The following is a 115,343-nucleotide window of genomic DNA, read 5'->3' on the forward strand; positions in this document are numbered from 1 at the left end:
ACCGAAGGCGCGTGGATCCATAAACGGAATGACTGGTATTATTTGCTTTATGGGTATGGTTTTCCTGAAAAGGTAGCATATGCCATGAGCAGGCGTATTGATGGTCCCTGGGAATTTAAAGGCATCATCAATGAAATTGCCGGCAACTGTAAAACCAATTCACCGGCCATTCTTGATTTTAAGGGCAACACCTATTTCATTTATCATAATGGCGGTTTGCCCGAAGGCGGCAGTCATCGCCGTTCGGTATGCATCGACTATTTGTATTTTAATGCGGATGGAACCATTCAAAAGATCCTTATGACCTCTGATGGCGTGCAGGCAGTTGCTGCTCATACAACCCGCCCCATTGGCACAACGCATCCATAATAGGAATAAGTTGTTTGCCCAATTCTGTAAGTTTATACTCCACCCGTGGCGGCACTTCGGGAAAAACTTCGCGGGTAAGAATGCCGTCGCGCTCCAACTCACGCAACTGCGCAGTGAGCGTGGTTTGGGTAATATATTTCATTTCTTTTCGTAGCTCACCAAAACGCTTGGGGCATTCCTTACGAATACTGTCGAGCAGCAACAATTTCCACTTGCCACCTATAGCCTGCAGGGCAGCGGTCATTGGATTTTTTTCGTTTTCACCCGATTTTTTTTGATCGCTAACCGCCTGATGTTCATCAATAGTATTGTTTTTCATACTTAGTATGTTGTATGGCCCTACTTGTTTGCCAGCGTGGCCGTGCTCAAATTTGAGGTTGATTAAAGAAAACATTCAACATACAGATTTAGTTTTATGCATACCTCATTTTATCCGTCAACTGTTTCCGTTTCCCGTTGGGCCTCCTTATTGATCGCTTCCACGGCTGCTTTTTTGTCGGTTATTGACCTGTTTATCGTAAATGTCGCATTGCCTTCTATTCGCGAAGGTATTGGTGGCACCAATGGCGATACGCAGCTGGTGATTGCGCTTTATTTATTGGGGCATGCTATTTTTCTTATCACCGGTGGCCGCCTGGGCGATCATTATGGCCGCAAAAGGATCTTTGTATGGTCGATGCTGTTATTTACAATAGCCTCGGGTTTTTGTGGAATGGCGCAGAACGCCACCCAGCTTAATGTAGCGCGTTTTTGTCAGGGAGCATTTGCGGCCTTTATGGTGCCGCAAAGTATAGCCTACATACAGGTGCTGTTTCCTAAACATGAAGAGCGGGTAAAGGCCCTGGGCGTGTATGGCGCTATAGCAGGCACGGCTTCTGTTATTGGCCAGTTCCTGGGCGGCGTGCTTCCTGCGGTGCAAAGCGTAATTGCCGGCTGGCGCTGGTTGTTCCTGGTGAACCTGCCTATAGGTTTACTCGCTGCATTTATTGCATGGCGCTGGTTACAGGAATCAAAACCCGCAACCGATAGCCGGCCCGATTACCCGGGCGTTGTATTACTAAGCACGGGGTTGATCTGTTTGATCTATCCACTCATCAGGGGCCGTGAAATGGGCTGGCCATGGTGGAGCTTATTGTTACTGCCGCTTTCATTATTGATACTTTCATTATTTGTATATGATCAACACCGTAAGCAACGTACAGGAAAGGCGTTCCTTATAGATCTGCGTTTGTTCACCTTTCGTGATTTCAATATTGGGCTGGGCGCGGTGATCGCTTATTTCATAGTACAGGATTCTTATTTTCTTATCAATACTATCTTGTGGCAATCAGGGTTGGGCATGCGGTCGGTAACAACAGGCAACTATTTTGTATTGCAGGGAATAGGTTATGTAGTAGCGGCAGTTTCCTCTATACGGCTTGTGAGCAGATATGGTAAAAAGGTATTACAGGCAGGCGTACTGTTAATGCTGGTTATGCTTGTGTTGCATGTTGTATTGATAAACAACCGGCATCTTTTGCTGGTGGTACTTTTCCTATATGGAGTTGGCTGTGGGTCGGTGCTACCATCACTGCTTACGTTGGCGCTGCGTAATATTCCACCAACATTGGCCGGCACGGCCGCCGGTACTTATGCCACCTTTCAACAAACCGCTATTGCTTTGGGTGTATGTATAACTGGTGGATTGTTCTTTCAGTTATTGGGCGATGCACCCGCATTGCATAATTGGTTAATGGCTTATCGCTGGGCTACGGGCGTGAATATGTTTTTTCTGGTGATGGTGAGTTGGTTTTTGTGGAGGTTGTAATGACTCCATCATCAAAAGTTTAGTCCTGCTTTAAACGGACATGGGTACAGTCAGGTATTAGCATATGTTGATCATCCATGTTAACGTTGGATGAATTTGTCATGTGTATGTCAGACAATAATTTTTTTTGGAAATAGAATAATTCTTTATTACTTGCATCGGCATACAAGTGTTAGTTAAAGGATTCCGCTACATTACCATATACATTAAACCTGCTTATTTACACCACATTACCACATTCGTGTGTTGCATAACACATCTGTAACCTTTTGCCTGTATTGATTACCTGGCCTGAAGTGTAGGCGCACCTTATTCAGATAAATTTTTGCCAAAAGATCTAAGCAATACCAAACCATTTTTTATGGAACCCATTCTACTAACTGCTAATGATGTTTTACAATTCAATGCCGGCGACGGCAACGCCTTTGATAAGGTTTACAAAGCTTTTTTTAAGTATGTATTTCACATTACCCGCAGATACTTAAGCGACGAAGACGATGCAAGGGACATTACCCAGGAAACCTTTATAACGCTTTGGAAGCATGAAGGACAATTCGAGACCGGTCAAAATATAAAAGCCTTTGTGTCGATCACTGCCCGAAATGCATGCCTTAATTTGATCCGAAACAGAATAAGGGCCAACAAAGAATTGCGCAAAGTGGCTGATGGCATAAACGTAGCCGTTGATCATGAGGACTTTGAAGAAATAGAACGTAAGGAATTACGAATGCTGGTTGAGGCAAATACGCTGGAAGTATTAACCCAGGCAATTGCGAAGTTGCCCGAGGATAAACGCGAAGCAGTAAACCTGTACTATTTCGGCAATCTTACTAAAGTAGAAATTGGCCAACGGTGTGGTATAAGTCCAACCGCTGCAGCAAAAAGGCTCAACAAAGCTATAGACCTACTGCGTATCAATCTGTTACCACGCAATATTACTTTCGTGTTTGCGGTCGTAGCATATTTCTTAAAAAATCTTCTTAAATAAAGGTTCATTTTCTTACAATCTGGTGTTTCTATATAAAGCAGCAATATTACTGCGCTGTTTTGATAACCGAATTGGAACACCATGGCCGAAAAGTTTGAGGACATATCTGAACTGGTTATAGCCTATATAACGAAACAGTTATCCGAAGATCAGGAACGGACCTTAAACGCCTGGGTTGAAGAGTCGCCTGCAAACAAGGAATGGCTGCAACAGTGGGATGACATATCATGGATAGCCCATGAACTGGAGGAATACAACGAACCGGATGTTGACGAAGCCCTTAGTGAATTTTATACATTAATAGAGCAAAAAGGAATAGGAGCCAGAAAAACGCCCGCTTCAAAGCCAAAACCGCGGTTATTATGGAAGTATATCGCTGCTGCCGCTGCAGTAACAGGATTGCTTATTGGCGCATGGAAGTATGACCTTTATACGAGTAAGCCTTCGCCCTCAATTACCACTACAGATAATAATAAGAAATCAGTTGATTCAATCAACGGGGAACATATTACCCTTGCATTAACGGATAGAGCCAATTTGATGATCGACGATTTACCAAATGGCGTGATCTGCAGCCAGGCAGGCGTTGAAGTTATTAAACAGGACAGCGTTTTGCAATACAAAAGGGTAAGCCAGTATGCAGCCGCATTAGATGTGATTCATACAATAAGTACTGGTAAGGGTAAACGTTTACGGGTAATATTGTTAGATAATAGTTCTGTTTGGCTAAATGCAGCTTCCTCTATTCGTATTCCGCTTGCTTACAAAACAGAACGAAAGATGGAGATGACGGGTGAGGTATATATAGAGGTGTACAAAGATAAATTGCATCCATTTATATTAACAGCCGACAGGATGAAGGTAGAAGTATTAGGGACAAAATTTAATGTAAATACGTACGATCCTGCAAAAACAGTCGCTTTGCTCGAGGGCAGAATAAAGATCAGAAATGGTAAAGCCGAATCAATACTTAGTGTGCCGGGAGAAACGGCCCTGGTTGGTAATAATTCAAAAATTGAGATAGACAGGGCCAAAGATGAGAAAGATATCGAAAAGATATCTGCCTGGCGAACCGGTGCATTTAACTTTAGAAAAGATCATATAACCGATGCTTTGCGGGAAATTGAAAGATGGTATGGTGTTGAGGTTAAGTATATCAATATTCCGCCAACCGTCATTAGCAATTCTTCATTCTTAAGAAGTACGACCTTGCCTGAAGCGATACGTCTGATAAGTAAGGTTGATAGCAACCTAACGATATTCAAACAGGACAACGTACTGATTGTGTCATACAAAAAGTAGCATATGAACATCTGCGTTCTTCCTTAATTGACCATTACCATAAGCCTTTTCCTGTTTGAACCCACTGAAAGCTGCTGCCATGGTTTCCATGGCATGCAGCACAGTGATTCCCCAACGAACTGCAAATAATTCAAGTTTATAGCACAATCTTACCTCATGGACTAAACTTAAAGAATGGAAAGCTATTCTTCTTAAAGGTTAAAACAAAACTGACTTAGTATGCGTAAAATTGCTTGCCTGTTAGCACTTGTGTTATTAAATTTTCTTTCGCAGGCTCAAACAAAAACGAAGACGTTTAATTTTCACAAAAGGAATTGTACGGTAATTGAAGTGCTAGATGCGATTAAAGATAACATGGATGTTCACCATATTAACTCTTATAATTTATTGGAGAATGCCAAAAAGATCTCTGTATCATTTACCAACGCTACCATTGAAAAAGTGCTGGAGGTTTGCAGTAAAAATCAATACTTCACCCTTACGTTGGAAGATGGTGTCATTATTGTAAAGCCCAGGACGATTAATTTTTATGCTGTCATAGTTGACGATCACGGGACTCCTATTGCCGGCGCTACCATTTATATAGAAGGAAGAGAAAACGAAACGAGTAATAACAGGGGCGAAGTTTATTTGAAAAATGTTTTTGCGAATGCCAAAATAAAAATAACCGCAGTTAATATTGAAAGTTTGGAAATGTACCTGGAAGGAAAAACCAACCAGGAAATTCAGGTTAAAAGAAGCACCCACACGCTCAATGGAATTTCTGTGTTGGGTAGCACCGGGTATCAAATTATACATAGAAAACATTCATCTACCGGCTTTTTTGTAATTAGTAATGCGGCCTTTAACCAGCAAAGCACCAATAAGATCTCTGAGCGAATAAGGGGCATTAGTTTAGGTGTGTCGCCAACCGTAAATAAGGTTTCGGGTGTGAACATGCCTAAGTTGTTCTCCGTTAGCCTGAGAACAACCATCCTCGCCATGAGCGATCCACTTATTGTGGTTGATAATTTGCCCTTTTTTGAAAGCATAGATGACTTGAATCCGGATGATATATGGAGCATTTCCATACATAAAGATGCATCGGCAACAGCACAATGGGGTTCGAAAAGCGGCAACGGGGTAATTGTTATTACTACTAAAAGTGGGAAGTATGGTCAGCCCAGAGAATTTGCTATAAACTCATCACTTACCGTAGGGCAGGAGCCAGATGTGTTTTATTATCCTATCATGGACCCAAACGATAAGTTAGCACTTACCAAATATTTATTTGAAAGTGGCTATTATAAGGACCTCGAAGATTCGCCCATACCACTTGCTTTACCCACGGCTGTTGAGAAACTTATTTCAAACAGGAAGGGTGACTTATCAGATGAAGACCTGGCATTACAGCTCAACGCGCTGAAATATGATAAGAGAGAAGATCTGCGCAAGTATGTTTATCGTAAAAATATGGAAAAGCATTTTTCGGCGAGAGTGTCTGGTGGCACGGCAGATCACAGTTACTATTTGTCGATAGGTTATGATAAGAACGAACCCGTTATTCAGGGGAGCTGGACTACAAAGAAAAGTCTGTTCCTGAATCATAGCTATCATTATAAAAACTGGCTCGAAATTTCATCAGCGGTTTTATATCTGGAAAACCAATCGCACAATAATGAGGGAGTGCCGGAATCGCGGGAGCCAATGGCTAACGCAAATGGAGATCCGGTGTCGCAACCGCGCGATTGGCGTCAGGCTTATATTGATACCGCTGGTAAAAAGTTTTTGCTCGACTGGAACTTTCGTCCCTTGCAGGATTTCAGGCTGCGAAATATAACAAGGAAAGATGTAAATCTGCTGCTAAGAACTTCCTGGAAAGTGCAACTTTTAAATGGGTTACACTTTAATGTTTTATACCAATATCAAAAGATTGATGGTGAAAGACAAGATGTTAAAAACGCTGAAAGTTATTATGTAAGAGACCTGATCAATGGCTATAGTCAACGGATCGCAAACGGGGTTTACAGGCCTATTCCTGTGGGTAACATACTCGATCAGGTTAATACACATAAAGTGGTTAATAATCTTCGTACGCAGCTGTTAGGACAGAGAAAGTTCGGTACCAGGCATGCCATGAAAATACAGACCGGGTTAGAAAAAATAAGAATGACTACAAATGTAAGCCCCATTTTAATTTACGGTTACCAGCCTAATTTACCCAATGCCCAGAGTAACCTGAATTATACGAGTCACTTTTCGCAATATGCAAATCCTTTTTCATCTCTGCTAATTCCATCTGCTTCAGCTTCTTCGTATTCCGAAGCCAACTATCTCTCTTATTTTGCTATTGCCAATTACGATTACAATTCAAGAGTCAATTTTTCGGCCAGCGCCCGAATGGACAAAACAGAGCTGTTCCCTGAAATAGTTAGCTCAAAATTCATTACGTTATTTTCATCGGGCATAGGATGGAACATAAGTGCGGAGCCCTTTTATAAATTAGACTGGTTACCGTATTTGAAATTAAGATTGAACTATGGCGCTAATGGAAATGCTCCTCTAACTACCATTGTTACTCCCATTAACCAGTCGGTTACCAGGGTAACAGGCAATGCGCTTTCTGGATTGCCCCGCCCTGGTTGGGAAAAGGTAAATACACTAAGCGCCGGTTTTGATATAGGTACAAGAAATAATTATATAGAAGCCTGTGTGGATGTTTATCAAAAAAATGCCAAAAATTTAGTGGGTTTGCGACAGTTAAGACCTGATGCGGCAGATAGTTTGGTGACCGATAATATTGGTGAAATGAAAGGATATGGTGTTGATGTGGTTTTTTCAAGTATAAATATCAGGAGGAGGTTTAAGTGGACCACTAAGTTGCTCTTTAGTTATGTAGCGGATAAAATTACCAGGTACTCAGATACTACAATGCCTGGGTGGAAGATTTGTGAACAGCATTACCAGGGCATAGTGGTTGGTAAACCGCTTTATGGGGTTTTTAGTTACCGGTATGCGGGATTGGAGAAAGAAACCGGTGATCCGCAAGGTTACCTTGATGGCCACATAAGTAAGAACTATTCTGAAATTGTAAAGCGTCCGGGAGCAAGAGAATTGCGCTATCATGGCAGGTCAACGCCGGCCGTGTTTGGCAGCCTTATCAATCAGTTTTCGTTTGGGGCTTTCAGTATGTCTGTCATAGTATCTTATAAATTGGGTTATTATTTCCGGCGAACATCTGTTAACTACGATCGGTTAATTAAGGGTATTTCTGAGGGGTCTGCTGATTATAAAGACCGTTGGAAGAAGGCAGGCGATGAGTTAAAGACAAACATCCCTTCTCTGGTCACAACCCTACAACCAGGCAGGGATGACTTCTTTGCCTATAATGAAACGCTGGTAGAAAAAGGTGATCACATCAGGTTGCAGGCAATAAACACAAGTGTTGATTTGCCCGTTAAAAATTTGAATAAGTATTACCTGCAATCGTGCAACCTCTATTTGAATGTCAACAACCTGGGCATCATGTGGCGTGCAAATAATTTCGGCATAGACCCTGATAATATTTCTTATTTTCCGGAACCCCGTTCGGTATGTGTAGGAGTTAAGATGAATTTCAGATAAAAATAAGACATCCGTATGGTTAGGGATGTCTTATTGTGTATATGAAACTTTTAAATTTTATTCTGGCCCAAAAGCGAAACTGCCTGTACGGCAAGGGATATAGGTATTTGGTTCTTCGGGATAAGGGCGATAATAAGTGCAAATCCCTATGTCCGAAACACAATGGTAACTGGAACCATACGAGCCAACGGCTATATAAGTGCTTCCCCATTTAAGGTATTGTTGTTGATCTGCGCATGCACGGATAGGTTTGGTGGCGAATGCCCCGCATATGGCAATGGCGATGGCTGCCATTATACAAAACACTTTAAACTTTCGCATAAACATGTTTTTAATGGTTAAAAAGAAGTTGCTATGAATAAATGAGAGTATGAGTAAATAATAGTTCGGTTAACATATACCGAACCTGATCATTACTGATATATCAAGTGAGCTGTAAGTGACTCAGCCGGTTGACAGATATTGTTTTATTTATAATACAACCGATTTGTATAGTTTGACAAAAGAAAATGCGAGAATATAAAGTTTCACCTTTAGTGAGCTAGTGCAGTATATGTAAAGCATGTTTAAACTTTGCCATCTTTACTTAAGTGATAAACAGACTGATTTTTGAGCATACCTGAATGGGGTGAGGATTGGCTTCGCCGATCCACTCCGCTTTACATTACCCAAAAAAACCAGCGCCTTCGGCGCTTTGGTTTTGCATTTTATCGGCTTTTGCGAACAAGTTCGTAACGCCGCTAAAATGCAAAACCCGCAGCATTCGCTGCGGGTTTCTTGTTGCCCGACCTGGATTCGAACCAAGACAAACAGAACCAAAATCTGTCGTACTACCATTATACTATCGGGCAGCCTTTGTTCCTTTTAGAAAGGAGTGCAAAAGTAAGGGCTTCTAACATTTCTCCCAAATGAAAATGGCACAAATTCATTATTTTTCATCAGAATTTTTTTTTCACCGTTAATTCAGTCAAAATACCAAACAACCTTGTCAAAAATTCAGTCACATGAGTACAGTAAATCGCCGATCTTTTTTACAAACCCTTAAAGCCCTCTCTGCCGGTACGCTGTTATCATCTTTTTCCCAGCCGGCCTGGAGCCGTAACCTGCAAAATGCCCTGGAATCCGCTCAAAGTAAAACACCCGATCAACTAGCTTCCGATGAAGATTTCTGGTACTTCATTCAACAATCCTACACCGTTTCGCCCTACCTCATCAATTTAAACAATGGGGGCGTGGCCCCTTCGCCCAAGCCGGTGCAGGATGCCATGAAGCGCTATTTCGACATGTGCAACGAAGCACCCAGCCATTTTATGTGGCGCATACTTGACCAGGGGCGCGAACCCCTGCGTAAAAACCTGGCACGTATAGCCGGTTGTAGCGCGGAAGAGATTGCTATTCAACGAAATGCGTCGGAAGCCCTGGAAACTATCATCTTTGGCTTACCCCTAAAAGCAGGCGATGAAGTGGTGCTGGCCAAACAAGATTATCCCAATGTAATGAACGCCTGGAAGCAACGCGAACTGCGCGACGGGATAAAACTGGTATGGCTCAACCTGCAATTGCCCAGCGAGGATACCGATTACCTGGTAAATGCCTATGCAAAAGCTTTTACCGCCAAAACCAAAGTGGTGCAGCTTACCCATGTAATAAACTGGAACGGACAAATAATGCCTGTTCGCGCCATTGCCGATGCCGCCCATCAAAAAGGTATTGATGTAATTGTAGATGGCGCCCACAGTTTTGCCCATTTTCAATATACCATTCCCGACCTGGGCGCCGATTATTATGGTACCAGTTTGCACAAATGGCTAAGCGCCTGTATTGGAGTAGGGGTGCTGTATGTAAAAAAAGAAAAGATAAAAAAACTGTTTCCCCTCTTTGCGCCACCCGACCCAACCCTCGATGATATTCGCAAATTTGAACACCTGGGCACCCGGCCTTTTTTTATTGAACAGGCAGTAGGCAAAGCCATTGAGTTTTATGAAATGATAGGCGCGCAGCGAAAAGAGCAACGCCTGCTGTACCTGAAGAATTACTGGATGGAAAAAGTAAAAGACATCCCTTACATTAAACTGGGCACATCGATGAAACCGGGTTTTGGCTGCGGCATCGGTTTGGTAACACTCGATCAGCCTGGTATAAAACCTGTTGATCTTGAAGTATTCCTTTGGAACAATTATAAAATACACACCACCAATGTTGACTACGAAAATATCAGGGGCGTGCGTATTACGCCTAACGTGTACACAACCACCAAGCAGTTAGATATATTGGTGGAAGGTATTCATGAGCATGCGAAATACAGAACTAAATTTCCTACGGGGCCGCTGGATCAAAAGTAAAAATTAAAAGGTCCGAAAGTTTCTCTTCCGGACCTTTTAATTTCATTTTCTTATTTCACATTCACCAGGTAAAAATGCTTTTTACCTTTCTGCACCAGTACGTATTGTCCGTGTAATAACAACGATGAATCAACGGTAGATTGTGCATCTTCCACTTTTTTGCGGTTAATGCTAACGCCGCCGCCCTGTACCATTTTACGGGCTTCACCTTTACTGGGGAATATCTTTGTTTCGGCTAAAAAAGTTACTACATCAACCCCTGTTTGAACTTTCGTCAACTCATAGTCGAACTTGGTTACTCCATCCATTCCTTCCAGGTCTTCGCGGGTAAGCGATTCGGCAGGTGCGTTTTGTTTACCAAAGGTTTTTTCAGTGGTTTCCAACGCTTCCTGGTAACCGGCTTCACCATGAACAAAAACCGTTACTTCTTTGGCCAGTGTTTTCTGTAACAAGCGGGCTGCTGCATCTTTACGATGGTCTTCTGTTAGCTGATCGATGGTGTCTTTAGAAAGGAACGTAAATATTTTTATCCATTTTTCGGCATCTGCATCAGCTGCGTTTATCCAAAACTGGTAAAATTCATAAGGCGAAGTTTTTTCTGGCGACAGCCATACATTGCCTTTTTCGCTTTTACCAAATTTACCGCCATCCGATTTGGTGAGCAGCGGGCAGGTAAGGGCAAACGCTTCGCCACCCATTTTACGGCGAATAAACTCAGTGCCAGTGGTAATATTACCCCATTGATCGCTGCCACCCATTTGCAGTTTGCAGTTTTTCTTCTGATATAACCAGTAAAAATCATAGCCCTGCATTAGTTGATAAGCAAACTCAGTATAGCTGATACCGGTTTCGCCTTCAATGCGTTTACGCACACTATCCTTGGCCATCATATAGTTTACGGTTATATGCTTACCGGCATCGCGTAAGAATTGAATGAATGAAATGCCTTTAAACCAATCGTAGTTATTGGCCATTTCAGCAGCATTGGGTTTTGATGCATCAAAGTCGAGAAACTTTTCAAGTTGATTTTTTATACCGTTGAGGTTTATCTGCAACTGTTCTTCACTTAAAAAATTTCTTTCTTCACTTTTACCGCTTGGGTCGCCAATCATACCGGTAGCGCCACCAATAAGGGCTATGGGCTTATGCCCGGCCTTTTGCATGTGTACCAGCAACAAGATAGGTACGAGGCTGCCTATGTGTAAGCTGTCCGACGTGGGGTCGAAACCGATATAGCCGGTGGTCATTTCTTTATTTAACTGATCTTCAGTTCCGGGCATAATATCTTGGATCATACCCCGCCATTGTAGTTCTGCTACCAGGTTCATATTGTATTGACATTAAACGAAATAATAAATACTTTTACCGATGACCGCGCAAAGGTTTTACATTTGCGCTACCTACATAAAACACCCGTTGTTTGATACATGGTTATATGTAGTAAATCAACGATTTATGCAAATGTACGGATTACCGGAACTTTGCCTAAAAGATGCAATATTTTAATTGTAAAATCGTTTGGAAGTGATGGCCCCGCCCTGTTTACATGGCTTCATTTTCATGCATTGTTTAGCTCGCTTTGCCAACGGGTGCAGCCAATATCCTAAAGAAATAGTCTAATTACAACAAGTTGCTTATTTCGAAAATTGGATCAATGAAAAGGACCCGTTTTTACGTTACCCTGCTGGTGTTAATGTTACAGCATTTTTCCTATGCCCAGTTCCGTAAATATTCTAATGAATTTTTGAATATTGGGGCCGGCGCCCGGGGCCTTGCAATGGCCAGCGCCCAGGTAGCATCAGTAAGTGATGGAACCGCCGGATACTGGAATCCGGCCGGATTAGTAAATGTGAAGGACAATCCCCAGGTTAACTTAATGCATGCCGAATATTTTGCCGGCATTGGTAAATACGATTACGGCAGTTTGGCCATTCCGTTAAAAGATAACAAACGGGTGTTAGGCTTGTCGCTTTTGCGTTTTGCCGTTGATGAAATTCCCAATACCACCGCCCTGGTTGAGGCAGATGGTTCTATTGATTTCCAAAATGTGACTTCCTTCTCTGCAGCCGATTATGCATTTTTAGTTTCGCTGGCCCAACAGATTAAGTCAACCGGTAAAAGCAAGATAAGCGGCGGGGTAAACGCCAAGATCATCCACCGCAAGGCTGGTGATATGGCCACTGCCTGGGGTTTTGGTTTTGATGCGGGTATTCAAATAGTGAATAACAAATGGAAGATAGGCATCATGGCCCGCGATGTAACTACTACGTTCAACGCCTGGTCGTTCAGCTTATCGCGGGAAATGCAGGAAGTGTTCTACCGCACCGGTAATGATATTCCAAGTAAAACAACCGAGCTCACAGCGCCCAAACTTATAGTGGGCGGTAGTTATAATTTCAGATTGAACAAGAACCTGAACCTTATGACTGAAGCCAATTTAGATTTTACGTTCGATGGCCGTCGCAATACAGTTCTTAGCACCAATGCCGTGAGCCTCGATCCCAAGCTTGGGCTCGAAGCGTCGTGGAAGAATGTGTTCTTTGTTAGGGCGGGTATAAACAATTTTCAAAGAGCATTGGATGATGACGATATCACCAACACAAAGAAAGTGTGGGTTTATCAGCCAGGTGTAGGCGCCGGTTTCAGGCTGTCGAATGTGCTGATAGATTATGCTTTTACCAACCTGGCCAATCAATCAAATCCGTTATATACCCATGTGTTTTCGTTAAAAGTGGACCTGGTTAAGAAGGGAAACAAAAAGTAAACTACCCTATTGAAAGGAATCTGAAACTTGTATAACTATGAGGAAGATTTTTACCCTGTTGCTACTTGTAGCAGGTTTTGCTGCAACAGCCCAGAAATATAATCATGAATGGATAAATTTTTCGCAAACTTATTTTAAGATCAAAATAGCAAGGGATGGCGTTTACCGTGTTCCCAGGTCGTTGCTCGATGCCATGGGTATTGGTGGCTGGCCGGTGCAAAACTTTGAGCTATGGCGCAATGGAGAGAAAGTGCCTTTCTATCCATCTGTTGCAGGCGGAGCGTTACCTGGTAACGGCTATCTTGAATTCTGGGGCGAACAAAACGATGGAAAGCCCGATAAGCCTCTGTACCGGGCTCCTGAGTACCAGCACTCTACAAGATATAGTTTACAAACCGATACGGCTGTATACTTTCTTAGTGTAAGCAATTCTACCTCCGCAGGTTTCAGATATACCGATGTAACAAATAACGCAGGCTCAAGCCCCTTGCCGGTTGAGCCTTATTTTATGTACACTGCCGGATACTATCCTCAGAACGGAACAAAGACCCCCAGCCCCGGGCTTGCATCAGTTGTTGGGGTGCCGGTATATTCTTCTTCTTATGATCAGGGCGAGGTGTTTGCCAGTCCCGAAATTGGAGGAGGAGGAGTTTATCCTGCTCAATTATCAGGTTTAAATGTTTATAGCGGCGGACCGCAAAGTTCACTGAAATTTGGGGCAGTTGGGGTGGCACTCAATACCAGGAATATTAAAGTACGAATGAATGGTGTTGAGGTGAAAGATACTGTGATGAATTATTATAACGATCTTGTATCTAATGTGCCGGTTGATAATAGTACCATCAGTTCAGGGACTGTTAATTTTGAATTTCAGAATACTTCCGCTATCTCTCTTGACCGCATGGTGGTTTCATTTTTAGAATTAACCTACCCGCGTAACTGGAATTTTAATGGTCAGTCGAACTTTAAATTTACATTGCCTGCCAAAAGCAGCGGCTATCTGCTACACATAACAAACTTTAATTACGGTAGTAATAATATAGCGCCGGTGTTGTACGATACCAAAAGTGGCGAGCGTTTCAGTGGAGATATTTCAACCGCAGGTACAGTGAAGTTTGCATTGCCAGGTACGGCGGCCAGTCGTGATCTGGTATTGGTAAGTGAAGATCCTGCTAATATTAATACGGTTACTGCTTTTACGGCCCGTAATTTTATTAATTATAAACAAACTGCTACTCAGGGCAATTACCTCATTATCACCAACCCTATTCTGTATACCGGTACATCGGGGAACAATCCTGTTGATGAATACAGGATTTACCGCGCATCAGCCGCCGGTGGCGGTTACACACCTATAGTGGTCGATATCGATTTACTGGTAGATCAATTTGCTTTTGGAATAAAAAAACATCCTTTATCTATACATAATTTTTTGCGGTTTGCACGGGATTCATTCAGTGTAAGCATAAAATCGGCATTTCTTATAGGGCGCGGAATGAATTATTCTGATTACCAGCGTTACGACAGGGGCCAAAATAATTTGGCCGACCGGCTGAACCTGGTGCCTACCTGGGGCTGGCCTGGTTCAGATAACCTGTTAAGTGCACAGGATATCACATTCCCTGTAGCAACAACACCTATTGGCCGTTTATCGGCTGTTAGTGGAAAAGAGCTCGAAGATTATCTGGAGAAAGTAAAAGAGTATGAACTGGTGCAAAAAACGGCTCCCAATACAATTGCAGCCAGAGCATGGATGAAACAGGGTATTCATGTTACCGGTTCAAGCGACGTTTACCTGGGTACGGTTCTTTGTAACTATATGGACGTATATCAGCGGCTTATTGAAGACACCCTTATTGGTGCTAAGGTGAATACGTTCTGTAAAACCTCAACCAACCCGGTTGAACAGGTGGCTCCCGATAAAATAGCCCGATTGTTTAATGAAGGCATTTCGTTCCTTAACTATTTCGGCCACTCTTCAGCAACCACGCTGGAGTTTAATATAGATGAACCGCAGAATTATAATAATCAGGGAAAATATCCGGTATTCTTTGTGAACGGTTGTAAGGCCGGTGACTTCTTCACTTATTATTCGCTACGGTTAAGTGCAATTGAAACCCTTTCTGAAAAATATACCCTCGCTAAACAACGCGGGTCCATTGCATTTATAGCCAGTACCCACTATGGTGTTGTAAATTACCTGAACCTGTACCTCACCGAGCTGTATGGGGTTATTAACAAACAGGATTATAATAAACCATTGGGTGAAACAATGAGGGATGCATTAGGTAATATGTTGCGGTCTACTGGCTCATATGATTTTTATTCACGTATGCATGCCGAGGAAATAGAATTACATGGCGACCCGGCTGTAAAAATGAATACCCAGGCGCAGGCTGATTATGTAATTGAAGAACCGCTTATTAAGATCTCTCCACTGTTCATTTCGCTGGCAGAAAAAAGTTTTAAGCTGAAAATAAAAACAATGAACCTGGGTAAAGCAGTTGGTGATTCTGTTACGTTAGAAATAAAACAACAGTATCCTAATGGCAGTACCGGAGTTGTATATCGTCAGAAATTACCAAAACTTCGTTATGCCGACTCTATAGAACTGGAGGTGCCTATTATTGCTACGCGCGATAAAGGGCAAAACAAGATCATTGCAACCATCGATGCCGATAATGTGGTGAGTGAAATAACTGAAAGTAATAATACAGCTACTAAGGACTTTTATATTTTTGAAGAAGAAGCACGGCCAGCTTACCCATATAATTATGCTATTATTAATAAGCAACCCCAAACATTATATGCTTCTACCGCTAATCCGCTAAGTACATTACGTAACTATGTAATGGAAATTGATACTTCGGGTAAATTCGATTCGCCCCTGAAGGTGACAAAATCTGCTTCCTCTACCGGTGGTATTGTTGAGTTTAATTCAAACCTTACTTATATTGATAGCACTGTATATTATTGGCGTGTAGCACCTGTACAACAGAATGGTGCACAATTGCAATGGGCCACCAGCTCGTTTATGTACAAACCTAATACCGATGGTTATAACCAGTCGCAATACTGGCAGCATATTGGTTCAAAAAATGACCGGCTTATTTTGGATTCTGCCTCGCAAACCTGGATGTACGGAACAAACAGCAGCACCATTCAGGTAATAAACTGCATTTTTGGAACATCGGCGAGCTGTAGCCAGGAAAATCATTTGCAGGTTGCGGTAAACAGTTATGATAGAATTCAGAGTGCCTGCCTGGGCAGGTCGCTGGTGTTTAATGTATTTGATAGTGTTTCACTGCAACCGTGGTTAAATGTTGATGCCAACAATAATGCTTTGTTTTTGTATGGTAGCGCCAATTCGGTGTGTGTATCACAAGTAGGCGCCGACAATACCTTAAGGCGCCATAATTTTGAATATTCTTATATGACTGCGGCAGACCGGAAAAAGGCTATGGACTTTATGGATCTTATTCCAGACGGTGACTATGTAGTGGTTCGTAGTTTTGATCAAAATAACCCGAATTCATATTCTGCAACCTGGGCGGCGGATACCTCATTGTACTTAACCAGCGGTCATAATATTTCGTTATACCATAAATTACTGGGAGCTGGTTTTGTAGGCATTGATTCCATTTACAAACCGCGGGCATGGTTCCTGATCTATCAAAAGGGTTCAGGCTCAACCTTTGCTCCTGTTTGGGGTTATGGCGACAGCGTGAATTCGGTAACAAGGGGCCTTGCTTATATTACCTCGAAAGATACCCTGGGTTACATGAGATCGCCGAACTTTGGCCCCGCTAAAAAATGGAAAACGCTGGAATGGAAGGGAACTTCCATGGAAAACCCCTCTTATGATAAGGTTTCACTGGATGTTATAGGTATAAACAAAAATGGCGTTGAGACGATACTGAATACTATTGATAAAAGTGTTACCAGTTTCGATCTGTCGGGCGTTGATGAAAAGCTGTATCCGTTTATAGCGCTTAAAATGAGGAACGAGGACAGGGTTGGACTTACCCCTTATCAGTTAAAATACTGGCGTATTTATTACGACCCCATACCTGAAGGCTCATTGGCGGCAAACATGTATGTGGTTTCAAAAGATACGATGCAATTGGGTGAACAAATGAAATTTGGAATTGCATTCAAGAATATAAGCTATAATGACTTCCCAGATAGTATGCTTGTTAAGGCGTATGTAATTGACCGTAATAACGTAACACATGATGTGTTTACTAAAAAGTATAAGCCAATAATTGTAGGCGACACTATAAAAATTGATATGGAGTTAAGTACATCCAGTTACCCCGGTAACAATACATTGTATTTAACTGTAAATCCAGATTATGAACAGCCAGAGCATTATTTGTCGAACAACTTTGTGTACAAGGATTTTTATGTTCGTCCGGATAACGAAAGGCCATTACTGGATGTTACGTTTGATGGGGTGCACATTTTGAACAATGATATTGTATCGGCCAAGCCGCATATTCAGATAAAAATTAAAGATGAATCGAAGTATGCATTGCTAAGCGATACCACTATAAGCACGGTACAGGTGCGTTATCCCGATGGAACCCTGCGCACGTATCATTTTGATGGTGATACCCTGCGGTTCATTCCGGCCACCAGTAACTCAGATAATACGGCTACCATAGAATTTACGCCACAGTTCACCAATCAGATAGATCCTAATGGCGATGATTATGAACTGATAGTAGTTGGTAAAGATGCAAGCGGTAACAAAGCAAGTGATATTGCTTACCGTATAGGGTTCAAAGTGATCTCCAAGCCCATGATCTCGAACCTGTTGAACTATCCAAACCCATTCAGTACCTCAACCGCCTTTGTGTTTACGGTAACTGGTAGCGATCTTCCGCAAAATATCCGCATCCAGATCTTAACGGTAACCGGTAAAATTGTAAGGGAGATAACCATGAATGAACTGGGCCCATTACATATTGGTAGGAATATTACCGAGTTTAAATGGGATGGTACCGATCAGTACGGACAAAAATTAGGTAACGGAGTTTACCTGTACCGGGTGGTTACATCGCTGAATGGTAAGCCAATGGATAAATACAAGGCAACCAACGACGATACCGACAAATATTTCAACAACGGGTATGGTAAAATGTACCTTATGCGATAATATTCTGAAAGCGAAACAATTAAAATATCAACCCGCGCGGGTTGATATTTTTTTTTAGCCACATGCCGTACACCTTTTATATATTTGACTCAGATGACTATACTTGGTATTTCAGCATTTTATCACGATTCGGCGGCTGTGATTTTGCAGCATGGTGAGGTAATGGCGGCAGCCCAGGAAGAAAGATTTAGCCGCAAAAAGCATGATGAGGCATTCCCCGTTAATGCCATAAAGTGGTGTTTACAATATACCGGTAAATCGCTGAACGAGATAGATGCCGTGGTTTTTTATGAAAAGCCATTTCTAAAATTCGAACGGTTGCTGGAAACCTATTACTCAAGCGCTCCCAAAGGGTTGCGGTCTTTCCTTACATCGATGCCGGTTTGGATCAAAGAGAAAATGTTTCTGAAGAAAATAATCCGCGATGAGTTAAGCGAAATTGACAAAGCAGGCAGCCGCAAAGTAAAGCTATTGTTTCCTGAACATCACCTTTCACATGCTGCCAGCGCTTTTTATGTTTCTCCATTTGAAAAAGCGGCTATTTTAACCATCGACGGGGTGGGGGAGTGGGCCACCACTACTATATGTTTGGGTGAAGGAAATAAAATTACTGTTTTAAAAGAGTTGCAGTTTCCCCACTCATTGGGGCTTTTATATTCTGCCTTTACCTATTTCTGTGGGTTTAAGGTGAATTCGGGTGAGTATAAATTAATGGGATTGGCGCCTTATGGCAATCCGCATTCGGATGAGGTTCGCCAATATGTAAAGCTTATTAAGGCGCATTTGGTGAACATAAAAGATGATGGGTCTATATTCCTTGATCAGTCATATTATAATTACGCCACCGGATTACGGATGGCGAATGATAAAAAATGGGAACAGCTGTTTGGTTTTCCCAGGCGGCAACCCGAATCATTTCCTGAACAACAATATTGCGACCTGGCCCTGGCCATTCAGCTGGTGACCGAGGAAATTGTTTTAAAGCTCGCCGGCGAAGCAAAACGGGTTACCGGCGCCAATCACTTATGTTTGGCCGGTGGGGTGGCATTAAACTGTGTGGCCAACGGGAAATTAGATAGCGCCGGAATTTTTAAACAAATATTCGTTCAGCCCGCTGCGGGTGATGCCGGAGGTGCATTAGGCGCAGCCTGTGCCGGCCACTATATTTATTTTGGGAGCGAAAGGAAGGTGAGCACTACTCAAATGGATGGTTTGAAAGGTGCTTATTTAGGACCTGAATATGCTGATACAGATATAGCCGTTGTGGCCAGAAAATACAATGCGCCCTATGAATATTTTAATAGTGAGGACGAGCTGTTGAATAAGGTGGCGTTGCTGGTAGCAGATGGGCAGGTGATAGGCTGGCACCAGGGCCGTATGGAGTTTGGGCCAAGAGCATTGGGTGCCAGAAGCATTATTGCCGACGCCCGCAACCCCGATATGCAAAAGAAATTGAATGAAAAGATCAAGATGCGGGAAGGGTTTAGGCCTTTTGCTCCTGTAGTATTGGCAGAAGACGTGGCTGAGTATTTTGCTTACAATGGTGTTTCGCCCTATATGTCGTTGGTAAAACAAGTAAAGTTTGACTTACAGGTTCCATTACCTGCAGATTTTGTAAAGAAAGACCTGTTGGGTAAACTGTATTTTCAAAGAAGCAACATACCGGCAGTTACCCATATTGATTATACGGCAAGGCTACAAACAGTACACCATGAAACAAACCCCCGGTTTTGGAAATTATTGAACACATTTAAAGGTATAACAGGTTGTTCGGTAATGATAAATACCAGTTTTAATGTAAGGGGGGAACCTATTGTAAACACACCGGAAGAAGCATACAATTGTTTTATGCGTACCGATATGGATTTCCTGGTGGCCGGTAATTATCTTTTCGATAAAAAAAGGCAAACGCCTATGCCCGGAAAAGATAAATGGCAATTGAGTGAAGCCCTGGATTAATACTAATTTAAAAAAGCAAGATGCTTTTACGTAAAAACAAGATCAAGAGAGCCCTCTTATATACGCTGTACCTGGTAATAATAGTAATATTATTTCTGGAGATCTTTTTACGTTTTTATTATCCCTTTCCCCGAAGCCTCACAGGCGCTAACTGGGAAATGGCTGTAAACAGAACTTTCACTTTACATAATGATTTAAACAAGCGGTTAGATGCGGTTATTGTAAACCACAGAAATAGTATTGGTTTCCGGGGCGAAGAGCCGCCGGTTGATATAGAAAATAAGCTTTCTATTTTAACAATAGGGGGAAGTACAACCGCCAGTTCTTTTATTTCGGATGGCAAAACCTGGACCGATCTGTTAGGCGAAAAGCTCAAAAAGCAATGCCCCAAAGTATGGATAAACAATGCAGGTATTGACGGGCATTCATCTTATGGGCATTTGAATTTTCTGTACTATTATGTGGCCAGGTTGAAGTTTAAACCGAAAGTAGCTTTATTCCTCGTTGGGGTAAATGATATTGATCGTGATGATTTGACGGTTGTAGATTCCTCGAAATATACAAGCAGTGCTTTTTCTACAGCCTGGTTTAGAAGGCATAGTAAAACGGTTAGTTTTTTATATGATGTAAAGTGGATCATACACCCGGTTCACGTTTATAATGATAAGCAAAACTGGGATTTTAAGGATTTTAAATCAATACACCTTGAAAAAGCATATATTGATTCGGCCTTAAAAAAACAGGACGTTATTTTGCAAAGGTTCAGGGAGCGTTTAACCAAGATCATAGCGCTATGCAGGCAATATAAAATACAACCTGTATTTATAACTCAGCCCCTTGTTACGGGTGATGGAACGGTAAATGGTGGAAATCCCAACATTGATCTTCATGTTTGGAATGATACGGAGAATGGCCTGTTGTTTTGGAAGAAGCTGCAATTGTATAATAATGTAACTATGCAGGTTGCTGATGCCAATAAAGTATTTTGCATCGATCTTGCTACACAAATGCCAAAGGATACGCTTTATTTTTATGACATAATGCATTATACTAATGAGGGATCTGCAAAAGTGGCCGATGTTATCTATAATGCCTTAACACCTCACCTTACAAAGGATGGGGTTAACTTTTAATATATTGTATGGATTTCCTGAAAGACCTGTGGAATTATTTAAAGGAGCGAAAGAAATGGTGGCTTGCTCCCCTGATCATAATCTTTATACTAATTGGGGTGCTGTTGATACTGGGTGGAACTTCCCTGGCGCCATTTATTTATACCTTATTTTAACTATATGACAAGAAGTAAGGTGCTTGAAACTTTGCTGGCATTTATGATAATGCTGGGCATGCTTTTCTGGTATACTAAAAATGCCTGGTGTTTATTGGCAGCCCTCGTAATAGGATTAACAGGCTTATTGTTTAAAAAGCTTGCAGAACATATTTGCCTGTTATGGTCGAAGCTCACCCATATAATGGGATCGGTAGTGAATAAGGTAGTGCTTACCATTGTATTTATATTTATTTTGATACCGCTGTCGTTTCTATCTAAAGCCTTTAAGAAAAAGGTAATCAATGACCAGTTGAGAAACAGTTATTTTAAAACCAGGAATACTACCTATACCAAGGAGAATCTTGAAAACATCTGGTAAAAATGAGTTTATTACAAATGAGCAAATCGCCGGGTAATTGGTTTATGCGTTTTGCAAAGCTGCCCTGGTACATGCAGTGGCTGGTAACAAGCGTTCTTGCGCTGGTTGTGTATTGGCCTATATTGGGAAATTCGTTTGTTGCAGATGATCATATTGTACTTAAGAAAGTTTGCATTGATAAACAGTTAAATGTTGATGGCTTTTTTCGCCCGTTATCTGATATCACTTTGTATATAAACTATGTGATCAATGGGCTGCACCCTGCCGGGTATTATTTATGGAATATTCTTTTTCATGCCCTTGATGCCGTACTCCTTTTTCATTTTTGCAGTCGCTGGAGGTGGACTGATAACGAACATAAACAATTGCTTACAGCAGTGCTTAGCGCCTTGCTGTTCCTTATTTATCCATTTCACTCCGAACCAATTAATTGGGTGTTGGGCCGGGCTGCATTAATGGGCAATACGTTTGCCATGCTGGCCCTGGTTTGTATGGTTAGCAATTGGAGCAACTACAAAAAGATGGCTGGTGTAGCCCTTTGTTATTTTATTGGTATGACGGGGTACGAATCGGTAATGGTTTTGCCGGCTGTTGTGTTCTTATGGTTGTTGACAACAGAAATGCCAATGCGCAAGAAGGTGGAGTGGATGGGAGCAATGGTGCTTACATTGTTGCTGCATTTTATAGTGCGGGTAAAAGTGTCGGGTGTAGTTACGGGTGAATATGGTGAAGGTTTTTTAAACGTAAATGTGGTGGCCATCCTTGGCAAATCGGTTAAATCGCTGGGGCGTCTTTTTCTGCCGCCCATGGCAAATAACCGGGTTATTAGTATACTGTTCTTAGTGCTTGTTGTTGTATTGGGCGTGGTTTTGGTGAGGCTTTGGAAAAAGATCAATAACGACAAGCGGGCAGTGTATTATTTCCTGCAAATGCTCACTTCGCTATTTGCGGCGTTGTTAATACCTTTTCTTTTTGGCGTAAGCACCCATACTTCAGAGAGCGATCGCTTTCTTCATTTTCCTTCCTTCTTTTTGTGCATAGTCATAAGCTTTTGTTTGGTTTGTTTACTGGAATACAGGCGGAGTTTGCTGGTAATGGTTACTGCTATAGTAATATATTTTGTTTATTTTCTTGAAGCAACCAACAATAACTGGCGCAAGGCTTCTGTTGCTGTTACCTCCCTTTTGCAAATGGCACACGATAATGCCGGCAAAGGGAAGTTGTATATAGTAAATCTTCCCGACGAAGTAGATGGCGCTTTTGTTTTCAGAAGTGGTTTACATGAAGCGCTTATGTTACAGAAACTGGATACGGCTTCAGTAGTTATAGTAAACCAGGTAAAACGCGATACGTTGTTGACTTTACCAACGATCATAGAACCCCGGGACATTAATGGTGGTGTATTTATTGCGCCGCGGGTATTAGTTGACAGGGGGGGAGCGCAGCTGCCGGTTATTCCAGGCAAAGATAAGGCCATCGCTATTTCGCCATCACCCCAGGACAAAACGGTTTTTTGGAACAATAAAGCGTGGATTCGGCTTTGATACCGCACTGCGGAAAATATTGTATAGTTTTGAGCGTTTTTGGCGGTAGTTTATGTTATATTCATCAATTATAGTACTTCAAAATAAATATGTATAACCTTTCAAGTTATATACAGCGGGGTTATCGGTTTCTTCATAATCAGCTTTTTCCGGGTAATAAGAAATTGTCGACTTTGATGATTTATGCTACGGATCTGTGCGATTCGGCATGTAAACACTGTCTTATTTGGGCCAAACGCCCGGTGAATTATCTTTCTTTTGAAAAGATCAAAGAGATCATGAAAAGCCGGTGTATTACAAAAAATACGGCTGTAGGGCTGGAAGGAGGTGAGTTTATGTTACACCCCGAAGCAGAGAAGATACTTGAGTGGTTTTATCACAATCATCCTCAGTTTGACCTGTTATCAAATTGCTTAAAGCCCGAAAAGCTGATACAGGCGGTGAAGAAGTTTCCGCCTAAACGCTTGTTGATCTCGCTGGATGGCACTGAGGAAACCTATTTGCATATGAGGGGCAAGCCAGGGTACCATAGTGTGCTTACTGTAATAGAACAGTTGCACAATGTGTTGCCCATTTCGGTTATGTTTACACTATCGCCCTATAATGATTTTGACGATATGCAACATGTGGCTGAGGTTTGTAAGAAGTATGGCATAGATATGCGGGTAGGTATATATAACGATATCGCATTTTTTGATACGGTAGATAAAGCCCACGATACTGAAATAGGTAGCCATAAAGGAGAAGAACAATTGCAATTTGCCGATGTAAAGGGATTGAAAGCTGCAGGTGTTTTGGATGAGGCGAAAGCAAAAAAACAACTGGAGCTTACTAATCTATCGCAACCCAAACACGACTTTTCGAGGCTGCGGGAAAACTTTACAGCCAGGATCCCCGGGATCATAAAAGAGTTTAGTGAGAATTATGATTTTCTGGTACTGTATAACGAGTGGCGGCAGAATAATTTGAAAATGCGGTGTTACAGTATTTTAGACAGCCTGGTGATATTGCCCGATGGCGCGGTGCCTATTTGCCAAAACCTCGATCTTAAGATCGGCAATGTGTTTGATAAAAGTCTCGATGAGATCTTCAATGGCAAACCCACTCAAAAAATACATAAGGAATACGTTCATAATTGCAACCAGTGCTGGCTGAATTTTCACCGTAAATACGATGTGATCCTCTATCGCACTTTTGAAAAGTATTTTGGTAAAACCATGACCTCAAAACTATTCGGCTATTATCAATGGGAGGCCGACAGAAATATTACTTACAATGAGTACTTCAGGAAACTTGAGAACAAAGCATAGCTATTGTTTATCAAGATAACCCTTTATTTTTTCAAGAACTTCGTAGGTAGTGATCAGGCTTTGTAAGCTATGCTCCGCAGTGTATTTGTTTTGTTCTACACTGTTTACAAAATGAGTAATTTCTCCTGAAAAGCCCTGCATGGCTATATTGTTCTTACCTGCTATGGGAACAAAGCCGGTATTGTCGAGGTGAACCTTTTTAACTACCGGAGTAGGGAATATCTTTTCGAGCGGGATATTTAAAAAGCGCGCTGACTTTTCAATACTCACCAGTTTATTGGGGTAGGAGGCCTGAAAAACCGCAGCGTGGGTATTGATCTCCAATTCATCGACCGGAAATTGCCACGAATGGTCGGTTGACAAATGGATGATACCCATAATGCCGTTTATATGCTGAATAGATACAAAACAGGTTATATTGTTTTTGAGAGAAGTATTGATTTGAATACGCTGTACATCGCCAAACAGCCGGATGCAATTGTCAACCGGGTGAATAAACAATTCCAATACAGCATCCCCTTCAGGATATGCGCCGGTAAGATAACGACAACTATACGTAGTTGTTTTTGAACGGTGCGGTTCAAGCAGTTGATTTATTTGACTGAAGCGCTTTTGCAAGCCCGGCATACAGTGCTGCTGGCCCTGCAGTTTTATTAAGGAATGCAGCTCCTGTAACGAAAAGCAGGGGGGCTTTTCAACAAAAACATGTTTACCAGCTTGTAGCAATTCACTGGTTATGGCCGCATGTTGCGATGGGTTGGCGCAAACAAATACCCCTTTAACAGATGCGTCGTTTATAATATCTGAAAGCTGATCGGTACCGGTGCAGCCATGAAAACGCGCCGCCATTTGTTGGGCATCTTTTAAATGCCGGGTACAAATGGTTTTTAATGGAACTCCCTGAAAATGGATGACCGGATATAAATTACTAAGGCTATGTTGACCTATACCTATAAAAGCATATTGATGCCGGTAATTGAAAGGCTGGCGCAGGTATGCGGTTTTCCTGAACCTTTTGTATCGGTCAATCAAAAGACGGCTTAGCATGATGTTAGGTATTTTGTTAGTTTCTACCGGCGGTGAGTTCAATCTTACGGGCTATATACTTTCCAACCATATCAAATTCAAGATTTATAACCGATTGTTTCTCTATTTGTTGAATGTTGGTATGCTCGTAAGTATAAGGAATAATGGCTACAGAGAACTCATTTTTGGTAACGTTGAAAATGGTGAGGCTAATGCCGTTCAGGCTGATGGACCCTTTTTCAATAACCAGTGCGCCAAACTGATCGGGAAAACGGAAACGAAATTCCCAGCTGCCCTCCAGCGTTTTTTTATCAATACAAACAGCGGTAGTATCAACGTGCCCCTGAACAATGTGGCCATCGAGCCGGCCGTTCATGAGCATACAGCGCTCAATATTTACCAGATGGCCTGTTTTCCAGTGGTTGAGATTGCTTTTTTGGAGGGTTTCGGCAATGGCGGTAACCCGGTGGCGATTGCCTTTAACCTCTTCAACAGTTAAGCACACCCCGTTGTGAGAAACGCTTTGGTCTACCTTAAACTCCTGAGAAAGAGGGGATGAGATCCAATAAGTTTTATTACTGCCTGCCGTTTGAACGTCTTCAATGGTTCCGATGGTTTCTATTATTCCTGTAAACATGTGGCAAAATTCGGAATTTTAGAGGGTATTTTGAATATTTTGGAAATTAAGGCTATATTTGCAGGCCTAAAAAGCGCCTAAAGGAGGTATATAATATATGTTAATTATCGATTCAAAAGATTGCGAAAATATCGACAAGGCCCTCAAAAAGTACAAAAAGAAATTTGAGAAAGCGAAGATATTGGTGCAATTAAGAGAGCGTCAATCTTACACCAAGCCGTCGATAGTACGTCGCAGTCAGGTGTTGAAAGCTATCTACAAGCAGAAGATTGCCAGCGGTCAGATCGAAGGATAAATTTCCTCGCTGTAAAAATATCTGAAATAGCCACTGAACAAGTGGCTTTTCTTGTTTGTAATATATTGATATTTAAGTACCTTTTGTATCAATATGGCCTCTTTTGAATTTAATCTTGTTGTGGTCAATCATTTTCTCGATTACCTGAAGTTTGAAAAAAGGTATTCGCAGCATACGATCATCGCCTACGAAGAAGATCTGCACCAGTTCTTTACCTATCTGCAGGAGCAATTTGGTATGCAGGAACCTGCTTTAAAAGAAATAGCCCCTTCCTTTATTCGTAGCTGGCTGGCTTCGCTGAAAGAAGCGAAGAACACTGCAAAGACCATTAACCGTAAAATATCTTCGCTAAAGTCCTTCTTTAAATATCATTTGCGTACCGGTGAGTTAGAACAATCGCCCATGGCTACCATTGTGTCGCCCAAAATACCAAAGCGATTACCGGTATACGTTGAGCAGAAAGATACCAATACGTTATTTCAGCATGTAGAATTTCCCGATACCTGGGCCGGCAAAACCGATAGGTTAATACTGGCTATTTTGTACAATACCGGCATGCGCCGTAGTGAACTGGTGAACCTGAAGGAAAGCCAGGTGAATGTGGCAGCTAATAATATTAAGGTTTTGGGAAAAGGAAATAAGGAACGAGTGATACCGGTTAGTGCAGCATTGATAAAAGAGATCAACGAATACATTACAGCAAAACAAGCCATTGAAGCGCCCAACAGGATATACCTGCTGATAAATGAGAAAGGCAAGCAGGTGAATGCGCCGTATGTTTATAATGCAGTAAAGGCTTATTTAAGCCTGGTTACCACGGTTGATAAGAAGAGCCCGCACGTATTACGCCATACTTTTGCCACCCATTTAACCAATAATGGCGCCGATCTAAATGCAGTAAAGGAATTGCTGGGCCATTCGAGCCTGGCTGCTACACAGATCTACACGCATAATACCATTGAGAAGTTAAAGGATATTTATAAGAAGGCGCATCCCAAAGCTTAATTGTAACGCTGCCTTGGTTAATAATGATCTGCATCATTCTTTCCGGTGATCTATCTCCTATAGTAAGAAGGTTTCGTTTTCTAAATTACAGTGTCATTGATCGTTGATAAAAGTATAGTTTGGTATACATACAATATACTGGTCTATTTATACGATTGATAACATGCAGAGAGTTATTATACAATGGCATATAGCCACATTATGATGCAAAGGTTGTGAGGCCCTTTGCCAGTTTGTTTCTAATGCTGATGGGAATGGAAGCATGATTGTTGCTAAAGGAAAATTGTTGTTGATTTATGCTAAAAAAAAGCTAATAGTTGGTAATGGTTTTTTTGTAGTAAACCTCAATTTCTTTACTGTATAAACTACAATTTAATTTGGAAAAGAAATCCTGTTGTATTATCTTCATAGAGCTTAAATGATGCGCTTATGTAGTAGTATAATTCTCCTGCAAACGAGCCACCACATTGTATCTCACACTCACGATAGAGGTGGCAAAACAAATAAGATCTTTCATTTATTGTTAAATATTGTTTCACTGTTAAAATGCGATTGTTATGAACGTAAACATTCAGTCTGTGCGGTTTACTGCTGATTCAAAACTAGTCGAATATGTTAATCGTAAACTTCAAAAAATTAATACTTTTCACGACCGCATTATTAAGGTAGACGTATACCTGAAGTTGGATAATGTGGTGCACAACATAAAGGATAAAATCGCAGAAATTAGAGTGCAGGTGCCTCGCCACCAGTTTTTCGTAAAGTGCAGTTCGAAGTCGTTTGAAGAGTCGTTTGACCAGGCACTGGATTCACTGGTGAATCAGGTTAAGAGAAAAAAGGAAAAGCAAGCTGCCTGAATTTTGAGTTAACTTCTTTTACAGATAATTCATTCACTTTTACAAAACCTCCCCATTGGGGAGGTTTTTTTTTGCCCTTACGTGCGCGAGTAATTGTTATAGTCATTAGCTTTGCGGCCCCTTGTGTAATGGGGGTGTTTGGAAAGTTTTTGCAAATCGTTGAAAACAAGCAAAAAAAATAGTGAACAAAGTTTTAGAATTACACAAATTCATTTACCTTTGCATTCCCCAAAAAATAGCAGGGTAAGAAAAAGAGGAAAAAAGATCTTTACAGGCTTGAGTTTCAGTTATTTTGAAGCGAGATTTTGGCAAAAAAATAATAATTGAATAGTGGAGACAGTGCCTTAATATTGCAAAAAAAATTGCGGCTTGTAGGGGAGGAGAAAAAGTTTTTTGATAGATGCTTTTAATAAGCCACTTTAGCTCAGCTGGTAGAGCAACTGATTTGTAATCAGTAGGTCGTTGGTTCGATTCCGACAAGTGGCTCAGCAAATTTCACGTTGCGTGTTTGCTTTTACATTTGTATTTAAATGGGCAGGTTCCAGAGTGGCCAAATGGGGCGGACTGTAAATCCGCTGTCTTTCGACTTCAGAGGTTCGACTCCTCTCCTGCCCACTTCGCCCGTCGATCCGCTTACTGGCGGAAAAGGCGGGCACATTCGTGTTAAGCTCTTTTATTTAGTTAGTTAATTTTTATGCGGAAGTAGCTCAGTTGGTAGAGCGACAGCCTTCCAAGCTGTAGGTCGCGGGTTCGAACCTCGTCTTCCGCTCTTTTGGAAAATGAGCGACGGCAATTCATGCTGTGGTCGCGTCCGCCGGTTGGCGGATCGTCTTCTGCTCATTTAAATTGTTAGGTGCCGTTGTAGCTCAGTGGTAGAGCACTTCCTTGGTAGGGAAGAGGTCGTGAGTTCGATTCTCACTAACGGCTCATAAGTTATTGATCAAGGCGATAACTGAAGTTATTTGAAGATTTGATGGGTATTGAACCCCAAAATCGCAAAAATTTATATCGGCTATTACCGACCGGATGGTTACCGGAAAGAGAAGAAAGCCTGGTATAGATCTATAGAAGAAATGTGCGACGCAACAGAAGCTTCATCGGCTATCTGGTGCCGGATACATAAATCCTTTTTACCCTGCAAAGGTTATAAAGGACGGGTTTTTGTAATTTTTTTAATAAAACCACAACTAAAAACAGATAACGATGTCAAAAGAGACTTTCAAGAGGGATAAACCTCACGTTAACGTTGGTACCATCGGTCACATTGACCACGGTAAAACCACTTTAACTGCCGCCATCACCACCATTTTGGCTAAATCGGGATTGGCGCAGGCAAAAAAATATGACGAGATCGATGCAGCTCCTGAAGAAAAAGAGCGTGGTATCACTATCAACACCGCGCACGTGGAGTATCAGACTGCAAATCGTCACTATGCACACGTGGATTGCCCCGGTCACGCTGACTATGTGAAGAACATGATCACCGGTGCTGCCCAGATGGATGGTGCTATTCTGGTTGTGGCTGCTACAGATGGTCCTATGCCCCAAACAAAAGAACACATCCTGCTTGCTCGTCAGGTAGGCGTTCCCCGTATGGTGGTATTTATGAATAAAGTAGACCTGGTTGATGACCCAGAGTTACTTGAGCTGGTTGAAATGGAAATCCGTGAGCTGTTAAGCTTCTACGGTTTCGATGGCGACAATACTCCTATCATCAAAGGTTCTGCAACTGGTGCTCTGGCCGGTGAAGAAAAATGGGTTAAATGTGTTCAAGAGCTGATGGAAGCTGTTGATACTTATATCCCTCTTCCTCCTCGTCCGGTTGACCAACCATTCTTGATGTCAGTTGAAGACGTATTCTCTATCACTGGTCGTGGTACTGTTGCTACTGGTCGTATCGAAAGAGGCCGTATCAAAGTGGGCGAAGCTGTAGAGATCGTAGGTCTGGTTGAAAAACCAATCCAATCTACTGTAACAGGTGTGGAAATGTTCCGCAAACTGTTAGACGAAGGTGAAGCTGGTGATAACGCTGGTCTGCTGTTACGTGGTATCGATAAAAAAGATATCCGTCGCGGTATGGTAATTGTAAAACCAGGTTCTATCACTCCTCACACTGAGTTCAAAGGCGAAGTATACGTACTGAGCAAAGAAGAAGGTGGACGTCACACTCCATTCTTCAACAAATACCGTCCTCAGTTCTACTTCCGTACTACCGACGTAACCGGTGAAGTAGAATTACCAGCTGGTACTGAGATGGTAATGCCTGGTGATAACACCAACCTGCACGTAAAACTGATCCAACCTATCGCGATGGAAAAAGGTCTTAAATTCGCGATCCGCGAAGGTGGCCGTACAGTAGGTGCCGGACAGGTTACTGAAATCCTGAAATAACATTCCTCCTTCGCTTAATTGCGAAGAACTAGGAGTCTTATTCTTAGTATATTTGCAAAGTACTTGGGCTAATTTCGTTCAGGTACTTTGCTTTCTGATAAAGATTTTGCACCTTACACATAAGCCTGACACTGGCTTGCAAAAGTTTAAGTGTTGAGTATTAAGTGTTTGGTGTATCTACGGGCATAGTTCAACGGTAGAATAGAGGTCTCCAAAACCTTCGATCTGGGTTCGAATCCTAGTGCCCGTGCTTAAAACTGTACTTAATTAGTGTATCCCGACTTATGGTCGGGATATATTTGCTAAAGTGCTAATTGACTGATCATGAACAAAATATCAACATACCTGAAGGAATCTTATCGGGAGCTGGTTGAAAAGGTGACCTGGCCTACCTGGTTGCAATTACAACAATCAACGGTAATTGTGCTGGTAGCTACCTTATTGATCACTGGGGTGGTATGGGTTATGGACCTGGTTGCCCAACAAGCCCTTAAATTTATTTATTCACTTATTTGATAATGGAACAAGCTACTCAACAACAAGAAACTAAATGGTATGTGCTACGGGTGGTGAGCGGTAAAGAACGCAAGGTAAAAGAATACCTTGATAAGGAGATTTCCCGTGGTGGCTGGGGTGAAGTGGTAAAGCAAGTGTTTCTGCCTGTGGAAAAGGTGTATAAGGTGCAGAATGGTAAAAAAGTGATGCGCGAAAGAAACTATTACCCAGGCTATGTAATGATTGAAGTGCTGGAAAATAAATTATCTGACGATTTACGCGAAGCTATTAAGAATACTACCAATGTGATCCATTTCCTGGGTAAGGAAAATCCTATTGCCCTGAGGAAAGCCGAGGTTAACAAAATGCTTGGTAAAATGGATGAAATGGCTGAAACAGGTGGTGTTAGCATGAGTGAGCCATTTATCGTTGGTGAAACCATTAAGATCATTGAAGGGCCTTTCAACGACTTCAATGGTATTATTGAGGAAGTGAACGACGAGAAGAAGAAATTGAAAGTGACTGTAAAGATCTTCGGCCGTTCTACACCAGTAGAGTTGAACTACATGCAGGTTGAAAAGTTAAGCTAAGCTATAACCGTTCACCGCTTAAAATACTAATAGAACATCTACCAACTGGTGGATGTTTTTTTTTTGAGCATGGGAATAAAAAAACCTTTCCGAGTTGGGAAAGGTTAATTTATTTTAATGTAGCAATTCGCCCGGAGTTGCTTACACATTCTCTTCATCTTCATCCTCGTCTTCGTCAGTATCTTCTTCAACAGTTTCTTCGACAACGTCGTTGTCATCATCGGCGTCTTCATCTTCGTCGTCTGTATCGTCGTCGTCATCTGAATCTACATCATCGGCATCAGTATCCTCATCAGCATCTGTATCATCAGTATCATCTGTATCAGTATCGATATCTGTATCAACATCTACATCTGTATCGGCATCAGCTTCTGTTTCATCAATATCTTCATCAAATACAGGAGGAACAACTATTGGTTCTTTTTCCTGAACTGGTTCTGGTTTAGATACTGCTCTTTTTTTAGAAGGCGATTTTTTCGCTGCTTTCTTTTTTGCGGCTTTTTTTACCGGCGCTTTAGAAGCTACTTTCTTAGCGGCTTTCTTGGGCGCGGCTTTTTTTGCTGCCTTTTTAACGGCTTTTTTTGCTACTTTTTTGGCGGCTTTTTTTGCTGCCTTCTTTGCTGCTTTCTTAGGAGCGGCTTTCTTGGCAGCTTTTTTAGCAGCTTTCTTTGCGGCCTTTTTTACGGCTTTCTTTGCCGCTTTTTTGGCCGGTGATTTTTTCTTCGCTGCTTTTTTAGGAGCGGCTTTTTTTGCTGCTTTTTTCTTTGCTTTGGCCATAGTGTTGATGTGTTTTTTGTTGTTGGTTAATTTCTATAAGAAGAAGCGTTACTATAAATAATCGCAAAAGCTACGCATAAATATTCAAAAAATAAAAAACTACGTGCATTTTGCTAACAGTGATCACGCTTCCTGACACTTGATCCTATTGATATTGGCTATAGTGCTTGCAAAATTCCGGCCATCATTAAAGGCTTTTTATGATGTATGCATGCCCTTTATCAATACACGCCGGTATATGATAACGCCAAGCCTCCCTATAACCTGAAATACTTATCCATACTGGGTTTCAGAGGAAGCTTATAACCGAATTACCATGTAACTGGTTGTTAAAATAGCCCAGGTATGGCTATCTGAAAACGTCAATGGCCGAAAGGTTGTTTATACATAGCAAGCAGTTATTCGATGTATGGATATACATAAAGCGTTTAACCGGCATACTCTCGTATGTGACCAGTAAAAAATGTGTCATTACCTGTTTGTCTTGTTATAAGAAGGGTGCGTTTTTATAATAGATGTTGGGCACATGTATGGTATGTATATCATGCATAGCAATGGGCATTTAGTTAGGGGTGCTAAGTAGCAGGGGAGGTATTATTCGTATAAAGGTTGCCAAAAATGTATAGTCATTGTTCGTAATTAAAGGAGCTGTATATACCAGGAAATGGGCCTGTGAGGAAACCCGGTTTGGACGTATATTGCAGCCTGTTTTTAACCTGTAAAAAAAGGTTGTTTTATTAAAACCTTTTCTTACCTTTGCGTCCCCAAAAGAAAGTTCTTTTTAGTATCCCGTCTGAGCGGGATTCAGAGGAATTTGGGAGATCAAGTAGCCAGGCTACTGCCTGGTGAACCATCGTTTGAACCAATAAATCAGTAAAAATGGCAAAAGAAATTACCGGCTACGTAAAGCTACAGGTAAAAGGCGGCCAGGCAAATCCGGCTCCTCCTGTAGGTCCTGCACTGGGTTCCAAGGGTATCAATATCATGGAATTCTGTAAGCAATTCAACGCCCGCACGCAGGATAAAATGGGCAAAGTTCTCCCTGTATTAATTACCGTTTTTTCCGACAAATCGTTCGAGTTTGTAATTAAAACTCCTCCTGCAGCCGTTCAGTTGCTGGAAGCTGCTAAACTGCAAAGCGGTTCTAAAGAGCCAAACCGTAATAAGGTTGGTAAAGTGAATTGGAACCAGGTAGAGGCAATTGCGAAAGACAAAATGCCCGACCTGAACTGTTTCACCCTCGAAAGTGCTATGCGTATGGTGGCTGGTACCGCCCGCAGCATGGGTCTTACTGTTGATGGTAAAGCTCCCTGGGAAAATTAATTGTTCACTGTCCCGGGAAGCCGGGAATCTTTAAAACTGAATGACAATGGGAAGAATTCCTAAAAAAAGAAAAGCAGTAGACGCTAAAGTCGACAAAAATAAAGTGTATTCACTGAAAGAGGCTTCCTCTATTGTGAAAACTATTAATACAACAAAGTTTGACGCATCTGTAGACCTTCACATCCGGTTAGGGGTTGACCCAAAGAAAGCCGATCAGGCTATCCGCGGTACTGTTACCCTGCCACATGGTACTGGTAAAACCAAAAAAGTACTGGTATTATGTACACCTGAGAAAGAAGCTGATGCAAAAGCAGCCGGCGCCGATTTTGTTGGCCTGGATGAGTTTGTTCAAAAAATTGAAGGTGGTTGGACTGACATTGATGTAATCATCGCTACACCTTCTGTAATGCCTAAAATTGGTAAACTGGGTAAGATCTTAGGTCCCCGTAACCTGATGCCAAACCCCAAAACAGGTACTGTAACCAATGATGTTGCTGCTGCTGTTAACGAGGTTAAAGGTGGTAAGATCGCTTTCAAAGTTGATAAAGCTGGTATCATTCACGCTTCTATCGGCCGCGTAAGCTTCAGCCCTGAGAAAATTGCTGAGAACAGCCATTCGCTGATTGAAGCAATCATCAAGGCTAAACCTTCTACTGCAAAAGGTACTTACCTGAAAAGCGTGTTCATGGCTAGTTCTATGAGTCCTGCTATTGCAGTTGAAACAAAATCTTTAATGAACTAAACTTTAATAACGCAACGAAGTAGTGCTGCCCCAAGCAGTTTTACGAACGAAGCCAACAAAATTTTAGCGTTATGACAAAACAGGAAAAAAACGACATCATTGAAGTATTGAAAGAGAAATTTTCTCAATACAATAACTTCTATGTTACCAATACAGAATCATTAACGGTTGCACAGGTAGGTAACCTGCGCCGTGTATGTTTCAATAAGAAAGTTGAAATGAAGGTTGCCAAAAACACCCTTATCCGTAAGGCGCTTGAGTCTTTGGATGAGAAAAGGTTTTCTGGCATGTTCGAGTCTCTGAACGGCGTTACTGCTATCATGTTCAGCGAAAATGCAAAAGAACCCGCGTTGATCATAAGCGAGTTCCGTGATGCATACGTTAAAGGCAAAAAAGACATTAAGCCAAAACCCGTGTTGAAAGCCGCCTTCATCGATGGTGATGTGTTTATGGGCGACAATCAACTGGCAACACTGACTACCCTGAAAAGCAAAAACGACCTTATCGGGGAAATCATTGGCTTGTTGCAATCACCTGCCAAGAATGTTATCAGCGGCCTGAACGCCGGCAACAAACTGGCTGGTTTAGTAAAAGCTTTAGAAGACCGCGCTCAGTAATTACTGATCACGATCTCAAAATAATAACCCTTGCCTGAGGGTTACCTACAAACAAATTTTTTTAAACATCCGCCGGAGCACAGGCATTGAAGGCGGGAAAAATTTACAACAATGGCAGATTTAAAAGCATTCGCAGAGCAGTTAGTAAGCCTGACTGTTAAAGAAGTTAACGAGTTAGCTAAGATCCTGAAAGAAGAATACGGTATTGAGCCTGCAGCTGCTGCTGTAGCTGTTGCTGGTCCTGCTGGTCCTGCTGCTGCTGCTGCAGAAGAAAAAACTGCGTTCGACGTTATCCTGAAAAACGGTGGCGCTAACAAACTGAACGTAGTTAAAGTGGTTAAAGAATTGACTGGTCTTGGTCTGAAAGAAGCTAAAGACTTAGTTGATGGCGCTCCAAAACCAGTTAAAGAAGGTATCAGCAAAGCTGATGCTGACGCTCTGGTTGCCAAGCTGAAAGAAGCTGGCGCTGAAGTTGAAGTTAAATAATTGAACTTTCAATTAAGCTATATTAGCCCCGGTGTTTACACCGGGGTTTTTTTATATATGGGGGAAATCCATTTTTGTTAGTTTTATTTTCATAGTTTAGTAGTCTCCTTTATATAACATATAATCAAATATGAAAAGGGTCTCCCTCAAAGATATCGCTCGCATTGCTGGTGTTTCGCCCTCCACTGTTTCGTTCGTATTGAATGGCAAAGCAAAACAAATGCGTATCAGTGAAACGCTTGCCAGTAGGATCATGGAGGTTGCTAAAACTGAAGGGTACCACCCCAATCCGGTGGCTGTGAGCCTGCGAACCGGAAAATCACAAATACTCGGTTTAATAGTAGAAACCATTTCTGGTAACTTTTTTGCCTCCCTTTCCCGCATCATAGAGGATGAAGCTGCAAGGTTTGGCTATAAGGTTGTTTACACAAGCACCGAAAATAACCGCCAAAAGGGTAAAGAATTGATCGGAATGCTTTCCCAGCGCCAGGTAGACGGCTATATCATCACACCTACGCCCGGTATGGAACAAGACATCAAAGAACTGATCGCCGATAATAAGCCAGTTGTATTGATGGACAGCTACTTTCCAGGTATAGATGTGCCCCATGTGTTGGTTAATAACTATGAAGGCGTAATGAAGGGTATGGCGCACGTGATAGAAAAAGGATATCGCCGGATAGGTTTTGTTACTGTCGACCTCGACCTGGTGCAAATGGAAGATAGGCTAAAAGCTTATCAGGACAGTATGAGCAAGGCTGGGCTGGATACAGACAACCTTGTGCTTACTTTAAAATATGAAGAGGACAAAGAGCAGGGGATTGAAAGTGTAACCAGCTTTATTAAAAATACCCCCGACCTGGAAGCTGTGTTCTTTGCTACCAATTACCTGGGTTTACTAGGATTGGAAAGTATTCACCGGTTGGGTTTAAAACTGCCCGATGACCTGGCTATGATCGTTTTTGACGACCACGATGTGTTTCGCCTGTACCCACCTGGTATTACCTGTATACGCCAGCCTGCTGAAGAGATTGCCAAAACAGCCCTGGAGCTGCTTATGGAGCAATTGGGAAAAGGAAACAATGGCGGCGAAAGCAAAATTGAGATCTCACCAGGATTGGTTATCAGGGGTACTACCGAATACGTTCAAAAAGTAAACAAATAGATACTTAGCATTTACAAAAGATGATAGCAGGCTATATGCCTGTTATTGCGTCTTCTTTTTATATAACCATACACTGGTTACTAAGATTTCCATATACATACCTTCACTTTTAGTATTCCCTTTAGCCATAACCGGCTAGTGTAGTCTATTCTACAATACATACACAATTTGCGTTTTTTAGCCAGTTAAAGTTTAGCAGAGAGTTAGCCATAAATATTTTGCAAAAACGTTTTAGAATCACTAATTTTATTCTGAGAAACGATTTTCATCCCAAAAGTTTTTGCCATTGGCATATTGCTAATTCGAAATGCAATTGCCTGTTCATTTATTGTCTTTTTTAGTATAGCCTGAACTACAAGAATAGCCTGGATTACAAAAATTACAGTAGTCAATTCTGCCCTGGACAAATCTGCCCTTGAAAATAGGTAGGGTACCTGTGTGTAAAAACGGTTATAGTTTTTACGTGGGTTACTTATGTACCAAACTGTCCACACACCTCTTAACCTTAAGTATGGTAAACCTGGAGTTTGTTTTACAAAACTCCCTGTGTGCGCATGAGCATATGCGAATGGATCTTTAAAACCTTCTGTGAATTTTATTGTGTTGTTAGTAATGTGATGCAGGAAGGTCTTTTGCTAAAAAGCTATAACGATGTAGTATTTATTCATAAACCAAAACTTGCGTATGAAAAAGCAGTTTTATTTTGTCGGGCGGCTATGTCTGCTAAGTTTCCTCGCACTTTTTATTTCAATTCTGGCATTTTCTCAAGGCCGCAGTATCAGCGGTAAAGTGACCGATGCAAAAGACGGTGCGCCATTGCCTGGCGTATCGGTTCAGGTAAAAGGCCAGTCAGCTGGGTCTACCACTGACATGAATGGTAGCTTTACCCTGAATGTTACTCCGGGTGCAACGCTTGTGTTTACACACACAGGTTATGAAAATTTTCAGTTAAAGGTGGGTAATGAAGAAACGCTGAATGTTCAATTACAGTTAGGTAAGGGATCAATGAGCGAAGTAGTGGTGATTGGTTATGGTACTGTAAAGAAGAAAGATCTTACGGGTTCGGTTGGTTCGGTAAAAGCTTCTCAATTACAGGAGCGGCCAGCAGCTTCGGTGAACGAAGCTTTATCGGGTCGTATTGCAGGGGTACAGGTAACCACCAACTCGGGTAGGCCAGGTGGGGCAACCAGAATTCGTGTACGTGGTTTTAGTTCCATCAATTCATCGAACAACCCGCTTTATGTAGTAGATGGGGTATATATACCCATTGGTAACCAAACACTCAACAGTAACTCTATTGACTATATTAACCCAAATGATATAGCGTCTGTAGAAGTATTGAAAGATGCATCGGGTACAGCCATTTATGGAGCGCGGGGTGCAAACGGGGTAGTACTTATTACAACCAAGCGTGGTACTAACGGACCTGCAAAAGTTACTTATGATGGTAACCTCAGTGTGCCTACAATTGGTCCTAAAAGAGTGCATATGCTGAATGCACAACAATACCTCGATCTTGAGGATCTGGCATATGACAATATTAAAACGTATGACCCGGATGGTTGGGCTGCCGGTACCTACTCATCGGCAGTAGACCCAAGAGTGAAAAGAAAAAGTTTGCCAACCATGTTTGATGCCAACGGCAAACCTTTATATAATACCGACTGGTTGAAAGAATCATTACAACATAAGCTTTCACAAAATCATCAGATAGGAGTAACCGGTGGTAGTAACAATAATTTATATGGATTGTTCCTGGGGTATCGCGATGATAATGGTTTGCTGCTCAATTCTTACCTGAAGCGTTATTCTGCCCGGTTTGTTCTTGACTTGAAACCCAAAGACTGGCTTCGCATGGGTGGTAGTGTAAGTTACAATAATCAGGAGGAGAATCTGGTAGATCAGGGTACCGGTGGGTTGAACTCTGTGCGTATGATCACAGAAGCATTCCCTTTCCTGCCTGTTAAATTTGAAGATGGCACCTGGGGCGATAACTATTTGTACCCCGGTGCAGAGGGTGGTAGTAATCCTGTGCACATCATGAATGATAGAAAATATATAGTGAATGTGCAGAATATGCTTGGCCATGCTTACGTAAATCTTTTACTTGGAAATGGCTTTGACATTAAAAGCCAGGTGGGTGTAAGCGTGGTTCAAAGACAGGAGAACCAGTTTAGCAGCCGTACGCTGCACAATATCTCCATGGCCCAGAATGGTACAGCCAGCATTTTTGATAACCGCGAAATTTACTGGTCATCAGAAACATTCCTGAACTATACTAAAACGATAAAAGAAGATCACGCTATCAATGGTTTGATTGGGCTTTCATGGCAGGGAACAAATTATGCGTCGGTGAACGCCAGCTCACAAACTTTTTCAACCGATTTTTTCCAATACTACAATTTGGGGGCAGGAAGTACGCAGAATGCATCTGCTTCGAACAAAAGCGGCTTTGCTTTCAATTCGTACTTTGGCCGTTTGAACTATGGGTTCAGGGAAAAGTACCTTGTTACTTTCACAGGCCGTGTTGACGGTAGCTCAAAATTTGGCGACAATCATAAGTTCGCTTTTTTCCCATCGGCAGCCGTGGCCTGGAATGCATCGAACGAAGATTTTATCAAAAGCAGCAAAACCGTTTCGCATCTTAAACTACGTGTTAGCCATGGTTTAACCGGTAACTCTGAAATTGCTCCTTATTCATCGGATGCTTTATTAGGTTCATATACTGCCATCTTTAGCAATGCCAGGTTCTCTGGCGTGGGAGCCAACAGATTAGGCAATCCTGACCTAAGATGGGAAAAAACAGCGCAAACAGATGCCGGTGTTGAATTGGGTTTATTTGAAAACAGGATCAGTTTTGAGGCCGATTGGTACTATCGCAAAACAACCGATATGCTGTTGGAGTCGCCTTTACCAAGATCTACCGGTTATCCTTCACTTATGAAGAATATTGGCAGCATGGAAAATAAAGGGATTGAGTTGACCTTACATACTGTTAATATAAAGAACCAGGACTTTTCGTGGAACACCACTTTCAATATTTCCCTGAACAGAAATAAAGTGCTGTCACTGGCAACACCTGCACCTATCTTCTCTGGCAATCCAAACTTCTTATCAAACACAGGTATCATTCAGGTAGGACAGCCGGTAGGTTCGTTTTGGGGTCTTGTGCGCCAGGGCGTATGGACAGATGCCGAAAGGGCTGAAGCAGCCAAATATTCCAGCTATCGTGGTGGTAAACCCATTTTGCCCGGCGATTTAAAATACCTGGATGTAAACGGTGATTATGCTATTAATGATCTCGACAGAATGATCATTGGTAATGGTAATGCCAAAGGCTGGGGTTCGTTCAACAACAGTTTCAGCTATAAGAATTTAGATCTGTTAATTGAGATCGGCTATATGTACGGAAACGATGTGTTGAACCAAACCAAACACTCTGGTGAAGACAGAACAGGTATTGCCAATAGCTTTAGCTCGGTGCTCGATTATTATCAACCCGGCAAGAATAACAACAATACAATGATCGCAACCACACGCGATACAAGGGCCGGTTATGTTACAAATGTGGATACCCGTTGGATAGAAGATGGTTCCTTTATTCGCGGAAAGAATTTGCTATTGGGCTACAATTTCTCAGCTAATACATTAAGTAGGTTAAAGATCAGCAAACTGCGTGTTACAGCTTCGGTACAAAACTTCTTCCTGAAAACCAAGTTCTCGGGTAACGATCCGGAAGTAACTACCTACAGCAATGCATTTGCACAGGGGCAAACATTTTTCGATTATCCCAAGCCAACTACTTACATGCTTGGAATCAGCCTTGGATTATAAATAGTAAATGTTTAAATAAGCTCATATGAAAATTCATAAAATAAATTCGCTATATCTCTTTCTTATATGCGCTTTTGCGGTAACAAGCGTTGGTTGTAAAAAATGGTTGGTTGAGCAGGATAAAGATCCATCGAACCTTACACCAGATATATATTATACACTGCCAGGGCATGCCGATGCTGCAATAGCCGCCGCTTACGCACAAACCCGGTTTATAGGTAATGGCGCCGGCATATTCGCCAATAATTTTTCCATGCTCGAAATGCCCACTGGTACAGCCAAAACCGAAACGGGGCAAAATACTGACCTGAATAACCTGATTGGCCTAAGTTATAATGGCGAAAATGTATTTATTCTTAACTGGTGGACCGGCTTATACAGTGTAATTGCACAAACCAACCTGGTATTGGATAGGGTGCCGGGTATAAAAATGGATGAAGCAAAAAAGAAACAGATATTGGGCGAAGCGCAGTTTTTGCGGGCATGGTCGTATTTTTATCTGGTACGTTTGTGGGGCGATGTACCTTTACATACTACCTCAGTTTTAACAGCGCTCGATCCAAAAGTCTATTCAAGCCGTACTTCAAAAGACTCTATCTATATGCAGGTGGTGACCGACCTGAAGGCTGCTGAAGCTTCCGGACTGCCCTGGACCGATGCCAGCGGACGCGCTTCGCTTGGTGCTGTTAAGTCGTTACTGGCAGAGGTATATTTAACAATGGCCGGGTATCCAATAAACAAGTCTGAATATTATAAGTTAGCTGCTGAAAAAGCGAATGAAGTAATAACCAGCGGTAAGTTCAGCCTGTTTGCCAATTATAACAGCCTGCACGATGAATCATTGGAAAACGTGCAGGAGCAAATTTTTGAAATTCAGTACCTGGGCGGGGTTGCTAATAATGGGAACCAGGCTATACTGTTACCGAACTTCAAAGATGTTTCGGCCTATGATACCGAAGTAGGTTCTACCACACCCAGCCCACATTTCGTTAATTCATTTGAGCCGGGTGACCTGAGAACTGTTGACCGCCAGGGCTTCTTTTACACCTCCTATTATTCTGGTGGGGATGGCGCGTTGAAAACATTGAGTGCCCCATATATTTATAAACATTTTGATGCCGGCGCCAATGGTACATCGGGTAAAAAAGGAACTGCCAACAGTGGTTTAAACTGGATGAATATGAGATATGCGCAGGTGCTTTTAACTTTTGCCGAAGCGCAAAACAAAGTAGGAGGGCCTACCCAGGAAGCGCTGGATGCATTAAAAAAGATCCGCGACCGGGCTGGCTTAACAACCGGCAACCTGAGTAGCTATAACCAGGCTTCTTTTGAGCTGGCGGTTTGGCGCGAACGCTGGCATGAACTCTGTTATGAGGGCGTAACCTGGTTCGACATGGTTCGCCTTAAAAAAGCATACAACATGACTTCAAACAGCTTTGAGAACTTTGCAGGGTATAAATTCCCTGATAATGGACCTTCGCTGGCAGAAAAGCATTTGTTGTTCCCGCTGCCTACTTTGGAGATGCAAAATAATCCCAATTTGAGGCCGCAAAACGATGGGTATCCCGGTATTTAGTGAATAAATAAAATCAATATTTCAAGCCGCAAAGTTCAAACCTTTGCGGCTTTGTTTTTATCTTTACGGCCTGTCGTTTTAACCTATCCTTTACTCCTTGGTGACTGTCTTTCTGACAAACTTCCGGTCTGATTTTTGGCCATTAATTTCTTGTTTTGTAAGGTATATTCCTTACCTTTGCCCTCATTTTTTCACAAAAGCTAATTAGCAGGGGTACGTTGTTACATGGCCAATTTTACATAACTGCCTCTTTTTTAATTCTTTGGGATTTTAACCTTCACAGTTCAACTTGAACAAAAAGGCTTGAAATTCTCAAGGAAAATTTTTTTTGTGTATAGATGTTGTCGTACGAATAATTAAAAAAACCGGTTTTAAGCAATATGTCTTCAACAAAACTGTCAACCAGGGTCAACTTCGGTAAAATCAAAAATCTTGCTGATGCACCTGACTTACTCGAAGTACAAATTCAATCTTTTAAAGAATTTTTCCAATTAGAGACCACGCCCGACAAGCGTAACATTGAAGGGTTGTTCAAGGTGTTTAAGGAAAACTTCCCAATTACTGATACACGAAACATATTCGTGTTGGAGTTTTTGGATTACTTCATTGACCCGCCGCGTTACACCATTGAAGAATGTATGGAGCGCGGATTAACGTACGCGGTTCCTCTTAAAGCTAAATTGAGGTTAAGTTGTAACGACGAAGAGCACGTAGACTTCCAGACAATCGTTCAGGACGTGTTTTTGGGTAACATCCCTTATATGACCCCACGTGGTACCTTCGTTATCAACGGAGCTGAGCGTGTGGTTGTATCACAATTACACCGTTCACCTGGTGTATTCTTCGGTCAGTCAATTCACCCCAACGGTACTAAGATCTATTCTGCCCGCGTAATTCCTTTCAAAGGTGCGTGGATGGAGTTTGCTACCGACATCAACAACGTAATGTATGCGTACATCGACCGTAAGAAGAAATTCCCGGTTACCACGCTGTTGCGTTCTATCGGCTACGAAACAGATAAAGACATTCTTGAACTGTTCGGTATGGCCGACGAGGTGAAAAGCGATAGAAAATCATTACAAAAATATCTTGGCAAACGCCTGGCTGCCCGCGTATTAAGAACATGGGTAGAAGATTTCGTGGACGAAGATACCGGTGAGGTTGTGTCTATCGAAAGAAACGAGGTAGTGCTTGAGCGCGATACGGTGCTTGATGAAGAAGCGATAGATATGATCGCCGACATGGAAGCGAAGAGCGTATTCGTGCAAAAAGAAGATGTTGGTGGTGACTATGCAATCATCTACAACACCCTTAATAAAGATACTTCAAACAGCGAGCTGGAAGCCGTTCAGCACATCTACCGCCAATTGCGTGGTGCCGATGCGCCGGATGATGAAACAGCCCGTGGTATCATTGATAAATTGTTCTTTAGCGATAAGCGTTATGATCTGGGTGAAGTAGGTCGCTATAAGATCAACCGCAAATTGTTGCTTAATCAGCCGCTTGATCAAAAAACACTGACCAAGGAAGATATCATCGAGATCATCAAATACCTGGTTCGTTTAACCAATGCTAAAGCTGAAATTGACGATATCGATCACCTGAGCAACCGTCGTGTACGTACCGTAGGTGAGCAGTTATATGCTCAATTCGGTGTTGGTTTGGCCCGTATGGCCCGTACCATCCGCGAAAGAATGAACGTGCGCGATAATGAGGTGTTCACACCGGTTGACCTGATCAACGCCAGAACGTTGTCGTCAGTTATCAACTCATTCTTCGGTACCTCTCAGTTGTCGCAGTTCCTCGACCAAACCAACCCGCTGAGTGAGATCACTCACAAACGTCGTATCTCCGCACTCGGACCCGGTGGTTTGAGCCGTGAAAGAGCTGGTTTCGAGGTTCGTGACGTACACTATAGCCACTACGGCCGTTTGTGTACCATTGAAACTCCTGAAGGTCCGAACATCGGTTTGATCTCTACGCTTTGCGTACACGCGAAGATCAACGAAATGGGCTTTATTGAAACACCATACCATAAAGTAGAAGGTGGAAAGGTTGACCTGAAAAAGCTCACCTTCCTCAGTGCTGAAGAAGAAGATAACGCCAAGATCGCCCAGGCAAGCTCGCCGCTCGATGAAAAAGGAAACTTCGTGGAAGAGAAGATCACTTCACGCCAAACCGGCGACTTCCCGATCCTTGAGAAGAGCGAAGTGGAGTTCATGGACGTAGCGCCTAACCAGATCGTAGGTTTGAGTGCATCACTGATCCCGTTCCTGGAGCATGATGACGCCAACCGTGCGCTGATGGGATCAAACATGCAACGTCAGGCAGTACCGTTGATTCGCCCTGAAAGCCCAATTGTGGGTACAGGTTTGGAAGCAAAAGCTGCCCGCGATGCCCGTGTACAGATCCTTTCTGAAGGTGAAGGTGTGGTAGAGTACGTTGATGGTAGTGAAATTCACGTTCGCTACGACCGTACCGAAGCTGACCGTTTGGTGAGCTTTGAAGATGACCTTAAAGTATACAGACTTACCAAGTTTATAAAAACCAACCAGGAAACCTGTATCAACCACAAACCTGCTGTTAGAAAAGGACAGCGCCTGAAAAAAGGCGATTTCCTTACTGAAGGTTATGCAGTACAGGGTGGTGAACTGGCGCTTGGCCGTAACCTCAAAGTGGCGTTCATGCCATGGAAAGGGTACAACTTCGAGGATGCCATCGTAATCAGCGAAAGAGTAGCCAAAGAAGACCTGTTCACTTCTATTCACATTTCTGAATATGAACTGGAAGTACGTGATACCAAACTGGGTGAAGAAGAGCTGACTCCGGATATTCCAAACGTATCGGAAGAAGCTACCAAAGACCTGGATGAAAATGGTATCATCCGTTTGGGTGCCGCCATCAAAGAAGGCGATATCCTTATCGGTAAGATCACTCCTAAAGGTGAAAGCGATCCTACACCTGAAGAAAAACTGTTACGCGCCATCTTCGGTGATAAAGCCGGTGATGCCAAAGATGCTTCTTTGAAAGCGCCAAACGGTGTTGAAGGTGTTGTGATTGGTAAAAAACTGTTCCAACGCGCTAAAAAAGATAAGAACGCGAAGATCCGTGAGAAAGCTGCATTGGAAAAGCTGGAAAAAGTGCACGAGAAGAACGAAGAAGACCTGAAAGAAGAATTGTTGAACAAACTGCAAACGTTGTTGAAAGACAAAGCTTCTGCCGGTGTAAACAATAACTTCGGTGAAGTGCAAATTGGTAAAGGCGCTAAGTTCAATCCAAAGAACCTCGGTGGTATCGATTACCAAAACGTTAATCCGCTGGGTTGGACAGGTGATGCTTCTATCGATGATGCTATCAACACCTTGTTGCACAACTACAATATCAAGTATAACGAAGAACTGGGTAGATATAAGAGAGAGAAGTTCAACATCTCTATCGGGGATGAATTACCTGCCGGTGTGTTGAAACTGGCTAAAGTATACCTGGCTGTTAAGCGTAAGCTGAAAGTGGGTGATAAAATGGCCGGTCGCCACGGTAATAAAGGTATCGTTGCCAAGATCGTGCGTGCTGAAGACATGCCGTTCCTGGAAGACGGAACTCCGGTTGACATCGTGTTGAACCCACTTGGTGTACCTTCCCGTATGAACCTTGGCCAGATTTATGAAACTGTATTAGGTTGGGCCGGTTTGAAAATGGGAGTGAAGTTCGCTACGCCGATCTTCGATGGTGCTACTACCGATGAAATTGCACAAAACATCAATAACGCAGGTTTGCCAAGCTTTGGCCATACCCACCTGTATGATGGTGAAACGGGCGACCGCTTCCACCAGAAAGCAACTGTGGGTGTGATCTACATGATCAAACTGCACCACATGGTTGACGATAAAATGCACGCGCGTTCTATTGGACCCTACAGTCTTATTACACAGCAACCGCTGGGTGGTAAAGCTCAGTTCGGTGGTCAGCGTTTTGGTGAAATGGAGGTGTGGGCACTGGAAGCTTATGGTGCTTCAAACATCCTGCAGGAGTTGCTCACGCTTAAATCGGATGATATTATCGGCCGTGCAAAAACCTACGAGGCTATTGTTAAAGGCGATAATATTCCAAGAGCCGGTATTCCTGAGTCATTCAACGTATTGGTGCATGAATTGAGAGGTCTGGGTCTGGATCTGAAGTTCGAATAATAGAATAATATTTGTTGTGATAGGGGATCGCAAGGTCCCCATATCATACTTCAGAGCCGGTATCAGCAATTATAAACGAAATAAGAAAATCAAGATATGGCTATTAAAAAAGATAATCGTCCCAGAGCCACATTTTCTAAGATCACTATCGGGCTTGCGTCGCCAGATTCCATTTTGGAACGTAGCTATGGTGAAGTACTGAAGCCTGAGACCATCAACTATCGTACATACAAACCCGAGCGTGATGGTTTATTCTGCGAACGTATTTTCGGACCTGTAAAAGATTATGAGTGTGCGTGCGGAAAGTATAAACGTATCCGTTATAAAGGGATCGTGTGCGACCGTTGCGGTGTTGAAGTAACTGAAAAGAAAGTACGTCGCGAGCGTATGGGCCACATTAAACTGGTGGTACCTGTAGTTCACATCTGGTATTTCAAAAGCTTACCAAATAAGATCGGTTACCTGTTGGGTGTTAGCTCCAAAAAACTGGAGAGCATCGTTTACTACGAGCGTTTCGTTGTAATTCAACCAGGTATCAGAGAAGATCGCGGTTTAAAGACCTCCGATCTGTTAACTGAAGAAGAATACCTGGAAATACTGGAGAACCTGCCTAAGGAGAACCAGTATCTGCCAGATGAAGACCCGCAAAAGTTCATTGCAAAGATGGGTGCTGAAGCAGTACACGATCTGTTGCAAAGAATTGAGCTCGACACTTTATCATTCGACCTGCGTAATGCTGCCGCTACCGAAACTTCACAGCAACGTAAAGCCGATGCCCTGAAGCGTTTGAGTGTGGTAGAATCTTTCCGCGAGGCCAATAGCCGCATCACCAACCGTCCTGAGTGGATGGTAATGCAATATATTCCGGTTATTCCACCCGAACTGCGTCCGTTAGTTCCTTTGGATGGTGGCCGTTTTGCCTCATCTGATCTGAACGACCTGTATCGCCGGGTGATCATTCGTAATAACCGTTTGAAAAGATTGTTGGAGATCAAAGCCCCTGAGGTGATCTTACGTAACGAAAAACGTATGCTTCAGGAAGCGGTTGACTCTCTGTTCGATAACTCACGTAAATCAAACGCCGTAAAAGCCGAAGGTGGTCGCGCATTGAAATCATTGAGCGATGTACTGAAAGGTAAACAAGGTCGTTTCCGTCAGAACCTGTTAGGTAAACGTGTTGACTACTCTGGTCGTTCGGTTATCGTGGTAGGTCCTGAATTGAAACTGCACGAGTGTGGTTTACCGAAAGATATGGCGGCTGAATTGTTCAAACCGTTCATCATTCGTAAACTGATTGAAAGAGGTATTGTAAAAACTGTAAAATCGGCTCGTAAGCTGGTCGACAGAAAAGAAGCGGTGGTTTGGGATATCCTTGAAAATATCCTGAAAGGTCACCCGGTTATGTTAAACCGTGCCCCTACGCTCCACCGTTTGTCAATCCAGGCCTTCCAGCCTAAACTGATAGAAGGTAAGGCGATCCAGTTGCACCCGTTGGTGTGTTCGGCGTTCAACGCCGACTTTGACGGTGACCAGATGGCGGTTCACGTTCCGTTAAGTAACGCGGCCGTGCTGGAAGCCCAACTGTTGATGCTTTCTTCACACAACATTTTGAACCCGCAGAATGGTGCGCCAATGACCCTGCCTTCACAGGACATGGTACTTGGTCTGTACTATATCACCAAGGGTAAAAAATCAACTGAAACCGAAAAGATCCGCGGCGAAGGAAAAGCTTTCTATAGCACCGAAGAGGTTATCATTGCTTACAATGAAGACCGCGTTGACCTGCACGCTCACATTAAAGTGAAAGTGCCGGTACGTAACAACGAAGGTGTTATTGCATTGAAGCTTACCGAAACAACCGTAGGTCGTGTGATCTTCAACGAATTTGTTCCCAAGGAAGTTGGTTACATCAACGCCCTGTTAACAAAGAAGAGCTTACGTGAGATCATCGGTGACATCATCACCATTACGAATGTGCCTAAAACGGCCAAGTTCCTCGATGACATCAAACAACTTGGTTTCCGTACAGCCTTCAGAGGTGGTCTGTCGTTCAGCATCAATGACCTTATCATCCCGTCTATCAAAGGCGATGTGCTTGATCAGGCAAAAGGTGAAGTAGACGAGGTATGGGATAACTATAACATGGGTCTTATCACCAACAACGAGCGTTATAACCAGATCGTAGACATTTGGTCAAGGGTGGATACCCGTATAACCGAAACGTTGATCCGTGAGCTGAGCAGCGATAAACAAGGCTTCAACTCTGTTTATATGATGCTTGACTCTGGGGCCCGTGGTTCTAAACAGCAGATCAAACAGCTGTGCGGTATCAGAGGTCTGATGGCGAAACCAAGAAAATCAGGTTCAACCGGAAGTGAGATCATCGAAAACCCGATCCTCTCTAACTTTAAAGGTGGACTGAACGTATTGGATTACTTCATCTCTACGCACGGTGCCCGTAAAGGTCTTGCGGATACGGCCCTTAAAACGGCGGATGCCGGTTACCTGACCCGTCGTTTGGTTGACGTTGCCCAGGACGTTGTAATTACAGAAGAAGATTGTGGTACACTGCGTGGTATTGCTACCAGTGCACTGAAAGATAACGAAGAGATAGTAGAGCCACTGTACGATCGTATCATTGGCCGTACTTCACTTCATACCGTATACAACCCGCAAAACGATACTATCATCGTTGAGGCCGGAAAAGAGATCAATGAAGAGATCGGCAAACAAATTGAAGAAGCCGGTATCGAAACCGTTGAGATCCGCTCTGTACTTACCTGCGAAAGCAAACGCGGTGTGTGCGTAAAATGTTACGGTAAAAACCTGGCCACAGGTAACCGGGCACAAAAAGGTGATGCAGTAGGTATCATCGCTGCCCAGTCAATCGGTGAGCCTGGTACACAGCTTACCCTGCGTACCTTCCACGTGGGTGGTGTTGCCGGTTCTGCTTCAGTAGAATCTTCACTGTTTGCGAAATTCGACGGTACTATTCAGTTCGACGGTTTACGTACTGTAGCTTCAGTGAACAACGAAGGTGATCCAATTCAGGTGGTTATCGGCCGTACTGGTGAGATCCGTAACGTAGATCTGAAAAACGATCGCTTACTCAACGTAGTGAACGTTCCTTACGGTTCAACCCTGTTTGTGAAAGATGGTCAAAATGTGAAGAAAGGCGATACCCTGTGTACATGGGATCCGTTCAACAACGTAATCGTGGCCGAGATCGTTGGTCAGGTGAAATTTGAGAACGTAATTGAAGGTATCACTTACCGCGAAGAGGCTGACGAACAAACCGGTCACCGCGAGAAAGTGGTAATTGAAACAAAAGATAAGACCAAGATACCTACCCTGATCGTAGAAGGTAAGGATGTAAAACAATACAACCTACCGGTAGGCTCACACATTGTGGTTGATGAGGCCGAAGATGTGAAAGCCGGTCAGGTGTTGGTGAAAATACCTCGTACGCTGCGGATGCAACGCGACATCACCGGGGGTCTGCCTCGTGTAACCGAGTTGTTTGAAGCACGTAACCCAGGTAACCCTGCTATCGTTTGCGAAATCGACGGTGTGGTTGCTTTTGGTGCCATCAAACGTGGTAACCGCGAAATTGTGGTTGAAGCGAAAGACGGTGTTATTAAGAAATACCTGGTTCCATTGACCCGCCAGATCCTGGTTCAGGACGGTGACTTTATCAAAGCCGGTGCTTCTCTGTCCGACGGACAGGTTTCACCAAGCGATATCCTGTCTATCAAAGGTCCATTCGCAGTACAGGAGTACGTTGTGAATGAAATTCAGGAGGTTTACCGTTTACAAGGTGTGAAGATCAACGATAAACACATTGAGGTGATCGTACGCCAAATGATGAAAAAGGTTGAGATCGTTGATCCGGGTGATACCCGCTTCCTCGAAGAAGACCTGGTTGACCGCTTCGAATTCAACGAAGAGAATGACTGGATCTTTGATAAGAAAGTAATATCTGAACCTGGAGAAAGCGCCCGCCTGAAAGCCGGCCAGATCGTTAGCCTGCGTGAAATCCGCGAAGAAAACTCACTGCTGCGTCGTACCGACAAAAAGCTGGTTGAGTATCGCGATGCCAACCCGGCTACATCGCACCCTGTGCTGTTGGGTATTACCAAAGCTTCACTGGGTACACAAAGCTGGATCTCAGCGGCATCGTTCCAGGAAACAACGAAAGTACTGTCTTCGGCTGCCATCCAGGGTAAGACCGACGATATGCTGGGCTTGAAAGAGAATGTGATCACAGGTCATCCGATACCTGCAGGTACAGGTTTGCGTGACTTTGAGAACATGATCGTTGGTAGCAAGGAAGAATATGAATTGCTGCAAACAACCCGCGAAGCGATGAGCTTTGACGAAGAAGAATAATTCTATCAATAATTCATTCAACTGAAATAAAAAGTAGGAAGTGCATAACTTCCTACTTTTTTTATAAGGTATTGTTAGTGTTAAAAGTTTTAACAATTCTCTTTTAGTTCAGATTAATATCTTGCAAAAAAGGCGTTCATGAAAAATATTTCTACTATTTTATCTATTCTCGCTCTGGTTCTCATAGGTGTTCTTTTTTATTTACATTTTTCGGGTGGCGATAAGCCAAAGCATGCGGTAGTAACGGCCGGTAAAAATGAAACAAATAACTTCGCCGTAGCTTACTTTGATATTGATTCCCTGCAGGAACATTATGAGTATTTCAAAGATGTATCGGGTGATATTAAAAAGAAAGAAAGCTCAATGAACGCCGAATTAGAGGACTTAGGCAATAAGGCACAACGTACCATTCGCAAGTGGCAGGAAAAAGGCAATAACATTACACAGGCTGAAGGTGAGCAGGCGCAACGCGAAGTAGGTTTGCTGCAACAGCAATATCAGAAACGTAAACTTGAGCTGGACCAGGAAATGCAAAAATTACAGCAAGACCGTATGGCCGAGTTGCGTAAACAGGTTGAAGAGTTTTTGAAAGAGTACAACAAGTCGAAGAAATATTCTTACATACTTTCTTATGAGCCAGGCTTTATTATTTATTATAAAGATTCTGCGTATGACATTACCGGTGATCTGATCTCGGGGTTGAATACACAGTACAAAGCGAAGAAGAAGTAAGAACTAAGAAATTTTTGATATGAGGTCCGGAAGCATATTTCGGGCCTTTTTTATTTGTTTTCGGCTGGCATTCTGCTAAAATTGGTAAAACCTGTGGAAATCTGGTATAACCGTGATTCGGGTTAGTTTCCTTATCTTGGGAAGGTTAAAACCTGATTTTCTTACCATTATAAAACTAATATGGCAGAACACGCTTCTTCATTTAAACCGTCTCTTAGTTTGGTAGATGCTACCATGGTGGTTGCTGGTTCCATGATCGGTTCGGGTATTTTTATCGTAACCTCCGATATTACCCGAAACGTAGGAAGTGCCGGCTGGATCGTAGCTGTTTGGCTCATCACCGGTTTCATGACCATCACCGCTGCTGTAAGTTACGGCGAGCTGAGCGGTATGTACCCAAAAGCCGGGGGCCAGTATGTTTATCTAAAAGAAGCATTTAATCCGTTAACAGGTTTTTTATATGGCTGGAGCTTTTTTGCGGTGATACAAACTGCTACCATTGCTGCCGTGGCCGTTGCCTTTAGTCGCTATACGGCTTATCTTATTCCCTGGTTTAGTGAAAAGCATATTTTATGGGGAATTGAAAAGGGACTAAATGCAAAAGGGGTGATGGAATACGCCTTTAAGATCAGCTGGGCGCAGGTACTGGCCATTGCGTTGATCCTTTTTCTCACTTATACCAACACCCGCGGTATCAAAGGCGGGAAGATCATACAAACAACATTCACTACAGCTAAACTTCTATCGCTTTTCGGACTGATCATATTAGGCTTCTTTCTCGTTAAGCAAAGTTTTTGGGCCGAGAACTGGGAAACCGGTTGGAGTTCGATGCAATGGCAAAAGAATGCCCAGGACGTGTGGGAGCCTTCCTCTTCAATTGGGGGGAGCTTACTGATTGGCGCCATTGCCGCAGCCATGGTAGGTTCTATTTTCAGTAGCGATAGCTGGAACAACGTAACCTTCATAGCAGGTGAAATAAAGAACCCAAAAAGGAATATCGGTTTGAGCCTTTTTCTGGGAACGCTGATCGTAACCATTATTTATGTTACGGCCAACCTGATGTATTTGAATGTAATGCCATTGACTGCAATTGCTAACCCTGCCGATGACCGCCTTGCTGTAGAGGCTGCCCATGCAATTTTCAGCACCGAAGGGGCCAAAGTAATAGCCGTGATGATCATGATCAGCACTTTTGGCTGTAATAATGGATTGATACTGGCCGGCGCCCGTGTTTATTATACCATGGCAAAAGATGGATTGTTCTTTAAACGTACCGGTACGTTGAATAAGAATGCTGTACCCGAGTTTGCCCTGTGGATCCAAAGTGTAATGGCCATCATTTTGTGCCTGAGTGGAAGCTATGGCGACCTGCTTGACATGATCTCCTTTGTGGCCGTGCTGTTTTATGCAATTACCATAATAGGCATCTTTATATTACGCAAAAAACGCCCCGACGCCGAGCGCCCTTACAAAGCATTTGGCTACCCGGTGCTGCCTATTATTTATATAATTCTGGCCTTAACATTCAGTATTTTCCTTATTAAAATGAAACCCCAGTATGCCGGAATTGGACTGGGAATTGTTTTGGCAGGTGTTCCTTTATATTATCTTGCAGTGCGAACAAAAAAGAATACATAGGTACCAGTTAACCGGTTCCCGGTCACCGGGCAAAAAATTTGGAGAGCCCAATAATTTGCAGCGTGATCGAAATTCAGTCCCGGAAACTGGTATCCGGTAACTGGTAACCTGGAACAATAGATTTTATGAGTAAGATAGATTTTGATAAACTGTTTAGTTCATTTTCAACGATAAAAGCAGGTGTGATAGGTGATGTGATGCTGGATATTTACTGGTGGGGGCATGTAGATAGAATTTCACCTGAAGCACCGGTACCCGTTGTAGCGCTCGATAAAAAAGAACATCGTATTGGTGGCGCGGGGAATGTAGCATTAAACCTGGGGGCGCTTGGCGCACAGGTATCTGTTCTTTCAGTAATGGGGAATGACGAAAATGGCAGTGCTTTAATAAAGCTGTTCAACGAGAACCATATCAAAACATCGTGGATAGCTCAACAGCCATCGCGTATAACCACTGCTAAGACCCGCATTATTAGCCGCAACCAGCAAATGATGCGCTTAGATGCAGAGATCACCAAAGACCTGAGCGTTGATGATGAGAATGCCCTGATCGAAAAGGTACATCAATATATAACCAGTGAACGTCCGCAGGTTATCATATTCGAAGATTATAACAAGGGAGTTCTTACCGAACGGGTGATAAAAGAAGTAACGGCCCTGTGTAAACAACATGGCGTTATTACTACGGTTGACCCCAAACGAAAGAATTTCTTTTCATACGAAGGCGTAGATATTTTTAAACCCAATTTGAAAGAAGTAAAAGACGGGTTGAACCTGCTGATAGATGATGTTAACCTTCCTACGTTAAACGACATACATCTGCAGCTGCAAAAGAAATTACGTCATGCTATTTCCTTCATCACCCTTTCGGAAAAAGGTGTGTTTTACCAACAGAACAGCACGGCGAAAATAATTCCTTCGCATTTAAGGAATATTGCCGATGTATCGGGTGCAGGCGATACGGTAATTGCCGTTGCCTCGCTGATATACGCTGCTACCCAGCGCATTGACCTTATGGCCGAAGTAGCAAACATTGCAGGTGGACTGGTTTGTGAGGAGGTAGGTACTGCTGCTGTTAATAAGGATAGATTATTACATGAATGCAAGTTGTTGTTGTCATAACTTGATTTATCAATAGTGAAAGCAAGTTGTATATTTTTTAGCCGTTACAGGGTTCAGGGTGCAGGTTGCAAGGCTTTAAATGCCGGTACCCCTGTAACCTGAAACCTGTAACCTGAAATTGATTCATGCTTAGCCATAACGTTCAATTACACATACAGGCATTATTAAACGATACTTGTACGTTTAATACGGTGGGCGGTGGTTCAATAAACGATACCTACCGCATTAAAACCGATAAGCAAACCTTTTTTTGCAAGATCAATAGTCAGGCTACATTGCCCGGGCTGTTTGATGCCGAACAAAGCGGACTGGCATTACTGGCCAGCCAACAGTTGATACGAATACCCAAAGTAATAGCCAATGAACAAATAAACGGCACCCAAATTCTGATACTTGAATGGATAGAGCAGGGCCTGAGATCAGATGCATTTTGGGAAACTTTTGGCCGCCAGCTGGCAACCCTGCACCACGTACATCATAACCAGTTTGGTTTAGCTACGAATAATTATATGGGCGCCCTGCCGCAAAGCAACAAACTCACCGATAGCTGGACAGACTTCTTCATTCACCAACGGCTACAACCACAAATAAACCTGGCCCTCGATCATAAGCTGTTGGAACCTGCTCATGCAAAACATTTTGAAAAACTATATCAACAATTAGGTGTTATATTTCAGGCAGAACCGCCAACGTTACTGCATGGTGACCTTTGGAGCGGCAACTTTTTGTGCGATGATAAAGGCAAACCCGTTTTAATTGACCCCGCAGTATATTATGGCCATAGAAGTATGGATTTGGCCATGACGACGCTTTTTGGCGGTTTTGACGCCCGGTTCTATGAAAGTTACAACTATCATTTTCCGTTGCCAACCAATTACCGGCAACAATGGGAAGTGTGTAACTTATATCCCTTACTTATTCACTTAAATTTGTTTGGCAAAAGCTATCTGGCCGACATTTTAAATACAATCCGGCAGTATTGATTTACGTTATAAAAACCAATGGACAATAAGCAATGGGCAATAGGCAATGCTCAAAGTTCGGCCTCGCTTGCCAATTGTCTATTGCAAATTGCCAATTGGTTAAGCGAAATGTACGTATTATATAATAACTGGTATGTAGCGTTTAATAAGTGTTTTACGGGTGTTGCATTCAATTGCATAAATTTGTGTAACGAAATGCAGCATAATGACTTACATAGTCGTCTTAAACAAAGTGATAACCTTTTAACAAATTGAATGCTGGCTGTTACTATACTGGGAAATAATTCTGCATTGCCGGCCTACGACCGGCATCCTACGTCGCAAGTGGTGACGCTGGATGATAACTTATTCCTGGTAGACTGCGGCGAAGGCACGCAGCAACAGTTGGCGAAATATCGCATTCGCTGGTCGCGCATCAATTACATCTTCATTTCACACCTGCACGGCGATCATTACTTTGGTTTACCGGGCTTTTTACACAGCATGGGATTGTTGCATCGTGAGAATGACCTGCATTTGTTTGCACCGGCTCCTTTGCAAAAAATACTCGACCTTCAGCTGGAAGCGGCTTCCAACCTGCTGCCTTACCCGTTGCATTTTTATCCGCTCGAAAAAGAAGGGGTGATCGTTCAGAACGATAAATTTAAAGTAACCTGTTTCCCCACCAAACACCGTATACCCTGCTGGGGTTTCCGGTTCGACCAGGTGCGGGCGCCACGCCGCGTAAATCCCGAAAAGGCCATTGAATACGGTGTGCCCGCTGCATTTTACGACCGGTTGAAATGGGGCGATGATTATACCAATAAAAAAGGGGAGCTGATAGAAAATGAATGGGTAACTAACCCGGGGGTAAAACCGTTATCGTACGCGTACAGCGCCGATACTATTTACGATGAGGAACTGATTGAGAAGTTCAGGGGTGTTGACCTGTTATATCACGAAACCACTTATTTAAAGGACCTCGATCTAAGGGCTGCCATGCGTTTTCATTCCACAACTGCGCAAGCCGCCTGTATAGCAAAGAAAGCCCAGGTAGGGAGATTGCTTATTGGTCATTTCAGTTCAAAATACGATAAGCTGGATATTTTTGAACAGGAAGCCTGTGAGGTTTTTCCCGATACCAGTCTGGCACTGGAAGGAGTTACTTTTAGGGCCCTTCAGAAGTAATATCGAATAACGAATTTCCAATGTTGAATAATGAAGTAAAATAAAAATGTCGAATGCGATATTTCGACATTCGACATTCAATATTTAATATTCGATATTTTTATTTGCCTTTTAAGAAGCTTTTCACCTGCTCATGCAGCCCTTCACTCAACGGAAGCATCGGCATTCTAAGGTAGTTTCCGAGCAAATTTTGTTCAGCCATAAATGCTTTTACACCGGCTGGATTATTCTCAGCAAACATCAATTCGTAAGCTTCGATAAGAACATCGTTTAAGGACTTAGCAGCTTTGAAATCACCTTTCAAACACTGGCGAACCATGTGTGTGAACTGTTGTGGGAAGGCATTGGCAGCAACGCTGATAATACCATCCATACCACAGGCAATTTGAGGAAGCACCAATGCATCGTCGCCACTAACCACCAGGAAATCTTTGGGGCGGTCGCGCAGAATTTGCATACACTGGGCCATATCGCCACTGGCTTCCTTAATACCGCCAATATTAGCTACTTCATTAGCCAGGCGCAGGGTAGTAGCGGCCGTCATGTTACGACCGGTACGGCCGGGAACATTATATAATAAGATAGGTTTGGGCGAAGCAGCAGCCAGCGCTTTGTAATGCTGGAAGATGCCTTCCTGGGAAGGTTTGTTATAATAAGGGCTGGCGCTTAAAACAGCGGTAGCTTTATCTAAAGGAAAAGTTTCCAGTTCTTTTATTAATTCAGCAGTATTGTTACCGCCAATACCTACTACAACGGGAACACGGCTGTTCACTTTTTCGTAGGTAAAACGAACTATAGCTATTTTTTCTTCTTTGCTAAGTGTAGGTGTTTCGCCGGTAGTGCCAAGCGTAACTACGTATTCGGTGCCGCCATCGATAACGAAATCGATGATTTTACTTAAAGCGTCAAGATCAACATCTCCATTTGATTTGAACGGGGTAACCAGCGCCACACCGGTACCGTATAATGATTGACGAAGAGACATATGTTTAAGATTGAATCCTGGTTGCTGCCAGGAGCATATTATGTTTGGGGCTTTTCCCGCAAAGGCGGGATTGGCCATTTGAAATTTGGTTAAGCTGAATAGAAATAAGGTCTAGGCGGGTAATTCGTCCCAGAAGCCCATCTTGTTAAACTTCTCGATCCGCTTTCGAACACGCTCTTCAGGGTCCATCTGTTTCAGCTCGTTGATGGTGTTAATGAGGTATGGCTTCAATAAATTGGCGGCCTCATCATAATCCCAGTGTGCGCCGCCTACAGGCTCTGGAATGATACCATCAATTAATCCAAATTCATACATATAATCTGCAGTGAGTTTTAACTGTTCGGCTGCTTTCTCTTTCTGGTCCCAGCTACGCCAAAGAATAGAGCTGCAGCTTTCGGGCGAAATAACTGTATACCAGGTATTTTCAAGCATAAATACTTTATCACCAACACCAATACCCATGGCACCGCCGGAAGCTCCTTCACCAATGATCACACATATTACCGGAACTTTCAGCCGCATCATTTCATAAATATTGCGGGCAATGGCTTCTCCCTGGCCTCTTTCTTCGGCCTCAAGACCTGGGTAGGCACCGGGCGTATCGATAAGTGTAATGATCGGTTTATCAAACTTTTCGGCCAGCTTCATCAACCGCAGGGCCTTGCGGTACCCTTCGGGATTGGCCATACCAAAGTTACGCAACTGGCGTGCCTTGGTATTGATACCTTTTTGCTGACCAATGATCATTACGGTTTGACCTTCGAGGTTGGCGAAACCGCCCACCATGGCCTTATCGTCTTTAACATTCCGGTCTCCAAACAACTCCACAAAATCGGTGGCGAGTTTGGAAATATATTTCATCGTATACGGACGGTCGGGGTGACGGCTTAACTGCACTTTTTGCCAGGGCGTAAGGTTTTGTGTAATAGCCTTACGAGTCTCCACAACACGTTCTTCCAGTTTCTTAATAGGGTCAGTTAGATCAAGTTTGCTCTTTTCGGCCTTTTGCTTCAAGCCTTCTATATCATCAAAAAGATCTTTGATCGGTTTTTCAAAATCCAGGAACTGACGGTTTTTATCTTGCGGCATAGGCAGTGATAATAAGCTGTAAAATTAAGGGATGAAGGATTTTTTATGAAAGTTTTCTATAAACCCCCGTTTTCATATGAAAACCTGCAAATTCAGGGATTTGGCAGGTTTTGGTTTATAAAGGGGCGTTTTTATAGAACTCATTGTAACTGAGCTGCTATTAACGAAATCCCCCGGGCATTTATGATGCGCTTTCGTAATTTAAAGGCTGCAAATGTAACCCATAAAAGAACACAATGCCACCTGTAGGCCCAATGGGGGAGAAATAGTTGGTAGTTTTTAGTTTTCAGTTCACAGTTCACAGTTTACAGTCACTGTTCGCAGTTTACAGTTTTCAGTTCTCTGCTTTTGATAGATAAAATTTTAATATGAGCAGTGCTTTTGGCGTGTTCACTTACTCATTTTGTGATTTTTATTACCTATTGGGCGTTTTCTATCACTCATTTGCAGAATTCTATTAAACATTTGTCGATTTCTATAACCCATTGTGCGAAATCAATCATTCATTCGTCAAATTCTATTAACCATTTGTCGAATTCAATAAGCAATTATGCGAATTCTATTACCCATTTGTCGAATTCTATTAGCACTATGCTGAATTCTATAAAACTTTAGTTGAGTTCTATAGTCCGTTGAACGATTTCTATAAAACATGAGCGGTTTTCTCTATACCATATGCTGAATTCTGTACTCCGCAGAGCGAATGCACCAGTGAATTCGTCAAAGGCACTACTGAATTTGATGAATGTATAACTGAAAACAGCAAATGGGTTATAGAATTAGCGAAATGAACAGCTAAGATCAGCACATAGCCTATAGAATTCGCTCAATGAATTACTAAAATCAGCGAGTGGCTTATAGAATTCGCAAAAAGTACTGTTGCATGCTGTCAAAATTTCAACCCAACACCTGTTTCTTCCTGCATTTTCTGCATAAAAAATGACAAAAATTTAGCCTGAATTATAAGAATGGCCTATTGGCATACAACTTGAAAAAAACCTTATAGAAATTAATGAATTTCCATTTATGCTTTTGTTTATTAAACCATTCAAAAACATAATACTATGGTAAACCGTGTAAATCTTTCAAAAGCCCATTTTGCGGCGAAACCTCCGCCCATTACACGTTTAGTTGAATTTGAAATTTGTACTAACCACTTATTGCATGAACCTTATAGTAAATTAAAATTATGAGATCTACATTAAGCAATTGGTACAACCAGTTCTGGATGCCGGTTAAACACTACACCAATTTTATTATCCGCTGTATCCGGAACAATGACCACGACAATAATCCATTTATTATTTTTTAATCACCAACAGCTATCTAAATATTATAAACAAATCCATTAAAAAGGAGGTTTATATGGCAAACCTATTGAAAAGAGAATACAACGCTCAACCCGCTAATTTTGGAACTGTGGTAGATCAGATCTTCCAAAATAACTTGTCCCGCTTTTTCGATGATTCATTTTGGGGAGCCAGTGGCAATATGGGTAACAATAAAGTACCCGTAAACCTGCGGGAAACCGATACAACATATGAAATGGAACTGGTTGCGCCAGGTTTGCGTAAAGAAGATTTTCAATTGAACGTTACCCGCGATATGCTTACCGTTTCATTTGAAGAAAAGAATGAAAGCAAAGAGGGCAACAACCAGGAAGGCTGGGTTCGGCAGGAATTTCGTAAACGTTCCTTCAGCCGCAGCTTTCACCTGAACGATTCCGTTGATACCAACAGCATAACTGCCCGTTATGAAAATGGTATTCTTTATTTGAGCTTACCAAAAAATGAAAAGGTAAAACAAACATCAAAAACCATTAAGGTCGAGTAATTGTCGCTTAAACATTAATCACAGTCCCGGCGGTACCGCCGGGATTTTTTTATTGGTCAATGGCTAACAACAACGGGTTAATTTTTGAATATTGCATTTTTAGCCGGCTTAGTATATTTGTGACCGGTATGAATTTTGCCCGAAGACTTCCCCTCTCACTCTTCTGTTAGATTTAGTTTCTTTTCATTTTAAAACTTTATTGTATGAAGAAAATTCGATTTTTTCTGATCATCGCATGCCTGTGCGTAACCAAGGCTAGGGCACAAACCAACATTGCATCCAATGCGGTTGCTTCTACGTCGTATGTTTCCCCATGGGAAACCATTGCCGCCCTCAACGATGGGTTTACCCCCGCCAATTCGAACGACAAAACAAATGGGGCCTATGGTAACTGGAACAATCCCAATTCGCTGCAATGGGTGCAGTACGACTGGTCGCAAACGTACACGGTAACCTCTATTCAGGTGTATTGGTTCAATGATGGGGGAGGGGTGTTAACTCCAACTACTGCTTATGCCGAATACTGGAACGGATCGGCCTGGGTGAACATCGGTAACGTTCCCTTGGCTACCAATGCGTTCAATACGCTTGCGGTAAACAATATTAATATGACACGCCTTCGCGTAACCATGCTTAACCCCACCCAAAGCACCGGTATGCTTGAATGGCGGGTGTATGGTACCGTTGTAGGCGGCGGTGGTGGCGGCAATGGCTCGCCTTATACCTGGCCGGCCTATTCGCCCACCATCAATTACAATTTCAAAACTGAATTTCCAAGCTTACCTACACCAACAAATGTTTTAAATGATTGTCCGCAGGTGGTGGGCACCCAATCATCAAACTGGTGGTGTTTTAGGTGGGGGCCCAACAAAAATTCACTGGTAACTACAAATGCCATTACGCCAATGCTCGCCCGCCTGAATACTGATTTTACTTATTTCCGCGATCAAATGGGCTGGCCACCCGATCTGCGCGCCAAAAACGGTTATCGCAGCTCGGTATATTTATATGGTTCGGGCCTGTGTACCGATAATGCGCCAAATACGGCATTGGGTGGCTGGCAAAGCGCCATTTATTATAATGGAACAAACTGGCCTATGATACTGGCATCGTATTACCCTGTTTATAGTTTTGACCCAGCCTGTCCATACGGCGACAGGGTATCTCAGCAAGGTGCTATGACCCATGAAGGCATACATTCCCTGTTGGCCGATTTGCCCGGGGTAAAACAATCGGCCTGGTTTCATGAAGGTGGTAATGTATGGTTACAGCAAACAGCCGATGCACGTCGCACCAATAACTTCGGTTCCATGGGCGATTTAAATGGTACCGATTTCATTGCGCCCTTTATGCCTATTGAATGTTACAGCGGCTGGTTGCAGGATGGCAGCTTTGGCGGCCCGTCGGCAGAAGGTGTTAATATGTTCAACGGCAATCAGCAAATTTGTACCTGGCGTACTTACCTGGGAGGTCATCAGTACAGCAGTTCATTCCCAACCTTTTTGGGTAATACATTAGGCGATGGCGCCGTGCCCTGGATCTGGCGTTATTCACCAACCCGTGTATTGGAAGGTATTGCCAGTGGTTTGGGCGCTGCGCAAACCCGCCGCCTCATCACTGAATATCGCGCCAAACAAGCGTTGGTTGATTTTGGCCCATGGAAAAACGCCGTGCTTGCCTTATTGAATGCGCATTGGCAACAGTCAATTGGCGCCGAATGGCAACCATCGTGGATGAACCCACCTGTATGGATAGCCACACCATATGCCAAAACAACGAATAACAATGGCTTACTTACGCCCGATGCTACTACCTTACCCGGATGGTCGGGCGCAAATCAAATACCCCTTACTGTAAGCGGCAATACGGTTACGGTGAACTTTGAACCCATTGGCGCTAACATGACCTGCCAACTGGTGTATCGAACAACCACCGGTGTGCCGGTGTACAGTACACCGGTGAGCAGCGGGGCCTGTACTTTGAACCTTACTTCGCCACCAGCCAATAACGTAGTGATAGCTGTTATTACCAATACCGATTATATTTATAATGGCGAAACAACACGCAAAGCGCATTACGATTATCGACTGCGTTTAGTGACCGGTGTTACCGGCGCTGCCAGTGTAAATACAAAATGGTATAACTCGGCTACTTTGTCTTCTGCAAGAAGCGAAGCTCCGGCAACAGAAGCTACCGTTGGTATCGACTGGTCGAAGTATTGTTCGCACGATGTACCGGCCATGCGTACCGTTGGTAACAGCAATTTGGTAAAGATGCAGGTGTATCCTAACCCGGCCCGACTGAATACCCGCGTTACGCTCGATTTTCTGAATGATGACAACGAGAAAACGACCATCACTTTATTTAATCTGCAAGGCGCGAAGGTGTTTGAAGCCAACACTACCGGCATGCGCTATGTTATAGAACCTAAATTCTTAACAGCAGGCACTTACCTGTTAAAAATAAAGAACACGAAAACCGATCAATCGAAGCAATTAATTGTGCAGTAGGTTTGAATTTTCGCAGAAATGGGGGCTATCCGTATGGGTAGCCTCTTTTTTTTAAATTTACCCATCCTTCCGGGTTTTGTGCACCGTTCATATTATAAACCCCAATGAAGTTATGCGAACTATACATGTAATGATAGCTATTTTATCGATCATATTTTTATCATGTTGCAAAAAGCCTGCAACTGAAATGATGACGTTAGCGTTGTCAGCCGATAAAATATCCGTTGGCGAGCCTTTGATCGCAAAAGTGGCGAATGCACCGGCCGGTGCCCATTTCTCCTGGAAACTTCCCGCCAGGGCAATGGTATTACAATATTCAACAGACAGCAGTATGGTTAAGCTGGTTTATACTTCATTTGATAAATGGGCTAATAATACAATATGTGTTTTGGTGAATAAGGGTATCGATACCACTACCGCTGTTGGTTTGTGCAAGGAACCGGCCTGGGATAACAATGAAAAATATGCTGCACCTGCTGTTATACCCGCTAATAAATTAAAATCACTGGCAGGCGACCGGCTTACATTGCAACCTTATTTTCATGGCGATTCAACCTTAACCTTTATAGCAAGCACCAGTAAAAATTACGACTGCCTTAATTCCTTTATCTTGTATAATAATGCAAGTGATGTAAGTAAAGTAGCCATTTCCTTTACCAGCGTTTGGTTACGCGATGCCTGCGAACCGGTTAACTTACCTGCAGTAAGTACCTGTTTTACGAAAGCTTATTGGAATGATGGAACATATCCTGTTGAAATTTCCTTTGATAACAAAACTTATAAAGGAAACCTTGTTGTATCTAAATATCATACGCTTTATGAATTTAACTGGCCCTATACCGAAGGCGTTATTATTGAGCCAAAAGTGTTAAAATAGGTTTTAGCAAAAGACATGCTGGCAAAGAATGATATTATACCAAACCCGTTTTTATTAAAGTGCGCGCCCTGGAAGATCTACATGTAATTATTCAAAACTGTATCAGGAACGATCGCCTGAGCCAGGAGAAATTATACCGGCATCTGTATCCGTCGATGTTTGTGTTGTGCAAGAAATTCTTTCACGACGATCATGCAGCGCTGGAAGCGGTAAATGATGGTATGATGAAAGTGTTCAGGGCGCTCCCTGCTTATGACCCCGATCAGGGAATTTTTTTCAACTGGGTTTATACCATTGTAAGAAATACGGCGCTTGATAAATTAAAAGTAACTGTAAAAGCAACCATTGGCAGTGTTGAGGAATACGATGAATTGGACAATACAAGAAGCATTTTGCAAAACCTGGAGTGGAAAGATATTTATCAGTTTCTCGATCGTTTGCCACCTGCCACGCGGCTGGTATTTAGCTTGTTTTACCTGGAACAATACAAAATACCTGAAATAGCCGAGCGGTTAGAGATAAGCACAGGCACCGTTAAGTGGCATTTGACAGAAAGCCGGCGTATAATGAAACCGGTGTTGAAAAAATATTTTACACTTTAATTATTTGCCCGGTGAACGATCATAATTTAAATAAAAGATTTTTTACAGAAGCAGATAGCCCGGTGCCCCTAATACCGGCCGATTTCGCCTGGGATGAAATGCAAAAAAAGCTTGACCCCCAAGAAAAGAAACGCCGGTTCATTATATGGATACCGCCCGTTGGGTGCCTGTTATTTGCTGCATTACTTATAAGTGCAGTTGCAATTATATGGTTCGGGCAACAAAGAGAAACGGTAACTACAAAACATACAACGCATACTGTTGCTGTTGATAAACCCCACCCGGTTAAAAACAGTAAAGATATTTATACACCCATACCAATACTAACAGCACAAAATACAAACAAACGTAATGCATATGCAACAAAAACGCATACGAAACTACGCCAGCCTGTAAGGGAAAATGCAATGAGCGGGGACAATGATGAACGGTGCCTGCCATTTGCTTTTCCTGAAGGGGTAGCGCTCACTGATTCTATTTCAGTACAGGCGTATATACCACTGCCTTTATTTAATAAAAGCCCAAAAGAAGATAGTGTAGCCAAGGCTGTTTGGGTACAAGCCGGGTTGCATTGGAGTATACCGGTGCCGGTTGAAGGCAACGATCAGTATTTGCTGGGACCCAATGGAAAAGATCAACCCTATCAATATTTATTACCAGGCATTTGGTTATCGGTTAACAAAAACAAACAACGGATCACAGTTTCAGCTAATCCCTTCATAAGCGCGCCCCTGCCCAACAAATATTATGGTAACGGCATGGCGCCATTAAATGACAGCATGAATGTTTACGCGCAAAAAAGAATGGTAAAAATGTTTGGCTACCAGGCTTCATTGCAATATGGGTATCAGTTTGCCCCTCATTGGTGGCTGAATGGCGGCATAAGCGCCAACTGGTGGAAGAAAGGACTGGTATATGCGACATCAGCCGACACGGTTACTACATATAAAACATTTTTATATTCAGTAAACACAAAAGATGAAAACGTGGTAACCGGTTTTCAATTAAGTGCAAATGCTGCAGTGAGCTATCAATTCAAAGCCATTGAGGCCATGTTACAGGTGAATACGCCATTTAAACAAACTATACAAAACGTACGCACGCCTCCTGAAATACGTGTAGGTGTTCGCTGGCGTTTGCTGAATAAACAGGTTCAACCATCGCACGCAGCGCCTCATTAAATAGGGCAGTTTATAACCCTTGTAATACCTGCCTTTTGTATTTGGTTCCTGGAATTTGTGATCTGAGATTTTTTCTTGGCATGGCACATCCTTTGCCGCAATACTACACACTCGCATACATGTAAGCCTCTACAGTTACAATATGCACAAGGCCCGGTAGCAGTTGGGGAAGGCTGATTTCTCCTCATACACCATCGTTTTTCCTTACCGGGTATTTATTTACTCAATAAATTTTTATGGAAGAAAAGACCTACACGCTCATTAGCGGCGGTACCAGTGGTATTGGCTTTGAGCTGGCAAAAATATTTGCCTATAATGGACATAACCTCATTATTGTGGCCAGAGATGAAAATGAATTGAACGCCACTGCTCGCGAATTTAAAGCATTAGGTGTTGATGTAATTACCATGTCAAAAGACCTGTTTCTTAAAGAAAGCCCATTTGAAGTTTTTGATGAAGTAAAAGAACAGGCACTGGTAGTCGATATCCTTGTAAACGATGCGGGGCAGGGGCAATATGGAAAGTTTGTGGAAACAGATATCTACCGCGAACTTGATATCATTCAACTGAACATTTCTTCCCTGGTAGTGCTTACCAAATTGTTTCTGCAAGACATGGTGCAGCGTGGCAATGGTAAAATACTTAATCTTTCTTCTGTGGCCAGTAAAGCGCCCGGCCCCTGGCAATCAGTTTATCATGGCACGAAAGCATTTGTGCAATCATTTACCGAGGCCGTTCGTAACGAGGTAAAAGATACCGGCGTAACGCTTACTGCATTGCTGCCCGGCGCCACAGATACCGACTTCTTTAATAAAGCTGAAATGGAAGACGCGAAGATCGTAGCCGAAGGCAAACTCGATGATCCGGTTAAAGTAGCTAAAGACGGCTACGAAGCGCTGATGCGTGGCGACGATATGGTGATCTCGGGTATGAAGAATAAAATAAATGTGGCCATGAGTAATGTAATGTCCGACAAAGCCGCGGCCGAAAGTATGAACAAAAAGCAATCTCCGGTAAACGAAAAAAATAAAAAATAATAATGAAAGCAGCTGTAATTCACGGTCCGGGTAAGGTTACCTGCGACAATGTTGACGATCCTGTTTTAAAAAACGACAGAGATATTATTCTTAAAGTAACGGCCACTGCTATCTGCGGTTCCGACCTGCATATCTATTCGGGCGGTGTGCCGCAAGCCCGGCCCATGGTGTTAGGGCATGAGTTTATGGGGATTGTGGAAGAAACCGGCAAAGCCATCACCAATTTAAAAAGAGGCGACCGGGTAGTAGTGCCGTTCCCCATTGCCTGCGGTCATTGTTTCTTTTGCACGCATGGTTATGTAAGTAATTGTGAGAACAGTAATCCCAAGTACGGGCCCGAAGGCGGCATTTTTAAAGAAAAAGGCGGTGCGTTGTTTGGCTATACCGATCTGTATGGTGGTTATGATGGCGGTCAGGCGCAATATGTGCGGGTACCATATGCCGATATTGGGCCACGCCGGGTGCCTGATAGTCTAACTGATGAACAGGTTTTATTTCTCACCGATATTTTCCCAACCGGTTACACCGGTGTTGACTGGGGCGAAGTAAAAGGCGGTGAAACTGTAGCCATCTTTGGTTCGGGGCCGGTGGGTATAATGGCTGCCAAAGCTGCATGGTTACGAAATGCAGGCCGGGTGCTTATTGTAGATACGTTACAATACCGTCTCGATATGGCAAAAAAGGCAGCCAACGCAGAAACCATTCTTTGGGAAGATGATGGACAGAATGTTATTGAAACCATAAGAGCAGCAACGGAAGGCCGTGGTGCCGATGTTTGTATTGAAGCAGTAGGTTTTGAGCCCGACAGAACTTTTCTCGACCGCGCAAAAGCAGTCATCAATCTCGAAAAAGGTAGTCCAAAAGTACTGGAAGCCTGTATGAGCGCTGTGCGCCGAAGTGGTATTGTATCGGTACTGGGCGTTTACCCGGTTACGTATGATAACTTTCCGGTAGGGCAATTCTTTGATAAAGGCCTTACCCTGCGGGGTGGACAGGCACCGGCGCATAAGTACATCGATATTTTACTGGACTATGTAAGAGATGGCAGGGTAACCTTAAATGACATCATCACCCATCGCTTACCGCTTAGTAAGATCTCCGACGGTTATTCTATGTTCAAAAAGAAAGAAGACAATTGTGTAAAAGTGGTGCTTGATCCCTGGGCTGATTAGTATGTTATGACTTTGATCAGTATTTGATATTTATACACTTACTGGCATGTGATTTTTATTAATGCCATAAAAACAAATTGACCGACATATATACCCCATTAGGCGCATCGCTGCAGGCGAATGGCCAATGCTCCTTTACCGTATGGGCGCCGGAATGTAAATCGGTAAGCCTTATATTACAGGTATCGCCTGAGGTTACATGGCCTATGGAAAAAAGTGAGTTAGGTTATTGGCGCGTCACAATAGACCATGTAACTCCAGGCATGCTTTATTGGTTTCAATTAGATGGCGAATTAAAACGCCCCGATCCGGCATCGCGCTGGCAACCCGAAGGTGTACATGGGCCATCGGCGATCATTAGCAACGAATACAGCTGGACGGATGACGAATGGCAGGGTTTGGAACCTGCCGAAATGATCATCTATGAATTGCATACGGGTACATTTACCACTGCCGGCAATTTTCAGGGAATTATTTCAACACTTGATTATTTACAGTCGCTGGGCATTACGGCTATAGAAATTATGCCGGTAGCTCAATGCCCCGGTCATCATAACTGGGGGTATGATGGCGTATTTCCATTTGCCGTACATAAAGATTATGGTACGCCCAATGATCTTAAGCAATTGGTGAATGAGGCACACAAGCGGGGTATTGCCGTAGTACTCGATGTGGTTTACAATCACCTGGGGCCCGAAGGGAATTACCTGGCCCACTACGGTCCTTACTTTACCGATAAATACAAAGCATCGTGGAGCAACGCTATAAATTTTGATGGCCCCTGGTGCGATGGCGTGCGCAATTATTTTATTCAGAACGCACTCATGTGGCTCAATGAATTTCACATAGATGCGCTTCGCCTCGATGCTGTACACGCCATTTACGACAACAGCGCCAAACACCTCATGGAAGAATTGACCGAACAGGTACGGTTGCTGGAGCAACGTGTTCAGCGAAGAAAAGTTTTGATAGCAGAATTCGATCTCAACAATCCCCGTTACATAAGCCCGGTTGAAAAAGGCGGGTTTGGTATGGATGCCCAATGGGTCGATGAGTTTCATCATGCATTACATTCCGTTATCACCGGTGAACAGAATGGGTATTATGAAGACTTTGGCAAACTGGAACAGTTGGCCATGTCGTTACAACATTCATATGTTTATACCGGGCAGTATTCAAAACATCGCAAGCGATTGTTTGGGGCAGAACCGAAATACACTAATTATAACCAGTGTATTGCTTTTGTACAAAACCACGATCAAATAGGGAATCGATTATTGGGCGACAGGCTTAGTACTACTTTATCTGCCGAAGCGTTAAAGCTGGCTGCGGCTGCCTTGTTATTGTCGCCGCATATTCCATTATTATTTATGGGTGAAGAATATGGGGAGAAGAACCCATTTCTGTATTTTACCAGTCATTCGGAGCAGGAACTCATCGATAATTTACGCGAAGGGCGACGGAGAGAATTTGCGCATTTCAATTGGGAAGGCGAAGTGCCCGATCCGCAATCGGAAGATGTTTTCAATCAATCAAAACTTACCTGGAAGCTCGATGAAGTGCCGGGGTTGTTCAATTTCTACCAGCACCTGATCGCATTTAGAAAAAGCAGGCCGGCCATGTTAAACTTCAGGCGGTACAATGCTGTGAGAAATATTCGTATTAAGAACAATGTATTGCAATTTGAGCGGCATGGTAACAATGACGTGCTCATCGTTTATCTGAACTTTGATAAAGAGCCGCAAAGTATGGTGAACGATAAACCCAATGCCTGTAAAATAATTATTGATTCTTCGGGCGAGCAGTGGGAGGGGCCCGGCAATGTAACTGCCGGCATAGTTCAACCCGGTGAACCATTTCAGCTTAATCCAACCTCTGCCATTGTTTTTGAAATTGCTAACCACACAGACGAATAACCTTGTATATGAAAGTCCCTTTATCAACATACCGGCTACAATTAAACAACTCCTTTACCTTTAAACATGTAGCAGAACAAATAGCATACTTACACGAACTGGGAATTACTACTATTTATGCAAGCCCGGTCTTTACAGCTTCTACCGGCAGTACACATGGGTACGATGTATGTGACCCGCTTTGCCTGAATAATGAAATTGGCAACCTTAAGCAATTACAACAGATAGCCGCTACATTACGAAAAAACAATATGACCTGGCTGCAGGACATAGTACCCAATCATATGGTTTTTTCAATGAGCAATAAACGCCTGGCCGATGTGCTGGAACGTGATGTATTTTCGCAATATTATAATTGGTTCGATATCGACTGGCATCATCCCGATCCCGAGTTGCATGGCCGGTTAATGGTACCGGTTTTAGGAAAACCATTAAATGAATGTATTCAACAGAAAGAGATCTCCTTAGGTTTTGGAGAGGATGGATTGGAAATAAAATATCAAAAACAAACCTTTCCATATTCCATTAGCGCATACGATGTACTGTTATCGGTTATGGAATACGAACCGGAATTTGAACCGCTTGCAGACGTTTTGTATAAACTGCATTCTGCCGGAAGAGCCGACAGGGCATTAACGAGTTGGCTGGAGGTCAAAAGGTTCTTGCTACAGCCATTTATGCTTATTGATAAGAATAAAGCGCTGGTAAAGCAATTGCTTGCAATGGTGAATGCAGATGAACAGTTATTGCAGAAAATTGTACAACAGCAATACTACCATTTAAGCTTTTGGCAGGATGCCAATCATAAAATAAATTATCGCCGCTTTTTTGCGGTGAACGAATTGATCGCTCTTAATATGGACGATGAGGATGTATTCAATGAATATCATTCCCTGCTGGTTGATCTGTACGAAGAAGATATCATTCATGGGTTACGACTCGATCATATTGACGGCTTGCGCGAACCCGGTGAATATGTAAGAGGTTTGCGTGAATTGTTTGGTGAGGAATGTTATATGATCATTGAAAAGATATTGGAGAGGGATGAAGCCCTGCCGCCATTATGGCCAATGCAGGGCACCACCGGGTACGAATTTGGTTCGCAGGTTAGCTGGTTACTTACAAATATGACCGGTGCAAAGGAAATGGTAAATTTTTACCGGTCGCTTTTTCCTGAGATGCCCGCTTATAAAGAAATTCTCTTTGAAAAGAAACTGGCTTTTCTGAAAAAATTTATGGGTGGCGAATGGGATAACCTGGTACGTAACCTGTACGATGGGCAACTGATGCCGGCAACCATCGATCGTGAAAAGGTAAAACAGGCGTTGGCTTTGTTTATGTGTTGTTTTCCGGTGTACCGGTTGTATCCCGAAGATGGGCGTATGGATGAAGAATCAAAACGGGTTATTCAGCAAACATTTGACGATGCCATGCTCCGGGCGCCTGAATTGCGGGAACCATTAACGTATTTAACAGCAGCTGTATGGAATACCGATGAACAGGACGAAATTACCAACAGCCATTGTCTTTCCTTTCAAAAACGGTTAATGCAGTTTACCGGTCCGCTAACAGCCAAAGGAGTTGAGGATACTACTTTTTATGTATACAATGCTTTATTGGCGCATAATGAAGTAGGCGATACGCCCGATGTTGAAGCCTTTTCTGTTGATCATTTTCATAAATGGATCGTACAGCGGCAACGTGATTATCCATATTCAATGAACGCCACTTCAACGCACGATTCAAAACGTGGTGAAGATGGGCGCATTCGCCTGAATGTGTTAACCTGGTTTGTAAATGAATGGAAACAGTTGGTTGAACAATGGCGACAGATAAACAGTAAATATATTATAACCGCAATTGGCCAACAGGCGCCTATGTTGCAGGATGAATACTTTATTTATCAGTCGTTGATAGCGGGTTTCCCCGCCGATGGTAACGTAACTGATGAATATATTACCCGGTTAAAAAATTACTTTATTAAAAGCGCCCGCGAAGCCAAAATATATACCGACTGGCAGCAACCCGATAGCGCTTATGAAGAAGCCTGTTGCCGGTTTATAGAACAGATCCTTTCGCCAAAACATAACTTCCTGCAAAGTTTTCAGCCATTTTTAAATAACATTTTACACTATGCATATGTATTCTCGCTTAGCCAGGTGCTCATAAAATTCACTGTGCCCGGCGTGCCCGATACTTACCAGGGTTGCGAACTATGGAATAACAGTTATGTTGATCCTGATAATCGCCGTCCTGTAAATTTTGCAATAGCCAATAAATACCTGCAGGAGATTAAAGCAGCAGAGAAGCAAGGCCTGCCGGCTTTGTACAGCTATTTATATTGCGAAACACAAAACGGTAAGCAAAAGTTATTTATAACCTGGAAAACGTTACAATGCCGCAGGGAACGGGCAGCCACTTTTCTATATGGAAGTTATATACCCGTATATGCTTCTGCCGATTGCGGTATTATAGCCTACGCCCGTGAGCATAATGATCAATGGGTGTTGGTTATTGCCCCGGTGTCAGACGCGCTGCTAATAGCAAAAGGAAAACAATTGTTACCCGATGTTTATTTACAGTTGCCTGCCAATGCTCCTGTTACCTGGAAGAATGAATTTACCGGCGAAACTATACATGCCCACAAAAAAATGCCATTGGAGGCAGTATTAAAAGTGTTCCCTGTTGCCCTGCTAACCGGCGAAGTGCTGGCATAAAATTTTTGAGTTTGAAATAAAGAAAGGGTGAAAGATGACAGATCCTATTATACAATCTATAGCTAATATTTTAATAGAGCGGCAGCAATCAATTGCAGTGGCCGAAAGTGTAACATCGGGCAATATTCAGGTTGAATTGGCTACTGCAATAGATGCATCAAAATTTTTTCAGGGTGGTATAACAGCGTATAACCTGGGGCAGAAAAGCCGGTTGTTAGATGTTGATCCTATTAGTGCTGCAGCCTGTAATTGTGTGGCCGAACAGGTGGCGCATGAAATGGCGCTAAGCGTTTGTAAACTATTTATCAGTAACTGGGGTTTGGCTATAACGGGTTATGCTTCAAAAGTACCAGAGTCGAATAATGAATTGTTTGCTTATTATGCCATAGCATATGGCGGTATTATAAAACAGTCGGGTAAAATAGAGCCACCCGATGATAAGCCGGAAAAAGTACAGGCTTTTTATACAAGAGAAATATTGAAAGAACTTGAGACTATATTAACGCATTATGCCGTTTAATTATACGGCATAATGCTTTTCAATTTCTTTTCCAACCTTTTCTGCCAGTCCTTCAGGGCGGTCTTCATTAACCGTCCATTCCCCATTGTTGTGCGATACATGTCCGAACGAAATATCATTTAACACCACGTGAAAGGAGGCGGGTTGGCCGTTATCATTTACCTTATCAGATGGGTTAGCCCAGCCTTTATAGGTTCTTCCATCATGTTCGAATGAAATGTCGAATATTTTTTCTTCGGTACCCATGTTGTTTGTTTTAATAGTACTTCTATAAAATTAGTACCAGGGAAGACCTGTAAGGTTCGCCTTAGAGTCTTGCATTTATAGTTGGTTAATGCGATCCTGACAGGTCATTTTTAAGCAAGAAAACCAAGACCTGTCAGGTGCAAGACATCATAATGATTGTTCGAATGTCAATGATGCACCTTACAGGTCTTGATTTTCATTGTAGAAGGTTTTCCCCTCCTTACCTAAGCCGGTACCCTCCGTTCTGGTTCGCGGTCCCAGAAACGGTGCTTCGACACAGCGGCTATGAATTGTATGCCCAGCACGCCCATGTCGTTATGTATAATGAGGCCTTCTTCCACGGCTTTAATATCTGTAGTGGGAGGCACAGGTAATTTTTTCGCAAAATTGGTGGCTTCCAAAACCGGCAGCGCATCGGTATCGGCTGCAATGGTTTTACAATGTTTAAATGCTTCATTCAGAAAATGAATGGCCTGGTGATCTTTGGCCAGGGAGCCTACACTGCTGGCGCCGCCGGGTACATACACTGCATCATAAAACACCGAAGCTGCTGTAAGTAAACTTTTGTTCACCGGTATAATAGTATTGTTCTTCCCTGTTATAGTACCCAGTCTTGGTGCTATCAACTCAACCACAGCTCCCTGATCGAGCAGGGCATCCTGCAGCAAAACAACCGAATCGTCGTTCACGCCTTCATCAACAAGGAACGCAATCTTGCGTGTTTTAATTGAGTTTTTCACCGTGTTGGCCATGCTTAGTGCCGATGATACTTCAACCGAACTTTTTACATCCAGTATAGGTTCCTGTTCGTCGCCTGCATCGGCAGGTACGCCTTTATTGATGGGCCGTTCAGGTGCAGGAACATGCAAACCAAGATTACGGGCAACACGGTTGGCAAGCCCCATATCAACCAACGACAAAATGCCCAGCATGCGTTCGCGTATTTCTTTTATTTCAACCTTGCCCAGCTCAAATGAAAATGCATCAACCATATGATCTTTTTCGGGGTCGCTCTGGCTGTTGTAAAATAGTTTTGCCTGGCTGAAATGATCGCGGAAGCTTTGGCTTCTTGCCCTTATTTTATGGGCATCTATGCGTTCGGCATAAGAGGTAAACCCGCCCTGCATTTTGCCGGCCTGAAACGGACAACCGCTGCCGATGGAGTTGGGATTGTAACTTGTTCGGCCTACATTTATTTGCTGCCGCATATGCCCATCGCGCTGGTTGTTATGTATGGGCACAACCGGCCTGTTAATGGGTATTTCATGAAAGTTCGGTCCGCCAAGGCGGATCAATTGCGTATCGGTATAAGAAAACAGGCGGCCCTGCATCAGCGGATCGTTGGTGAAATCTATACCGGGTACAATATTACCAACGTGGAAAGCCACCTGCTCTGTTTCTGCAAAAAAATTATCGGGGTTTCGGTTCAATGTAAGCTTACCAATTCTTTGTACCGGCACCAGTTCTTCGGGAATAATTTTAGTGGGATCGAGCAGGTCGAATTCATACTTATGTTCGTCTTCTTCCGGCACTACCTGTATACCCAATTCCCATTCGGGATAAGCGCCGCTTTCAATGGCTTCCCAGAGATCGCGACGATGATAGTCGGGGTCTTTGCCTGAAATATTTTGAGCTTCATCCCATGCAACGGAGTGAACGCCTAAGACTGGTTTCCAGTGAAATTTTACAAAGTGCGCAACGCCTTCTTCATTTATAAGACGAAATGTATGCACACCAAAACCTTCCATCATACGATAACTGCGGGGTATGGCGCGGTCGCTCATCAGCCACATGATCATGTGGGTGCTTTCGGGCATCAGTGATATAAAATCCCAAAAAGTATCGTGGGCCGATGCGGCCTGTGGCATTTCGTGATGAGGTTCTGGTTTAACGGCATGCACCAGGTCGGGAAACTTCATGGCATCCTGTATAAAGAACACCGGCATGTTGTTCCCTACAAGATCGAAATTGCCTTCATCGGTATAGAACTTTACCGCAAAGCCGCGTACATCGCGGGCCAGATCGGTTGAACCGCGTGAGCCCGCCACTGTTGAAAAGCGCACAAACACAGGTGTTTCTACCGATGTATCGGTAAGGAATTTTGCCTTGGTAAGCGCTGCCTGTGATTCGTATAGTTTAAAATAACCATGCGCGGCAGACCCTCTTGCATGTACCACGCGTTCGGGTATACGTTCATGATCGAAATGGGTCATTTTTTCACGAAAGATGAAATCTTCCATCAGCGTGCTTCCACGGTCGCCGGACTTTAATGAGTTCTGATCGTCGTTCACCTTTACTCCCTGGTTGGTGGTCATTAGCTGTGCATCCGACCTTTCTTTTTCGGGATTCAGATCTGCATCTTTTTTTGATTCAGGTACTTCATTATTAGCAGGTTTGTTCTTCTTTACTGGCATAGTAATTTGTTTTAGTGTTTAGCTGGGTAACTGCTCAAACTATTGTGCCAGCAAAAAAATACCCGTGCATGATTATTGCACGGGCACAAAAAGAGCAGGGATCAATTCCTTCAATACTTCAACAGGTTCAACAGTAATTGCTGGCCAACAATATTGGCGCTGTTCTTTTGCGAAGTATTGAACGTGGTCATGGAAGCATTTTCACCATCACCTTCCGCTTTCTTTTCCAGTTTAACATCTTTAATACAACTGAATATATCAAGGGCGCATAAAATCACTTTGCCTTTACCATGTGGTATTACACTCAGTGCCGAATACACTTCGGGTTTGTGGTCGCTTACGCAGGCTACCACACATTCGCCGGTTGACAAACGTAACCCTAACCGGTTTTTATTATAAGAGGCAAAACACTGATACTCCCAATTAAACACACAAGCCTGGGGCAGGCCTTGTAACAAGGGGTGTTGTTTAGAAAAATAATTACCCCCATACCAGCTTTTGCCCAATTCTTTTGAGCCTCGGTAATCGAGCACTTCTTTTTTCGCCAGGTGATCGGCCCAGTGTTCAAAGTTGTTTACAACTATCAGTGTGTTGCCATTGTTTACCCATTCCAAAATGTCGGTCACCAGTGGGTTACCGGTTTGTTGTGGTTCAAAGCCCCCGATCAGTAAAACACGGCCTTCGGGTTTACCTCCGCGGTAGTTCTTAAATTTATTAAGGCCAATGTTTTTAAAGTAATTGCTTAAAACACTGCCGGTATCGGCAATACTAAATGCCTCGGGAACACCGGTGGTATCTAGTTGTACGGCATACAATTCATCCTGGCCACTGGCAACAGTGGTATTTCCAGTGGTTAACATGGCTGTAATGGTTGTATAACCTGCGGTGGTTACCCCAAAGGTATTTCCGGCCGACAATAACTGACCATATACAATACCGCCTTTTACTTCAACAGGTATCGCTTTCTTCCAACCTGTTTCGCCTTTGGCATTTTGGGCGGAAATGTTCAATGTGAAATTGCCTGAAATATTTTTTTCATTTACCAGGTAACAATCAACCGTGGTGGTATCGCCAACCGATAATACTTTTCGATTGAGTTTTACCGCTATATACAATGGCTGGTTGTATTTGGCTATCAGATCGGCATCGCCTTTCAGGTTGCGGTAATTGTCAACAATACCGCTGTGGTTTTCGAGCTTCATGCTTTCCCACCCATTTACGGCATACCCGTCGATGGTATTGTTGATGCGAACGTTCTCAATAACCCGGCCCTGGTAATAATAGGCCACATTGCCCATTTTACGGGTTAAGCTGTCAACATTAGGATACGCTTTGGTAAACCCATTGTTCTTTAAGAACGAATCATAAGCATCATACCATTTCAGGTAGCTGTCCGTTTCCCAACCTATATCTTTCCCTCTTTTCAAAATAGCATCGCGAATAAGTTGCAAACGGGGCGGCGTGCCAATAGCGCCTTCTTCACCATAGTAAATGATCTCGTTGTTATGATCGGTATACTTGGCGTAATTGGTTGGGTTAATGTATAAATTGTCATGATACACACCGGGGCCGCCGGCATGGTGTTGGTCGAACCAACCGTAATCATAGAACGTAGTATCGTAAGGGCGCAGGTGTAATTTGAATTTAGGATCGGGTTCGTTCTGTTTTATATTACCGTTACAGGAATTATAAGTAATGATGCGGCTGTTATCGAGCGCATGACCTGCCCGCATTTCGTGCCGGTCAACAGTTTGTGGTTGTGCACCTCTTTCGTTGTGCATGTTGTAAATGATCAACGAAGGGTGGCTCCTGTCGCGGCGAACCATACGCAGGAACTTTTCGGTACGGGCAGTAAGGTAGAAGGTGGTTTGTTTTTTCTCCAGTTCGTTTTTGGGGTTGAACAGGTTATCGGGGTAGCTGTTGCCGCCGGGTTCTTCAAAATATAATAAACCTAATTCATCGGCATAGTCGAGCACATTCTGTTGCCCAATAGTGCGGTGAAAGTTAAGCATGTTCAGCCCAAGAAGTTTGGCATCGAGCACTTGTTTCTTTGCCAGTTCATCGCTGGGTGTTATCCCATTCTCTGGCCAAAAGCCCCAGGAGATAGCCGTACGTAAAACAATACGTTTGTTGTTAAGGTAAAACTGGCGATCGCCGGCTAAATCACGTACTTCGAACCAGCGAAAACCAAAACGTTTTGTGCTGCTGTCTGCAGTGCCGGCGCCTTCCCAACGTACAGTGGTAATGTACAGGTTGGGGGTATCAACGCTCCATAATCTGGCATTGGGCAACGCCACTGTAATGGTTTTGGTGGCGGTGCCTGGTGTTAATTGCTGATTGGCTATTACCTGGTGAAATACTGCTTTTTTCTGAGCCGCTGCTTCGCGAATATCTATTATATATTTACCGGCAGCGGTTGTAGTTCCGGTATTGTTTGCCGTGAGTTGCACATCAACCTCGGTAAGGGCGGGTTTGTTCTTTATAAAAATATCATCGATATATACTTTGTCGGTGGCTACCAGTTTTACGCTGCCGGTAATACCGCCAAAGCCATGGGTGGGTTGTGTGCGGTAAACGCCCCACATAAAGTTTTGACTATCGCGCCAGTCGAAATTACCATTGGGATCGGTAATGCGAATGGCGATGTCATTGTTGATGCCGGGTTTTACTGCAGCGGTTATATCTACTTCAAACGGGGTGCCGGGCACAACATCATAACCGCATAGCTTTTTATTCACGAATACTTCAGCGCGAAAACGCACGCTTTCAAATTTCAGCACTATTCTTTTGTTGCGCATGGTGGGCGGTACAGCCACATTTGTTGTGAACCACGATACCCCCAAATAATTTCCGGCCAGTCCAAATGAATTGCCGTTGCGGCCCCAGTAATATTCTTCAACCGTTGCCGGCAAATGAACGGTTCGGCCTGGGGCCTTTTGTAAAATGTTCCAACCACCAGTTGGTTCATGAATTGGTAATTTGTTTATGTCAACCGGTGGGGTGTACAGGGAGTCGGTTTCCCAGGTGGCCAATGTATCGAGCCAAAGTTTCCAGTTGTACTGCGACAGGTCTTTTTCCTGCCGGCCTTTTTGTTGAGCTAATCCTTTAGTGGTAATGAATGGTAAGCAGGCTATCAAATACGGCAACAATCTTTTCATTCGGGGGTATTTGTGTTTGGGGCAAAGCTATTTTATAGGCCCTGGGTAAAGGTTCATTTATTGGGCTAAGAGGTTAAATTATTGATCTTTGCTCCAGTTTCTGTTGCTGATTTACAGGCCTTTGCATTAAAAATAATTGCAAAAGAAGAAGATGTTTCATCAAAACCAGAAGTTGTTTTATCAAAACACGAATTGGTTTTGCAACCAAAAGACTATTTCATGAAAAAACTTTATCAGGTCGTTCAACAGAATGCGATAGTTTTTGCATTGTTGAACAATTTAGTTCAATGACACACAGAAGTTTTTATAAAACCAATTCTACTTTTATCAAAACCAATTCTCGTTTTGTTATTCCGAATTCTCCTTTTGATAAAACTCATTCCGGTTTTGTAATTATCTGTTTTGGTCTTGAAAAAAACAGCACCGATTTTGTAAAAAAAAATATGCGTTTTTTCAATGAACGCGGCTTCTTTTTGAATGGTTTCTTCTTCTTTTTGCACAGATTGGTGTGGATTTAACTCGTCAACTATCTGAACAACCTCTCTAAAGATGCAATAGCCTTCTTCATATTAATACCCTTATCCAGCACCGGCTTAAAGATATCTCCCTCTTCCTTTATTCTGCCCACAGCATTACGAATATTAAAATCTTTCATCTTCAGTCCTTTCTTCACTTCTTCCCAATGTAAGGGCATTGATACGGTGGCGCCGGGTTTGGGCCGTAATGAATAGGCGCAGGCCAGTGTGGCCTGCGGCCGGTTTTGTAAGAAGTCGATATAGATCTTTCCTTTTCTATCGGCAGTGGCGCGTTCTATACTTGTGAAGCGCGGTATTTGTTCATGAATAATGGTGGCTATTAGTCTTCCGAATTCGCGGGAGTCTTCATACAGATACTTTGCACCTAAGGGAATATAAATATGAATACCGGTTGAGCCGGAAGTTTTACAATAGTTGGCAATGCCTGCGCTGTCCAATACCTCATGCGTTACCTGCGCTGTTTTTATCACCTGTTCAAAGGTGTTGGTATCGGGGTCAAGGTCAATAGCGCACCAGTCGGGGTTATCGGGTTTTTTCACGGTGCTGCTCCAGGGGTTCATTTCAATACAACCCAGCGAAGCCATGTACAGCACATCTGCTTCACGCGTGGGTACCATAAAACTTTTCTTTATACCCTCACTGGTATAGGGAAAGGTATCTATCCACTCCGGTATTTTACCCATTACATTCTTCTGATAAAAGCTTTCACCTGTAATGCCATTTGGGTAGCGGTTCAGCGATTGCGGTCTGTCTTTTAAATACGGTAATATCACCGGCGCTACCTGGTAGTAATAGTTGAGCATATCGCGTTTGGTGATCTTGTCTTTGGGCCAGTATATTTTATTAAGGTTGGTGAATTTGAGCGTATACCCGTTAATGGAACGTTCCTGTTGTTTTTCGCCGGGATTTAATAATGTTTTACGTTCGCCCGGTTGGCGGCGGGTAATTATTTTTTCTTTGTGCAGAATAGATTCTTTAATTACTTTCTTTGTAGGTTTTGCTTTGTCGGCTTTTACATCCTTTGCTTTTTTATCAATACGCATACCTTCAAACGAAGGGTGGCGCATTACGCCGTCGCTGGTGATCTCGGCAAATGATACTTCGCAAACCAGTTGGGGCTTTAGCCAGGTGGCTGTCGCTTTGGGCGGGTTTGGGCGGAACCGCGATGGTTTGTTATAATCTGGTTCGTTTTCAAACGGACAGGTTTTTTGCACCAGCTGTTTAAACTGTTGCATCATGTCGCGTTGTACTTTATCGGTAAAGCCGGTGCCTATTTTACCAGTGTAATGGAGTTGGCCATTTTCGAATACGCCTACCAGCAGGGAACTGAATAATTTAGTAGAACCTTCATTCAATGTGTATCCACCAATGACCACTTCCTGCCGTTTGGCAATCTTTATCTTCAGCCAGTCTTTTGTGCGAACGCCCGGTAAATACAGGCTATCGGCTTTTTTGGCAAGAATGCCTTCCATATTCATTTCCCTGGCCACCTGGTAAAAAGAGGTGCCGGGTGCGTTGAAGGTTTGGCTAAGTTGAACTACCGGGCTGGCCGGGAGTATTTCTTTCAATAATTCGCGGCGTAGGGCAAGCGGCACTTCGTATAACTGACGGCCATTAAGCCATAACAGATCAAATACATAATACAACAGTTCGCCATCGGCTTCGCTGCGCCAGTTCTGTAGATCGCCAAAGCTGCTAACGCCTTCTTTATTTGAAATAATGATCTCACCATCGAGCACTGCATGTAGTTTCAGTTGCTGCAGCGCAGCGGTAATAGGATAGAATTTTTCGTTGAACGATTTATTGTTGCGCGAAATAAGCGACACTTTACGTTTATCACAAATGGCAATGGCCCGGTAGCCGTCCCATTTTACTTCAAACAACCAGTTCTCGGCATCGAAAGGCTGGTCAACAAGAGTAGCCAGCATGGGCGAAACGGTTGACGGTAGCTTTGCCTGCACACCCAGCTTTTTTAAGTTGGCAATGCGGGCATTTGATTTTCGTTTGCGCGCTGAGGAAGCAGTGCGCTTTTTCCTGTGGGTAATAGTTGCCATACAGCAAACGCATAATTTTTATGCCATGACCGGGCATAGTTTTTTTGCGCATGAAAATATGCCATCTTCCGTGGTAGCCCATATGGATTATTACCCTGCCTCAGCCACCTTGCGGATCACCTATACCTCAGGGGAAATATATGATTATCTGCATGTTCCACTCAAAATATACGAGGCCATGAAGGCGTCCACAGCGAAAGGTTTTTATTTGAATAAATTCATTAAGGGAATATATCCATATAAAAAGGTGACTAGTTAACCTTCTTCGTTCAGTTTTTCTCTAACCTTAAACTCCTCCATATCTATCAACGTAAGATATTTTCTGATAAGGTCCTCATCGAACTCGGTTTTATGATTGATAGCCTGTAGCGTTTTACGTTGTTGCTCCAGCATCTCCAGGTAAACATGCTGAAAATCTTTTACGGGGTTTTGAATGGTGAAATCTTTTTCCGTTAATAGTTTGGTGAAGAATTGCATTTCTATTTTCAGCCTGTCCTGCAGGTTCCGCAAATGATCGCTCAAATGTCCGTCTGTTTGAAGTTTTTGTTCCAGGTATTGAATAGAGGTAAGAGCGATCTTTTTTTGAAGGATCATTTCCTGTTCGTGATCGGGGATAACATCCTGCCGCATTACCGGTTTTAATTTGCGAATGATCCATGGCAGGGTAAGGCCCTGAAATACCAGCGTAATGAGGATAACGATAAATGTAATAAAGAGAATGAGGTTGCGATAAGGAAAAGCCTGGTTATCAGTTGCCATCAGGGGAATGGAAAGCGCTGCGGCCAGTGAAACCACCCCACGCATACCGGCCCAGCCAATTATAAAAGGGTTGCGCCAGCCGGGACTGGCATCTGCAACAGTAATAAAACGGCTCATAAAACGCGTGAACACAGAAGCGCCCAAAGCGCATAATATGCGGGTAATAATAAGCGCTAGTGAAATGATAAGTCCATAGCCAATGGCGCTGCTTAAACTTATATCGCCCATTTGGCTGGTTATTGCAGGCAACTGAAGACCGATGAGCAGGAATACAACACCGTTCAAAACAAACGTAAGGTTAGCCCAAACATTTCCGCTTTCAATACGGCTGCGATAGGTGAACATCTTTTGCCGTTTGCTGCTCAGGAACAAACCACCGCTTACAACGGCCAGTACGCCGGAGAAGTGAAAATGCTCCGCAAAATAATACATACAATAGGGCGCTACCAGGGTAAGTACGATCTCTATGCTCGCCGTAGTAGGCAGCCAGCGGTTAATAAGGTAAAATACATAACCAAATGCCAGCCCGATCGCGGTACCCATAACAATCACCAGGAAGAAATTGCCCACGGCCTCACCAAAATGGAATTGCCCGGTGATAACAGCCGCCATGGCAAAGCGAAACACAATAAGCGATGAGGCATCGTTGAGCAGGCTTTCGCCTTCAATAATGCTTACCATGGCCTTGGGTACCTTAACGTTCCGCATTATGGTGGTGGCAGAAATGGCGTCGGGTGGTGAAATAATACCGCCCAACAGAAAACCCAGCGCCAAAGTAAAACCTGGTATACAGGCATATGATACAAAGGCGATCACGCATGAGGTAAGAATAACAATGGGAAAGGCGAAACTCATGATCACCCGCCGCCATTTATAAAATTCTTTCCAGGAAGTTTGCCAGGCTGCTTCATACAGCAGTGGCGGCAGAAATATAAAGAACACTGATTCCGGTTCAATGGTCACATGTGAAAAAGCTGAGGTAAAACTAAGCGCCAGTCCGCCCAACACCAGTACTATGGGGTAGGCAAGGCGGAGCCGGTTGGCCAGCATTACAAGCGCCAGAATAATTAAGATCAGGTAAACGTATTGTATAAATTGCTGCATATCGGGTGTTGACCATAAAAATAATAAAAGCCGGGATAATGGAAACTATACCGCCGTAATATCTTGCACGATAGGAATTTCTTAAACTTTAGATTATATTGGCGCATGTTCGAACATATACGCCTGATCACAAAAAAAGATAATAAGATAAGTGACCCCAATATTTCCTGGAATGCAAAGTCAAAGATCCATTGCTGTTGCGAGTTGAACTTCGGACTGGGTGAAAAGTTTACCTGGACTCAGCATCATTCAATTCCTTTAACCAGGCTTATTAAATTTTACAATGAATTATTGGACTCAATTACCGGGCCGTTGGGTAAAGAGCACCAGTATTTATTTCCTAATAACTATGGTACTATCGTTATTTTATGGTCTACGGAAGATCGGTCTGGTTTTAATTTTACTTTTCGTTACCGAAGCTATAATTATGATGAAGAAGTGTACAGGAAAACAATTTCTTCTTCTTTGTTTTATTTTTATAAGCGATCGTTATTTTTCACTGTAATGCAGGTGCTTATAAAAAACTCCGGCGAAGAGGCATGTGTAAGGGCAGGTGAGCTGTTTTATGGATCAGACAGGCACCCGTATGAATTTAAAATGGGGCAGAGAGTAAAGACAGCAGCGCATGTAAAAAAACAAAGGATAGGGTACATTATGATGCGGTTTTACCACGAAAAACGTAAAACGAATGTGTATCAGTTAATGCTGAACGATAGAATATATGAAAGATGGTTTTGGCCCGCCGACCTTGAAAGATATAACGCCGCGGAATAAGTGATCCCACGGCGTTTTTATATTATAACATTTTCTTCCGCCAGGTATACAGGCATAATCCCAATAATGGAACGGTCAACCACAAAATATGATACCATTTTGCGTTACTGACCAGGCCCTGTTCCAATGCAATAGCACTAACAAGTACCAGCACTACTACAAAAGAGATCCCGGCAGAAAAACGTTCCTGTTTTCTGCGCATAACTCAATTTTATAGGTGAACTATAATAATTAATAAAACTTATTTCCCAAACCCTTTAAAAGGCGAGTAGTAAGTGGTAAATGGCGAGTGGGATGAAAAACAATAACCTGCATTTAGAATAAGTGAAACAGGCGATTATTTATTAGTTCCGAGTAAAAGCCCTACTAGCCATCTCCTACTGGCCACTAGCCCCTAAGCGGCTTGGGCTAAATTTTTAAAGTCTTTAAAAGAAGAGAAGTAATATAAGCGTGGGCAAAATGGTACGAACTCAGGGAATGACCAGGTCACAGAATTGCTTATATCAAGTATAATATACCTGACCAAACGCGTTAACTGTGTATGTAAAATAGAACCTGTCATGTTACCAAACTTACAAAATAACGGCTGTTCCTGCAAATAGATTGTTTAATGCTCTGTTAAATACTTATCGCTTTTTAATCTGTATCACTGATATATTGAACTAAATTTGAGACAATCTACCAATTATGGAAGTTATAGTAGCATTGCTTACCCTTATTTTACTGGAAGTTGTATTGGGTATTGATAATATCATCTTTATTTCAATAGTTACGGCCAGGCTGCCGGTAGATCAGCAAAAGAAAGGCAGAAGGGTAGGGTTATTACTTGCCATGGTAATGCGCCTGTTATTATTAACTGCTATTTCATGGGTACTTAAATTACAGGGCGATCTGTTCACCATATTTAATAATGGTATTTCTACCAAAGACCTCATTCTCATTTGTGGTGGTTTGTTTCTCCTTTATAAAAGCGCCGCTGAAATTTACCATAAGATGGAAGGGGAAGAAGGCGATAAATCGAAAGAAATAAAAGTAACCGGTTTTAACAGCGCCATTGGTCAAATACTGGTGCTCGATCTGGTGTTTTCGGTTGATAGTATAATAACTGCAGTGGGTATGGTTGAACAAGCCTGGGTAATGTATGTAGCAGTGGTTGTAAGTGTAGGTATTATGTTATTTGCTGCCGAACCGGTAAGCAAATTCGTAAATAAACATCCCGCCTTTAAAATGCTTGCCCTAAGCTTTTTATTACTCATCGGTTTTGCGCTTATTGGCGAAGGCCTGGGTTTACATATTCCTAAAGGATACATTTATTTCTCAATGGCTTTTGCGTTGGTGGTGGATGTTTTTCAAATGAGAATGAACCGGCCACGAAAAACCGATACCGTACACACGCGGGAGCACTATTTACCCGGTGATGCTGAAAAAGTAAAGGACGGAATTTAAGCTGTTTTTAAGGAGCTTCTTAAAGTTTCGTTAATGAATTATAAGTGCTTACACGCTTTTTTTTGCCGGCATATTGGGTTAAATTTGCGGCGTGAGATACCTCTTGATTATATGTTTATTATTCCTTCAATTTGCCACAGGCTTTACAGCTTCGGCAGAGGTGGCTTTGCCGGCTAAGGAAGTATCTCATAATAAAAAAGCGGCCTGTTTGTATGCCAATGATCTGTTGCAAGATCAGGCTGCGGAAGTTGTTCGCTCCATACAATTTAATTGCATTGTTTTCAATGCACGCGAGCATCGCGATAATGAAGGATTGCTTTCGCTGGACCATCTGAGTGATAATATGGCCGGTGATCTTCATAAACGTATCAATGATGCCGCTATTTCACACTGGACCCCTCTTGTACGGTTACTCTTATTTCCCAATCACTATTTCTGGTAATAACTGTTCACATAAATGAACAGAACAATGTTTTTTAATGACCGCCACGGTCATTAATGTCATTCTATTACCTAAACTCTATACAATATGACCGATATTGGAATAGCACTATTGTTATTAGTGCCTATAGTGATTGTTATTATTATACTGAATAACGCAGCCAAACAGCGTAAAAAGAAGGTACAGAAAAAGATCAACGCCTTTGTTGCAGAAGCTACGCGGCAAACCGGTATCACCAATTATTTCCGCAAGCAGCTTACCCATCAAACAGTTATTATGGATGAAAGGAACAAAAAGCTGTTATTGATTGAGCATAAAGAAGAAGCATTTTCATTTACTGTATATCCATTGGATGCGGTAAAGAATGTGCTGGTGCTTAATGAAACAAGATCATTTATACCCGAAGGCAAGGGGCAAAAAAAGGAAAATCTTACTACCCGTATCGGCCTTGAAATAAGTTTTAAAAAAGGCGATACCGATAAATTTATCACCCTGTACGATTACCTCGTACACAATATTTACCAGATGCAGGAACTTGAAAAAGAGGCCCACGAATTGCGCGATAAAATTGAAAAGGCAAGGAACGGTAACTAAGGTGATCATTTTTTAAAGCACTCCACTATGGGACACTTACCCGATCTTATTTCTGACCTGGCCCTGATACTGGGCGCGGCAGCAATCAGTACCCTGATATTCAAGCGGCTTAAACAACCGCTTGTTTTAGGGTACATTATTGCCGGTTTTTTGGTAGGGCCTTATTTTAATTTTATTCCTACCGTTGTTGATAAAGAGAACATTGAAACGCTGGCCGAAATAGGCGTTATCTTTTTATTGTTCAGTTTGGGCCTCGAGTTCAGTTTTAAAAAGTTGATCAGGGTAGGAGGTTCCGCTTCCATAACGGCGCTGGTAGAAATTGTTTTTATTACTGTGGCCGGTTTCTTTTTAGGGCAGCTAATGGGCTGGAGCACCATGGACAGTCTGTTCCTGGGCGGTATGCTGGCCAGTTCATCAACTACCATCATATTACGTGCATTTGATGAGCTGGGCTTAAAAACAAAGGCCTTTGCCGGTATTGTATTTGGCGTGCTGATCGTGGAAGATATTGTGGTCATTCTGTTGATGGTATTACTTTCAACCGTTGCCGTAACGCGGGTATTTCAGGGTGCAGAAATGTTACTCACTATACTCGAGCTTATGTTCTTTTTAGTGTTGTGGTTTACCAGCGGCATTTTTGTGCTGCCCACTTTGCTGAAAAAAGCGCAGCGCATTATGACCGATGAAATTCTGCTAATACTTTCATTGGCGCTTTGTTTGGGAATGGTGGTGCTGGCAACCGTAGTTGGTTTTTCGGCAGAACTGGGCGCCTTTGTAATGGGTTCTATAATTGCAGAAACAACATCGGCCGAAAAGATAGAGCATTTATTAAAACCGGTGAAAGACCTGTTTGGCGCTATCTTTTTTACTTCGGTGGGTATGATGATAGATCCGGCAAACATGGTTACTTATGCAACGCCTGTTTTATTTGTTACCTTACTTACCCTGTTTGGTAAATTGTTCAGCACCACCCTTGGCGCGGTTATTTCCGGACAACCATTAAAGCAATCTATACAGGTGGGTATGAGTATGGCGCAAATTGGTGAATTTGCATTTATAGTTGCCACCCTGGGTTTGTCGTTAGGTGTTACTTCTGCTTTTCTTTTTCCTGTGGCGGTGGGAGCTTCGGCTATTACAACGTTCACTACACCCTATCTTATTAAATTATCGGGGCCATTATATCATTGGTTAGAAAAGGTGATACCGGCAGGTGTTATACGCCGTATAAATAAATACAGTACCGAAACAAAGACTGTTACTCATACCAGTGAGTGGCGAAAGTTCATTCGGTCAACGGTTATCAACGGTGTGCTCATGAGCATTATCATTATCGCCATCATTGTATTCTCTTCGCAATATGTTGAACCCTGGATAAATAAGAATGGCAATTCACTTCTGTTGAAAGCAGGCGCTTGTTTGTTAACCCTGTTGATCTTAAGTCCGTTCCTGTGGGCGCTGGCTATCAGAACGCCGGCAGGAGCTTATAAGACCATGAAAGAAGACCTGCATTTCAGACGCATTTTTTTCGTGGTGCAATTGATAAGACTGGCGCTGGTTGCTTTTTTTGTGGGCTTTTTGTTACACCGTTTTTTCAATTTGTACACCGGTATTGTATTTACCGGGGTAACGCTTTTCTTACTTATTGCTTTTTCAAAAAAGATCCAGGCTTTGTACGGAAAGCTGGAACGCCGTTTTGTTTCGAACCTGAATGAGCGCGAAACAGAACATTCAAGGTTGAACCGAACAGAGTTGGCGCCCTGGGATGCGCATATAGTTCCGGTAACGGTACCCGCCAGGGCCGCCTGTGTTGGCAAAACCCTGAATGAACTGAAATGGCGGGAAATGATTGGCGTAAATGTCGTAATGATAAAACGCGACGATCATCAAATTGCAGTACCCGGCCGGGAACAAATTGTTTACCCCAACGATGTGTTATTGGTGCTGGGCACCGATCATCAGATACAGCGGTTATCAGTATTGATACGGGCGGAACCTGAGCTGGATTCGCAGGGCATAGGCGATGTGGCCTTGTATAATTACTATATCTCTGAAACAAATATTCTGAAAGGGAAAACCATTAGGCATTCGGGTTTGCGTGAGCAGGCCAATGCGCTGGTAGTTGGTATAGAACGGAAAAACGACCGCATCTTAAATCCGGAGTCGGATACGGTGCTGGAGGCAAACGATAACCTGTTCATTGTTGGCGACCCAAAAAGGATAAAAGAATTGCTTGCGTAATTAAACAGCAGGACAAAGCAGGATGCTGCATATTTAAATTGTTATAGTTTGCAGGTGTTCAGCCTAAAGCTTTGAGCCTAGCAATGCCATATGATGAGCAACAACTGCTTGTGCAGATAGCACAGAGTAATGAAAAAGCATTTCATGCCCTGTATCAGCAGTATTTTGCAAAAGTGTATGCCATGTCGTTGCACTATATGCCCGATGTGTTCAGGGCGCAGGATATGGTGCAGGAAGTATTTGGCCGGGTATGGCAACACCGGAATGAATTACCAAACATCAGGCATTTTGAAAGCTGGATCATTACCGTTACCCGCAACCTCCTTATCAACGAACTTCGAAAATTATATCCCCCCGGCTGGCAGCCACAGGATACGGAAAATGCCGATCCGCAAAAAACACTGGAGTACCGCGAACTGGAAAACCTGTTAAAACAGGCCATTGGCAAATTGAGTGCCCGGCAACAGGAAGTATACCGGTTAAGCCGGGTAGAAGGTTTTTCGCATAAAGAAATTGCCCGGCAGCTGGGCATTTCAATAGACGTTAGCCGCGAACACCTCAGCAAAGCGCTGCATAACATCCGTTCTTTCCTGCTCGAAGAATATGGCCTGGTTGGGTTGATGGCCGTTCTTACCCTGCTTACATAATTTTTTTTCAGGCACACCCCACACCCGTCTTTGTTCTGTGTCTACAAGGGTATATACCACTTTCAATGAATTTTAAACAGTTACTCGACGATTACCGGAATGGTAAAATGAATGCGGAGCAACGGGCGGCTTTTGAGCAGCTTTTGCATAGCATGGAGGCGGAACAACCGCACCTGCATGATTCACTTGTGCAGGTGCAACCGGTAGCTGCCGAAGAAACACGGGAGTACCTGTATGAACGCATTAAGGAAAACTATATAACAGAAAAACCGGTGGGAAGGGTACATCTTTTACTCAATCCCTGGCTTCGATATGCCGCGGCTATTGTTTTAACAGCAGGCATTATTGCATACTTCTGGAAGACTGAAGCCAAAAAAGAAACAACGGTTGCTGCTACCAGTAAACAACCGCGCACCGATGTTGAACCGGGCCGTGAAGGCGCCATACTTACGCTGGCCGATGGCCGCCAGCTGGTGCTCGATAGTTTAGGTAACGGTATCGTTGCCACCCAAAATGGCGCAAAAGTCGTTTTGAGCAGCGGAGCGCTTACTTACGATCAAAACGGCGAAACCGCCGGCAACAGTATATATAATACCATGCATACGCCCAGGGGCCGGCAGTTTCAACTGGTATTGCCCGATGGTACCAAAGTTTGGCTAAACGCGGCCAGCTCTATAAAATATCCCATCCAATTCATAGGTGATGAAAGAAGAGTAGAGATCAAAGGAGAAGCATATTTCGAAGTGGTGAAGAATGCCCAAATGCCATTTGTAGTTACAGTTCCCCAGGGAGGCGAGGTAAAAGTACTAGGCACCCACTTTAATATTAATGCATATGATGATGAACCTGCTATCAAGACTACGTTGCTGGAGGGGGCGGTGAAGGTGGTGACACCGGCAATCGTCAATCGGCAATCGGCAATGGAGGCTGAACGTGCAGTTGTCTTAAAGCCTGGTGAGCAGGCTGCAATAGCGGCGTACTCACCACTCAACACTCACCATTCACCACTCACCATTGACCATTCACCCAACCTTGATCAGGTAATGGCCTGGAAGAACGGGTTATTCAATTTTAATGGCTATAATATAAAAGCGGTGATGCGCGAAATAGGCCGTTGGTACGATCTGGATATTGTTTATGAAGCCGAGCCGGAACCAGAGGAAGTGATGGGCGAGTTGCAACGAAACCTAACGCTTTCGCAGGTAATGAAAATATTGCAAAAAATAAATGTAAAGTATAGAATAGAAGGAAAACAATTGATAGTAACGAAGTAACAGTTACCTGAAATAAAAAACCGGGTCCAGATTGGCGTCGGAAACCCGGTGCTGTTCAGGCTAATTGTTTGTTGACAAACACACCTGCCTACGGGCAGATTATTAACCAAACATTGTAACAAAGTTATGAAATTTATTGCTTGCCCCCGGCTGGCCTGCCCCTGGCTGCACGCCGGTGTCCGGGGCATTATGCGCCAGCCTAAACTGCGGCTGGTGCGCCAAACCATCTTAGTTATGAAACTAACTTTGATCTTGCTAACTGCTCTCTTTTGTACTGCTTCTGCCAACGTTCTGTCGCAAACAGTAACCTACACTTCGGCCAATGCTACGGTTGAAGAAGTTATTACTGCTGTAAAAAAACAAACCGGGTATGTATTTTTTTATCAAAAGAAAACTATTAAGGATGCCCGTAAAATAAACATCACGGCCAGCAACCTGCCGTTGAACGATTTTCTGTCACTGGCATTCAGAAACCAGCCTTTTAGCTGGTCAATCGAAAATCAAACCATCGTACTTGAAAAAGCATCTCCGCCTGTAGTTCAATTACCTGCTAATAATGTTACCGATAAACCAGCCGAAACCATCACTATAAAGTTGCTCGATGGGGGTGGTAACCCGCTCACAGGGGCTTCTGTATCTATCAAACAATCGGGCGGCACCGGCATCACCAATGCTGATGGTATTGTTAAGCTGACTGTTTCGGCCGGCGATGTGCTGGTTATTTCATTTGTAGGTTATGAATCAAAAGAAATAAAGATCACCGAAGAGATCGTTAAACAAGGATCGGTAACCGCTACGTTGCAACTGAAGCAATCTACACTCGACGATGTGGTGGTGGTAGGTTATGGCACCCAACGTAAAAGCGATGTAACCGGTTCTTTATCGCGGGTTACTGCCGAAACCATCACCGAAAGACCCGCGGTGAATGTGGCGCAGGCATTACAGGGAAAAGCTGCTGGCATGAACGTGGCTACCAATATGAAACCCGGTGAAGTGCCTGCTATCAACATTCGCGGTGTTCGCTCACAGTATGCAATCAACGAGCCATTGTATGTGGTAGATGGAATGCCTATTGTAAATATCCTGGGTGTTACGTCTTTTTCTATAAGTGACCTCAACCCGAATGATATTTCATCTGTAGAGATCCTTAAAGACGCTTCTGCAACCGCCATTTATGGATCGCGCGGCGCGAACGGCGTTATACTGATCACTACAAAGAGAGGAGCGAAAGGAAAGATGTCGCTTAATTTTAATTCAACGGTTTCTCTCGATAGTTATCACCAGATGACCGACATGATGAATGCCGGCCAGTATATTGATCAATTGCGGTACGCGCTAATGAATGGCAGAAGATATCAGGCTGGCAATCCTGCAGATCTCAATGTAGCGCCGGTGTACTGGTACCCCGATCCGAATTTGGACAAAGCAAATTTTCCGGCTTCCGGGGTCACTAATAATTACCCCGAACTGTTGGCGGCTACCATGAAAGGGTACGAATGGAATGCCGATGGTACGGTAAAAATGCGGTCAACTACCGATGCTGAAAAAGAAATGGGCTGGCCCGATCTGGTACCGGATTATAATTCATCCAGAATTCCAACCTACGATTGGGAAGGCGCAGCAAAGCGCACGGGGGTAACGCAAAGCCATCAGATCGCTCTTTCTTCCGGCACTGATGCCACCCGGTTATATATGTCGCTCGGTTATAACAAACAACTGGGTGTACAGCGCGATCAGGATTATCAACGTTTTACTTTAAACCTGAACGGCGATATAACACCGGTGAAATGGTTTTCATTGGGCGTTTCATTGATCGGCTCCATGTCGAAACAAAATTATGGTATCACCGACAATACAGGCAATACCGGCGCCAAGGACCTTTATGGAAGGGCTTTAAGCCAGTACCCCTGGGCAATGATCACAGACAGTGCCGGCGCATATGTGAGGAATGCCGGGGGCAACCTCACAAATTTTAACCCGTTGATCGATATCGACCAGTCGCTCAATGAACGTCGTACCGCCTCCATCCTGTCTAACCTTAATGCAGAGGTGAAGTTCACCCCCTGGTTAAAATACCGCATCAACTTCGGTGCGCAGGTGCGGAATTACAGGGACGGTGCATGGACCGGGCCTAACGCAACAGCACACCTGAGCGCCAAGGCAAATACAGCTAGTTACGAACGGGATGAAAATTTCTCCTGGGTGGTTGAAAACCTGCTTTACATTGATAAGTCTTTTGGCAATAACCATAAGCTGGGTATAACCCTGCTGGAATCGGCCCAGAAATCACGACGCGAAAACACTGCCACCAGTGTAGGCGGTGTGGTGATCCCGTTAAGCCAATGGTATGACCTTGGTTCCAATGCTCAAGGCAATCCCGGTATTGGCACCGGCTTTACTGAAAATACGCTGAGTTCCTTTATGGGAAGGATCAATTATTCCCTTATGAACAAATACCTGTTAACGGTTTCTGGCCGTTACGACGGTTCGTCGGTACTGGCGCCCGGGCATAAGTGGTCGTTCTTCCCATCGCTTGCATTCGCCTGGAAAATGCAGGAAGAAGCATTTCTTGCCAATATTCCCTGGCTGAATGAGTTGAAACCCCGCATTGGTTATGGCGTAACCGGTAATTCTTCTGTAAAACCATACACCACTTCGGGCCCCTTGAGCCGTAACAATTATGCGCTTGGCGCCACCCCTGCTATTGGCTATTTACCACAGACGGTTCAAAATCCCGACCTGAAATGGGAGAAAACAGCGCAAACAAACATTGGCATTGATTTCACGGTGCTGGATAATCGTATCTCCGGCTCTGTTGAATATTATGTGCAAAATACTTCCGATCTGATATTTCAACGTACGCTGCCCGGCGTTTCGGGATATGTGGCCAAGATCATGAACATTGGCAAATCGAATAACAAAGGGGTTGAGATCACCCTGAATACCGTTAATATCAAGAGGGGCGATTTCAGCTGGAGTACAGAACTCACCTGGAGCCGGAATAAAGAAGAGATCGTAGAGCTGATAAACGGTAAGAACGATATCCTGGCTTCAAAGTGGTTTATCGGTCAGCCCTGGCAGGTATTTTATCAACTGCAAAGCGATGGCATCTGGGGCAGTAATTCGAAAGACCTGGCTGAAATGGCGCAGTTCAAAACGATCGGCGGCCTCGATTTCAAGCCTGGTACAGTAAAAGTAGTTGACCAGAATAATGACTACAAGATCGACCAGTCGGATTATGTGATCAGAGGTACGTCTCGCCCAAAATGGTATGGTGGTATTACCAATACATTCCGGTATAAAGGCCTTAGCTTAAGCTCGTTTATTTATGCACGTGTGGGGCAAACCTATTTTGGCGGCTATCCGGGTGTATTTGGAAGAAATGAAAGCGATGTGTGGAGCTGGAACAATCAGAGTGGCCGCTTTCCTCTGCCGGTATTGGGTGCCACGGGCATTACCAATGTATCTTCTGCCATGCAATATAACGACGGATCGTTTGCTGTAGTTCGCAATATTTCCTTAACATATGATTTACCTGCCAAACTGATAGGGCGGGCTAAAATGAAAAGCCTGCAGTTGAATGTACAGGTGTTGAATCCGTTTATTTTCGGCGGCGACATAGTGAAATGGGGTATCAATCCCGATGATGAAACCAACTGGAGTTCGGAGTCGAGTGCCAATTCATTTACTACTTCCCCAATGGGCGGTATTAACAACAATACAGTGCTGCCGCGCAGCATTGTATTTGGGTTACGGGCAGGATTTTAATTCATTAACGATTTGAAAATAGCATATGAAACTATATATAGCGGTAATTCTCATTTTACTTTCGGGTTCCCTTGACTCCTGTAAGAAATTCCTTACCGAAAAACAGGTGTCCAATCTTACACAGGATTATTATAATACCGAAGATGGATTGAATGCATTGGTGAATGGTTTGTATGTATATGCCCGCATAAAACATGAATGGGATGCCAGCGGCGCCCGCATTACACAGGCCGAAACAGATGCTTACATGGCGGCAACAAATACATGGGCTACAATGACCGCCGCCATCTATGGGTCGAATGTTGCAACGGTAGCCGGTAATGTAAATAACTATCTCGGCGCGGCCAATAGCGACTATGCCCCCATGGGCGCTTACCCACACATCAACAATTGTAACATTGCGTTGGACATAATTGATAATTTAAAGCCCGGCAAATTTGCCACCGACGAAACCTTACGCAAAACAAGACGTGGCGAGATCCTGTTCCTGCGTTCCTGGGCTTATTATCTTATCTCGAACCAATTGGGCGATGTACCCTTACTGTTAGAACCAAGAAAAGAAGACAACGGCATTTATTATTATCCCAAGGCTAAGCTGGAGGATATTTACAAACAGATCATTGCCGATATGCGTGAAGCATATGCCACTCTCCCGGCTTCGGTTACTGATCGCGGTCGTGCAGGTAAACTGGCGGCAGGCCATTTTCTCGCAAAATTATATCTCAACCGGGCGCAGGCAGCTGCTTTCCAGAACAGCAGCGAACCGCATCTGAAAATGTTATATAAGGGGAATGTTGCAACCGATCTTGACTCTGCCATTTCTATTGCAACAGAAGTGATCAATGCGGCCGGTGGCGTAAGCGGTCTGGCTCCTGATTACTGGACGATCTTCGATCCCAAAGTGTCAGAGACCACGCCGCATAAAGAAGTATTATGGTCGGCGCAATTTGAGGTGAACACCTCATTGCATGCCCGTTTTGGAAATCGTTCCTGTAATTATCATACCGGTAATTATACCGAAGCAACCGGGGTAACGCGGGTGCAGGCGTATGGCCGTCCGTTCGGCACTTTTAAACCTACCGATTTTGGTTATGATGTGTTCACCGACAAAGTGAATGACTCGCGTTATTACAAAAGCTTCCAGTACGAATACATTTGTAATACCACCGGTTCGTTTACGTGGAATGCCAATGCCGCAGCCTGGTGGAATGCGAACAAGCCGGCCGGTGAGCCTGCTGTAAATGTAAATTCGGCGCGGGCAACGCTGGGAAAAAGAGCGCTGATCTACCTCGAAAATCAACAATCGGAAGCGCTTGATTCAACCATGGTGATGAGCCAACCCTATCAGTTTATTGTTCGCTGGGTTCGCTCTGCTGTAACAGGCAGGTATTATTACCGGCTCAATTACAATCAAAGCTCTATTGGTTTGAACACCGGTACGCCTGCTCCTTATTTATCGGTGAAGAAGTATGTAGATCCGCTAAAGGGTGGCAGCGCCGATGAAGCTAATTTCAACAGTGAAGCAGGTACAAGAGATGCCATATTGATGCGACTGGCAGAAACTTATTTGATACGTGCTGAAGCATATGGCCGTAAAGGACAATATGCACAGGCTGTTGCAGATATCAATGTGTTGCGCAATCGTGCGGCGTATAAAAGCGGGGAAAGCAGACCCAACGTTTTGGTAGAGTGGGAGCCTAAAGCCACCACACTGGCTGCTTCGGAAAGAATAATGCCTTATGCGGCCAATGGAAGTTCCTATAATGCCATTAAAGTAACGGAAGAATATTTTACACCCGCAACGCCACAGGCCCTGGCCGAAAATTATATTCCTGCAGTGACTTCCAAACAGGATATGTTCATTCACTTTATTTATAATGAAAAAACAAGGGAAATGCTGGCGGAAGGCACCTTGTGGGAAGACCTTCACAATGCCGGCATCCTGTACGAACGGGTAATTTATCTAAACCAGATGGCTTCGCCATTAGCGGGTCGCTGGCCGGCAGCATACAATATTGCAAATGGGAACGGGCAAAATGGAAACGGGAAAGGACAAATGGATAAGAAATTCACTTTCCGTCCATGGCCATCTGATTATCTCATGCTGCTTACCGATGAAAATGGTAAGGCGCTCGATGAGAATGCGCAGAAGGAGTATCAGAATTTTGGATATTGATGGTGAGTGGTGAATGGCGTGAAACGTGAAACGTGAAACGGCAAACGCCCAATTTCGAAGCTCTCGTTTTTTCGGCGATCAGCTCGAATTTCGGGTGGCGTAAGATTGCAGTACAATTTCAATGTTCGCGAGCCCTTTCACGTTTCACGTCTGCCGTTTCACGATTACAACCTATCAACAATAAAACAAACTAACCAAAAAACTACTCAATAAAAATCACTCTGGTGACTTGAATCAATACAAACCAATTAAACGATTGTCCACATGAAAAAAAATCTCATCCTGATAACAGTCTGCCTGTTATCATTATTCACGCATGCCTATGCGCAGCGTAAAATGGAACGGCTCAACCGGGGAGTTGTAGCTGTTCGAAGCGGTAGCTCCGTTTTTATAAGCTGGCGCCTTTTAGGATTAGACCCCTCCGGAATTGGATTTAATATTTACAGATCGGCCAATGGCGGCGCAGCGGTAAAACTCAATAGCTCGGTATTAACGGCGGGCACAAACTATACAGATAATGCCGCCAACTTAACCCAAAGCAATTCGTACTATGTAAGACCCGTAGTAAGTGGTGCAGAACAGGCTGCCAGCGGCGCCTATACGCTGGCGGCTAACGCGGCCGATAAACCCTGTTTCATCGTGCCGTTACGTGCAGGCCCGCAGATCCATTTTGTATGGGTGGGCGATCTCGATGGCGATGGAGAATATGATTATGTGGTAGACCGCCTCGATTGGAATGGCGGTGGTTGTAAAATTGAAGCCTATAAACGCGATGGCACTTTTTTATGGGATGTTGATTATGGCCCCAACAGTGTGAACATGGATAATATTTCACCCGGTTCGGCTGCCATCGATGTAGGTAACTGGGATGGTGTAACTGTGTATGATCTCGATGGTGATGGCAAAAGTGAAGTGATCACCAAAATAGCCAACGGTGTTCGCTTTGGCGATGGAGGTACCTGGAGCAACGGCAGCGATACCAAACAATGGCTGGGCATCCTGAACGGACAAACGGGTGCCTTAAGAAGTTATGTTACCATTCCACAGGATTATATAAGCACCGGGCCGCTTGCCTGTAGTTTTGGTATTGGTTACCTCGATGGGGTAAGCCCAAGTGTAATAGGCAAATTCAAGAACCGGAATGCCGATGGCTCATTCAATATGATGGTGTGCGCATTTAAGTTTTCAGGTAGCAATACAACTGTGCAATGGAAATGGCTGCGTGGTTCAACTGCTGCACCAGACGGGCATCAGATAAGGATCATAGACGTTGATGGAAACGGCACCGATGAAGTGTGTGATATTGGTTATACCCTCAACAGCAACGGCACGTTGCGATATTCGCTCGCAGGGCAGGGCGTTGTTCATGGCGATAGAACACAAATAGGCAAGCTCGATCCCAACCGTGCCGGTATGCAGGGGTATGGTGTACAACAGGATAACCCCAGCGGCTTGCTTGAATATTATTACGATGCCAATACGGGTTCAATATTATGGAAACATATAGGTGCAGTAGGGGATGTAGGTCGTGGCGCTGCAGGCGATATTGATCCACGTTATAATGGTTGGGAGGTATGGTCGTTTCAGGGAATATACAATGGGCCATCCAATACCAAACTTACCGATGAACCCACCAGGCCCTATCCTAATTTAAGGCTTTGGTGGGATGGTGATGTGTTGGCCGAGAACCTGCACGACGAAAAAATTGAAAAATGGAATTACAGTTCTTCCACTGTATCAAGGTTGGTTACCATGTGGAATTTTGACGGTGGCACCGGAAGTGATCGCAATGCACCCATGTTCTATGGCGATATTTTGGGCGACTGGCGCGAAGAAGTTATCCTTACTTCAGCGGATTATTCAAAACTGGTGGTGTTCACTACCAATGTGCCTACCAACACCCGGCTGTATACGCTTGCACATAACCCCGCCTACAGAAATTGCATGACGATAAAAGGTTATATGCAATCGCATTTAACCGATTACTATCTGGGCAATGGTATGGCAACGCCACCCACGCCAAATATTACTTACACCGGCTCCGCAGCACGAATGGAGAATGAAGCAACAACTTTACCATTAACTTTAATTAACAATCAATTTGAAATTTTTCCCAACCCCAACAATGGCGCATTCGTAAATATCAATGTACCGGTTAGGGAGAAGGCAGATCTTGTGTTCACCATTATAAATGAGCAGGGACAGCTTCTTTTTGAAAAGAAACTGGGGCCGGTTGATGCAGGCGATTATTCAACCCGCATTAATATAAGCCGTGCCAGGCTGGCAGCGGGAAATTATATCGCAAGCATCAGATCAAAAAGCGGTATTCAGTCAAAACTATTTATAAAACTATAAAGTAAACAAGTCACCAGCAGCGCATTCATTATTAGTTCGCAGACAAGGTGGGTTCTCGCCGTGGCGAGGGCTCGCCTTTACCGCTAAACAAGGAGTGGTATACTTTTGAAGTGTGCCACTCCTTGTTTACTTTTGGGTAACAAACGCATCCCATGCAAGCAAAAGAGATCTTAAAGCAGCATATTGCGAAAACCGCCTCATTGACCGATGAGCAATTCGATCATTTCTTTTCCTACTTTAAACCCCAGTCGTTCAAAAAAGGACAGGCCATTATTTCTGAAGGAGAACGGGTAAACAGTGAATACTTTGTACTGGAAGGTATACTGAAAACATTTTTTATCAATGATGATATGAAAATGTTCATTCTTCAGTTTGCCATGCCAACCTGGTGGGCTTCCGATTACAATGCTTTATACAGTGGCAGCAAGGCCACGGTAAGTGTAGATTGCATAACAGATGCGGAAGTGCTTTGCCTTTCAAGCGCCGACCGCGAAAAACTGTGCAGTGAAATACACCAGGTAGAGCATTTCTTTCGCTGGCGAACAAACAGGGGCTATGTGGCCGCGCATAAAAGGCTGTTGTCTTTAATGAACAGCGACGCCAAACACCGCTATGAAGAGCTAATGACCCAATACCCCCAACTATACAATCAGGTGCCCAAACATTTGATAGCGGCCTACCTGGGTGTTTCGCGGGAAACCCTCAGCCGGTTATACAATTCTTAAAAATGTGAGGTACATCACAAACCGGCCCGGTTTTCATAGTTGTGATGTACATCACGCAATCACCCGCCGGTTTCAATTCATCTTTGTGTTGTCATTAAAACATACACAAAATGAAAAATCAAACATTCAAAATTGCAGTTGCGCAGAGCAACATAGATTGGACAGGCCGTAAAGTTACCGGCGCTCACAATGGTACCATTGGTATTAAATCGGGCGAGCTTATTTTACAGGATGGTAAATTAACCGGCGGAAACTTTGTAGTAGATGTAACTTCCATCAAGATCCTCGATGTAACCGATCCTGCTACCAATGCCCAGTTTTGGGGTCACCTGGCTTCAGACGATTTCTTTAGTTTAGACCAATTTCCCACAGCTACTTTTGTGATCACCAAAGTAACCGCTAAAGAAAACAGTGCCTACGATATTACCGGCGATCTTACCATCAAAGGCATCACGCATGAGGTGAAATTTAAGGCAACTGTGAATAACACCAGCGATACGCTTACTGCTACCGGCCGCATCACCATCGATCGTACCTGGTATGATATCAAATTCCGTTCAGGTAATTTCTTTACCAACCTGGGCGATACACTTATCTACAATGATTTCGACCTCGATGTAACGTTGACGGCAACAGCCGATCACAGTGCGCAGGAAAAAGAATTGATAACCCTGGCGCTGGAAAATTACTATTTCAAAGGCATTTATGAAGGCGACCTGAGTTTACTGAAACAGGTTTATTATGAAGGCACGCTGTTGTTTGGCGATGTAAAAGGCCAGCCTTATTTCAAAACCCTGGCCCAGTATTTTGAAGCGGTGCAGAATCGCCAAAGCCCCATCGACTCAGGCAAACCATTTCGTGGTGAGATAATTTCCATCGATGTAGTAAATTCAATTGCCGTGGCTGAAGTAAAAGTGAAAATGTACGATTTCAACTATCATGAGTTTCTGTCATTCCATAAAATAAATAACAGATGGGTGATCGTAAATAAAATGATGAGCGATACAAACGTATAAACGATAATGTTATGTGGTATAAAACAAAAGTAACAGACATGCTGGGTATCGATTACCCGGTTTTACAAGGGCCTTTCGGCGGCGGTCTTTCTTCGGTAGAATTGGTGTCAACTGTTTCCAATGCGGGCGGACTGGGTGGTTATGGAGCATATACTTTGAGCCCGCAGGAGATCGTAGACATCGATGCAAAGATCAGGGCAGCCACCGATAAGCCGTACAATCTGAACCTGTGGGTGAGTGACCACGATACCCATAACGGAACCGTCACTGACGAAGCGTATGAGCAAACGGCAAAATTGTTCAAACCATATTTTGATGAAGCCGGTATTCCATTGCCCGGGAAACCGGCTTCATTCAAATCGCGATTTGAGGACCAGTTACAGGTGGTATTTGATATTCGGCCCCGGGTGTTCAGCTTTATGTTTGGCGTTCTGCCGCCCGATGTACTGGAGAAGTTAAAAGGCCTGGGAATTAAAACAGTAGGCGCCGCTACTACGCTCGATGAAGCCATTGCACTGGATAATTCGGGTGTTGATATGATCATTGCATCGGGGTTTGAGGCAGGTGGTCACCGGCCGTCGTTTTTAGCGCCGGCCGAACAATCGCTTACCGGTACATTCGTGCTGTTGCAGTTAATAAAAGAAAAAGTGAAAGTGCCGGTTGTTGCTGCTGGTGGTATTGCGAATGGAAGAGGGATAGCGGGTGCTTTAACACTGGGTGCAGATGCGGTGCAGGTTGGTACGGCTTTTCTTGCTACCGATGAATCGGGCGCATTGCCTGTGCACCGGGAAATGTTATTCTCTGATGCTGCAAAATACACTTCCCTTACCCGTGCCTACACCGGCCGGCTTGGTCGTGGACTTACCAGTCGCGTAATGAAAGAACTGTTGGGAAAAGAAAAACAATTCCTTCCCTTTCCGCTGCAAACCAGTTTTATTTCATCGTTGAGAAAAGCGGCCATCGATAAACAGAAATGGGACCTGATACTTTTCTGGGGCGGACAAATATCCCCCATCCTGAAACATAAAAAAGCAGCGGTATTGATGCAGTCGTTGATAGAAGAAACGAATTTGATAATGGGGTCATAAGTAATACTAAATGTTATGAACAAGTCAAAAGTGTGGTATGTAACAGGCGCCTCACAGGGGTTGGGGCTTATTCTGGTAAAGAAATTACTGGCAGGTGGATACCGGGTGGCTGCTACATCGCGCAACGTGCAAAAGTTAAAAGAAGGGGTGGGTATTTATGATACAGACCGCTTTCTGCCAATAGTCGCAGACCTGAGTAATGAAGATTGTATTGATGAATCGGTACGGCAAACGCTGATGGCATTCGGGCGAATAGATGTTGTGGTGAATAATGCAGGTTATGGAATGGCCGGAACTGTAGAAGAAATATCGGCTGAGGATATCAGAAAGTTGTTCGAGGTAAATGTGCTGGCTGCTTTAAATGTAGTGAAGCGTGTATTGCCGGTGCTGCGCGAACAGCGAACCGGCTATATTATTAATATAGGTTCTGTAGCGGGGTTTGTCGGAGCGCCCGGTTGGTCTTATTACTCGGCAACGAAGGCTGCGCTGGCCGCTTTTACCGAAGTGCTGGCTTTAGATGTTAAGGAGTTTGGGATAAACGTAACTGTGGTAGAACCATCAGGTTTCAGGACCGGTTTTCTTACCCAAGGATCGCTGGCTTATACCGAAAGCCGTATTGAAGGTTACCAGGCCGTGAAAGATACGATGCAGCGATACCTGGCAGCGGATGGAAAACAAGCAGGTGATCCCGATAAGGCTGCTGAAATACTTATAGAGCTGGCAGAAAAAGAGAACCCGCCGTTGCATCTTTACCTGGGGCAGGATGCATACAAGCGGGCATCTTTAAAATTAACCGAAATGACTGCTGAGTTGGAAACGTGGAAATCGTATACTACTTCAGCCGATTATTAATTAATAAGCATCTACATCAATGATCGCCTGGGCAAAAGCGGCTGGTGCTTCCTGTGGTAAATTATGACCAATGCCGCCACTGATAAGCCGGTGTGAATATTTGCCGGTGAATTTTGAAGCATAAACTTTTGGGTCGGGGTGTGGCGCGCCATTGGCATCGCCTTCCAAAGTAATAGTTGGCACTGAAATGGCAGGGGCCTGAGCCAGTTTTTTCTCCAACACATCATACTTTGCTTCGCCTTTTTCCATACCCAGTCTCCAACGATAGTTATGAACTACAATAGCAACATGATCTGGATTGTTGAAGGCCGCGGCGCTGCGGTCATAAGTAGCATCATCAAAGTTCCATTTGGGTGAAGCGATCTGCCAGATCAATTTTGAAAAGTCGTGGGTATATTTTGCATAACCTTCTTTGCCGCGATCGGTAGCAAAATAAAACTGGTACCACCATTGCAATTCAGCGGCGGGCGGTAATGGCTTTTTACCTGCTTCCTGATTGCCGATCAGATAACCGCTTACAGAAACCAATGCTTTTACCCGTTCTGGCCAAAGCGCTGCCATAATATCGGCGGTGCGTGCGCCCCAGTCGAACCCGGCAACAGTTGCTTTCTCAATTTTCAACGCATCCATCAGGGCAATGATATCAGCTGCCAGTGCTGAAGGTTGGCCATTGCGAACGGTTTTATCAGAAAGAAAACGGGTGCTGCCATAACCACGCAGGTAGGGAACAATTACGCGGTAACCTTTTGCGGTGAGTAGGGGCGTTACATCAATAAAACTATAAATATCGTAAGGCCAGCCATGTAACAGGATCACTACGGGGCCATTGGCTGGGCCCTCTTCAGCATAACCAACATTCAGATCGCCTGCGTTTATATGCTTTATTGACGTAAATGTCTGGTGAGGTTTAGGCTCGTTTAATGCGTTTGTAGTTTGTGCGGTTGCTACATTGCCTGCCAACAGGCTGCCTAAGATCAAAGTGGTGATAATATTATTCATTCTCATGGTGTTGTTTTTTTGTGTTGAGAATGTAAAGGTATACCGCCGGCCGGGCCTGCTAATGCATTTATAGCTTATTTGGGCGAAGTAGGGGGTGAACTGGACATACAAGGGCCCGAGTTGACAAGTTAACTTGTTCTAATAATCTGCCTGCCCAATCTCAAGCTTATAGATCTTACTGTTTCCGTTTATATGGAATTTAAAATAGGTCTTGAAATTGCCCCAGGTATCGCTGTGGAATTTGCCGTAGATGGAAAGCCCGCGATCTTTAACGATATCGATGCTGGTGAAACGTTCATGACCGATAGCTTCTGTTGAAAATTCCTGGAAATTGCGTGGATGGCCATCATCGAGTAATTGCGCATCGGGGGTGAAATACGATAACCATAATTGCGCGTCGCCCTTTTGCCAGGCCTCAAAGGCGGCTTTTACAATGGGGTGGTTGAGTTTGCTGGTGTCCATTGTTATAATTTTTTGCTGTTTTTTACAATCTTCATTTCGCCATTCGGCAGCAAAACTGCCGGCAAACAGAATAAAGGCTGTCATTAATCTTATTGTATGCATATTTGAAAAGTTTGCGTGTATTAGGCCATTGCTCCATTCAGGCCAATGGTTTGTCCGCTGATCCATTTGGCATCATCGCCGGCCAGGAATACGATCACTTTGGCAATATCCTCCACCTCACCTAAACGATTGAACGCATTCAGTGATGCCAGGCGGTCTATTTGTTCCTGTGTTTTTCCTTTAATAAATAATTCGGTATTAGTGGGGCCGGGTAATACCGCATTAACGGTAATTCCTCTTGCGCCCACTTCTTTGGCAAATACGCGGGTAAGTTGTTCAACCGCGCCCTTGGTAGCTACATAGGTGCCGTAGGTAGGTATCATTACACGGGTAAGTGTGGTGCTCAGGTTAATGATGGTGCCATTGTTAGCCAGTTTGGCAGCCGCTTCGCGCATTGTATTGAAAGTGCCGCGTACATTTATATCGAACTGGCGGGAAAAATCTTCGTCGGTAGTGTCTTTCAATAATTTGGTGATCATGATACCGGCATTATTGATAAGAACGTCAATTTTGCCATAATGCGCAATGGCTGCATCGAACATAGCAGTTACTTCGGCGGCTTTACTTACATCGGCTTTAAGGGCAATGGCATCGCCACCGGTATCTTTGATCAGCTGAACGGTTTGGTCGGCTTCTTGTTTATTACCTGCATAATTGATGACCACTTTAGCACCTTCGCCGGCTATTTTCTTTGCAACTGCTGCACCTATACCTCTTGAAGCGCCTGTTACCAATATTACTTTGTTGTTTAACGTGTTCATAATTCTTTGTTTTATTTGTTGTTATTTGTTTGAATTGACAACACAAAGATGGCTTACAAACAGGCCGCTGAACGTACAAGGATTACAGCAAGAGTTGCAAATTTCTAAGAATGGAAACAAAAACGTCCCGGTGGGTGACCGGGACGCTGCTAATATTCAAAAGTTATTTTTATAACGCATCTGCTTTTTCCTGAAAAGCTACATGTTCCTCATGCTCAATTTCGTCGCTGGCAGATGAATACAGTTCAGAATAGTCAACGATCTTTTTATTTTTTGTGCCGGTAAATACACTGATCATTTCGGGGGTAGGGAATTCTGTTTTGTAGATCTTGCCCGTTTTGCATTTATCAAGGACCACGGTGATAATGTCATGCTCGGCGCCATCATATACATATTTCATTATGTCTACATTTTCCTGCATGTCTTTATCGAGCTGTTTGTAAATGTAGTAAATAGAAATGCCGCCGTAATGGTGCCAGAAATCGCCCATGGCGTCGTGTATTGTATCCGCAGAGATATTTGCGGCAGGCAGTTTGTCATCAGGCATTTCATCGGGATCGTTATCGCCCGCCCAGTCAAAGTTCAGGTAATTACTATCGAATAAATAGCTTATAAAGTCAACAGAAAGGTATTGTTCTGCAACTGTTTTTAATGACAGGATCACCTGTTGTGTTGGATTAGTGCTCATGCGGTTAAGATATTCTATTTCAGGCTTTCTGCATAGCCTGTTGATAAATTTCAGCAAGGATTAATATTATACCTGCTGTTTTCGATAGTCGGCCGGACTTTGAGCGGTATGCTTTTTAAAATAATTGCTGAAGTGTGATGCTTCGAGAAAACCCAGGCGGCTGGCAATTTCTTTAATGTTCAGTTGTTTGTTTTGCAACATTACTTTCGCCTCGGCAATGGTTTTGTCGGCGATCCAGGCAGTAATGGGTTTGCCGGTTTTACTGGTAATAACGCTGGAGAGGTAATTTACATGAAGGAATTGTTTATCGGCATAATCCTGAACACGCATTGGCGTGTCGGTTTTGCCGCTTGCCAGATCGCGAAAATGCTGCTCCAGGTTTTGTTTAAAGGTCTTTACGATCTGCGAGCTGCGGTTCCCTTCGTAAATAGGGTTATAATCCTGGAAGAAATATTCTTTGATCTTCAATAAAAGAGTGACCACTGCACTGCCGATCACCTTGTTCTTATAAGGCGAATGGCCATGGTGTTCGCGATAAATAAATTTATATAATTCTTCAATGATACTGAATTGCTCAGGCTGTAAAACCCTTGGCTCAACAGTTTCGGTAAGCAGGAAAGAGAATTCGCGATAGATATCAGGATGGACCTGTTCTTTTAAATACGATTCATTGAATACCAGCAGGCATGTTTCTGTAACACTATTCCATTCAAATTTTCGAAAGTTTCCAGGGTTGGTAAAATAAACGGTGCGAGGCACCATTTGAAATTGAAGATCGTCGATGGTATAATTCCCGAAAGCGTCTTTAATGAAAAGAAAACTAAAAAAATTTGGTCTGAAGGGAACGGAAGAAACAGGATACTCTTTAAAAAGATCTTGCAGGTAAAGAATGGTAAAACCCGATGTATGATCTACCATGCTGTGAGAAAGGCCCATCAGCTCGTATAGTTCATTGAGTGTCTTTACTACAAGATTTTTTGAAGACATGGTTTGAATAGTTAATAAGTTGACAAGTTAACAAGTTGACAAGGGAAAACAAAAAACCTTTTAAAGCCAACTCAGTTGAATTTAAAAGGTTAGGTCATTAAATAGGGAGTGTTGTATTTACCTTGTTAACTCGTCAACTCGTTAACTTGTCAACTACGCTACTGCGTCGCTCCTCCATTAACCAACAAATGCTGCCCGTTTACAAAAGAAGAAAGATCGCTGGCAAAGAATTCGGCAATATTGGCCACGTCTTCCACCTCGGCCAGGCGTTTCATGGGGCAGCTGTCTATCAATGATCTTCTTAATTCGGGGTAGCTGCCGGCTTCAGCAAAAATTCCTGAGTGATCTACTGCAAAAGGAATAATAGAGTTCACTGTTACGCCACGGTGACCGATCTCTTTTGACAATACATCAACCAGGTAACGGGGAACGGTTTTGCTGCCGCCGTATACAGCCATACCGGCAATGGGAAAGGCCGTGGTGCTGCTTGCAATGTAAATGATACGCCCATTGTTCTCAATATTCAGCGCGGCTTGTTGCATAGTGAAATAAGCGCCTTTTGAGTTGATGCTGAACAACCGGTCGAATTGTTCTTCGGTAAATTCTGTAACAGGTGTTTCAACCATTTCAATACCTGCATTCGCTACTACTATATCTATTTTACCAAATGCTTTTTTAGCTTCTTCAAACAGGCGTTTTATATCGGCCACTTTACTTACATCGGCCTGAACGGCAATAACCCTGGCCCCCATGGCTTTTATGTTATTTACTACTTCTTCGGCCGAAGCTTTATCGCGGCTATAATTGATAACGATATCGGCGCCCAGGGCGGCATAACGTTCTGCAATTGCTTTACCTAAACCTCTTGCTGAACCGGTTATCAGCGCTACTTTGTTTTTTAAGGAGTTCATAAAATTTGTTTTTAGTTGTTAGTGCTATTTGTTTGAATTGATAACACAAAGTTGGCCCTGAAATGGCCCCTGTTACGTACAAGGATTATAGCAAGAGTTACAAATTTCTAAGATCGGGTGATTGGTTGTTGGAGCGCAAATATTGATGAAGGAAAGAGGAGGATTGTATGAGATCAGAAGAAAATCGTTTATTACCCCTCCATTAAATAATATTGGTCCAATATCATTTTAGAAAATGTAATATCAATTATTGCCAGGCCTATATTGATTATGATCAGGGAGATATTAAATTTGATAAGATACTGATCGTTTAATATTACCCAAAAATCGTTTAATGAAACCCCAATATTAAATTGCTAAACGTGATTGAAGGATTTGATGACCATAGTTTGATTTTTTAGCAGGTGAATTGGTTGATGGAAGGCAGATTTCGTTTATTATAACCTTAATATTGATTGCTGCTAGCCTGACATTGATCAATATTTCCAAATATTGATGATGATGATGGTGATATTCGTTTCGATTATGCCGTTATCAGGTATTATCAGGTAAAAATCAATTATTGCCACCCTGATATAAATTGATATTTCAAAATGTCAATTTATATCAGGGTGATATTAAATGGCTAAACAAAATCTTAATCAATCGGCTGCAAAAAAAATCAACTTAAACGTTCCATAAATTGATATTGACGTAATCTTATTTAGTATTCAGGTCATATCAATTGATATGACCCCTGGACTTAGCAAACTGTCCCTTTTTTTACTAAATTGTTCCCATGAACGACATGATAATGAGGATAGTTGATGCTGCGGTGCAAAATTCTATGCAAATGTTGCAAGACGGCGCGCCACAAAACAAAATACTGGCCGGACTGGTTGGTGCTGCCGAACGTCTAGCAGGTGGCGGGGCCGTTTCTTCTATTTTATTGCTCGATAAAGAGGGGCTATTGCGCAATGGCGCTTCGCCCCAGCTTCCGCACGATTACCTCCGTGCAATAGATGGGTTAAGACCGCATCCCAAAGTAGGTACTTGTGCCGCGGCCGCAGCTACAGGCAATATGGTTGTAACGCTCGATTTTATGGCCGATGATAAATGGGCCGAATTGCGCCATCTTCCAACAGCATTGGGTTTTACTGGCGCCTGGAGTATGCCTATAAAGAATGCCGAAGGCAAAGTGCTGGGCACGTTTGGTACTTATTTTCGCGAAAAGCGGGAGCCTTCGTCTGTTGAAATTGCCGGCATTAAACAGTTGGCCGATGCAGCCGCCGGTATAGTAAGCTGATCATTGTCCTCTACCTTTTTTACTATCTCCTTGTTTTTTAGTCCCCATGCATTCAGTTGTACCAGAATAGGTACAATACTTTCACCCAGCGGTGTCAATGAATATTCTACATATAAAGGAAAACCTGAAGATACCTTCTTAGTAACAACGCCATAGGTTACCAATTCGCTCAATTGCATATCTATTACCCGGGCGCTGGTAGTAGTGATCTCGCGGTGCAATTCACTGGGGCGTTTGGCGCCCCGGCTAATGGCGTCAATGATGCAGGGCTTCCATTTAGCGCCAAATACCTTCATGGCCACTGTAATACCGCAATCGAGGTCTTCTTTTATTTTTCTTTCATACATAATAGTAAAAATAACTTTTTCAACAGGTATTTGGTTCTCTGCCCATACCGAAAAATTATTCGGTACCCGAAAATCAATTCGGTTATTTTAATAACGGGGCCGGCTTTCGAATTTGCAGTCATTATTTACTATTCAAGTTTTTAATTATGTCTGAACCTCTGCAACCGCCACGTACGCCCTGGTACCGCCTTATCAGTGTTCGTCAACTATTATTCTGGATCTTCATTTTTGCCATAACCCATCATTTTATGCGGGGCGCCGATCATTTTCTGGAGATGACAAAAGAGGCGCTGGGTAAATATTTTAACCTACGTTTTGTATTGATAGCGCATATTACCGCCGGTGGTGGCGCCCTGGTGCTTGGTCCGCTTCAATTCTGGAGCCGGTTCAGGGCCCGTTATATAAAACTGCACCGCTGGGTAGGGGTTATATATTTGCTGGCAATGTTTGTAAGTGCTATTGGCGCACTGATCCTGAGTTTTACCACGGCGTATGAAGTTAACTGGGCCTATGCTTTTTCTTTGCAGGTATGGGTAAGTGTTTGGATCATTACTACCGCTCTTGCTTACTGGGCTGCGTTGAAAAAGAAGTTTGTGTTGCATAAAGAATGGATGATGCGCAGTTATATTGTAACACTGGCATTTATTGTGTCAGGACTGGCGTTGAAGTTCCTGCTGTCTGTTGGTTTTGGATCGTTTGAAGCTATTTCGCCCTCGCTGTTTTGGATGGGCTGGTCGGTACCGCTTTTTATATACCAGGTCGTATTGGGTATGAAGGCGAAAAAATAATTCGTTGCATCGACAGCCCGGTTATATTAAGGCTGTCAATGCGGTGAAGTATGGTTACAGAAAAAACTTTTTATGATCAGTAACAAATTGCGAAAAGTTAATGGCTGGTTTGCCGGTAACAGTTTTTACAGTAGTGTATATTGCTGCCGCTTCTCCCCGGGCATAATGGGCATAATCTTCAATTAAACCGTCTAGTTGCCATTGCGGAAAACCGGCAGCCTGCAATGCTCCTTTCATTTGCTCGGGGCTTACATCAATAAACGTAATTTTTCTGTCCAAAACAGTTGATAATATTTCGGCCAGCTGGTAATGCGTAAGCGTTTCCTCACCCGTAATAGTATACGTTTTGTTTTCATGGCCTGTTTCGGTGAGTGCTATGGCGGCAACTGAAGCAATATCTCTTACATCAACTATGCTGATGCCGGCATTGCCAGCGGCTGCATAAAACTTTCCGTCATTCTTAATATGATCTTTCAATGCAATAAATCCCAGCATATATAAATTAGGGCGTAAAAAAGTATACGTAATACCCAGTTCTTTGATCCTGTTCTCAACTTTGGCATGGTACCGGAGGAAGCGAACGGGGGATTGTTCTTCAGCCGCCAATTGCGACAGTTTTACAATCTGTTTTACACCGGCGCTATATGCGGTATTCACAAAGTTCAACTGCAATTGTTCGGCCTGGGCTGAGGAATCGGTTAACAGGAACGCTTTTTCAATTCCCTGAAAAACAGGGCCCAGGTTTTCGGCATTCGCCAGATCGCCGGTAACGATCTGTGCCATGGGCAGATCTTTTAGCAGCCCATTATTACCTTTATTACGTACCAGTGCGCGGAAAGGAATATGTAAATCGTTCAATTTTATTGCTAATTGTGTGCCTACGGTACCTGTAGCGCCTGTGAGAAGGATTGTTGGTTGTGTCATATATTATTTTTTTGATGACACAAAGATGGTTTACGCCCACTGGTTAAAATTGTAAGAAAACGAAAACTCAGCCTCGGGCATGGCAAATACCCTGTTGAAATTTGAGGTATTTTGATGGCGTTAAATTGATATAATGTTTGAAGTCATGAATAAGCTGGCTTTGGTCGTAATAGCCACATTCGCTGATGATCTCGAACCAGTCTGGTTTAGCTGTGTTTGTTGCCATAGCCTGTATTAGTCGAATTGCTTTTAAAAACCGTTGGTAACGGCCAAGCTCCTTTGCAGAATAGCCCAGGTGTTTTTTGTGATGTAGCTGAATGGCCCGCTCGCTTAGATCATTGCTTTCGGAAATTGCTTTAACGGGGCTTTGGCTGTTATCATCAAAGCCGGCGATTTGTGCGCTTATAGGATCGCGATGTTGCAAATAGGGTTTGCAAAAATCGAGTATGTATTGCACCCTGGTGTTTGTATCGTTCATTCTGCTCAATTCCTGCCATAGTACGGTAAAACAGTTTTCGTTCATTAATTCATCGGGGTGTACAGGGAAATGTTCAGCAATGGCAGCGGTCCCAAAAAAGCGAAAAAATGCATCATCTTTAAAATTGGCAACCAGTATGTTTGCTTTAGGCGGCAGGGTATAATGGAACGCTTGTTTAATGGGCCCAACAACCAGGCATTTTTCTATTGCTATCTCATCCTGTTGTTTGGTAATAAAAACGGCCGGGGCGCCAAAATTAAAGACCATCAGCGTTTGGTAAGATGGTAACAGCGTTTGGCTGATGGGACTATCGGACCTGTTTTCGGCAAAGTAAAAATGGGAGAATACCTCTTCGAACAAAGGAGGTACTATAATACGGCCGCTATAAAAGGTTTCATTGGTCATTATACAGGTGACAATATTTAACCAGGCAATTTACCTGTTCTTATGGAAAAATCGAAAGTTGGGATCTAACAAAGAATAGTTGCCAAACTTATGAAACAATACCTGTTAATTCTATCCCTGTTATTCATTTGCATATTATTCCTGAACAAAAGCGCCGCTGCGCAGGATTCGGCTGCAACAAAAGCGAAAATAGATACCGTAAAAGATGACTGGGAAAAGGGTTTTATACGTCAACGTTTCGAAGGTTTCTTTAAGGGCGGCGATTCTGCCTGGCAAAAGTATATTGATGAGAATTTGGTTTATCCCCAGGACGCTAAAAGTAAAAAGATCGAGGGAGTAGTAACAGTAGAGTTTATAGTTGGTGTTGATGGAACTATTACCGAAGCCAAAGCCCTTAATGGCCCTGAAGAGTTACGCCAAAGCGCCGTTGATGTGGTAATGAGATCGCCCAAATGGTGGCCTCGTATACAAAGTGGGCGCCAGGTTAAAACATTAAAGAAGTGCGATATCGTATTTAAATTGGATAAGGAATAATCTCCTGCCGGTTGCTTTTTCTTACATTAGCAATCATGATACCCACCCTGCCCAATACTGCCAAATTCATAGTTAAACCAGCCATATTCATACTTTCCGGAAAACGATTGTCCGGTATAAATGAGATTTGTTCAAAACTGCTACCATGAAAAAATTGATCTCATTGTTGATAGGTTGGTTTGTTTTCATGCATACCTGTGTGGCCCAAACTACACCAGTACAGGATGATGTATATATCGATACCGTTGCCCGGTACAACCCTTCAGAACATAAGGAAATAAGTCTGGATCTGCTGGTTGGCGAAAACCAGCGGTTCCTGAAAAGGGGCAGCCGGGATTTTGTTGAAACACCACCCCCGGTTATTTCCATCGAAGAAAAAACAAAAGGAGATAAGTATGCAAGGGTATATGTGAATACTGACTATATCAGTATCATTTGTCATGGTATTAATGCCGGCAATTACAAAGATTACTCTGCATATAAACAATATTTGCCCAACAATAGCGACGTTAAGGTTGATTCATTTGTATATCCCTTAACGTTTCAGTTGTCAAAGATAAATCCAACAACGCTGTTGGAAGATCAGCTGAATGATGAAAAAGCCAGGTTCTTCATAAAGTCTATCTGGTATTGTATTAAAGATAAAAGCGGGCGAATAGTTGCAAGCTTAACTATTAAATTCGTATTCCCCAAGCCTCAATTGTATCAGATCTATATAAATAAGGACCTGATAAAAATGATGAAAGACCGCCCGGCTGAAATAATTTATGGCGCAGGGGTTTTCCACGACCGCAATAACAGAGAGCTTGCAAAGGCAAATTTAGCACCTGTACTTGCAAATGACACTTCTGATGTGCCATCGCACCTGGTGCTGAAGTCTGACATTCGTACGCTTTTATTTATGTTTAAGGAGCTTAATTACAAAACGGTTAACTATTTGGAATATCGATTAGGGAACGAGGAATGGAAGACTACCGCAAATAAAGCATATCCCCATGTAATTCTGGAAAACCTGCCGGCCGGAAAACATACATTACAGGTACGCTATCCAATGCAGCCCGCCGTTTTTGAATATGAATTTGAAATAAGACCCGCGTTTACTGAAACAACAGCTTTCAAAGTAATTACTGGAGTGTTACTAACCGGGCTACTGGGCACATTATTGTTCCTGGTCCAATCTTCGCGCCAGAAAAGAAAACTAAAAGAGGAGGTTGATAAACGTACCCAGCTGCAATATCAGATCTCTTATTTGCAAAACCAGCTGCAACCTCATTTTATCTTTAATGCGCTTAATTCAATTCAGGGACTTATTAATAAAAGGAATATTGTAGAAGCGAATATTTATATCTCCAAATTCGGGGCCTTGTTGCATGAGGTGATTGGAAAGAACGATAAGACATTGCAGCCGCTTGAAACGGAGATAAAACAGGTGGAATATTATTTACAATTGGAGCAGTTGAGGTTTAAGTTTAAATACGTATTAGCTGTTGCCGGTAATGTAAATACAACGGAGATCAGTATTCCAACCATGCTGCTGCAGCCCTTTGTTGAGAATGCCATAAAACATGGTATTGTGGAGAAGAAAGAGGCCGGTGAAATTGAAGTTGCCATAAGCAGGAGCAATAACGATCTGCATATTGAAATAAAAGACAACGGCAAAGGCTATGATGTAAATGCAATAAAAACAGGGCGGGGAAATGCCATGGTGGAGGAAAGGATCCTGGCTTTGAACAAGCTTTTAAAGGACCAAAGCATTACACTAACTACTCGCTCAAAAGTTCAGGCAGGTACCAGCGTTTCTATTAACTTTATTAACTGGCTTTAATATTTGCAAATGAAAGTGGTGATCATTGATGACGAGGATAACAATATCGACAACCTGCAGCAACTGCTACAGGAATATTGTAGCGAAGTAAAGGTAGTGGGCACTGCAACCAGCGCCGATGCCGGGGCGGCGCTTATTAACCAAATGCAACCGGACCTTGTTTTTCTTGATATTGAAATGCCCGGCAAAAACGGGTTCGATCTGTTGAAATCTTTGCCAGCCCCGAATTTTGAACTTGTTTTTGTTACGGCTTATCATCAATATGGCATCCAGGCGGTAAAGTTTGCTGCGATCGATTACCTGTTAAAGCCTATTAATATAGCAGAACTACAAGAGGCAGTTGCCAAAGCCATACAAAAGCGGGTTGAGAAGAATCGCAACCTGCAGTTGGAAAACCTCATACAGATCCTGCACCAGCAACATACAAAAAGTGAGCATCGCATTGCATTGCCTACCGCCAAAGAAACAAGGTTTGCGAAAACAGAGGAGATCATACGTTGCGAATCATCTAATATTTATACAACGTTCTATCTTGTTTCGGGGGAGAAGATAATGGTATCGAAACCTATTTATGAATACGAAGAATTGCTGGCCGATTACCAGTTTATCCGCTGCCATCAATCGCACATTGTAAATAAGAAATTTATAAAAAGCTGGGTAAAAGAAGATGGTGGTTACCTGTTGTTATACGATCAAACACGGGTGCCGGTGTCGCGGCAAAAAAGAGATAGTATAAGAGAATTGTTTATAAAGTAAAAGAGTGCCGCGTTTAAAATGCGGCACTCTTGTTATTAAAGTATATAATATATAATTAGAACGCATTTAACCGGTGTTATGTATACGAAGTTAACCATTCGATAATTTGTTAACAATATGCCAAAGCGGTATTCTTTTAACTATTTTAGGTGCGCTAA

89 protein-coding genes and 6 tRNA genes (1 of these 95 only partly in view) are annotated in these 115,343 nt (G+C 43.2%); 71 read left to right on the forward strand and 24 right to left on the reverse strand.

The genetic code is table 11. The features are described from left to right. Positions 1-369 carry the 3' portion of a glycoside hydrolase family 43 protein gene (locus tag GGD38_RS30260; protein WP_375303503.1) on the forward strand. It extends 573 nt beyond the left edge of the window, so 369 of the gene's 942 nt are visible here — the last part of the coding sequence; its start codon lies off the left edge, out of view; its stop codon occupies positions 367-369. Here the strand turns inward: GGD38_RS30260 and GGD38_RS30265 are convergent. Continuing rightward, positions 299-688, reverse strand: coding sequence for a winged helix-turn-helix transcriptional regulator (locus GGD38_RS30265; RefSeq protein WP_375303502.1), 390 nt, complete (start codon positions 686-688; stop codon positions 299-301). The two genes, GGD38_RS30260 and GGD38_RS30265, sit on opposite strands and share 71 nt — an antisense overlap. Positions 689-784: 96 nt before the next feature. Between GGD38_RS30265 and GGD38_RS30270 the strand changes: the two genes are divergently transcribed. From GGD38_RS30270 to GGD38_RS30285, 4 genes are all read left to right on the forward strand, one after another. After that, complete coding sequence (locus GGD38_RS30270; RefSeq protein WP_375303501.1) at positions 785-2,176, forward strand: MFS transporter; 1,392 nt, start codon at positions 785-787, stop codon at positions 2,174-2,176. A 361-nt stretch (positions 2,177-2,537) separates the two neighbouring features. Continuing rightward, positions 2,538-3,164 (forward strand): RNA polymerase sigma factor, encoded by a 627-nt coding sequence (locus GGD38_RS30275; RefSeq protein WP_375303500.1) that lies wholly within the window; start codon positions 2,538-2,540, stop codon positions 3,162-3,164. Between the two features lie 81 nt (positions 3,165-3,245). Then, complete coding sequence (locus GGD38_RS30280; protein ID WP_375303499.1) at positions 3,246-4,466, forward strand: FecR family protein; 1,221 nt, start codon at positions 3,246-3,248, stop codon at positions 4,464-4,466. A 219-nt stretch (positions 4,467-4,685) separates the two neighbouring features. Continuing rightward, positions 4,686-8,069: a hypothetical protein gene (locus GGD38_RS30285; protein ID WP_375303498.1), complete on the forward strand. Its 3,384-nt coding sequence runs from the start codon at positions 4,686-4,688 to the stop codon at positions 8,067-8,069. A gap of 57 nt (positions 8,070-8,126) precedes the next feature. On the opposite strand, the gene GGD38_RS30290 is transcribed toward GGD38_RS30285, so the two are convergent. Continuing rightward, entirely contained in the window at positions 8,127-8,390 is a 264-nt protein-coding gene (locus GGD38_RS30290) for a hypothetical protein (RefSeq protein WP_375303497.1), read from the reverse strand. A gap of 459 nt (positions 8,391-8,849) precedes the next feature. Beyond that, positions 8,850-8,920 (reverse strand) — tRNA-Gln (locus tag GGD38_RS30295). Positions 8,921-9,073: 153 nt separating this feature from the next. Between GGD38_RS30295 and GGD38_RS30300 the strand changes: the two genes are divergently transcribed. Then, entirely contained in the window at positions 9,074-10,411 is a 1,338-nt protein-coding gene (locus GGD38_RS30300) for an aminotransferase class V-fold PLP-dependent enzyme (protein ID WP_375303496.1), read from the forward strand. A gap of 50 nt (positions 10,412-10,461) precedes the next feature. On the opposite strand, the gene tyrS is transcribed toward GGD38_RS30300, so the two are convergent. Then, entirely contained in the window at positions 10,462-11,706 is a 1,245-nt protein-coding gene (tyrS, locus tag GGD38_RS30305; protein ID WP_375303495.1) for a tyrosine--tRNA ligase, read from the reverse strand. A 359-nt stretch (positions 11,707-12,065) separates the two neighbouring features. Here tyrS and GGD38_RS30310 point away from each other — a divergent pair, with 359 nt between their 5' ends. From GGD38_RS30310 to GGD38_RS30345, 8 genes are all read left to right on the forward strand, one after another. Beyond that, positions 12,066-13,175, forward strand: coding sequence for a PorV/PorQ family protein (locus GGD38_RS30310; protein ID WP_375303494.1), 1,110 nt, complete (start codon positions 12,066-12,068; stop codon positions 13,173-13,175). Between the two features lie 37 nt (positions 13,176-13,212). Continuing rightward, positions 13,213-18,336: a C25 family cysteine peptidase gene (locus GGD38_RS30315; RefSeq protein WP_375303493.1), complete on the forward strand. Its 5,124-nt coding sequence runs from the start codon at positions 13,213-13,215 to the stop codon at positions 18,334-18,336. A 93-nt stretch (positions 18,337-18,429) separates the two neighbouring features. Then, entirely contained in the window at positions 18,430-20,295 is a 1,866-nt protein-coding gene (locus GGD38_RS30320; RefSeq protein ID WP_375303492.1) for a carbamoyltransferase, read from the forward strand. Between the two features lie 20 nt (positions 20,296-20,315). Then, positions 20,316-21,428 (forward strand): SGNH/GDSL hydrolase family protein, encoded by a 1,113-nt coding sequence (locus tag GGD38_RS30325; protein ID WP_375303491.1) that lies wholly within the window; start codon positions 20,316-20,318, stop codon positions 21,426-21,428. A gap of 8 nt (positions 21,429-21,436) precedes the next feature. Beyond that, positions 21,437-21,583 carry a DUF5989 family protein gene (locus tag GGD38_RS30330; RefSeq protein ID WP_375303490.1) on the forward strand — a complete coding sequence of 49 codons (147 nt, stop codon included), beginning with the start codon at positions 21,437-21,439 and terminating at the stop codon, positions 21,581-21,583. Positions 21,584-21,587: 4 nt separating this feature from the next. Next, the gene (locus GGD38_RS30335) at positions 21,588-21,944 is read left to right on the forward strand and encodes a hypothetical protein (protein WP_375303489.1); all 357 of its coding nucleotides are present in this window, start codon (positions 21,588-21,590) and stop codon (positions 21,942-21,944) included. 2 nt (positions 21,945-21,946) lie between these two features. Continuing rightward, positions 21,947-23,488 carry a hypothetical protein gene (locus GGD38_RS30340; protein ID WP_375303488.1) on the forward strand — a complete coding sequence of 514 codons (1,542 nt, stop codon included), beginning with the start codon at positions 21,947-21,949 and terminating at the stop codon, positions 23,486-23,488. Positions 23,489-23,664: 176 nt separating this feature from the next. Beyond that, the gene (locus GGD38_RS30345; RefSeq protein ID WP_375303487.1) at positions 23,665-24,798 is read left to right on the forward strand and encodes a radical SAM protein; all 1,134 of its coding nucleotides are present in this window, start codon (positions 23,665-23,667) and stop codon (positions 24,796-24,798) included. Here the strand turns inward: GGD38_RS30345 and GGD38_RS30350 are convergent, their stop codons facing one another. Further along, on the reverse strand, positions 24,799-25,845 hold the full coding sequence (locus GGD38_RS30350) for a Gfo/Idh/MocA family protein (RefSeq protein ID WP_375303486.1): 1,047 nt from the start codon (positions 25,843-25,845) through the stop codon (positions 24,799-24,801). Positions 25,846-25,861: 16 nt separating this feature from the next. Continuing rightward, positions 25,862-26,461, reverse strand: coding sequence for a riboflavin synthase (locus tag GGD38_RS30355; protein WP_375303485.1), 600 nt, complete (start codon positions 26,459-26,461; stop codon positions 25,862-25,864). 97 nt (positions 26,462-26,558) lie between these two features. On the opposite strand from GGD38_RS30355, the gene rpsU reads away from it, so the two are divergent. The 11 genes from rpsU to nusG all read left to right on the forward strand — a co-directional run bounded on the left by rpsU (position 26,559) and on the right by nusG (position 32,094). Continuing rightward, on the forward strand, positions 26,559-26,756 hold the full coding sequence (gene rpsU / locus GGD38_RS30360; RefSeq protein WP_375303484.1) for a 30S ribosomal protein S21: 198 nt from the start codon (positions 26,559-26,561) through the stop codon (positions 26,754-26,756). A 93-nt stretch (positions 26,757-26,849) separates the two neighbouring features. Then, positions 26,850-27,761, forward strand: a complete 912-nt coding sequence (locus tag GGD38_RS30365) for a tyrosine-type recombinase/integrase (protein ID WP_375303483.1) — start codon at positions 26,850-26,852, stop codon at positions 27,759-27,761. A 557-nt stretch (positions 27,762-28,318) separates the two neighbouring features. Continuing rightward, positions 28,319-28,618, forward strand: a complete 300-nt coding sequence (locus tag GGD38_RS30370; protein ID WP_375303482.1) for an HPF/RaiA family ribosome-associated protein — start codon at positions 28,319-28,321, stop codon at positions 28,616-28,618. Between the two features lie 413 nt (positions 28,619-29,031). Further along, positions 29,032-29,104: transfer RNA gene (locus GGD38_RS30375), tRNA-Thr, on the forward strand. A 46-nt stretch (positions 29,105-29,150) separates the two neighbouring features. Beyond that, a tRNA-Tyr gene (locus GGD38_RS30380) sits at positions 29,151-29,233 on the forward strand. An 81-nt stretch (positions 29,234-29,314) separates the two neighbouring features. Further along, a tRNA-Gly gene (locus GGD38_RS30385) sits at positions 29,315-29,387 on the forward strand. Between the two features lie 86 nt (positions 29,388-29,473). Continuing rightward, a tRNA-Thr gene (locus GGD38_RS30390) sits at positions 29,474-29,545 on the forward strand. A 276-nt stretch (positions 29,546-29,821) separates the two neighbouring features. Continuing rightward, the gene (gene tuf / locus GGD38_RS30395; RefSeq protein WP_375303481.1) at positions 29,822-31,009 is read left to right on the forward strand and encodes an elongation factor Tu; all 1,188 of its coding nucleotides are present in this window, start codon (positions 29,822-29,824) and stop codon (positions 31,007-31,009) included. 179 nt (positions 31,010-31,188) lie between these two features. Then, a tRNA-Trp gene (locus GGD38_RS30400) sits at positions 31,189-31,259 on the forward strand. Between the two features lie 74 nt (positions 31,260-31,333). Then, positions 31,334-31,525, forward strand: coding sequence for a preprotein translocase subunit SecE (gene secE, locus GGD38_RS30405; RefSeq protein ID WP_132566881.1), 192 nt, complete (start codon positions 31,334-31,336; stop codon positions 31,523-31,525). 2 nt (positions 31,526-31,527) lie between these two features. Further along, positions 31,528-32,094, forward strand: a complete 567-nt coding sequence (gene nusG / locus GGD38_RS30410) for a transcription termination/antitermination protein NusG (protein ID WP_081150214.1) — start codon at positions 31,528-31,530, stop codon at positions 32,092-32,094. 141 nt (positions 32,095-32,235) lie between these two features. Here the strand turns inward: nusG and GGD38_RS30415 are convergent, their stop codons facing one another. Then, a complete protein-coding gene (locus tag GGD38_RS30415) occupies positions 32,236-32,871 on the reverse strand; it encodes a hypothetical protein (RefSeq protein WP_375303480.1) in 636 nt (211 codons plus the stop codon). A gap of 879 nt (positions 32,872-33,750) precedes the next feature. Here GGD38_RS30415 and rplK point away from each other — a divergent pair. The 14 genes from rplK (at position 33,751) to GGD38_RS30485 (ending at position 56,828) form a co-directional block, all read left to right on the forward strand. Next, on the forward strand, positions 33,751-34,194 hold the full coding sequence (gene rplK, locus GGD38_RS30420; protein WP_375303479.1) for a 50S ribosomal protein L11: 444 nt from the start codon (positions 33,751-33,753) through the stop codon (positions 34,192-34,194). A 55-nt stretch (positions 34,195-34,249) separates the two neighbouring features. After that, on the forward strand, positions 34,250-34,936 hold the full coding sequence (rplA, locus tag GGD38_RS30425; protein ID WP_375303751.1) for a 50S ribosomal protein L1: 687 nt from the start codon (positions 34,250-34,252) through the stop codon (positions 34,934-34,936). Between the two features lie 71 nt (positions 34,937-35,007). After that, entirely contained in the window at positions 35,008-35,553 is a 546-nt protein-coding gene (gene rplJ, locus GGD38_RS30430; RefSeq protein WP_375303478.1) for a 50S ribosomal protein L10, read from the forward strand. A gap of 111 nt (positions 35,554-35,664) precedes the next feature. Then, a complete protein-coding gene (gene rplL / locus GGD38_RS30435) occupies positions 35,665-36,039 on the forward strand; it encodes a 50S ribosomal protein L7/L12 (protein WP_081150118.1) in 375 nt (124 codons plus the stop codon). A 130-nt stretch (positions 36,040-36,169) separates the two neighbouring features. Further along, positions 36,170-37,204: a LacI family DNA-binding transcriptional regulator gene (locus tag GGD38_RS30440; protein ID WP_375303477.1), complete on the forward strand. Its 1,035-nt coding sequence runs from the start codon at positions 36,170-36,172 to the stop codon at positions 37,202-37,204. 684 nt (positions 37,205-37,888) lie between these two features. Continuing rightward, complete coding sequence (locus tag GGD38_RS30445) at positions 37,889-41,038, forward strand: SusC/RagA family TonB-linked outer membrane protein (RefSeq protein ID WP_375303476.1); 3,150 nt, start codon at positions 37,889-37,891, stop codon at positions 41,036-41,038. A 25-nt stretch (positions 41,039-41,063) separates the two neighbouring features. After that, positions 41,064-42,614: a RagB/SusD family nutrient uptake outer membrane protein gene (locus GGD38_RS30450; protein ID WP_375303475.1), complete on the forward strand. Its 1,551-nt coding sequence runs from the start codon at positions 41,064-41,066 to the stop codon at positions 42,612-42,614. A gap of 380 nt (positions 42,615-42,994) precedes the next feature. Continuing rightward, positions 42,995-46,798: a DNA-directed RNA polymerase subunit beta gene (gene rpoB / locus GGD38_RS30455; protein ID WP_375303474.1), complete on the forward strand. Its 3,804-nt coding sequence runs from the start codon at positions 42,995-42,997 to the stop codon at positions 46,796-46,798. 96 nt (positions 46,799-46,894) lie between these two features. Then, the gene (gene rpoC / locus GGD38_RS30460; RefSeq protein ID WP_375303473.1) at positions 46,895-51,187 is read left to right on the forward strand and encodes a DNA-directed RNA polymerase subunit beta'; all 4,293 of its coding nucleotides are present in this window, start codon (positions 46,895-46,897) and stop codon (positions 51,185-51,187) included. Between the two features lie 138 nt (positions 51,188-51,325). Further along, positions 51,326-51,919 (forward strand): OmpH family outer membrane protein, encoded by a 594-nt coding sequence (locus GGD38_RS30465; RefSeq protein ID WP_375303472.1) that lies wholly within the window; start codon positions 51,326-51,328, stop codon positions 51,917-51,919. 180 nt (positions 51,920-52,099) lie between these two features. Then, on the forward strand, positions 52,100-53,557 hold the full coding sequence (locus GGD38_RS30470) for an APC family permease (protein WP_375303471.1): 1,458 nt from the start codon (positions 52,100-52,102) through the stop codon (positions 53,555-53,557). Positions 53,558-53,682: 125 nt separating this feature from the next. Further along, positions 53,683-54,678 (forward strand): bifunctional heptose 7-phosphate kinase/heptose 1-phosphate adenyltransferase, encoded by a 996-nt coding sequence (locus GGD38_RS30475; protein ID WP_375303470.1) that lies wholly within the window; start codon positions 53,683-53,685, stop codon positions 54,676-54,678. A 125-nt stretch (positions 54,679-54,803) separates the two neighbouring features. After that, the gene (locus GGD38_RS30480) at positions 54,804-55,661 is read left to right on the forward strand and encodes a fructosamine kinase family protein (RefSeq protein ID WP_375303469.1); all 858 of its coding nucleotides are present in this window, start codon (positions 54,804-54,806) and stop codon (positions 55,659-55,661) included. 255 nt (positions 55,662-55,916) lie between these two features. Further along, positions 55,917-56,828, forward strand: a complete 912-nt coding sequence (locus tag GGD38_RS30485; RefSeq protein WP_375303468.1) for a ribonuclease Z — start codon at positions 55,917-55,919, stop codon at positions 56,826-56,828. 100 nt (positions 56,829-56,928) lie between these two features. On the opposite strand, the gene dapA is transcribed toward GGD38_RS30485, so the two are convergent. Together dapA and GGD38_RS30495 are read right to left on the reverse strand one after the other, a co-directional pair. Next, positions 56,929-57,813: a 4-hydroxy-tetrahydrodipicolinate synthase gene (dapA, locus tag GGD38_RS30490; protein WP_375303467.1), complete on the reverse strand. Its 885-nt coding sequence runs from the start codon at positions 57,811-57,813 to the stop codon at positions 56,929-56,931. A gap of 111 nt (positions 57,814-57,924) precedes the next feature. Then, positions 57,925-58,902, reverse strand: a complete 978-nt coding sequence (locus tag GGD38_RS30495) for an acetyl-CoA carboxylase carboxyltransferase subunit alpha (protein WP_375303466.1) — start codon at positions 58,900-58,902, stop codon at positions 57,925-57,927. A 1,189-nt stretch (positions 58,903-60,091) separates the two neighbouring features. Between GGD38_RS30495 and GGD38_RS30500 the strand changes: the two genes are divergently transcribed. The 11 genes from GGD38_RS30500 (at position 60,092) to GGD38_RS30550 (ending at position 73,267) form a co-directional block, all read left to right on the forward strand. Then, positions 60,092-60,214, forward strand: coding sequence for a hypothetical protein (locus GGD38_RS30500; protein ID WP_375303465.1), 123 nt, complete (start codon positions 60,092-60,094; stop codon positions 60,212-60,214). Between the two features lie 53 nt (positions 60,215-60,267). Beyond that, entirely contained in the window at positions 60,268-60,735 is a 468-nt protein-coding gene (locus GGD38_RS30505; protein ID WP_375303464.1) for an Hsp20/alpha crystallin family protein, read from the forward strand. A 203-nt stretch (positions 60,736-60,938) separates the two neighbouring features. After that, the gene (locus GGD38_RS30510; RefSeq protein WP_375303924.1) at positions 60,939-63,245 is read left to right on the forward strand and encodes a T9SS type A sorting domain-containing protein; all 2,307 of its coding nucleotides are present in this window, start codon (positions 60,939-60,941) and stop codon (positions 63,243-63,245) included. A 112-nt stretch (positions 63,246-63,357) separates the two neighbouring features. Continuing rightward, positions 63,358-64,122, forward strand: coding sequence for a hypothetical protein (locus GGD38_RS30515; protein WP_375303461.1), 765 nt, complete (start codon positions 63,358-63,360; stop codon positions 64,120-64,122). A gap of 59 nt (positions 64,123-64,181) precedes the next feature. Beyond that, the gene (locus GGD38_RS30520; protein ID WP_375303460.1) at positions 64,182-64,724 is read left to right on the forward strand and encodes an RNA polymerase sigma factor; all 543 of its coding nucleotides are present in this window, start codon (positions 64,182-64,184) and stop codon (positions 64,722-64,724) included. An 11-nt stretch (positions 64,725-64,735) separates the two neighbouring features. Next, entirely contained in the window at positions 64,736-65,905 is a 1,170-nt protein-coding gene (locus tag GGD38_RS30525; RefSeq protein WP_375303459.1) for a hypothetical protein, read from the forward strand. 236 nt (positions 65,906-66,141) lie between these two features. Beyond that, complete coding sequence (locus GGD38_RS30530; RefSeq protein ID WP_375303458.1) at positions 66,142-66,942, forward strand: SDR family NAD(P)-dependent oxidoreductase; 801 nt, start codon at positions 66,142-66,144, stop codon at positions 66,940-66,942. A gap of 2 nt (positions 66,943-66,944) precedes the next feature. After that, positions 66,945-68,114: a zinc-dependent alcohol dehydrogenase gene (locus tag GGD38_RS30535; RefSeq protein WP_375303457.1), complete on the forward strand. Its 1,170-nt coding sequence runs from the start codon at positions 66,945-66,947 to the stop codon at positions 68,112-68,114. 77 nt (positions 68,115-68,191) lie between these two features. Further along, on the forward strand, positions 68,192-70,030 hold the full coding sequence (treZ, locus tag GGD38_RS30540; protein ID WP_375303456.1) for a malto-oligosyltrehalose trehalohydrolase: 1,839 nt from the start codon (positions 68,192-68,194) through the stop codon (positions 70,028-70,030). Positions 70,031-70,038: 8 nt separating this feature from the next. After that, positions 70,039-72,747, forward strand: a complete 2,709-nt coding sequence (treY, locus tag GGD38_RS30545) for a malto-oligosyltrehalose synthase (protein ID WP_375303455.1) — start codon at positions 70,039-70,041, stop codon at positions 72,745-72,747. Positions 72,748-72,781: 34 nt separating this feature from the next. After that, positions 72,782-73,267: a CinA family protein gene (locus GGD38_RS30550; RefSeq protein ID WP_375303454.1), complete on the forward strand. Its 486-nt coding sequence runs from the start codon at positions 72,782-72,784 to the stop codon at positions 73,265-73,267. On the opposite strand, the gene GGD38_RS30555 is transcribed toward GGD38_RS30550, so the two are convergent. From GGD38_RS30555 to GGD38_RS30565, 3 genes are all read right to left on the reverse strand, one after another. After that, on the reverse strand, positions 73,268-73,513 hold the full coding sequence (locus GGD38_RS30555) for a hypothetical protein (RefSeq protein ID WP_375303453.1): 246 nt from the start codon (positions 73,511-73,513) through the stop codon (positions 73,268-73,270). It abuts the gene before it with no gap. 224 nt (positions 73,514-73,737) lie between these two features. Then, positions 73,738-75,927 (reverse strand): catalase, encoded by a 2,190-nt coding sequence (locus GGD38_RS30560; protein ID WP_375303452.1) that lies wholly within the window; start codon positions 75,925-75,927, stop codon positions 73,738-73,740. 110 nt (positions 75,928-76,037) lie between these two features. Then, positions 76,038-79,085, reverse strand: a complete 3,048-nt coding sequence (locus tag GGD38_RS30565) for a sugar-binding domain-containing protein (RefSeq protein ID WP_375303451.1) — start codon at positions 79,083-79,085, stop codon at positions 76,038-76,040. 81 nt (positions 79,086-79,166) lie between these two features. Between GGD38_RS30565 and GGD38_RS30570 the strand changes: the two genes are divergently transcribed. Then, on the forward strand, positions 79,167-79,376 hold the full coding sequence (locus tag GGD38_RS30570; RefSeq protein WP_375303450.1) for a hypothetical protein: 210 nt from the start codon (positions 79,167-79,169) through the stop codon (positions 79,374-79,376). 235 nt (positions 79,377-79,611) lie between these two features. Here the strand turns inward: GGD38_RS30570 and ligD are convergent, their stop codons facing one another. Beyond that, positions 79,612-81,675, reverse strand: a complete 2,064-nt coding sequence (gene ligD / locus GGD38_RS30575; protein WP_375303448.1) for a DNA ligase D — start codon at positions 81,673-81,675, stop codon at positions 79,612-79,614. 58 nt (positions 81,676-81,733) lie between these two features. Between ligD and GGD38_RS30580 the strand changes: the two genes are divergently transcribed. Beyond that, entirely contained in the window at positions 81,734-81,934 is a 201-nt protein-coding gene (locus GGD38_RS30580) for a KTSC domain-containing protein (protein WP_375303927.1), read from the forward strand. Here GGD38_RS30580 and GGD38_RS30585 read toward each other — a convergent pair. Then, positions 81,931-83,538: a Na+/H+ antiporter gene (locus GGD38_RS30585; protein ID WP_375303446.1), complete on the reverse strand. Its 1,608-nt coding sequence runs from the start codon at positions 83,536-83,538 to the stop codon at positions 81,931-81,933. The two genes, GGD38_RS30580 and GGD38_RS30585, sit on opposite strands and share 4 nt — an antisense overlap. Before the next feature lie 105 nt (positions 83,539-83,643). On the opposite strand from GGD38_RS30585, the gene GGD38_RS30590 reads away from it, so the two are divergent. Further along, positions 83,644-84,312, forward strand: a complete 669-nt coding sequence (locus GGD38_RS30590) for a hypothetical protein (RefSeq protein ID WP_375303445.1) — start codon at positions 83,644-83,646, stop codon at positions 84,310-84,312. A gap of 22 nt (positions 84,313-84,334) precedes the next feature. Here the strand turns inward: GGD38_RS30590 and GGD38_RS30595 are convergent, their stop codons facing one another. Further along, positions 84,335-84,514: a hypothetical protein gene (locus GGD38_RS30595; RefSeq protein ID WP_375303444.1), complete on the reverse strand. Its 180-nt coding sequence runs from the start codon at positions 84,512-84,514 to the stop codon at positions 84,335-84,337. 485 nt (positions 84,515-84,999) lie between these two features. Here GGD38_RS30595 and GGD38_RS30600 point away from each other — a divergent pair, with 485 nt between their 5' ends. The 13 genes from GGD38_RS30600 to GGD38_RS30660 all read left to right on the forward strand — a co-directional run bounded on the left by GGD38_RS30600 (position 85,000) and on the right by GGD38_RS30660 (position 102,933). Then, positions 85,000-85,758, forward strand: a complete 759-nt coding sequence (locus GGD38_RS30600) for a TerC family protein (RefSeq protein ID WP_375303443.1) — start codon at positions 85,000-85,002, stop codon at positions 85,756-85,758. Positions 85,759-85,849: 91 nt separating this feature from the next. Then, on the forward strand, positions 85,850-86,200 hold the full coding sequence (locus GGD38_RS30605) for a hypothetical protein (RefSeq protein ID WP_375303442.1): 351 nt from the start codon (positions 85,850-85,852) through the stop codon (positions 86,198-86,200). A gap of 87 nt (positions 86,201-86,287) precedes the next feature. Beyond that, positions 86,288-86,794 carry a hypothetical protein gene (locus GGD38_RS30610; RefSeq protein WP_375303441.1) on the forward strand — a complete coding sequence of 169 codons (507 nt, stop codon included), beginning with the start codon at positions 86,288-86,290 and terminating at the stop codon, positions 86,792-86,794. 27 nt (positions 86,795-86,821) lie between these two features. Continuing rightward, entirely contained in the window at positions 86,822-89,032 is a 2,211-nt protein-coding gene (locus GGD38_RS30615) for a cation:proton antiporter (protein WP_375303440.1), read from the forward strand. A gap of 71 nt (positions 89,033-89,103) precedes the next feature. Next, entirely contained in the window at positions 89,104-89,679 is a 576-nt protein-coding gene (locus GGD38_RS30620) for an RNA polymerase sigma factor (RefSeq protein WP_375303439.1), read from the forward strand. A gap of 65 nt (positions 89,680-89,744) precedes the next feature. Continuing rightward, entirely contained in the window at positions 89,745-90,953 is a 1,209-nt protein-coding gene (locus GGD38_RS30625) for a FecR family protein (protein WP_375303438.1), read from the forward strand. A 126-nt stretch (positions 90,954-91,079) separates the two neighbouring features. Further along, entirely contained in the window at positions 91,080-94,721 is a 3,642-nt protein-coding gene (locus tag GGD38_RS30630) for a SusC/RagA family TonB-linked outer membrane protein (protein ID WP_375303437.1), read from the forward strand. Positions 94,722-94,746: 25 nt separating this feature from the next. Beyond that, complete coding sequence (locus GGD38_RS30635) at positions 94,747-96,897, forward strand: RagB/SusD family nutrient uptake outer membrane protein (protein WP_375303436.1); 2,151 nt, start codon at positions 94,747-94,749, stop codon at positions 96,895-96,897. A 264-nt stretch (positions 96,898-97,161) separates the two neighbouring features. Beyond that, a complete protein-coding gene (locus GGD38_RS30640) occupies positions 97,162-99,252 on the forward strand; it encodes a T9SS type A sorting domain-containing protein (RefSeq protein WP_375303435.1) in 2,091 nt (696 codons plus the stop codon). A 152-nt stretch (positions 99,253-99,404) separates the two neighbouring features. Then, complete coding sequence (locus GGD38_RS30645; protein WP_375303434.1) at positions 99,405-99,977, forward strand: Crp/Fnr family transcriptional regulator; 573 nt, start codon at positions 99,405-99,407, stop codon at positions 99,975-99,977. Positions 99,978-100,087: 110 nt separating this feature from the next. Continuing rightward, positions 100,088-100,993, forward strand: a complete 906-nt coding sequence (locus GGD38_RS30650; protein ID WP_375303433.1) for a YceI family protein — start codon at positions 100,088-100,090, stop codon at positions 100,991-100,993. An 11-nt stretch (positions 100,994-101,004) separates the two neighbouring features. Beyond that, positions 101,005-102,081: an NAD(P)H-dependent flavin oxidoreductase gene (locus GGD38_RS30655; RefSeq protein ID WP_375303432.1), complete on the forward strand. Its 1,077-nt coding sequence runs from the start codon at positions 101,005-101,007 to the stop codon at positions 102,079-102,081. A 15-nt stretch (positions 102,082-102,096) separates the two neighbouring features. Further along, on the forward strand, positions 102,097-102,933 hold the full coding sequence (locus GGD38_RS30660; RefSeq protein ID WP_375303431.1) for an SDR family NAD(P)-dependent oxidoreductase: 837 nt from the start codon (positions 102,097-102,099) through the stop codon (positions 102,931-102,933). Here GGD38_RS30660 and GGD38_RS30665 read toward each other — a convergent pair whose 3' ends face one another. From GGD38_RS30665 to GGD38_RS30690, 6 genes are all read right to left on the reverse strand, one after another. Beyond that, complete coding sequence (locus tag GGD38_RS30665) at positions 102,934-103,938, reverse strand: alpha/beta fold hydrolase (RefSeq protein ID WP_375303430.1); 1,005 nt, start codon at positions 103,936-103,938, stop codon at positions 102,934-102,936. A gap of 132 nt (positions 103,939-104,070) precedes the next feature. Continuing rightward, entirely contained in the window at positions 104,071-104,496 is a 426-nt protein-coding gene (locus GGD38_RS30670; protein WP_375303429.1) for a hypothetical protein, read from the reverse strand. 20 nt (positions 104,497-104,516) lie between these two features. After that, on the reverse strand, positions 104,517-105,257 hold the full coding sequence (locus GGD38_RS30675) for an SDR family oxidoreductase (RefSeq protein ID WP_375303428.1): 741 nt from the start codon (positions 105,255-105,257) through the stop codon (positions 104,517-104,519). 169 nt (positions 105,258-105,426) lie between these two features. Next, complete coding sequence (locus tag GGD38_RS30680) at positions 105,427-105,945, reverse strand: hypothetical protein (RefSeq protein WP_375303427.1); 519 nt, start codon at positions 105,943-105,945, stop codon at positions 105,427-105,429. A gap of 66 nt (positions 105,946-106,011) precedes the next feature. After that, positions 106,012-106,932 (reverse strand): helix-turn-helix domain-containing protein, encoded by a 921-nt coding sequence (locus GGD38_RS30685; RefSeq protein ID WP_375303426.1) that lies wholly within the window; start codon positions 106,930-106,932, stop codon positions 106,012-106,014. A gap of 158 nt (positions 106,933-107,090) precedes the next feature. Then, positions 107,091-107,843 carry an SDR family oxidoreductase gene (locus tag GGD38_RS30690; RefSeq protein WP_375303425.1) on the reverse strand — a complete coding sequence of 251 codons (753 nt, stop codon included), beginning with the start codon at positions 107,841-107,843 and terminating at the stop codon, positions 107,091-107,093. A gap of 778 nt (positions 107,844-108,621) precedes the next feature. Between GGD38_RS30690 and GGD38_RS30695 the strand changes: the two genes are divergently transcribed. Next, positions 108,622-109,128, forward strand: coding sequence for a GAF domain-containing protein (locus tag GGD38_RS30695; RefSeq protein WP_375303424.1), 507 nt, complete (start codon positions 108,622-108,624; stop codon positions 109,126-109,128). On the opposite strand, the gene GGD38_RS30700 is transcribed toward GGD38_RS30695, so the two are convergent. Further along, a complete protein-coding gene (locus GGD38_RS30700; protein ID WP_375303423.1) occupies positions 109,041-109,475 on the reverse strand; it encodes a winged helix-turn-helix transcriptional regulator in 435 nt (144 codons plus the stop codon). The genes GGD38_RS30695 and GGD38_RS30700 overlap by 88 nt on opposite strands. A 146-nt stretch (positions 109,476-109,621) precedes the next feature. On the opposite strand from GGD38_RS30700, the gene GGD38_RS30705 reads away from it, so the two are divergent. After that, a complete protein-coding gene (locus GGD38_RS30705; RefSeq protein WP_375303422.1) occupies positions 109,622-110,263 on the forward strand; it encodes a DUF2306 domain-containing protein in 642 nt (213 codons plus the stop codon). 54 nt (positions 110,264-110,317) lie between these two features. Here GGD38_RS30705 and GGD38_RS30710 read toward each other — a convergent pair whose 3' ends face one another. Further along, the gene (locus tag GGD38_RS30710) at positions 110,318-111,187 is read right to left on the reverse strand and encodes an SDR family oxidoreductase (RefSeq protein WP_375303421.1); all 870 of its coding nucleotides are present in this window, start codon (positions 111,185-111,187) and stop codon (positions 110,318-110,320) included. Between the two features lie 67 nt (positions 111,188-111,254). Next, positions 111,255-112,070, reverse strand: coding sequence for a helix-turn-helix domain-containing protein (locus tag GGD38_RS30715; protein WP_375303420.1), 816 nt, complete (start codon positions 112,068-112,070; stop codon positions 111,255-111,257). A gap of 90 nt (positions 112,071-112,160) precedes the next feature. On the opposite strand from GGD38_RS30715, the gene GGD38_RS30720 reads away from it, so the two are divergent. The 3 genes from GGD38_RS30720 (at position 112,161) to GGD38_RS30730 (ending at position 115,185) form a co-directional block, all read left to right on the forward strand. After that, a complete protein-coding gene (locus GGD38_RS30720) occupies positions 112,161-112,604 on the forward strand; it encodes an energy transducer TonB (protein WP_375303419.1) in 444 nt (147 codons plus the stop codon). Between the two features lie 145 nt (positions 112,605-112,749). Then, positions 112,750-114,429, forward strand: a complete 1,680-nt coding sequence (locus GGD38_RS30725; RefSeq protein WP_375303418.1) for a sensor histidine kinase — start codon at positions 112,750-112,752, stop codon at positions 114,427-114,429. 9 nt (positions 114,430-114,438) lie between these two features. Then, positions 114,439-115,185: a LytR/AlgR family response regulator transcription factor gene (locus GGD38_RS30730; protein ID WP_375303417.1), complete on the forward strand. Its 747-nt coding sequence runs from the start codon at positions 114,439-114,441 to the stop codon at positions 115,183-115,185. The last annotated feature ends 158 nt before the right edge of the window (positions 115,186-115,343 follow it).

Source organism: Niastella sp. OAS944, from assembly GCA_024809215.1.
GTDB lineage: Bacteria > Bacteroidota > Bacteroidia > Chitinophagales > Chitinophagaceae > Niastella.

Excerpts from the sequence above, each read along its gene's own strand:
- GGD38_RS30500 (WP_375303465.1), top strand. The coding sequence starts at position 60,092 with ATGAGATCTACATTAAGCAATTGGTACAACCAGTTCTGGATGCCGGTT.
- GGD38_RS30505 (WP_375303464.1), top strand. The coding sequence starts at position 60,268 with ATGGCAAACCTATTGAAAAGAGAATACAACGCTCAACCCGCTAATTTT.
- GGD38_RS30350 (WP_375303486.1), bottom strand. The coding sequence starts at position 25,845 with ATGCTAAGCCGTCTTTTGATTGACCGATACAAAAGGTTCAGGAAAACC.
- rplK (WP_375303479.1), top strand. The coding sequence starts at position 33,751 with ATGGCAAAAGAAATTACCGGCTACGTAAAGCTACAGGTAAAAGGCGGC.
- GGD38_RS30650 (WP_375303433.1), top strand. The coding sequence starts at position 100,088 with ATGAAAAATCAAACATTCAAAATTGCAGTTGCGCAGAGCAACATAGAT.
- GGD38_RS30285 (WP_375303498.1), top strand. The coding sequence starts at position 4,686 with ATGCGTAAAATTGCTTGCCTGTTAGCACTTGTGTTATTAAATTTTCTT.
- GGD38_RS30535 (WP_375303457.1), top strand. The coding sequence starts at position 66,945 with ATGAAAGCAGCTGTAATTCACGGTCCGGGTAAGGTTACCTGCGACAAT.
- GGD38_RS30555 (WP_375303453.1), bottom strand. The coding sequence starts at position 73,513 with ATGGGTACCGAAGAAAAAATATTCGACATTTCATTCGAACATGATGGA.
- GGD38_RS30615 (WP_375303440.1), top strand. The coding sequence starts at position 86,822 with ATGGGACACTTACCCGATCTTATTTCTGACCTGGCCCTGATACTGGGC.
- GGD38_RS30310 (WP_375303494.1), top strand. The coding sequence starts at position 12,066 with ATGAAAAGGACCCGTTTTTACGTTACCCTGCTGGTGTTAATGTTACAG.
- GGD38_RS30315 (WP_375303493.1), top strand. The coding sequence starts at position 13,213 with ATGAGGAAGATTTTTACCCTGTTGCTACTTGTAGCAGGTTTTGCTGCA.
- GGD38_RS30335 (WP_375303489.1), top strand. The coding sequence starts at position 21,588 with ATGACAAGAAGTAAGGTGCTTGAAACTTTGCTGGCATTTATGATAATG.
- GGD38_RS30325 (WP_375303491.1), top strand. The coding sequence starts at position 20,316 with ATGCTTTTACGTAAAAACAAGATCAAGAGAGCCCTCTTATATACGCTG.
- ligD (WP_375303448.1), bottom strand. The coding sequence starts at position 81,675 with ATGGCAACTATTACCCACAGGAAAAAGCGCACTGCTTCCTCAGCGCGC.
- rpoB (WP_375303474.1), top strand. The coding sequence starts at position 42,995 with ATGTCTTCAACAAAACTGTCAACCAGGGTCAACTTCGGTAAAATCAAA.
- GGD38_RS30450 (WP_375303475.1), top strand. The coding sequence starts at position 41,064 with ATGAAAATTCATAAAATAAATTCGCTATATCTCTTTCTTATATGCGCT.
- GGD38_RS30595 (WP_375303444.1), bottom strand. The coding sequence starts at position 84,514 with ATGCGCAGAAAACAGGAACGTTTTTCTGCCGGGATCTCTTTTGTAGTA.
- GGD38_RS30660 (WP_375303431.1), top strand. The coding sequence starts at position 102,097 with ATGAACAAGTCAAAAGTGTGGTATGTAACAGGCGCCTCACAGGGGTTG.
- GGD38_RS30580 (WP_375303927.1), top strand. The coding sequence starts at position 81,734 with ATGCCATCTTCCGTGGTAGCCCATATGGATTATTACCCTGCCTCAGCC.
- GGD38_RS30365 (WP_375303483.1), top strand. The coding sequence starts at position 26,850 with ATGGCCTCTTTTGAATTTAATCTTGTTGTGGTCAATCATTTTCTCGAT.
- GGD38_RS30485 (WP_375303468.1), top strand. The coding sequence starts at position 55,917 with ATGCTGGCTGTTACTATACTGGGAAATAATTCTGCATTGCCGGCCTAC.
- dapA (WP_375303467.1), bottom strand. The coding sequence starts at position 57,813 with ATGTCTCTTCGTCAATCATTATACGGTACCGGTGTGGCGCTGGTTACC.
- nusG (WP_081150214.1), top strand. The coding sequence starts at position 31,528 with ATGGAACAAGCTACTCAACAACAAGAAACTAAATGGTATGTGCTACGG.
- GGD38_RS30610 (WP_375303441.1), top strand. The coding sequence starts at position 86,288 with ATGACCGATATTGGAATAGCACTATTGTTATTAGTGCCTATAGTGATT.
- tyrS (WP_375303495.1), bottom strand. The coding sequence starts at position 11,706 with ATGATCCAAGATATTATGCCCGGAACTGAAGATCAGTTAAATAAAGAA.
- GGD38_RS30685 (WP_375303426.1), bottom strand. The coding sequence starts at position 106,932 with ATGTCTTCAAAAAATCTTGTAGTAAAGACACTCAATGAACTATACGAG.
- secE (WP_132566881.1), top strand. The coding sequence starts at position 31,334 with ATGAACAAAATATCAACATACCTGAAGGAATCTTATCGGGAGCTGGTT.
- GGD38_RS30445 (WP_375303476.1), top strand. The coding sequence starts at position 37,889 with ATGAAAAAGCAGTTTTATTTTGTCGGGCGGCTATGTCTGCTAAGTTTC.
- GGD38_RS30480 (WP_375303469.1), top strand. The coding sequence starts at position 54,804 with ATGCTTAGCCATAACGTTCAATTACACATACAGGCATTATTAAACGAT.
- GGD38_RS30330 (WP_375303490.1), top strand. The coding sequence starts at position 21,437 with ATGGATTTCCTGAAAGACCTGTGGAATTATTTAAAGGAGCGAAAGAAA.
- treY (WP_375303455.1), top strand. The coding sequence starts at position 70,039 with ATGAAAGTCCCTTTATCAACATACCGGCTACAATTAAACAACTCCTTT.
- GGD38_RS30640 (WP_375303435.1), top strand. The coding sequence starts at position 97,162 with ATGAAAAAAAATCTCATCCTGATAACAGTCTGCCTGTTATCATTATTC.
- GGD38_RS30665 (WP_375303430.1), bottom strand. The coding sequence starts at position 103,938 with ATGAGAATGAATAATATTATCACCACTTTGATCTTAGGCAGCCTGTTG.
- GGD38_RS30725 (WP_375303418.1), top strand. The coding sequence starts at position 112,750 with ATGAAAAAATTGATCTCATTGTTGATAGGTTGGTTTGTTTTCATGCAT.
- GGD38_RS30625 (WP_375303438.1), top strand. The coding sequence starts at position 89,745 with ATGAATTTTAAACAGTTACTCGACGATTACCGGAATGGTAAAATGAAT.
- GGD38_RS30345 (WP_375303487.1), top strand. The coding sequence starts at position 23,665 with ATGATTTATGCTACGGATCTGTGCGATTCGGCATGTAAACACTGTCTT.
- GGD38_RS30680 (WP_375303427.1), bottom strand. The coding sequence starts at position 105,945 with ATGAGCACTAATCCAACACAACAGGTGATCCTGTCATTAAAAACAGTT.
- GGD38_RS30720 (WP_375303419.1), top strand. The coding sequence starts at position 112,161 with ATGAAACAATACCTGTTAATTCTATCCCTGTTATTCATTTGCATATTA.
- GGD38_RS30670 (WP_375303429.1), bottom strand. The coding sequence starts at position 104,496 with ATGCATACAATAAGATTAATGACAGCCTTTATTCTGTTTGCCGGCAGT.
- GGD38_RS30715 (WP_375303420.1), bottom strand. The coding sequence starts at position 112,070 with ATGACCAATGAAACCTTTTATAGCGGCCGTATTATAGTACCTCCTTTG.
- GGD38_RS30270 (WP_375303501.1), top strand. The coding sequence starts at position 785 with ATGCATACCTCATTTTATCCGTCAACTGTTTCCGTTTCCCGTTGGGCC.
- GGD38_RS30630 (WP_375303437.1), top strand. The coding sequence starts at position 91,080 with ATGAAATTTATTGCTTGCCCCCGGCTGGCCTGCCCCTGGCTGCACGCC.
- GGD38_RS30320 (WP_375303492.1), top strand. The coding sequence starts at position 18,430 with ATGACTATACTTGGTATTTCAGCATTTTATCACGATTCGGCGGCTGTG.
- GGD38_RS30340 (WP_375303488.1), top strand. The coding sequence starts at position 21,947 with ATGAGTTTATTACAAATGAGCAAATCGCCGGGTAATTGGTTTATGCGT.
- GGD38_RS30355 (WP_375303485.1), bottom strand. The coding sequence starts at position 26,461 with ATGTTTACAGGAATAATAGAAACCATCGGAACCATTGAAGACGTTCAA.
- GGD38_RS30415 (WP_375303480.1), bottom strand. The coding sequence starts at position 32,871 with ATGGCCAAAGCAAAGAAAAAAGCAGCAAAAAAAGCCGCTCCTAAAAAA.
- GGD38_RS30470 (WP_375303471.1), top strand. The coding sequence starts at position 52,100 with ATGGCAGAACACGCTTCTTCATTTAAACCGTCTCTTAGTTTGGTAGAT.
- GGD38_RS30280 (WP_375303499.1), top strand. The coding sequence starts at position 3,246 with ATGGCCGAAAAGTTTGAGGACATATCTGAACTGGTTATAGCCTATATA.
- rpsU (WP_375303484.1), top strand. The coding sequence starts at position 26,559 with ATGTTAATTATCGATTCAAAAGATTGCGAAAATATCGACAAGGCCCTC.
- GGD38_RS30290 (WP_375303497.1), bottom strand. The coding sequence starts at position 8,390 with ATGCGAAAGTTTAAAGTGTTTTGTATAATGGCAGCCATCGCCATTGCC.
- GGD38_RS30565 (WP_375303451.1), bottom strand. The coding sequence starts at position 79,085 with ATGAAAAGATTGTTGCCGTATTTGATAGCCTGCTTACCATTCATTACC.
- GGD38_RS30265 (WP_375303502.1), bottom strand. The coding sequence starts at position 688 with ATGAAAAACAATACTATTGATGAACATCAGGCGGTTAGCGATCAAAAA.
- GGD38_RS30275 (WP_375303500.1), top strand. The coding sequence starts at position 2,538 with ATGGAACCCATTCTACTAACTGCTAATGATGTTTTACAATTCAATGCC.
- GGD38_RS30710 (WP_375303421.1), bottom strand. The coding sequence starts at position 111,187 with ATGACACAACCAACAATCCTTCTCACAGGCGCTACAGGTACCGTAGGC.
- GGD38_RS30515 (WP_375303461.1), top strand. The coding sequence starts at position 63,358 with ATGCGAACTATACATGTAATGATAGCTATTTTATCGATCATATTTTTA.
- GGD38_RS30705 (WP_375303422.1), top strand. The coding sequence starts at position 109,622 with ATGTCTGAACCTCTGCAACCGCCACGTACGCCCTGGTACCGCCTTATC.
- GGD38_RS30730 (WP_375303417.1), top strand. The coding sequence starts at position 114,439 with ATGAAAGTGGTGATCATTGATGACGAGGATAACAATATCGACAACCTG.
- GGD38_RS30300 (WP_375303496.1), top strand. The coding sequence starts at position 9,074 with ATGAGTACAGTAAATCGCCGATCTTTTTTACAAACCCTTAAAGCCCTC.
- GGD38_RS30560 (WP_375303452.1), bottom strand. The coding sequence starts at position 75,927 with ATGCCAGTAAAGAAGAACAAACCTGCTAATAATGAAGTACCTGAATCA.
- GGD38_RS30370 (WP_375303482.1), top strand. The coding sequence starts at position 28,319 with ATGAACGTAAACATTCAGTCTGTGCGGTTTACTGCTGATTCAAAACTA.
- rpoC (WP_375303473.1), top strand. The coding sequence starts at position 46,895 with ATGGCTATTAAAAAAGATAATCGTCCCAGAGCCACATTTTCTAAGATC.
- GGD38_RS30695 (WP_375303424.1), top strand. The coding sequence starts at position 108,622 with ATGAACGACATGATAATGAGGATAGTTGATGCTGCGGTGCAAAATTCT.
- GGD38_RS30590 (WP_375303445.1), top strand. The coding sequence starts at position 83,644 with ATGTTCGAACATATACGCCTGATCACAAAAAAAGATAATAAGATAAGT.
- GGD38_RS30585 (WP_375303446.1), bottom strand. The coding sequence starts at position 83,538 with ATGCAGCAATTTATACAATACGTTTACCTGATCTTAATTATTCTGGCG.
- GGD38_RS30495 (WP_375303466.1), bottom strand. The coding sequence starts at position 58,902 with ATGCCGCAAGATAAAAACCGTCAGTTCCTGGATTTTGAAAAACCGATC.
- GGD38_RS30465 (WP_375303472.1), top strand. The coding sequence starts at position 51,326 with ATGAAAAATATTTCTACTATTTTATCTATTCTCGCTCTGGTTCTCATA.
- GGD38_RS30550 (WP_375303454.1), top strand. The coding sequence starts at position 72,782 with ATGACAGATCCTATTATACAATCTATAGCTAATATTTTAATAGAGCGG.
- rplJ (WP_375303478.1), top strand. The coding sequence starts at position 35,008 with ATGACAAAACAGGAAAAAAACGACATCATTGAAGTATTGAAAGAGAAA.
- GGD38_RS30700 (WP_375303423.1), bottom strand. The coding sequence starts at position 109,475 with ATGTATGAAAGAAAAATAAAAGAAGACCTCGATTGCGGTATTACAGTG.
- GGD38_RS30510 (WP_375303924.1), top strand. The coding sequence starts at position 60,939 with ATGAAGAAAATTCGATTTTTTCTGATCATCGCATGCCTGTGCGTAACC.
- GGD38_RS30645 (WP_375303434.1), top strand. The coding sequence starts at position 99,405 with ATGCAAGCAAAAGAGATCTTAAAGCAGCATATTGCGAAAACCGCCTCA.
- GGD38_RS30475 (WP_375303470.1), top strand. The coding sequence starts at position 53,683 with ATGAGTAAGATAGATTTTGATAAACTGTTTAGTTCATTTTCAACGATA.
- GGD38_RS30675 (WP_375303428.1), bottom strand. The coding sequence starts at position 105,257 with ATGAACACGTTAAACAACAAAGTAATATTGGTAACAGGCGCTTCAAGA.
- GGD38_RS30530 (WP_375303458.1), top strand. The coding sequence starts at position 66,142 with ATGGAAGAAAAGACCTACACGCTCATTAGCGGCGGTACCAGTGGTATT.
- GGD38_RS30600 (WP_375303443.1), top strand. The coding sequence starts at position 85,000 with ATGGAAGTTATAGTAGCATTGCTTACCCTTATTTTACTGGAAGTTGTA.
- tuf (WP_375303481.1), top strand. The coding sequence starts at position 29,822 with ATGTCAAAAGAGACTTTCAAGAGGGATAAACCTCACGTTAACGTTGGT.
- rplL (WP_081150118.1), top strand. The coding sequence starts at position 35,665 with ATGGCAGATTTAAAAGCATTCGCAGAGCAGTTAGTAAGCCTGACTGTT.
- GGD38_RS30440 (WP_375303477.1), top strand. The coding sequence starts at position 36,170 with ATGAAAAGGGTCTCCCTCAAAGATATCGCTCGCATTGCTGGTGTTTCG.
- GGD38_RS30690 (WP_375303425.1), bottom strand. The coding sequence starts at position 107,843 with ATGAACTCCTTAAAAAACAAAGTAGCGCTGATAACCGGTTCAGCAAGA.
- GGD38_RS30655 (WP_375303432.1), top strand. The coding sequence starts at position 101,005 with ATGTGGTATAAAACAAAAGTAACAGACATGCTGGGTATCGATTACCCG.
- GGD38_RS30635 (WP_375303436.1), top strand. The coding sequence starts at position 94,747 with ATGAAACTATATATAGCGGTAATTCTCATTTTACTTTCGGGTTCCCTT.